The organism is Zhongshania sp. (assembly GCF_047636175.1).
GTDB lineage: Bacteria > Pseudomonadota > Gammaproteobacteria > Pseudomonadales > Spongiibacteraceae > Spongiibacter.
The window spans coordinates 57672-152359 of sequence record NZ_JBLIKC010000008.1 but is presented as its reverse complement, the minus strand read 5'-3'; the positions used below and the strand labels follow the sequence as shown (position 1 = coordinate 152359).

The window sequence follows — 94688 nt, the reverse complement described above, 5'->3', positions numbered from 1 at the left end:
TGACATATATGACGCGAGGCACTTACATCAAATGTCGTACCCATCCAGAGGTCGCTCAAATGTTATTGAACTCAGACCAAATGGAAATTAAGGACATCAGCCAATATAACTACTTCTGGGGCAGCGGTCGCGACCTGCGCGGTAGTAACACCTTCGGCAAAATGCTGATGGGCGTTAGAAAGAAGCTGCGCGAAGAAATGAACAAAGAGTAAGCTTGTTCTCTGGGACTGCTTGGCAAGGCCCTATCGAAGTAGTTTTCTAGATTTAACCACATCAAAAAGTGTACCAAATGGCCACAAAACCAGCAGTTTATGGGGCCATGGTAAGCGTCTTACTAGGCTTTTTCTAAGGCCTGGCTGACATCGGCAATAATATCGTCGATGTGCTCAATCCCCACCGAGATTCTAATTAAATCTGCACTCACGCCGGCAAAAGCCAGCTCTTCAGGATTTAACTGACGATGAGTGGTGGACGCCGGATGACAGGCTAGCGATTTTGCATCACCGATATTTACCAGACGTAAAATCATCTCCAGAGAATCAATAAATCGCGAGCAGGCCTCAATACCACCAGTGAGCCCAAAGCTTAAAATACCTGAAGCCCGGGAGTTAGTGATTTTCTGACAAGTAGCGAAGTAAGGGCTATCCGGCAAAGCAGCATAGTTTACCCATTCAACCTTCTCATGATTCTGCAGATAGAGCGCCAGCTTTTCAGCATTCTCGCAATGGCGATCCATACGCAAGCCGAGAGTTTCAAGTCCCTGTAACAGCTGAAAGGCATTCATTGGCGACAAGGCGGCGCCAGTATTTCGCAGTGGTACCACACGACAACGACCTATATAGGCTGCGGGCCCCAGCGCCTCGGTGTAAACAACGCCATGATAGGAAGGATCAGGTTCGTTCAAAATAGCAAAACGCTCCTTGTTGGCAACCCAGTCAAACTTACCTGAATCGACTATCACACCGCCAATAGTGGTGCCATGACCACCAATGTATTTAGTGAGCGAGTGCACAACAATATCAGCCCCGAGCTCAAATGGCCGACAGAGATAGGGCGTTGCCACGGTATTATCAACAATCAAGGGCACGCCATGCCTGTGGGCAATTTCCGCCAAGCGAACAATATCGACAACATTGCCCGCGGGGTTGCCAATAGACTCACAAAATACCGCCTTGGTCTTATCGTCAATTGCGTTTTCAAAACCTTCGTAGTCGTCCGCCGAGATCATTCTAGCCTCGACACCTTGCCTCGGTAATGAATGCGCAAAAAAGTTATAGGTTCCGCCATACAACTGGCTAGTGCTGACAATATTATCGCCAACCCCGCAGATACATTGAATGGCGTAGGTAATGGCGGCCATACCAGAGGCGACACACAGCGCACCAACACCACCTTCCATTGCGGCAATACGCTTTTCCAAGACATCGTTGGTTGGATTCATTATGCGGCTGTAAATATTGCCCGGCACCTTAAGATCAAATAAATCTGCGCCATGCTGGGTATTATCAAAGGTATAAGAGGTTGTCTGGTAAATCGGAACCGCTGCGGATTTTGTGGTTTCTTCCGATTTATAGCCTTCATGCAGCGCAATTGATTCTAGTTTCATAGCATTCCTTTAATTAAACAATGAACATTATTAAGTGGGATTAAAGCCGTCGCTCAGCAAAAAACTAAGCGCCCTGTGGCTTAGGAATTACTGATATTTTTATTCACTATGCTAAAGCTAGTCCACTTCTGTAAGTCGCTTTTAATATGGGACTCAAAAGATATAGCGCATAGGCTGCTAACCGCCCCCATCGGCCGGTATTAGCAAGCGGGGGTTTAATATATATAGCAGCAGACTGCGATCATTTTTCCGATATACCCATCATCTGTCAAGTAGTGCGCCCGACCATCAGCTCAGCGATAAGTTTAATACACAATCTTTAGTTCACGCTCAAATCGGTTACCATGTCGGCGCTAAGCGTTTTCTCACCATCATTTGTTGTCTGTGAAGTATCCCCATGAGCCCTACCAACCGCCGAGCCTGCCAGGCCATTCTCTATGAAATAGGCGCTGTTGCCATGGTTACACCGATACTAAGCGTCGCATTTGACGCTAAAATTTCGACGACCTTACCGCTCTCCGTTCTTATGGCCACTATCGCATTAGTGTGGAATTACATTTTTAACACCATCTTTGAACGCTGGGAAAAAAACCAAATCGCCAGAGGTCGATCTTGGCGTCGGCGTCTAGTCCACGGCGCGGGGTTTGAAGGCGGGCTGGTGCTTATTTTAGTGCCGCTCACTGCATACTGGTTGAACATCACACTACTGCAGGCCCTGCTTGCCGAGATTGGACTGCTCATCACCTTCTTCGTTTACGCTATTATCTTCACTTTGGCCTTCGATAAGATCTTTGGGCTTCCGATATCAGCACAGGACAACAGCGCGTGAACAGTCCACCCGACATTATTAAATTAAAATACCTGCAGGGCTATCCAGAACACCTGCAAAACCAAATCCGCAGCCTGATTAAAGAACAGCGCTTGGGGGCGTATTTAGCAAAACGCTACGGCGGCCAACACAGCATTCAAAGTGACAAAGCACTCTACGGCTATGTGAATACCTTAAAACAGGAAAACCTTCGCACTGCACCACAAATTAACAAGGTGCTATTTGATAATCGGCTGGATCTTACCCACCGGGCGCTCGGCTTACACACCGCCATATCACGGGTACAAGGCGGAAAACTCAAGGCAAAGAAGGAAATCCGCATCGCCTCACTATTTAAAGATGCGGCGCCCGAGTTTTTAGAAATGATCGTGGTGCACGAGCTCGCGCATTTAAAAGAGAGTGATCACAACAAGACGTTTTATAACCTGTGTTGCTATATGTTGCCGGACTACCATCAGCGCGAATTTGATTTACGGGTGCACCTGACCCTCAGAGAACTCCCCGACCCGTCTTAGGCGCCGGCTGCCGGCTGCCGGCTGCCAAAGCAAAGCAAAGCAAAGCAAAGCTATCTTAATTTGTCGACAGAAGTCGTGTTCACCGCAATCTCGCAAATTCCTTATACTTTGATTTATAAAGGGTAATCCGAAATTCGCTTAATTTCGACGCAATTTCTCAACAAAATGGTTATTGTCACAAACTTTACAAAATGTATACTAGAATTCTGGCATACATAACCATCGTGCCTAGAACATGATTTAGATAAAAATAAAACAGCAGCAAGCACTAGCGCGTTAACGTCATTAAAGCTCCGACCCCACAACAGAGCCGTCGTCAACATTCTAAATGCAAGTTCATTCCATTCGAGGTTGATACATGAATCGCTCTCTCGCGCCCGCCGCGCTAGTTCTTACCACCCTACTTATTAACGCATGCGGCGGAGGTAGCAGCTCAACATCAACGAATAATGCCACGCCGCAGTCAGGGCAATTTATTGACGGCCCGGTGAAAGGGGTCAGCTACCGACGAGGTACCCTTCCGGAATTATTCACAACAAGCACCGACGGCAGCTTCAATTTTCTAGCAGGTGAACGCGTCCAATTTAGACTAGGTAATATCAGCTTTGGCTCTATAGAGACCAGCGCCAGCACCAAATTCGTTACCCCCAGAATACTCGCCCGTGGCAACGATAGCGTGCGAATCAATATGGCCCGTTTTCTGATCACATTGGATAGCGATCAGAACCCCAACAATGGCATAGAGATATCATCGGCGGTAAAACAAGCCGCGTGGCAATATAGCGGCAGCAACGATTTTGCTACCCTTGAAAGTAATGAGCTTGCTGAATTTGCCAGCGTTGCCAACGGCTCAGCAAGGCGATCCCTAGTCAGTAGCGACGTCGCAGAGAAACACTTAGCGCAGAGCGAAGCAGATATTAGTGACGGTCAATACGACTATGATTACGACGGCGGCGGCACCGACAACGACAATGACGGCATCAATGACCCCGATGATCAATGCCCCAACAGCGAACCCGGCGCGATAGTAGCCAGCAATGGTTGTGAGATCCCCAACGGCAGTAACGATGACGACAATGACGAGGTTATCAATGCCAACGATAACTGCCCAGCTATCCCCAATAGCGACCAAGCGGACCTTGATCAAGACCAGCGCGGGGACGCCTGTGACAACGATATCGACGGCGACGGCCTGCCCAATGACGACGATAGCGAACCGCGCAATGCGGATATCGATAGCGACGGCGTTAAAGACGGTGCCGATAACTGCCCAGAGATCCCCAACTCGAACCAAACCGATACCGATGCCGATGGGCAAGGCGACAGCTGTGACAGTGATATCGACAATGATGACATCGACAATGGAGACGACCTTTTCCCTTTAGACCCCACAGAAAACAGCGATAACGATCAAGATGGCATCGGCAATAACGGCGACAATGACGACGACAATGACGGCACCCCGGACAATCAAGACGCCTTTCCTTTTGACGCCAGCGAAAATACCGATAGCGACGGCGACGGCACTGGCAATAATGCCGATACCGACGACGACAACGATGGCACCCCCGACACTGATGATGCTTTTCCCTTGGATGCCAGTGAAGACACCGACACTGATGGCGATAGTATCGGCAACAATGCCGACAACGATGACGACAACGACGGCACGCCCGACAGCGAAGATGCCTTTTCCTTAGATGCCACTGAGGACACTGACACTGATGGCGATGGCGTTGGCGACAACAGTGACCAATGTGCGAACACCCCCGCTAACAACGGCCAGGTTATTCGCGGTTGCTCTGAATCACAGCGACCTACTATGTCCACCGCCAATACCAGCATCAGTGAAAATGACGCAACTGTTCAAGTTCAGGTATCAATTAGCGCAGCACAAGATTTCGACATCACATTCAGTTTCCTTACGGCTAACGGCAGCGCACTATCTGGTGAAGACTATAGCGCTAACATTGGCAGCGCTGTCATCGAAGCCGGAAGCACAATAGCCAGTGTCGCAATCAATGTAATAGACGATGACGAGCTTGAAGGTACCGAAACCTTCGAGCTTCGCGTGGACTCCTCTGATTTTGCTGTCGTCGGAGAATCTGTGGTGGCAACGATCACTCTCTATGACAACGACACTACACAAAGCACGCTGCGCGTTGGCGCGAGTAAACAACGTGTAAATCCAAATGCCAGCCAGATTAGCGGCGAAACTGATCAGCGCTTAGGCGAAGCGCCGCGCACACAAAAATTTAATCTTGGTGGATTTGGCCTAAGCCCGCTGCAAAATTTCTCAGACCCTTTCAACACAGTCAGCGACGAACTAATACAAGCCGCCGAGCAGCCCTGTTTAATGCAAGACCAAACCAGCTACGATCCAACGAGTTTTTCGGAAAGTCAGTGCCTTGAGAGCACTTGGATTCGCGCTTTGGTTATCGAACAGCCCGACCCGGAAAACATTGCCAACAATCAAGAAGTGGTGTTCTTGGTGCTAGACGCTATCGGCGCCGGTAATGTTATTCAAAACAATGTTCGTGCTGCCGTTTTTGCGGCCACCGGTATTCCATCGTCAAATATTGTCTTTGGTCAAACCCACAGCCACGCGGGTGCCGACCTACAAGGTTTGTGGGGCGGTGTTCCACAAAGTTGGCTTACAAACGTCTTATACCCGCAAGCAGTCGCCGCCGTGATCGAAGCTCGCTCGCGCAAACAAGATGTTGAGCTCACTGTACGCAGCGGCGCCCTACCGGAGTTTAATAACTACCGACGTCCTCGACAAACCGACGCTAATATTGACTCAGATACTGTCGGCACGCTGATGCAAGCAATATCGCTGCGCAGTGGCGAGCCCGTTGCGCATTTTATGCAATTTAATGGGCACCCGACCTCCATCAACGAGTCGCCCCGTATTCCGCATCCCGACTACCCGCTTGGAGTCACCGATTACCTAGAAACCCTTGGTGGCGTTGCACTTTACTTTAACGGCCCAATTGCAGACGCGTCGTCATCAGGCCGCCGCGAAGGCTGTGTGAATGATCCAAAATACGCTAATGTCTCCACAGACTACGGTGACCAGCACTGCAAAGGAGAAGGCATTGCCGAAGGTGGACTTGGCTTCCCTATTGAGCGCCGCATTAGCCACGGGCTGAGTATTCGCAATCAAGAAGTGACATTGCCAGTAACAAATCCACTATTTATTGCCGCGGGCCTGCTTGGCACTTTTAATCAATATTACGATTTCACTGGCACTAATGGCCAATTGCCCGACGAGGCAAGCGCTCAGGCACAGTACTTGCCTCAGGCCACGCCCTTTACCACAACGAACGTCACTCGTATTACTTTAGGCGACGCTGAAACCGGACTGGAAATCGTCACTATTCCCGGTGAAGCTACTGGCACGTTTGGCAAATGGATTCGCTCCCTAGCGAACCCCAATGCCCATACCATGTTATTGGGGCTAACCCAAAACAGCTTTGGTTATATTATTCCGGAAGAGGAATTTAGCGCACTCGATGCCTCCGGTGACGGCGGGCTTGCCGGCGTGCCGTTTACCGGCTACGAAGAGTTTGTCTCTCTCGGGCCCTTAACCGCGCCATTACTCAGATCTCAAGGTTATATCCCACTGTTTGAACTGCAAGAAGACGCGCAGGTTTACCTACCACCGTATCTGGCGGCATGTGAATCTGATTCGACGAGCAATGAATGCCTGTTTAGTATGGCGGGATTTCGTGTTGATTATGTACAGCGCGAATACGCTGACCGCTGCCGTGAGTTTGGCGGCGAAGAGGCGGCGATGTTCTGCGAGCTAATAAACCCAAACACCCCACTTGCCAACCAGTGCATTGCCGAGGGATTTCCCGAGGGCATGTGTTCGGTATTTGGTGATATTGGTGAAGTTGCTGCACCGCAAGTTCAGAATGCATCATGTGAGCAGGAGAGCAAACTCCAAGGCAATCGTAGCTACCAAGTTCAGCTGCCGCTAGTCGATCGTGATGGCGTCAATCAAGTCGTCAGTTTTCAAGTACTGGAACCGACAAAATTCGATTGTGCCAACCGCGATATAGCGGCCCATCCGCTCATTCTGCAAGGTCACGGTTACGGTGGCTCGCGCAGCGAGTCGGGTTTTACTGACTATCGCAATGAAGGCTACACGGTTATCAGTATTGATCAGCGTGGCTTTGGTGCTAGCTCCGGCACCATAAGGGTTATGGACCCGGAATTTGAAGGGCCGTATTTACTCGCAATATTAGATTGGGCCGAACAAAACCTTGATTATCTTGCGTGGAAAAATGACGCAAGCGGCGCGTTTATAGCGCGCCCAACGTCTGCTGAGAGTGTTGCCGGTGGCGACAATTTGCTTGTCGGTGCCACTGGCGGTAGCTACGGCGGCGGCTACCAGCTACTACTGCTAACCGTTGATGAGAAAAAACGTCTCGATGCGCTCCAACCAGATATCACTTGGCATGATTTGCGTAATTCATTAAACCCAGGCGATACCGTTAAATCCATGTGGACTGCCGCACTGGTAGGGCTTGGTGAAAGCGCCAGCTACGGCGTTGGTTTGAGCAATGGCCAAACACCGGATAATCGCGGGCAAGATCCCTTCATCAAAGAAACCCTCGCTCGGGGCGTCTCAAGCAATGAGTTCCCCCGCAGCGCACTCAATTGGTTCCAGTTCCACGGTTTAGGCTACTGGTGTGAGGCTGCCGGCCTACCCCGCATGCCTTACAAACAGTATCCTGCCGACGCCGTAGAAATGCAGGTCGACGGCAGTTTTGACGCGAGTGCATTAGCCTTGCCTCAAGGTTCTGCATCCGATTATCTCAGCGGTGTTAGCGTTTTACTAACCCAAGGTATGCCCGACACCCTATTCAACTTCAATGAAGCCTGGTGGAACCTACAGTGCCTGAATGCGGCGGGTGCTGACGTAAATCTTTACACTCACCCCGACGGTCACGCATTACCCTACGCTCAGGCCCCAGAAGGCCCAGCAACGCCCGTTGGCGGCGATGGCTGCAGCATAGACGAGCTTAAGTGGTTCAACAGCAAGCTGCGTCCAGCGCAAAGTCTAGTCGCACTTGACGATGTTTGCATGGTGCTCGGGGACGGCGACACGGTTTACTTTGAAGACACGGAGCTCTTGGCACCGCAACCGAATCTCAGCGCCCCTAGCAGCAACTTCAGCACCCGCGCAGTAAATACCACCACACCAGTGCCAAATGGCTATGCCGCGGCCACTAACGTTGTTGGCGCCGCACCAGTAGCGGTTGAGTTGGGCGAGATTTTGAACGAAACCATTCTTGCTGGTATCGCGCATTTAAATGTTAGCATCGCTGCGCCTGCTGACATCAACGAAACACTAGTCGCTTGTGACTCACCCGATCTTGGAACCAATGCCACTGGCTGCGACAGCATCATCTTTGCGGGCCTCGGTATAAAGTATGCCGGTACTCCTAACTGGGAACTGATCGACGACCAAGTCACGCCGCTGCGTGGCTTAGGCGAACACAATGTGGATTTGGTCGGCGTTGCCGAGCGTCTAATGCCTGGAGATAACATTGCCCTTCTACTATTCGGTCAGCATGTACAATTTGTCGCAACATTCTCTCGCGACCCCAGCATTGCGGCGGTAAACGTCAATGGCACGGTGGAACTGCCCTTGTACAGTGTCGACAGCAATGGTGACCCTCAGCTTCAGCAAGGCAAACCTAGCAATGTATTCTTGCCGGACCCTAGCCCAACTGAGTTCCAAGTCTGTGTGCCAGACGGTGGCCCCTGCCTTAGCGAAACCCCGGGAGTCGGCGAGCAAATTCAGTCGGCGGTGAATCAGCTATACAGCGGTGTAAGCAACACTAATGCCTTTACAGCAGACGACGGTGCGCTGCTACTAGACGCAGCGAGAGCCAGCGTACAGGGCTGCGATGTACTCGACCCCGCAAACTGTCTCTTCCCCTTCCCCAGCGATCAATTCACAGCGCTTGCCGAGGCGGACACACCGCAATCGACCGACAAGGGCGGCACCGGCCGACGGGTAAACTTTAATGTCTTAGCAATGCCGCGAAATGTCGCCGGTAAACCGATTGATCCCACAGAGTGGAACCGCAACGACGGCTTCTCTCCAGGCCAGATGATCCTGACCTATGTACCGGATCTCGCCACGGTCAAAGACCAAAGCGGCAAGGCCATCGGCCCCATTGAAGGAGCAGTACCGATTACTCGCCTAGCGGATTACACCGCCAGCGACGCGCCAATTGTGGTTATTAATACGGTCACCGGCGAGCGCCACCCGGTTTGGGCAGAAATTGATTTAAACGCTGGCATTTTTATTCCGGCCGATACGTCCATTCCGTCACCGCCGAGCAAAGGCAAAACGCGTCCGGCACTGATCATTCGCCCCGCGCAAAACTTTGAAGAGAACACCCGCTACATTGTTGCCTTGCGCAAGCTAAAAAATAATAGCGGCGAAACTATTGCTGCTGGCCCGGCGTTCCGAGTGTGTCGCGACGGAGACTCAACCCAACTCCCACAACTCACGCAACGCTGCGAGCAACTAGAGCGCAATGTCTTTGACTTTTTACCCCAAGACATTAAGCGTGACGAACTCTATCTAGCGTGGGACTTCACCGTCGCCAGCGAACGCAGCCTGGCAGGACGCCTGCTGCATATTCGCGATGACGCCTTTGCGACACTCGGAGAAACCGTCAATATATTGCCAGGGGAAGCCGGTTATGAAATTGGCGCGGCCCCAACTGTTAGCGTAGGCACGCGCACTGACAACCCCAATGCGCGGATTGCGCGGCGCATAGAGGGCACTATTACTGTGCCCAGCTATATAATACCAAGCGACCCGTCGCCACTTGAAGGCGGGGAGTTCAACGACTTATTTAATCAACTCCGCGACAATTACCCAGAAGCACTTGCAGAAATTCGCAGTCAGTGCCGCTCCTTTGCACCACTGAGTGAAATGTGTCTGCCTTTTGATCCTGACGCACCAGAGTTCGGCCGCGCTGTCAGTGCGCCGCCAAATCGTTTTTTCTATAACCCCGTCGATGCACCGGACTCGCCTTCCGTGTTTGGCGACGGCTTGCCCGATAAGTCTGGCCCGCAGGCCACCATGACCCGCAAGTATATTTGTAATATTCCGAACTCGGCCTTTACTACCCCGGCACGGCCTTCACTCTACGGACACGGTTTGCTCGGCAGTCGTGGCGAGGTTAACTCAGGGCATGTTGCCGACATGGCTGATGCACATAATATGATGTTCTGTGCAGTCGATTGGTTTGGCTTCTCCGAGGGGGACATCGCAAGCATCGTCGCGATATTGCTGGATGTGTCCAATCTACCCTCACTTGCCGACAGCTCCCAGCAGGGCATGCTAAACATGATGTTCTTGGCCCGCGCAATGAAGCACCCGGAGGGTTTTGCTGCGCTGTCAGACTTCCAAGACGACGCTGGCCAAGCACTCTTTACCACTAACGAAGTGTACTACGACGGCAACAGCCAGGGCGGCATTATGGGCGGCGCGGTTGTTGCGGTATCTCGCGACGTCAATCGCGGTGTACTCGGTGTACCCGGCATGAACTATTCGACCTTGCTGAGACGCAGTGTGGATTTTGACATTTACTCCATTCCCTTAAACCTCGCCTACCACGACGACCTAGATCGCAGCTTGGTATTTTCTTTAATGGAAATGCTCTGGGAGCGGGCTGAAAACAACGGCTACGCCCACCATATGGGCACCGCCAGTTCAACTAACACACCCTACCCCAATACACCTGACAACGAGTTTCTATTGCAAGTTGGCTTCTCTGATCATCAGGTCACCATGTGGAGCGCCGACGTAATGGCACGCACTATCCACGCAGCTGTCGACCGGCAGGATTTGGCCTTCCCCAATCGTCATCCCGACGAGCAGGAATACGCCCTGCTGGAGGATCTGACCATTGCCAGTGGCGCTCAGTACACCAATGATCGTTATCTCGGCTCAGCCCTAGCGATTTTTGACGCGTCTTGGGATGCTGCCCCTGATGGCCGTTGCGCGGCCGACAGCACCCTGCCCGCGCCGATAGGTAACATTCCTCCGCGTGACCCAGAGCCTATACCCGACGGACAAAGAAACAATGACCCGCATGAATGTCCGCGTCGTGAGCCTTCCGCAAAATGTCAGAAGTCGCACTTTTTGTACTCTTTGAGTACGGTGCTGGATGTTAACGGGATTACTCGTGACGACTTATGTCCACCGCTGCCAGTAATACAATAGGTAAGGTCGATCACGCATAAGGCGACGAGGAGAGTACAACCACAATAATTAATAAGCTAAAGCTAAAAGGCCAATACCAATCTAGGTATTGGCCTTTTTTATTGCCCTGGCCGTTGCGCCGCAGGACCAGCAATCGCCATTGCCTTTATATAAGCAGGACGTTGGGAAATCCGCTCCACATAGGCTTTTACGTGTTCGAGGTCTTCAATACTTCGACCACCAAACAACGGCAAGGCCGTTAAATTAAACATCACCATAATATCCGCGCAGCTAAACTCCGGTCCCGCCAAGTAAGCTGACTCCGCCAATCTGTCGTTCAAGTAGTGATAGTAAGCATCTTCTCGACGCTTGGTCATCGCCTTAACAATATCCACCGCACCGCCTTCGCCAACATCCCCCATTGCCAGTTTGGTAAAGAACAGCTGCTGCAAATTATTATTAAACTGCATCCAATATAGATAATCGGGATAGCATTTATGGTCAGGTGCAATACTGAGCTTAGCCTGACCGTGACGCTGGCTTATATACTCAACAATGGCCGCGGACTCCGCCATAACGAGATCGCCATCGCGAATAATTGGTGAGGTACCCACCGGGTGTAATGCCCTATATTCCGGCGGCGCGAGCATATCTGCGCCGCGATCAAACCACTCTAATTTATAGCCTAGATTCAGCTCTTCCATCAACCACACAATCCGATCGGATTGCGATGCGCCGAGATGATAAATTGTGATCATTATTGTATCCCTGTCAGTTAAATTTTTAGATGTTTGGGTAGCGCAAAAAACGCCCTTTAGCAGGCGAGAGCCGGATCTGCGCCTTCAACATACTTAATATTTAACCCGGCCACAATCCAGCTATTTGAAAGGCACAAAAAAACCGCTGCAGCTTGCGCTACAGCGGTTTCCTTTTCCTGCAATATTGGCTTTTTATAATATCTTACAGCACTTCAAATAACGCCGCTGCGCCCATGCCACCGCCGATACACATCGTCACCACCACGTACTTCACGCCGCGACGCTGGCCTTCTAGCAATGCGTGACCCACCATCCGGGCGCCACTCATGCCAAAGGGATGACCGATTGAAATCGCGCCGCCATTGACGTTCAATTTTTCGTTATCAATACCGAGTTGATCACGGCAGTATATAACCTGACAGGCAAAGGCTTCATTCAATTCCCACAGGCCGATATCGTCTACTTTGAGACCGGCGCGTTTTAGCAATTTAGGAATAGCGAACACTGGGCCAATGCCCATTTCGTCAGCCTGACAACCGGCCACTGCCATACCGCGATAAAGCCCTAAAGGCGACAAACCTTTTTGTTCGGCCAGCTTGCGATCCATTACCACGCAGGCTGAGGCACCATCAGACAGTTGCGAGGCATTGCCGGCAGTAATGAAACGGCCCTGCTTCACCCACTGGCCATCTTTAAACACCGGGTCGAGTGATGACAGACTTTCTAAGGTCGTCGTTGGACGATTACATTCATCGCTATTCAACAGCACATCTTTAAAGCTGGTTTCTTTGGTCTCTTTGTTAAACACCGACATACTGGTGGCAAAAGGCACAATTTCATCGGCAAACAAACCTGCTTGCTGGGCGGCTGCGACTCGCTGCTGACTTTGCAGTGAATACACATCCTGCGCTTCGCGGCTAATGCCGTAGCGATCACTGACAATCTCAGCGGTTTCTAACATTGGTATATACGCGGTGGGGTCGATATCTAATACGGTTTGCGAAACACTGCAATGGCTATTTTTATGTTTGGTTTGCACTAGCGAGATCGACTCCAGACCACCGGCTACTGCGATATCAATTTCGTCGCACATAATCGACTTTGCAGCCCAAGCAATAGACATCAAGCCAGAGGAACACTGACGCTCTATCGCCATGCCCGGCACGCTATTGGGCAGGCCACCCGCAACGGCACACAAGCGCCCAAGGTTATAGGCCTGCGTACCTTGCTGCGCCGCTGCACCAAAAATCACATCGTCAATTGAGCCGGGATCAATCCCGGCGCGCTCCACGGCGGCGCGAACCACATGTCCGCCCATAGCGGGTGCTTCAGTATTGTTTAAGGCTCCGCGAAATGATTTACCCATACCGGTCCGGGCGGTTGAAACGATTACGGCTTCTTTCATGATGATGTCCTTTTAAAATTAGTTATTTTATATTTCAGATTAGGCACGCTGCGATGAGCAGCTCACAATTTCGCCGGTCATATAGCTGGAGTAGTCAGATGCGAGGAACATCATAATATTTGCAACCTCCCACACTTCCGCACCGCGTCCATAAGCTTCGCGGCTTTCAAGCTCGGCTAGCAGTGCTTCTGGCGCTGATTTTTTCAACATCGCATGTACCGCTAAAGACGGCGCCACCGCGTTAATGCGCACCCCAAAATCTGCAGCTTCTAAGGCGGCGCAGCGAGTTAGTGCCATCACACCCGCCTTGGCAGCAGCGTAATGTGCCTGTTCTTTTTGCGCTCGCCAGCCCAGTACCGAGGCATTGTTAACAATCACACCATGGCCACGCTCTTTCATAACTCTCATCATGTAACGCGTCATTCGCATGGTGCCATTCAAAGTGACGTCGATGACTTTATTCCACTCTGGATCTTCCATCTCTATCAATAATTTTGTCGTACCCAAACCGGCGTTATTAATTAATACGTCAACACCACCGAGCAACTCTTCAGCGGCGTTAATTAACGCCTGTACGTCCTCTTCAATGGCAACATTGCAGACCTTGCCGTACACCTGCTCGCAGCCGGTTTCGCTCTTCAGTTTCTCAACTGAGGCGTTTAAGCGGCCCTCATGAATATCGCTGATCATAATACTGCGACAGCCTTCTTCAACAGCGCGTTGCGCCGCAGAGAAACCAATGCCTGCGCCAGCTGCGGCAGTGATCAGCACCGACTTACCCTTTAGTAAGCCGTGGCCCTGTACATATTCTGGAACCTTAATGCTCATAATTTCTCCGAGATTATTTTGCGTATTTACGCAGTAAATTCTGATTTATTAGTTTTGCGGCGGACGCAGTTCTTTGGGCATACCCAAGCCGCGCTCGGCAATAATATTGCGCTGAATTTGGTTGGTACCACCGTAAATAGTATCTGAACGGGTAAACAAAAATAGCGACTGCAAGCGATTCAATTCATAGGGCGCGTCCAATAAAATATCGGCCTCTGCGCCTAAAATATCCATGGCCAACTCACCTAAATCACGGTGCCATGTGGCCCAATACAATTTGTAAATCAGCGCTTCTTTTTGAAGACTGCCGTCACCGCTATTGCCCGACAACATGCGCATACTGTTGTAGCGCATAATTTTTAAGCCGATATGAGCGTCAGCAAGTCGCTGACGAATAACGGGGTCTTGCGCGGCGCCATTGTCTTTGGCCAGCGCAACAACTTCATTAAACTCATTTTGAAATGCCATTTGCTGGCCAAGGGTAGACACACCACGCTCGTAACCAAGCAATCCCATCGCCACTTTCCAGCCTTCACCGGGCAGGCCAACAATGTCACCAGCATCACACTCGGCATCGTCAAAGAAAACCTCATTAAATTCCGAGGTGCCAGTGATCTGCTCAATAGGCCTTACGGTAACGCCTGGCTGATCCATTTTTATTAAGAAAAAACCCAGGCCCTTGTGGGCTTTCGAATCCGGATCGGTACGGGCAATCACAAAGCAATATTCAGATTCGTGGGCCAGTGAGGTCCAGACTTTCTGACCATTCACAATCCATTTACCGCTGGCCTCATCCAAGCGCGCCTTGGTTTTCACGTTCGCTAGATCAGAACCGGCGCTAGGTTCAGAATAACCCTGACACCAAAACTCTGTGCCCGCCAAAACACCGGGTAAGTACTTCTTTTTTTGTTCTTCGCTACCAAAGGCAATTAAGGTGGGGCCAGTTAAACCTTCACCAATATGGCCCATACGACCCGGCGCACCCGCGCGGGCATATTCTTCAAAGAAAATAACTTGCTGCTCAATCGGTAAACCGCGGCCGCCATATTCTTGTGGCCAACCTACGCAGGTCCAGCCGCCTTCGGCTAATTTACGCTCCCAGCGTTTGCGCTCTTCAGGAAACATATGCTCGTCGCCGGGGCCACCGCGAAACTTAAGCTGTGCAAATTCGCCGACTAAATTGTCGCCAAGCCAGCCGGCAATCTCGCTGCGAAATGCTTCATCTTGAGGACTGAATTGTAATTTCATAATAGACTTACTCTTATTCTTAACATGCAGTATCTAGCAGCATCACCGCAACGCGCTCGCGGTGATAGCTGCTGCTACCCAAGAAGTGCTCACTGGCTTTGGCACGCTTAAAATACAAGTGCACATCGTATTCCCAGGTAAAACCCACGCCGCCGTGCATCTGCAAAGCTTCGCCAGTATTTTTGAAATACCCTTCCGAGCAGTAAGATTTAGCAATACTTGCGGCCTCTGCCAACTCACCCGCCAGCGGCCCCGCGCAGAGCGCATCATCAGCGACACAGGCAGCGTAATAGACTGCAGAACGGGCGACTTCGTTGCGCAACATCATATCGGCAGCCTTGTGCTTAATAGCCTGAAAGCCGGCAATCGTGCGACCAAACTGACTGCGGCTTTTGGTGTAGTCCACAGTAATATCCAGTATCTGCTGCATACCGCCGGCTTGTTCCGCCGCCAAGGCAATAGTGGCTAAGTCTAGGATTTTCGCCAAGGGCTTAGCGCCTGCGCCAAGCTCACCCATCACGCTGGTTTCAGGTAAACGCAGATCCTTAAGTTGAATAGTCGCCTGACGTCGGCTTTGATCCATGGTCGCTAATCGCGAACGCTGAACACCGGCGCTATCGCCAGCGCAGACAAATAAACTCAGACCCTCATCGCCGCGACTACCCACTTCGCGCGCAGCGAGAATTAAATAATCTGCGCTGTGACCATCAAGCACATAGCGGTAATCGCCATTAAGGGTAAATTCATTGCCCTCGCGACGATAAGTCGCCGTGACTGCACTGGAGTCCCAAACACTGCGGCCGCCATTAAATGCGACAGTGGCAGTCTTGCCTTCGATCAGTTGTGGAAGAATGGCTGCTTTCTGACTATCGCTAGCGGCAATCAATAGCGCGTTAGTCGCCATGCCAACGGTGGCAAGATAAGGCGAGCACAGCAGATATCGACCCATCTGTTCGAGCACGGCGACCAGCTCAACATAGCCTAAGCCCATGCCGCCATATTCCTCGGGAATATGCAGGGCCTGCCAATACATTTCGGTGCAGATGCGTTGCCAAAGTTCTGGGGAATAACCTAGATCGCTCTCCATTGCGGCGCGAATGGCAGCACTGGTAGAAGCGTCTTTAAGGAAAGCTGCCGCGGTATCGCGGATCATTTCCTGTTCTTGTGTAAATGCGAATTCCATACTGTCTCCGAAACCTGACAGCGATCTTCGCATTTACGCGGTGAGCAACGCCTAGGGCGTTACTCACCAGCAGCGCCTTATAGACGTAGCTGTAAACGTACGAAGAGGCCGTCTTCAAACTCAAATTCGCCGCGTTGCTCAACGTCAAATTCAATATCACCGTAGCCAAGCTGAATGGCTGAGTTTTGAAAAATAGTGAACTCTGCGCTCACCGACCATTCTTGGTAACCTTCAATATCGCCAAAGCCCGTGGTTTCTGGCGCGTAATACGCACCGCCACGTAACCGCACAATCTCATTCAGTGGCAAACTCACGTCGCCACCAAAGGCGAGCGCGCCGCCGCTAATATCGGCGTCGTCAGCCTCAAGACCAATCGCCTTGGCACCAAGCCGTCCGCTCAAAGAGCCGCGCTGGCCGTTAGCAAACGCACCCAAGGCGACCATATCGCCATCATCTTCATGGTGGAGCCAATCGAATTGAGCACTGCTTTCAGCACTCAAATCACCCGCGAGCGACACACCGAAACTATCGTCGCCGAAACGAAAGGCAATACCGCCGGCAAATGCCGAACTGCTTGCAATAGCTAACACGGTCGCTGCAATAATAGGGGCTTTCATGGTAGTGATTCTCCTGATGTAAACGTCAAAGGATAAAATCAGCTACCATACACTTTCTGAGCGGGAACTGCCTCCGCCATCAAGGTTTTTACCGCTTCGCCCACCTCTGCAGGCTCCCAGCGCGCGCCTTTATCAACTTCAGGTCCCTTGCGCCAACCATCGGCAAGAGAAATTTTCCCGCCTTCAGCTTCAAACACACAGCCGTTAACGTGTGCAGACTCTGAACTGCCCAACCACGCCAGCAGTGATGACACATTCTCTGGCGCCCAAAAATCAAAGCTGCCGTCATCGGGTTTAGCCATACGGGTGGCCATTGCTTCCACAGCCGTTGTCATATTGGTACGCGCAGCAGGCGCTACCGCGTTGGCGGTAATACCGTAGCGAGCTAGCTCCGCACCTTGATTCAACGTTAGCGCTGCAATACCTGCTTTAGCCGCTGCGTAATTTGACTGCCCAACTGAGCCCTGCAAACCCGCACCCGAGGTAGTATTAATAATACGAGCATCAACGGCCTTACCTTCTTTTGACTTGCCGCGCCAGTAGTGAACCGCGTGCGACGTAATGCAGAAATGGCCTTTTAAATGCACGGCCATAATGGTGTCCCATTCCGCTTCCGTCATTGACGCAAACATCCTGTCACGGTTAACTCCGGCATTATTTAAAACAATATGTAGTTCACCAAAGGTATCGATAGCCTGTTTCACTGCGTTCAAACTATCATCGTAGTTGGTAATATCAGAGGTATTCACCACCGCCTTACCACCTGCGGCCGTAATGTCATCTACCACTTTTTGGGCGGCAGCTTCATTAATATCGTTAACCACAACCGAGGCACCCTCAGCAGCAAATACTTTTGCATGCGCCGCCCCTAGGCCGCCACCCGCACCGGTGATAATCACCACTCTGTTATTACAAATTCCCATTTAACCCATCCTTACATTTTATTATTCGGTAACTGATTACAGCCGCTCTAAAATAGTGACGTTCGCCTGACCGCCGCCTTCACACATGGTTTGCAAGCCATAGCGGCCGCCAGTGCGTTCTAGCTCATGAAGTAATGTCGTCATTAACTTGGTACCGGTCGCACCCAGTGGATGGCCTAGCGCAATCGCGCCACCGTTCACATTGGTTTTAGCGTGGTCGTAGCCGGTCTCCTGCAACCAAGCCAATACCACTGAAGCAAAAGCCTCATTGATTTCAACAAGGTCGATATCCTGCAAAGACATACCGGCTTTTTTCAAAGCGTACTCGGTTGCCGATATCGGTGCTGTTAACATCCAGATGGGATCATCTGCCCTTACACTCATGTGATGAATGCGTGCCCGCGGGGTTAAATCATAGCGTTTTAAAGCTGCTTCACTGACCACCAATACCGCGCTAGATGCGTCGCAGGTTTGGCTAGATACCGCCGCCGTCACTTTGTCGCAGCCGAACAAATAATTTAATTCTGCCATTTTCTCTAAACTGGAATTGCGCGGCGTCTCATCCATGGTCACATCGCCAAAGGGAATAATTTCGCGATCAAAACGACCCTCGGCAATGGCTTTCAAGGCACGCTGGTGCGACTCGTAGGAAAACAATTCCAAATCTTTGCGAGACAAATTCCACTTATCCGCAATCATCTGTGCCGAGTTAAATTGCGTCGGTGGCGCAGCGCCGTAACGCTCAACCCATCCGGTTGATCCTGAGAAGGGATCGGTGAATCCCAAGGGCGCAGCTAAGGTCATGGCTGATGAAATAGGAATCTGAGTCATGGTTTGCACGCCGCCGGCAACAACCACATCCATACAACCCGACATAATTGCCTGAGCCGCAAAATGTACTGCCTGCTGCGAAGAACCACATTGACGGTCAATAGTCGTACCGGGCACTTCCTGTGACAGTCCAGCCGCCAACCAAGCGCTGCGAGCAATATCGCCAGCCAAGGGACCAACCGTATCAACACAGCCGAAAATAACATCATCGTATTCATTGTCTGGAATACCGTTGCGCTCAACGATAGCATTCAATACATGCGCGCCAAGGTCGGCGCCGTGTACATGGGCAAGACCGCCTTTACGGCGACCTGTAGGGCTACGAATTGCGTCTACGATATATGCTTCTGCCATGGTCTTCTCTCTATGTTCTTATTACGTTTTATACAAAAACTTAAGCCGCGAAAGTATTACCTGCGCCTAGCTGGGCGTGATCTGAGAATATAAATTCTGCTACACGCTGCTTGTGGAAGCCCGCAGTGCCGTAATGGTTATTCAACGCCCAAGCACGCTTCATAAAAATATGTAAATCCACTTCCCAGGTGTAACCCATTGCGCCATGCACCTGAATGCTATTTTTGGCGGCAAAGTCAGCGACTTCGCAGGCAACAATTTTGGCGTGACTAACGTTGTGAGACGCCGTCTTCAAGCCATTCGCCACAGCGTAGGCCGCGCGATAAACCGGCGTTTTTGCGTATTCCAGCTTGTAGGCAATATTGGCCATATGGTGTTTAACCGCCTGAAAACTGCCAATCGCCACCCCAAACTGTTTGCGGTCCGAGGTGTACTGTACAGAGAGATCAATCATCCTTTGGCTCACACCCAAGGCCTGCGCCGCTGCTGCCAAGGCACCGCGATTTAAAGCGAACTCAATCAAATCTTTCGCCTGCTGGCCATCGGCCAACTTGAGCGCCGCCTCAGTATTAAACTCAACTGAAAATAACTTGCGGCCAAGATCGATAGATTCGTTGTAGCGCAGCTCTACCGCAGCCGATTCAAGGGCATATACCGCGCCGGCTTTCTCAAGAATCAAAACATCGGCGATATGAGCGTCTTCAACCAAGCCATTTATCTCTAAGCCAACAACCGCTTTGGCCTCCCCCGCCGCAATTTTTGGGAGCCACTGCGCTGCAAATTCTGCATTGCCACAATTAACGATGACTGGCACCGCGACCAAGGCGCTGTGCACCAGCGGCTCAGCCAGAGCAACGTATCCGGCCTCTTGCGCCAGTAGGACAAAATCTAATTCATTCATACCCAAGCCACCAAAGGCCTCAGGCACCGTGATACCGGTCAAGCCCATCTCAACGAACTGCTGCCATAAAGCATCACTGCGTCCAGACTCGGTCTGCCATGCAGCGCGAATGGTTGCTGGCGTGACTTCATTAATCAGAAAATCCCGCACTGATTCTTGAAACAACAATTGATCTTCGCTAAATGTAAAATCCATCCGTTCACCTTTTGGGCTCTTGTTTACTCGCCGCTAAAATTTTTCTGCTTACGTCTGTTTAATATCAATTCTTACGCGGTACTAAACTAGCCAACAGCATATGGCTCCCCGCTCACTGCGCTCCAACTTCGTCATACCCGACTTGATCGAGTATCCATATGAGCGGAGCGAATGCTCTTCTTCTTTTCGAAGTACGTTATGACACGTAATCCGCGGTCTATGGATCCCCGCTCAGCCCAGGCTGCCTTCTCTTGCTCCGCAATTCACCTAGTTCACGGGGATAACGGTAATAGAATGGAGTTGCGCTATAACTCTTCTAGATCGTTCTAACCATTAACCAAAAATAAATTTCCCGTCGATTCAAGCAGCGCAGATTCTTGTGCGCTGGCAAGGCAAAAATGCGCGCAGGGCGGGAGCGTATATTTAATACGTGACCAACCGAGCACTTTTTTAACGCAGTCAGCGTACAAAAAGATCGCTGCGCTTAAAGATCATTTCCTCGGCATGCCTAACATCCGTTCGGCGATGATGTTGCGCTGTATCTCATTCGTTCCGGCGTAAATCGGTCCAGACTGTGAGAACAACCAACCGTCTAGCCAGGTACCTACTTCGCCGGCATCTGGGGCATGAGCTAATAGCTCTGCCCGCGCTCCTAAAATCTTCAAACCCAAGCCATGCATTTGCTGATCGAGTTCAGACCAAAATATTTTATTGGTCGATGCCTCTGCGCCAATCTTGCCACCCTGGATTAAACGACAGGCTGTTTGATAAGTGGTGAGCGCATAGGCCTCGGCATCTAAATAGGCGCGTAATACCGCGTCGCGCACGGCGGGGTCTTGGTCCGCGCTTTCTTGATTGGCTTTATACAAATTAACAAGGCGTTTAGCAGTTTCTTGGAAACGCGCCGGTGAGCGCAGCATTAAGCCGCGCTCAAATCCAGCGGTGGCCATGGCCACACCCCAGCCTTCGCCTTCGCCACCTAAGCGGCAGTCGACAGGCACTTTAACGTCATCGAAAAAGATTTCGGCAAAACCGGGCAGGCCATCTAACTGGGGAATCGGGCGAACGGTAATGCCCTCTGACTCCAGCGGCACTAAGATAAAAGTCAGGCCCTTGTGACGTTGTGAGTCAGGATCGGTGCGGAACATACCAAAGCACCAGTCAGCCCATACCGCGCGGGTAGACCAGGTTTTTTGGCCGTTGACTACATAGTGGCTGCCGTCTTCACTCAGTGTTGCCGTTGAGCGAATAGCCGCCATATCTGAACCGGCATTCGGCTCGGACCAGCCCTGACACCAAATATCTTTGCCTGTGGCCATACCGTTTAAAAAGCGTTTCTTCTGCTGGTCGCTGCCGTATTCCATCAGCGTGGGACCGAGCAAGAATATACCGTTTTGGTTTACCCGCAGTGGCGCGCGCGCCGCGTAGTATTCTTCTTCAAAAATTAGCCATTGCAGCAAGTCTGCACCGCGACCGCCCATTTCTTCGGGCCAAGTAATCATGCCCCAGCGGCCTTCGTAGAGCTTGGCTTCCCACTCGCGATGCTGCTGAAAACCGTGCTCGGTATCGAATGACTGCAGCGGCTCGGCAGGCACATTGGCTTTTAGCCAGCTGCGCACTTCGGCGCGGAAAGCGTTTTGTTGTTCGGTGTATTCAAGTTGCATGATGTCTTCCGAATTTTTTAAAATTTGGCGTCGCGTTTTTCAACAAAAGCAGTCTTGGCTTCTTGCGAATCAGGATCGGCATAGGCCTCTTGAGTAAAGCCCTGCTCCAAGCGATATTTATCTTCTAGATTGCCGTCTTCAATGCCGTTAAGCGCCTCTTTGGCAAGCTGCACCATACGCGGTGATTTGATCGCAATTTTGCGTGCGATATCACGGGCGGTATCTAATAGCTGGTCGCGCGGCACCACTTTTTCTACGGCGCCAAGGCGGTAAGCTTCTTGGGCATCGATGGGCTCGCCAGTGAAATACATATAGCGCACTTTTTGAACAGGGAACATGCGCTGCAAATGCGCGCCGCCGCCCATTGCACCACGGTCTACTTCAGGCACTGCAAAGGTCGCACACTCCGACGCCACCAAGACATCTGCCGCGCCGCTAATACCAATACCACCGCCCAATACAAAACCGTGCACTGCTACAATCACCGGCTTGGGATTGCGATGAATCGCTTTGAAGGTATCGTAATTACCTTTGTTTACTCGGGTGATCATCGCGCTGTTGGCGGCAAGCTCTTTAATATCAACACCGGCGCAAAAACCACGGCCCTCTGCGGCGATAATAATGGCGCGCACGTCGGGGTTTTCACCCAGCGCATTTAGCTCAGCGGCAATCGCTATCCAGCCTGCGCTATTAAACGCATTCACGGGCGGATGGTTAAAAATCATTTCGGCAATGCCGCTATCAATTCGAGTGGAAAATGGCTGAGTCATTATTATTTCCCCTGCGCGTGTAAACGCTGTAATTGGGCTTCGGCCTCGGCAACCAGACCGCTAATTAATTCTTCACAACTTAATAAGGTATCAATTACGCCGGCAACCTGACCCGAGGGCAACACGCCATCATCAGGGAGACCATCTACCATCGCTTTTTGAATAATCATCGGCGCGTTCGCCGACATAATTGCCTGCGCTGGAGTCAGCTCGCCGTCTTTACTCATGGCTAGGGCCGACTGCAGCAAACCAAGAATACTGGCACCGGTAAACTTGCGAAAAGCGAGGCCATTGCGCAATGCAATTACCAATTTCTTCAAACCGCCAGCCCGCTCAAGTTCAGTTAAAAAGCGATTTAAAATCATGCGCTGCTGAATACCATCAAGCGCCCGGGTGATAATAATTTCACCGGGGTTTTTACAATCCAAATAACGCTGTTTGGTAGCTTCTGGTACCGGACTTTCTTTGGTCAGCAAGAAGCGCGTACCCATGGCGATGCCGTCGGCGCCAAAGGCCATGGCCGCAATCAAGCCGCGTCCATCTTTAAAACCACCTGCGCCCAATACCGGCACCTGCGCGCCTACCGCATCGACCACCTGTGGAAGCAATAAGGTCGTTGGCACCGAGCCGGTGTGACCACCGCCCTCGCCGCCCTGCACGGTGACTGCGTCTGCGCCCATTTCCACGGCTTTAATCGCGTGCTTGGGCAAACCGATGGTTGGCATACACACCACACCGGCATCTTTTAATTTAGAGACCATGTCTTTGCCGGGCGAACGCGAATAACTTACCGCCTTCACCTTGTGCTTAATCACTAGATCGACAATCTCGGCGGCATTGGGCTGATACATATGAAAGTTGACGCCGAAGTTGGCGTCGGTCAGCGATTTCACCTTGAGAATATCGGCTTCCATTTCAGCTGGCGGAATGGTTGCCCCCGCCAAAAAACCGAAGCCACCCGCATTACCGGTGCCGGCAACCAAAGTGGGATCAGCCACCCAGCCCATGGCCGTTTGGATCACCGGATAGCGGCAACCCAATAAGCGCGTAATACGAGTCTCTAGAAGATTAGACATAGTGTGTTTTTCGCCTTATTCCGAATTAAGCACGCGCGCCCGGTGGATTATCTTTTAACTGTTTGCTGCGCAAATTATGTGGATCCATCTGACGAATAATAGCCAGTTGCTCTTCACTTGGCGCTGCGGTTGTCGCAATCGAATCGGGCACATGCACCTCGAAGCCGGTATTAGATACCACTTCATCCACGGTCACGCCGGGGTGCAGGCTTACAATCTGCATTTGGTGATTTGGGCCGTTAAAATCAAACACACCCAAATTGGTGTAAATACAGCGCAGATCGATTTCGTCGAAGGTATAGCCCTTAGGCAGACGCTCGGGATTGAAGCCGATGGTACATACCACATCGCATTCAGCCTCGATAAACACACGGCTGCTATGCATAGGAACCATATAGCTATTGGCGTGGCAAATTGAATTGCCGGGGAAGCCCCGCATACCCAACATCTGTACTTTGGGCTTGTTGTAGTCGCCGCCCAGTGCAGAAATATTGGCCTGACCAAAACGGTCAATCTGGGTAGGTCCACCGGTAAGATGACGACGTCCACTCCAGACGTTGTCGAAAATACGACTAAAGCCCATCCAGTTTTCGTTCATTTGCACAAAGTCGGCGGGACGCTTACCAATCGGGTTTGGCGTCGACAAAATCCACGCCTCTGAATCGGTCATCATAATGCCGGGATTGGTGGTCAGCATCGCCAAGCTAGCAGCAAGCCGCTGCAGTACGCCAATACCGGTCACCAATATTTCGCCGTCGTGTTCGTAGGCTGCCGCATTCGCGCAAATCATTAATTCTGCCAAACTATAATCGCTTGCAGGTGTACTCATAATCAATTCTCCTAATTACCTGTTAGACGATTAATAAACGGGCTGTGGCAATTTACGAATCGCATCCAGACCGCCAACCTTGGCCTGATACTCTGCTTCGCTGCTGTCTTTGATATATTTGTCAAAGTAGGCGGCAAAACCACCCTCTTTGGCTGAGGCGTTGTATTCCTGAAAATGTGGAATATCAAAACCGTAGTTAGGGCTGCACGACGAAGGATGTGCACCGCCCGGCACCAAGGCGACGCCAGTAGTGAAGTTGCGCTCCCAAAAAACCGAACGAGCCTCAAGCTGATCGGCAAACGCAGACGCCTCAACAATCTCTTCACAGGTCACATAGGTTTTATCTGCCGCACGCACAAACCAGTCATCCATATGATGATCTGGGGCTTTTATTTGGCATACACCGCGCACATCGGCGCGATCAACATGTACCAGCGCCGCGTCGAGTTTTAGGGCCGGCATCGCCACCCACTCTTTGTCGTCGTAGGGACTGTCTATCACTTTAAGATCAGGGTTGAACTTGATCAGGTCAGTACCCAAACCGATCTTCGTTGGAATAAACGGGCAACCCCAGGCTGCAGCGCGCAAGCCCAGCAGCATCATGCCCTCATCAATTTCCATCACCTCTAGCGAGCCACTCTGGCGGGCTGCGCGGAAATAAGGCTCCAGCGGAATAAAATCTAAAGACACAAAGGCAAACACCAACTTGCGAACCTTGCCGGCAGCGCACAGCATGCCCACATCCGCGCCGCCATAGGCAACAATGGTTAAATCCTTTAAATCAGACTGAAGGATCGCGCGGATCAGCGCCATCGGCTTACGACGCGGCCCCCAACCACCAATACCAATTGTCATGCCGTCACTTAACTGACCGACAATCTCTTGCAAACTCATTTGCTTGTTCACGAGTGCTCCTTGGGTTTTCACAACTAGAGCGGTGCGCGGGCTGTCCCAAAAGGTCGTCGCCAACACACCGAAATTACGATATACGTAAATATAACATCAATATATTATGCAAAACATTAATTATCGATACCCAGCACTACGCATTAAGCCGTTTGGATTAGGATATTCTCCCCAATAGACGCGCAGGCCTACGGCTAGCCGCCACTTTGTCCAAATCGGCAGTATTAAGGGACTTTTGATGTTTTTTTGGGGAATGCACTTAGGCCCTGGCGCAGTCGCGGGAAAATGCTGAAAACGCCTTTAATGGGATATACTCCTAAGCATAGTCTTAGATTACACAGCATCACGTATTCGCTTGCCATATCCGCACTGACACTCAACTTCATATTCAAACCCACAAACGAGCACTTCGCACAAAGATGATTGAGCAAACATACCAATTTGTTTTTATCGGTGCCGTCCTGTTTCTCTTTGCAGTGTTTGCCAGCATCGTGTCGCGCCGCCTAGGTGCCCCCCTATTACTGATCTTTCTGCTACTCGGCATGCTGGCAGGTGAGGACGGTATCGGTGGTATTCAATTTGACGATATCAACACCGCCTTCCTAATTGGCAACCTAGCACTCGCCATTATCATATTTGATGGCGGCCTTGGCGCGCGCATGGATACCTTTCGCCGGAGCTTGCGCCCAGCACTATCTTTAGCGACCGTGGGTGTACTCATCACAGCTGGAATCACCGGGGCCGCAGCGAGCTACATTCTCGATTTACCATGGCAAGAAGGTTTGCTAATTGGCGCGATTGTAGGCTCTACCGACGCCGCTGCAGTTTTTGGTCTAATCAAAAATGCCGGCCTGAATTTAAAAGATCGCACCGGTGCCACCCTAGAAATAGAATCTGGCTCCAACGACCCCATGGCCATCTTCCTCACCATTGCGCTAGTTGAAGCACTCAGCAGCCCCAAAGGGTTAAACGGTTGGCTACTGTTCGCAGAGCTAATCCAGCAAATGGGCCTAGGTCTCATTTTGGGTCTGCTCGGCGGCTACATTATTCCCGCCGCACTCAAAAAAGTAACACTGCCCGTCTCGCTGTATCCGCTAATGGTCTTTGCCGCCGCCCTCACGCTGTTTGGCGGCACTAGCTTTATTGGTGGCAGCGGCTTCCTCGCGGTCTACATCGCTGGCGTCATGACCGGCACCACATCGTTCTTGTATATGAACGACATTCGACGCTTTCACGACGGCATCGCCTGGTTGAGTCAGATTGGTATGTTTTTAATGCTGGGGCTATTGGTCAAGCCCAGCCTGCTACCGCCAATCATCATCCCCGCACTCATTGTCGCCGGCGTGTTGATCTTCGTCGCAAGACCCATCGCGGTTGCACTGGCCCTAACCCCGTTTCGGTTTCCCTGGCGAGATCAAGTCTTCGTAAGCTGGTGCGGTCTGCGTGGCGCAGTACCCATCATCCTCGCGCTATTCCCCTCGCTCGCGGGCTTAGAGAATGCCCACATATTCTTTGAGCTGGTGTTTTTCGTTGTTCTCACCTCGCTCGTTATCCAAGGCTGGACAATCGCACCAATGGCCCGCTGGTTAAAAGTAGACTTGCCAGTGGCGCTAAAGCTGGCGGGGTTTAGAAGCACCCACTTACCCAGCAACCCTCATAAAGACCTGGTGGTCTATCAGGTGGTAGCCGGTAGCAGCGTGATAGGGAAATCCCTTGCGACGCTCGCCTTACCTGACAGCACACACTTAGTGGCGCTTATCCGCGACGAAATACCGCTTAGCTCGAATGAGAACAACACCTTAGAAGAGAACGATCAAGTCGTCATCATTGCCACCACCGGCATCGCTGAGAAATTGGCTGAGATATTTTCACCGTCTATTTCACGGCTATCATCAGAACTCTCGTCACGCTACTTCGGTGACTTTTCGATTCGCGCCAGCGGTGCATTGGGCGATCTTGCTGTCCTTTATGGCTTTGATGTCCCAGACGACATAAAACACCTCACGGTAGGCGAGCACATTACGCAAAAGTTTAATGGCCGGCCCGTCGTCGGCGACGCCCTGACATTCCCCAAACTCAAACTTATCGTTAAGGAAATCAAGAATGGGGAAATCTCATTGGTGGGTCTTAAGCTCAAGCAGGGTTCAGCCGACGACGGTATATAACCCCCCATTCCCCGTCCGCCCTCAGGACTGTTCTTATACATCAGCACTATTGCTTTTATAGGGGCTTGGACGCAGAGGGGTTCTTCAACAATAAAACTCAAGCTGAGCGAATCCACTTGGCGATTACGATGGTGGCGCAGCAGAGCCATTTAAATAAAGATTTTTAAGCTGACCGATCTTTAATTAACCGTGACGACAGCGGAGTTTGGAGTAAGCCTAAAGATATCCTTTATCCAAATTTCATGAATCGGGGCGGATAATTCAAAGCAGGTATTCACTAGTCCGAAGTAGTGGCCACCGTCAACGCGAAAAGTGCGAGTTAATAAACTGTACGCCGTCCTCTGTGTTAATAAAGTATCGAATTGCCGGTGACGTTTGATCCGCCGCCAATTTCCACTCTCGCAAAACCGTCATCGCCTCAAATATATCTGAACTCAGGGATTGAGTCTGTGGAAACACTTTTTCTATCAACGAGTGTCGAGGTGCTTTGTGGCGCTAAATTACCCTTGCGGGTGAAACTTACTAAACGCGGTGGAAAATCCACGCCAGAGGCAATTTCAAAAGCTATTGATGCTGGCCAGAAATATAGGGAATGCCTTCATAGGCGTCCTAGTCTTGCGTTATATGTCGGCTAGCTTACGGATAGGCACAATAAAACAATAGTCGTTAACAATCCCCTCAGGTGGAGCCACCATCTTGGCGTTAAGCCAAGTTGGTAAAATATCGCGTCCAAAATAAACAGGCCTGCAAACCCAGCCATAAGATAAGATATTTTGGGGTCAACCCCGCTGGACATCACATAGAAGACCCAGAGGGCGGGCAGCACAGACATCACATAACATGCGGTAGCTGTGACGCCTTGGGCCTTAGTCGCAAAGCCCCACAGCACTCCAGACATAAAGCTGAGGATGACCGCGCCGTAGATGGTTTGCACCGCAGCTCCAAGCAGGCCAGCCCCGACCCAACTTGCGCCCCATGTCATGACATCGGGGCTCGCATGGCTCAGCGCTCCCCAGATGAACGGGATCAGTCCGGACAGGCCAAGGATCAGTGGTGCTTTGGGGATTGCGTGCGTCATCTCAGATTTACCCGGTATTGGTGTTTGCATCTAAGCCAGAAGAAGACTTAATGCTGTGGTCATGAATGGCCTGTTTTTTTGTCGTCTGTGATCAGATCATAGAAATTATACATCATCCTTACCCTATGATTTTTGGCCAAGCTATTACGATTACCGCAAAATAAAACTGGCTAGTATCGCCCATATGACTTAAGAATTGGGTTTCAAGCAACCGTGGCACGTCTTGGCTCAAGACATCTCGCGCTTTGTGGAAGGTGTCTGAGACTTCAAAACTGGGCTGGGATGGTTTTCTGTTGTCGCTGTCGACATTCCGCTGACCGCCAGCCAACTGATCGCCAGCCATCAGCACAAAATATTTTTTGCGCATATGGCGGTAGGAACATTCCATGCGCAGGCTTTCGCGTCCAGCGCTCCAGCTTTCACATTCTGCATGATCACATAAAAACTGGGCGTCAGGGCGAATGAACGCCGGCAGATCAAATATCTCTGCCCAGCTTTGCGGTTCCATTAATACGCTGTGCTCGCCTAGCTCCGTGATGATGATATGCTCCACCTCATGTGTGCGAGCGGTTAAAAAAAGTCGTATAGTTCCGCATACGAAGCTCACGGTCAGTCCTTTTTATGTGGACGGCCAACATTATTTTGGTGAATGACCATGAAAAAAATAACAAGCGAAGAAGAGCTGCGAGCCTTGCTGGGCAAGCCTCATGCGATGACTCAACAAAAAATTTACGACCACTTAAATGATCGCGCGCAAGATTTTATTAATCGCTCGCCTTTGTTCTTTATTGCTAGTTATGGAAGCGAGGGTGGCGCCACTGTTTCACCAAAAGGTGATGCGCCGGGCTTGATAAACATCGTCGACCAACACACATTGATTATCCCCGACAGGCCCGGCAATAAATTGCTGCACGGTCATAGCAATATTTTGCAAACCGGCCAAATTGGATTGATCTTCCTCATCCCCGGCACGGAAGAAACCCTTAGAATAAACGGTAGCGCCGAACTGTTCACAGACGACGCGCTGAGCCAGACGCTCAAGGCGAATGGCAAACCGGCACTGCTGCTGATTCAGGTCACAATCGAGCAGTGCTTTTTTCATTGTGCAAAAGCCTTTAAGCGCAGTCAGGCTTGGCATCCTGAGGCGTGGCCAGAACCCTTTCATGTGTCCTTTGGTAAGGAGATTGCGGGTAACAGTAAGAAAGGGGGCAAGATCGCCGCGAAGGCTACCGAAATGGTTGTTGAGCAGGCCGTGAAAGCCGATTACAAATTTAATTTGTAATCATAAAGACGCTGTGAAAGCAGTGGCGCTGTCGGATCGCGCATCTTTTACCAATATTGAGCAGTTTTATTGATTGCGCGAAAAGCCAGTGAAACGATTGATGGGCAACCCTCTCAAAACAGGCAGCTATCGAGCCTGGCTAAAATCCAGGCATGAGATCGACAGTCAACGAGAATTTTACAAATGAAAATGGTTAAAAAATCAAACTTGCCGACGAAGATTTGTGTGACCTGCGCTCGGCCGTTTGTGTGGCGTAAAAAATGGGCCAAAGTATGGGATGAAGTGCTCTATTGCTCCCAAAAATGCCGCCGCTCGGGCGCGAGCACTCAAATAGACAGTCAGCCCGATTGAGGCATTACAACTGCGCCAATCGACGAATGAATAGCAATCTTTAGGTCAACTGAAACAATTTTTACCTTGCCAAAGATGCTTCAAAAATCAAGCTCGACTGCCCAGCTTCTTCGAACGCTGAATAGATCGCCGCTTTTTAACGCTAGCGATGCTTATACTGAGTTGAGCAATATCCTCTTGAAACGGCAGGATCTCGAAGACTGCCATGCTTTGTTTGACGGCCATGCATTCTTTTGCGCCAAAGCTTAAAGCTAGATAGTTTCAGGCTTCGCCTCATAAACGTAATCACTTGCTGCTCGTTTAAACCATATTCTGCTTCAATAGCCTCAAAGGGGGTTCTATCTTCCCAAGCCATCTCGATGACGCGTGATTCATCTGCTTTTAGCAATTCCATAGCTAAGCCCTTAAAACCCAAAGTGGTTATTACGTCGTGGAAGCGAGCTTAGATTAAGAACATAAAGATCTGAGGCGGCGAATGCTTAGGCTAAGCCTGCACCGTAGGCCCTTTCTTGAATCTATTGGCTAACTAATACGCAAGAGCGGGCGTTATAATTTTCAAATGCATCAATGCCCGCGCCCGCAGCGATACTAATCAACAGTGGGTTTGTACGCACCCGCCCCATCTTTTGGCCCCAGTGTGCTAGGCCAAGCCAATATCAATCACCAAAGCGCACCGGTTCTTTACCTTTATCACTAATCACCACTGTTCTTGCAATCTTGTCGTGCCAGCCCTGCTTGCGGCGGTCGAAGCCTACCCAGATAAAGCCCAACATAAAGACCACCGCTGAAAGGTAGTAACCAAGATAGCGCAGCAACCACTGCGCCGTTGAGGGTTTCTCTCCAGTTTTGGCATCTACAATGCGCAGCTTGAGTATTAACTTACCGGGAGTCGCCGATTTGTAGACCCAAAACAGCAGCACCACAATGGCCGGTAAAATATAATTCAACACCATATTCATACCACCCGGCACCTGCATGGTCTGGAATGACATGGTGGACATATGCATGCCCTCGCCCTCTACCGATGACCACTGCGCATCGCCCATAGTTAGGGCAATAATAGGCAGTATTAACAGGCCAAAGAGGAAGGTATCTATGATTGATGCAAATACTCGAACCCAAAATCCGGCGTACTCAAGCGGCTGCTCTGAACCCTGTGGGGCGTTTTCCATAATGACTCCAAAAATAGGCATTTCCTGCCGGCGACCGCTAAGCTAAAGTTAATCGCCATGCGGTGCAAATGTGTATTCAATATACCCGCGCTTCTTTTGCCACGCCATTAACCATAAAGTAGCTCAGACTCAACAAACTTTTGAAACTGATGGTTGAATGCCAGCGAAGAGAGAAATAGATCTTCCAGACCGACAGGATCTTTGTTATTAATTTTTATCTCAAGCCGTTTGCTGAGATCAATCTCCATTATATGGTTCATATATCTTCCTGACCTTTAATCGGCATAGCGAAGCCACACACTGAATACACTAACCTGAGCATTGCCTTCAAAATGGGCAACTCAGCACTGATACCGATACTTAATATACTGGTGGTAGTAGCGCCCGACAGAGCCAGAATTTATAAAATCCCGTAATACTGATTCTGCAACGCCACAGAGCGTGTAAATAGGATGGCTATCTTCAAAATCGATAAACATTCTGGAACGGGTAGCATCATATCCAATTTTTCTTATGGCTCTGGAGCTTACAGACCCCCACTCAATCATGTCGCTCTCCCGAGATTTTAACGCCGCAAGAAGGGGGAAAGATCAACTGTCCGGTTGACCATTTTAATCCACAATACTGTTAGGCGAACCCTCCGTTTGCACCAATATTTTGTCCTGTTATCCATGATGCCTCCTCACCAACAAGGAATAACACTATACGGGCAATATCTATCGGTTCGCCAATACGGCCAAGTGCAGCCATTCCCGCAAGTCGATTTATAACTTCTTGACTTTTACCCTCAGTAAAAAGTTCAGTATTGGTTGGGCCTGGTGAAATTGAGTTGACCGTAATATTTCGCGCACCAACCTCTTTTGAAAAAACTCTTGTGAGCTGCTCTACAGCCCCCTTTGTCGCACAATATGCTCCATACGTTGGTAGCATTAGGCGGGTCGTAGAGCTGGAAAAATTAATAATACGTCCGTCATTCTCAAGCCGTGAAGCTGCCTCACGAAGTGTATTAAAAGTACCTTTCACATTAACAGAAAATATCTGATCAAAATCATCATCCGTTGTATCTTGAATTGTTTTATACAAAATAGAGCCAGCATTATTAATAAGGATGTCAATTTTCCCGAACTGGCTAATCGCCGAATCAAACATCAACTTAACTTCGTCTGGATTACTGATGTCCGCCTTTATAGCAATGGCATTTCCACCATTAGCTTTAATATCAGAGACAACTTTATCAGCTAGTGTTTGGTTGCTAGAGTAATTAACAACTACCCTTGCTCCAGCCTCCGCTAGTGTTATTGCTATCTGAGCGCCTATTCCTCGCGACGATCCTGTAACGATAGCAACTTTATTATCTAGTAGTTTCATAAATTTCCTTAGTTTAATACATGGATAGGACTTGATAGCGCCTAACGCCAACAGCAAGGCGCGCCGTTTTTTGGCGTCGCCTTGACTGTTTTTGTTATGTTTTTTCATTGGGAGTGTTACTTTAAAGACTTATTAATGGCTTCAATAAGTTTTTCCCACTGGATAATTTCACTGGCATTAAGATCCTTTAGTGTGTGATTTCTCGTCCAACGTATATATGCCTTCGCCAATTTATATTTAGAAAAGCCATCAACCTCTTTTGAGAAAAGCTCTACAATTGGCCTTTCTGCCTGCTGCTCTGATTTCTCTAATAAATCAACTCCGTATTCAGACTTAACGATGCTTACCAATGTACTCCTCAACAAATCCTCTATCTCTGCCTTACCAACATCACAATAATCTTTCGTCCTCAGGATATTTTTGTTACCTAAGGCATGTACAAGATTTTCCTGTTGCGCTGCTTGATCACCAGCGTTGTCGGAATCTAACAAGGCAGCTACTTTCAGTTTATGGGCATGTAGGATCGTTGCATAGTAGACAACTTTCCCCGCTGTATTCGCAAATACGAGTGCAATCTTATCGTTTATCGCTATTTTGCCAGACTCTTTTAATAGTTCAGCGGTTGCTTCGATATACCAATAGTCAGTTATTCCCTCTAGAATCAAGTTTCTTTGCTGTGAAAATAAACTGCTGGCGAGATCGTAACCTAGCGCTTCTTGAAGAGGCAGCATTCCAGCGGGATCCTCGGAAGATAACGTGGTGTGAACAACTGTCCCCTGTTCTCTGCTCTTCATTTCTACAACACGAACAATATCGAGTTCATCGGGACCAACAAGAAAAGGGGAATGAGTTGAAAACAGCGTTTGATTGCCCTCAGCAAGACGAGATATCGTTTCTCTAAAGTCCCGCTGTTTGAGCGCATGTAAACTCATCCCAGGCTCATCTAGTAACAAAATCGCATTTTTGTGTTTATCCATAGCTTCAGAGAAAAACACAACAAAAAAAGATACAAGCCATTGAAATCCTTCTGACCTTTGATCTAGTTCTACGTCAACGCCAAGGTCATCCTCAACTACTACTTTTAGATATTGCCCATCAGCGGTGACTTTTAGCTTGTCTGCTTCAGGTCTCTCTGGATTTGGCATCCATACAGATCTAATCTCTTTAGTTAATCTTACACTTGCCGCATTAAGCTGATATGACCTCGTATCAAGTTTGTCTCGATAAGATTTAAGAGCGACTGGATCATTTATATTTGGACTCGGTGTTGCGCCTAGAGTGGCCAGCTCTCTGGGAGTGAACCCGAGCAATTTCAATAAACACAAATTACCATAATCATAATATTTGTCATCTAAGAGGTCCCCATCAACCCTTTGTGCTAAATGTTCCAAATGGATTGACGGTTTTACATTAAAATAATTATTAAAAAGAATAAATACGGGCACGCTTTTATGGAGAGCTGATAACACGTCGCCCCAGCTTTTATTAAATTTGATTATTTCAAGGAGATCTTCATGTCTTTTTTCTTCTTGCTCATTATCCTCCTCGACAAACTCATAAAACTTGTCGAGCCATATTTTTAATAAGTTTGCCATCTCGTCAGAAATGTAACTACCGTCAGACCAACTAGACATAACCTCGCTAAGTTTTTTTGAGGGGTTGAAGTCGGGTTCCGAGTCTGATGATTTCGCGTGCTGCTTGTCCATATGCGCAGCCATTCTAGCTAGGCTCTTGCTAATATCACTTAGTTTTTTCTTGTGGGGTGCGTTAATTAATGTATGGGATGCCGTGTTGTTTAGCATCCGAGTCAATTGATATTGACATTCATGATACTCAGAGGGAACTAGTGCTTTATCACTATTCTCTAATTCAAAGCAGCCTGTAACCACTTTAACTTTACCCGGATCTACCTGACCTGTGGTGATTTCATTATATTTAGACCTTGGATAGTCTCTAAGAGCATCAAACCCCTCAATGTCTTCTGGTTTATTCAACTGTTGAAGCGCTCTAAGTAATACAGTTTTACCTGCCTCATTCGGGCCAACAAGGATTGTTTTTAATCGCTCGATGTCAAACTCGCCAGAATCCATAATGCTGCGATAATTTTCTACCCTTGCTTTAATAAGTCTCATAGATATTTCCTTATTCTGGCTGACTGCTTCGACGGTTTATTTGGACACATAACGCTTACAATAACGGGAAAAACTGAGCGACAGCGAGGTTTTTTCCCAATGAGCGAAGCGAATGTTGTTGATTGTTTTGTTAGGTAACATTGCTGACACTACCTAGTTTTTCACCTAACTTACCACTAAATAGCAATGCTGCTAGCCCCCCTAGAACTTGAAATGATATAAGTAAGAAGCCACCAATTAAAAACGCTTGAAGTATATAACCATCGATGAGACCAGTGATAAGAAAATAACTGATAAAAAGAGTATTCAGAGCTAACAGAATAATAGCCTTTGGATTTAGAAACTTACGTTTAAACAACAAACCCACACTGATCAAAAATATCAATGGAGTTGTAAAAAACGAGATAGCCAATATTTCCGCTCCCATCTTTGTTACCTAACGCCAAGGTAACGGGCAGCTTTGTGGCGAAGCCACGCTTAAAGCTGTCCAGCCAGCTTGCTGGCGTGCGTGGACCGTCTTGTTAAGTGTAGTTGTGGCACGATGTACCATTAGCTACCCCAATACTGTTTTTGTATTTGATGGCTGCATGACTCGCAGATCCACGCCTCTTTGTATTTTCTTGGGCCTTGGTAAAGAGAGAATGTAACTTTCTTGGATACGTTAACTCCCATCGGGTCTTGCAGGCTGTGCAGAACCATTCGCTCGCCACACTTTGGGCAGCGTATATTTCTTATTTTGTAAGCGAGCACCAGCGCATAAACAATAATGCTGCCGATGATGGCTAGAAATAGAATTTTGTTCTCATCCATGTGCTTCTACACTTAACGATTAAGCTAAAGGGCGGCCGCACGCCGTCCCAGCGAATTAAATGAGCGATTTCAGCGCCTTGTTATGGGCGCTCAGCTGAGGAGCCGACAATACTTAAACAATAATCCCTTGTTCTTTCAACTGTATTCATTACGGATTTAGGATTTTTATTGTAGTTTTCAGGGATTATCCAGTCGCAAAAATTGATTAGGTCTCCAATGTTTTCACCGACAATTGAGGAGTACCTTTTCTCACCCTCCACAAGACTGATTGGTTTTTTTGTGTCTTTATCAATAATGTGCGCCGCGTACTTGCTGCGAAATTGATAGATTTTTTTTCGCTCAATTTCTGATTTTAATGCCCGGCAATTAATTTTTAATTCTTCTGGGAATTCGTTGATTTCCTTACCGTAATGATCAAGTGCTTCCCATAGTTTTGATAACGAAACGATTAATGAATTGCTGCACATTCTAAAATAGGCAATTGATTTCTGACTTTCGGGTTGAAAATTTGGTGCGTCAATATGGTCTCTGATTGCGGTAGTCGCTATAGTCAAATCTACTATTTGATCCACAAGCACCCACTTTAGATGGTTCAATTTCTCGTTCATTTGGTAGCGACCATAACGCCGCCAGCAGGGGCCGAAAAACCAGAGCGAAGCGGCGGTTTTTTGGTCCCTCTGGCTGGCTTTGTTAGGCATTTTCTTTAGTGCCGTCTCTCTGATTTATACCGTCTATTTTTTCTTGTGGGAGACTACCGTAAAGCTCGTCGATTTCTTTTGGTTCTGTGATCATTTTATTAGTTATAAAATTAACCAGCTTAAAAAGTTTATTTACGGTAACCATGTCATCTTTAAGATCGATGGCACCAGGATGAACGGCGTCATTTCCAATGACCCGTACACTGTCTAGCGCCTCCTGTACTTTTGGTGGCAGTCCGTTGGCTACAAGTGTCTTTATATCAGCGTTGATATTCTTTCCCGGCTGACCGAGGTGTGCACATAGCTTTTGTATTGCGAGCCTTAGTAAGGCCGCTGCGCCTCTAGGAGATAGATTTGCGATTGTTCTGGCTTCCTCATAATCGAGCTTAATATCATCAGGTAAATCTGAGTTTGGCGGCTCTGATGCTGAGTGAATGGGGAAGATTATTTTTTCGCCTAGCCATATGGTTGGAAAATCACACTTTTCGCAGTTCGAGACTAGAAACTGTTTGTTTTGGTACATTGAACCATAACCATCTTTGTGAGCAGCGCCCGCCATATAAAACCAAGACTGCTTGGCATATACATGGCAATTTGGACAATTAAATGCACCCTCGGCATATTGTGGTGGAATATACTCTGCTTTCATTCTCAAAATCCCATGATTGTTGAACTGCCTAACAGTTTATTATAACGACCCAGGCCATATATCACTTTGGCCCCCTTATCACGGAACTGGCTTTTACGGTGATTGAAAAATTATAGGGGATTCAATGAGATGGCGACACCGCTATTAGCGAGTGCCGGTCAAACGAAGACTAATTCCCTTTATTTCCGCCAAACATTCCTTCCCTTGATCATATCGCGTTTTTTATAAGTTTCAATGAGTTAAGTGAGCCATTTAGGTGTTAATGGGAATGGCGCTCCTGTTCAATCCATTTCAATGGGCGGGAACACAGTCTATATTTACTTTTTTTAGCCAATATATGATTCAAATTCTTAACGAAATTTCCGGTGAACCAACGAAGGCAAACGCTCACTACAATCGCGTCGCCGTAACCGGCTGCGCCAATATCCAAAGGCCAAAGCAGGTAAAGAGGATCATTAACACTAGCATCGGCAATTGACTCAGGGTCGCCTGTCGACGCTGGGTAAACAGCGCTTGCGCCTCTTTATGCGCCAAATACACGCTCACCACATGACCAAAAAGGATTAGCCCCACTTGGGTATGCCAAACCCAGTCCATATTGGGGGTGACCGAATTCGGCCGCCAATGCGCGGTGTTGAAGAGATTCCAGCCCAGCCCAAAGGGATCTGAAACCAGCCGAAAGATCATCACTCCCTGACTACTGATTAGCGTGTAGTAATGGGTAATGTGGTAAACCAAGGCAATGGGCAGCAGTGAATAGCTAAACTGCAGGGCCAAGGTTTGCAGCGAACCTTGGAATTTTGTTAGCCGCCGCACCAGTGCCAGAAAGATAAAGAATACGGCAAGATAAAATACTGGCGACAAAAATAGTGCGCCGGCTTCAAACACCGCGTGCATGGTTTTTAATACTGGGTAGGCCTGAACAATATTTTGGCTGGTGTATTCACGGTATATTCCGGCGATATCCTGCCAGAAGAAGCTTGCCCATATATTGGTCTGGTGCAGGCCATCAAATGCCGTTGATGACAGCAGAAAGAGCACAAACAGCAACTCGCTCAGGGAAGATGCACGGCCGCGTTGTAAGCCTGAAAACGGCGGTCGCAATACCAAATGAGAATATTGACCGTGTTCGCCACGGGGCTGAATTGAGACGGCTGCCATTTTGGATATCAGCGCGAATAAAACCCCAAAAAATTCGCCTTGCTTAAACCACACCTCACTGCCCAGCAACCACGCCGCCAATACATTGAACACTCCATAGGCCATTAGGGCGTAGGCAAGTTCTTTAGGGCCACCGTCGCCAAACAGTTCAAGCCAGATAAACGCCATATACAGCAATAGGGCCGGCCAATAGCCCAGAGTTTGCGGGTAGTTAATGCGCCCCGAGAAATCAATTTTAAAAACCCGCGCCACGCCGCGCACTAGCATGTGCCAAGGGTTTATAAGGGGATAAAGATCACCCACTAAGGCACTGAAATACGCAAAACCTAGGACAAATATGATCCAGAAAAAGGTCATGCTGAAATTTAAATAAGCATTAGCGGTGCCCCACAAGCCGGTGGCAATACACAGCAGCAACGCGCTTAAACTGAGGACTCGCAATACTGAGATTAAGACCGCAGGCAATACCAAGAGCCGCTTGCCGTGATTGCGTTGCGCAAGTGACGAGACACTCTGACTAGAACTAGGCTGCTGTGCGAGCCAAGCGACCAGTAAAAATGAAAGCAGCAAGGCCGCAGAGCAGCCCCAGGCGTATAACCAAAAAGGCACCGGCAAGGTATAAAGCGTGCCAAAGGAATGCGACCAGCTCGGCAGTGCAAAAGCGGCCAAACCCATGCCCAGCAGCCAAGGCAAATACGCTTTGCGTGCCGGCTTTTTTATAGCGCGCTTAGACAGCATGAGCGACTCTGATTGTTGCCCTTAAGGCCCCGTGGGTTTAGGCGCTGATGGTCCGGCACTGTCGGTAAATTCTAAAATTTGAAAACCCGCGCTGTAAGCCGCCAACCATATATGGCCGGTTTCTGGACGATAGCGAATGTAAGTGGCCACTGCGTCCCAGCGGTCGCCAGAACTGCCGAAGCCTTCCGACAAAAACACGGTGGGGGTATTTGGGTTTGGCGCAGGATGCCAATAGGCGATCTCGAAGGGATTGGCCGGATCGCGAATATCCCACACTCGCAAGCCGCCGGTGTAGTAGCTCATAAATAGCGTTGTGGCGTTATTGACGTCGTCAAAGCCGACGTAGTGAGCAGAGTAATTGGCGATATCAATTTCGGTCTCTGCACAGTTTTCCAATTTATTCACATCGAGAATAATATCGGACACTTTTACCGGATTGGTATCGTCGGTAATATCTATAATTCGGCTGTGCGCCCAGGGACAGACTCCCGCCGTTGGCCATTCATCGCTGGAATAAACATAGCTGCGCCCGCCATTTTTAAACCACCGCGCGGTATGGGAACCCGCTGTTGGTGCCTCGCCATCGAGAATATTGGTCCACCCTAGAAACCCGACCAGCGGGGGCTGAGTGCCAAAAAGCAGGGGTGATGGCGGCGTGCTGCGATCTTGAAAGCCGCTGACATCTAAAATCATCAAACCGTTTTGTCCCACTGCAGGCCCATTGGGCAGCCCCAAACCCAGCGATACAAAACCAAAATTAGCTTGATATAGCCGAGTGCCTTCAGGATTTAAACCACAGTCGTGGGAAGCCGGCGAATACAGCTGAATTAATTTGGGGTCTTCTAAGTCGGTTAAATCAATAACGGCATTGCTCTGCGCCGAACTGGTGGCGTAGGCCGTTAAACCATCATTGGTTATGCACATGGCGTGGCCCATAAAAGCCAAACCCTGATCAATACTGCCAATGCCACCGGGCAGATCTGGAAGCGGCGGTAAAGTGATACCAAGACCAATATTTACTGATGCGGTTAATACCGGTTTGCGGCAATCTGTGGCGTCGTAAACGTCTAATGCGGTGCCGCCGCCGCGCGTGGCCACAATAATATGTCGCGCTTGGTTAGCTTGTATGGATTCATGCGGGGCGATCATGGCCGGGCTTTGCAAAATATCAATTAGCTTTGGGTTCTTGGGGTCGGAAGCGTCTATGACCGCCATGCCATTAAGGGCGCTGAACTGGGGATCGATATAGGGCGACGAGGCCGGCCCAAAAATTTGTCCTGGCGAGGTGGTGGTGACATAAGCACAGTCATCAAGCCAGGCCATGGAGAAATTAGCGCCGCGATCTAAGATGGTGTTTTCACCGACCAGCCGTAGACCTTTGCGATAGCCCTGCGCGGCGCGACCACTCAATTGATCTGCCAAGGGCACCTGCCCTTGCAAGCCGGTCTCTAATAGATCGCCATCGGGCGAAGCGACTTCAGTATTAGTTCTGGTGCTAGATCCACTGCTGCCACCGCAGCTGGACACAAGCAAAACACTGATTGCCAAAACGATGATTTTGGCGATGCCACGCAATGTTAATGGGCTCATAGCTGGTCTCTTTGCAGGCTAATTATTATATTTTTTAAAGGTAGCAGTTACCCATCAACAATACGACTCATGCGGTAGTCGTGCTTCACAAAATTGACACCCAGTGAACATTCAGTGCGGCGCACCCCTGCCAGACCGGTAATCTTGCTGTGAAGAAACCGCGCCAGCTCGGCATTGTCTTGCACTAAGGTGATGGCGAGAATATCGAAACGGCCTAGCATTTTGCCGACAAAACCAATCTCTGGGACCGCCGCGAGCTGCCGGGCAACGTCATCGCACTGGGCGCTGCGCTCAACTTCTACCCATATATAGGCGAGGGTTGGATTGCGTAAACGTGCGATATTGGTCATGGCAGTAATACGAACCTGACCTTCGCTTTCCATGCGTTTAATGCGGCTGCGCACCGTACCTTCGGTAATGCCCAAGTCGGCGGCAATTTTGCGATTACTAATGCGCGCGTCTTTGGCTAAGCCCTCTAAGATATTGCGGTCTTGTTCATCTAGCTGTTTTTTTGCCACTGGGTTATTCCCTATACACTCGTTACGCTATTTTGATGGCTTATGTTTGACGGCTTATGCTTGATGAGCTTATGCATCGTGGCCAAAAGGCACCCAATTAGGCTGATTTTTTAAGACGTCTAGGGCAATGGATGGCTCTAACTTTCTCACCCCTGGCACATTGCCTAGGCGCGCTAATAATTCAGACAAATGCTCTTGGTCGCGAGCAACCGAGAGGGTTTCGATGTCTAGGGTGCCTACTACCTGACATACCGAAAACACTTCAGTGAACTTTGCCAAATCTTCTGCAACCACATCTGCAGGCCGACCTTCGACCTGAATACCCACCGCTACCATCATGGTGTAACCAACGGCTTCATAATCTGTGACTGCCACCACCCGCAGGCTATCGCCCTCTTCTAAACGACGCACCCGCGTGCGCACGGTGGCTTCGGTTAGCCCCAGCTCGGTTGCTAGGGCCTTGAAAGGCATACGGCCATCACGGCGCAAATGCGCCACGATGCGGTGGTCAACCTCATCCATATGTTGTGACGGTGCCGGGCGGAGATGATCACCATCGCTATAATCTGTCATGCATACTCCGACTATGTCGTCTAGACGGGTCGCCTCGACGGCGTCACCAATAAATTTCAATAAGAGGTGCTGTAAGCTAAGCACCCAGTTTTTTTAAGACCGTGTTTTTAAGGCCGTGGCTTTAAGCTCGGTTTTCAAAACTTTACCTGAGGCGTTGAGCGGCAAGGCATCAAGGAATGTCACATAAAACGGGACTTTATAGGCCGCTAACTGACCGGCACAGAAGTCTCGCACTGCGGCTTCATCAATATTGCTGCCTGCCTTGCTGACAACAAAGGCCATGCCTACTTCGCCTTGCGGCGCTTTGGGCACGCCAATAACCGCGACCTGAGCCACCCCTGCCAATCCGTAGAGGACTTTTTCAATTTCGGCGGGATAGACATTTTCGCCGTTCATGATGTACATATCTTTTAAACGGTCGGTAATTTTAAGATAACCCGCTGCATCCATGACACCGATGTCGCCGGTTTTTAACCAACCTTCGGCGGTGATGGCCTCTGCTGTGGCTTCGGGCATGTCGAAATAGCCCTGCATTACATTGTAACCGCGCACCCACACCTCGCCCTCGGTGCCAAGCTCAACTTCAACGCCGGTTTTGGCGTCGGCACATTTTAACTCCACACCATCAATGGCGCGGCCAGAGGTAGAGGCGATAATTTCGGCCTCGTCATCGGGGCGGCAAATACTCACCACGCCGCAGGATTCGGTCAGACCATAGGCGGTAACCACGGTTTCAAAGCCGAGTTTGTCGCGCATATCTCGCACCAGCTGAACAGGCACAGACGCAGCGCCGGTCACGCCGAGGCGCAGACTGGAAAGATCGTAGTTGCGGCGACTGTTATCAGACAATAGCATTTCATATAAAGACGGCGCGCCCGGCAGCATGGTGACTTTTTCGCGCTCAATGGTTTCCATCACTGACTGTTTATCGAATTTCGCCATTGGCAAAATGGTTGCGCCACAAATAATCGCCGCCAGCCAACCCGCCTTGTATCCAAAGGAATGAAAGAAGGGATTAATAATTAAATAATTGTCGTCGCTGCGCAGCCCCACTGTGGCGCTCCAGCTTTGAAAGACCCGAATATTTTGTTCGTGGCTACACAGCACCCCTTTGGCTTTGCCGGTGGTGCCCGATGTAAACAGCATATCAGCACTATCGTGGGGATTAACTGCCCGTTCGATGGCAGTAAACTTGGCGTCATCGACCAGATCGCCGTGATTGAGAAAACTCTGCCAGCTTCGTGTTTCATCGGCTCCCGCCAGGTCTACCGAGGGCAATAAAATCCGGTGTATCAAATTGGGTAAATCTTTATCAACTAGTGGCGCGGCGGTTTCAAATTCAGCGGTGGTCAGCAAGACCTTAACACCAGCTCGACGTAAAATATCTGCCGCTTCACTTTCTTGTAAGCGGGTATTTAAGGGCACTAAAATTGCGCCAAGGGATTGCAGCCCTGCCGCCGCAATAATCCACTCCGCCATGTTTGGCGCCCATATAGAAACCCGGTCACCGTGCTTGACGTCAATGGCGCAGAAGGCCTTGGCGGCCTGCCGACGCAAATCGTTTAACTGGGTATAGGAAATATCACTCCCCATTTCGCGAATAGCCGCCTTGGCACCATATTGCTGGGCCGCCCAGCCAATCAGACGCGGCAGAGTCAGGGGCATATCGGAGAATGAAGCAGACGGTTCCAGTAACATAAGACAGGCAATCCTAGTGGGCACATTTATTAATAGCAGCTTTTGCTGATCAATCTAAGTTTAGAAGTTCGTAGGCCACACAACAAGCGAAATGCGTAGTAATCTGCATTAATAATTACGCGTAACGAAAAAATAAGCCCTTAACCACCTATAGAATGCTCACGTAGCAGCATTGCTCTTTTGCGGTCAGCACCCCATCGGTACTCACTAAATTCGCCCGTGCCACGAATAACGCGATGGCAGGGAATAAGATAGGCGATATTGTTGCGGGCTATTGCAGAGGCCACTGCCCGCGCCGACGACGGCATGCCCATAGATTCTGCCAACTGCTGATAGGAACAGACTTCGCCGACGGGAATGGCCATCAAGGCCTCCCAAACGTGCATCTGAAACTCACTGCCTTTGAGCAACACCACCAAAGAATGGGATGGGTCTTGGGATGGCTTTTGAGATAAACCTTGGGGTTTAGACACTGGACCAAACGCCTGCTCATAGAGCGCCGTCGCCCGACTGTCATCACGTATCAGCGTTGCTGCTGCCCACTCCTGCTGTAGTTCAAGCAGTAAGTTGGCCTCGTCATCAGCATCGTCAAAGAAGGCCAATTTACACAGGCCACGATGATTTACAGCAATAAAGCAGCTGCCAAATAGCGACGGGCAACTGCCGTACCGAATCTGTAAACCCACACCCATACGGCGATATTCACCGGGCGTGACGCGCTCGGTCTTTATCATTAAATCGTGTAGGCGGCTGCTACCGCTCAAACCGCAGGCCAGCGCTGTCTCCATCACTGAGCTGCTGCGCAGCAAACGCTTGGCGTTCTCTTTGGTTAGAAACTGCAGGAATTGCTTGGGTGACAGCCCCACCCATTCGGTAAAAATGCGCTGCAAATGGAATTCACTCACCCCCACATGAGCGGCTAGCTCGGCCAAGCTTGGCTGTTTTTGCTGGTTCGCACTTAAATAGCGAATAGCCTGAGCGATCCGCTGGTAGTTTTGCTGCTCTGCGATCACTGTACTCATAGCCTTCCAAGCTTCGCTATTTCAATGGCTAGAATTGTGCGGCCTGCCACCGATCAATACCACCCGATTCTTGCTCTGGTATTTTTCTCCCAGATCCAGTCCAGACTGGGTTTTCGCATTAAGTCGAACTAAGCTCCCTAAACCTGTCAAACTACTATGCTATAAAAGACCAAGCGCGAAACTGCATGCCTCACAGTATCGCCGCTAATGGAATGCCATTATTTACGTGGAGAAGCCAATGGGCCGTGTCATTAAATATTTCGCCATCACGATTGTCAGCGTGGTTCTTGTTGTCATACTCGCAGGCGTATCGCTCGCGTTTTGGATAGATCCCAATATATTTAAAGACGACATTGAAAAGCTGGCGGCGGAACAAGGTCTAATCCTGCGCTTAGATGGCGACCTGTCTTGGCAGATTTTTCCCAATATTCAAATCGTCATCAACGGTGCCAGTATGACCACTCCTGATGAAGCCGAATTAATGAGTTTTGATAGCGCCCAATTGTCGGTGGCGCTGATGCCTTTATTGCAGAAAGATATTGTCATACAAGGCATTAGTCTCGGCGGCGTGAAGGCATCTTTGCTGGTCGATGAAAATGGCGTGGGCAACTGGAGTAAGATTGGCAAGCAAACTGACAGCACTGCCAGCCAGCCAGAGCAAGCAGCAGAGAGCGGCGAAGCCCTGCAGCTTGCCATTGCTAAGTTGAATTTAAGCGATAGCCAAATCACTTATAGCGACAAACAAACTGGCCAATATATTGAATTAAAGAGCCTGTCGCTGAGCGGCGAAAACATCCAGCTGAACAATACCGCCTTTCCGCTAAATTTAGACACCGAGGTCGTATTTAAAGACCCCAGCCAATCACTTAGCGGCAGCGTCAAATTTAATTCTAATATCACCATCAATGAGGCTATAAATCAGTTCATTATCGGCGACGGCATACTGGCGCTAAGTATTGATCACAAAAATGAACTCGCCACCGCATCGCTAAAAACCAAAGTGCAAGTAGACGTCGAAGTGGATATTGCCGGCGCTCTAGTTTGGTCAGTACCCGCGCTAAGGATTTCTGATACCAGCCTAGCTTATGCTGGCAAAGACGGCAGTGATATAGAAATTAGTTCACTCACCGTTGACGGCGGTATTAAACCCGGTGGCGAGGCCAGCGTAGTGACCATTAACGGTGAGTTAAGCTATGGCAACGCGACCCAAAAACCCATAGCCAGCAGCCTAAGTTTATCGACCAATTTTAGTATTGACGAAAATCTCAGTGTTATTAAAGCACGGGATTTGGACTTTAAGACCAGCCTTGGCGGCGAAGCGCTCAACTTAGCCGGGGATTTTAGCGCAACGCTGAGTCCGCTGGACTACCAAGCCAAGCTGAGTTTGGCGACAACAAATATCAAGAAAATCGCAGCTTCGCTGGGCATTGAACTGCCGGTGATGGCGGAACCCAGCGCACTGAGTAAAGTCGGTGTGATGGTGTCAGTAACAGGCAATGACAAACGTATTGTGATTTCCGAGCTGCTAAGCACCCTCGACCAAAGCACTATTAAAGGTAACGCCAGCGTTAATCTCGATAAAGGCCAAGCCGTTAAGCTTGCCTTGAATATCGACAAAATTAATGTCGATCACTATCTTCCACCTGCGCCACCGGTAGATAACAACGCTGCCGCACAAACTAAAACTGAGCCCGCCGCTACGGCGTCAGCCGACACAGAAATACCGCTACCCAGAGAAATGATCAACGCGTTGGATGTAGATGCAAAATTACAGATCGGCGAGTTAACAGCAAATAAATTGCCCTTTAAAAACATTCTGCTGCAGCTCATCGCGAAAGGTGGCGTAAGTTCTATCAGCCCACTTAGCGGCATGGTTTACGACAGTCCATTCAAGGTGGATGCGCAGCTCGACACGCGCCCCGAGGAGGCCCGAATGCTTATGCGTGGCAATAGCACGCAGCTGCCCCTGGGCAAAGTATTGAAAGACGCTGCTGCGATTGAAGAGCTGTCTGGCATAAGCGATGTGAGCTTTAATTTAAGTACCAATGGCAGTAGCGTCGCAAGCTTGAAAAAGCATCTAGACGGCAGTATAGATCTCAGTGCGCAAAAACTGCGCCTCAACAATATGAATATTGAAAAGGCATTTTGTCAGCTGGTGGCGAGATTCCAGCAGGAGACCTTCGACCCTAGCACGTGGCCACTGTATAGCGACCTCAGCGACACGGTTACTAAAATTGTAATTAAGGATGGCATTGCCCGCATTGAAAAATTTAATTCTGGCGTGAGTAAACTTGCCTTGAGCGGCAACGGTAAAATTAATTTAAATGATGACACTTTTGACGTGGTCATTAATACCCGCTTGGCGCAGGTAGACCAAGATGCGATGGCGTGTAAAATTAATAACACCAGCTTATTAAACCGCGATATACCCATTCGCTGCCGAGCGGATTTCGATAAGGTCGGCGCCACAAGTTGCCTGCCGGACTTTAGAATTATTGAAGATATCGCTAAAGAAAAAGCCAAGGATAAGATAGATGAAAAGGCCCAAGAATATCTCAATGAGAAACTAGGTGGCGAAAACGGCGAGGCTGCGAAGCAGCTATTTAATCAATTTTTTAAGAAATAGATAATAGCGCTCTGTCCTTTCGCCAGTGAGCACAGGTAATGCCGGCGTTACTCACCAAGTCGCTATAAGACTTGCTGCCAAGGGCTAAAGTCTCGCTGCTGCGCGCCGGCAACGGCGGCGCAGCTTAAAAAGCCTTTGGCGACACTTATTCCGGCCGCTAAATTTGCATTGTTCATGCATTCATTTTTTAAATCATCTTTTGCCAATAAATGTACAAATGGCAGGGTCGCCTGACTTAAGGCCTGACTCGCGGTTCTAGCGACCGCACTGGGAATGTTAGCCACGCAATAATGGACGATGCCTTCTTGAATAAAAGTGGGCTGGCAATGCGTGGTAGGCTTTGTGGTCTCAAAACATCCGCCTTGATCTACCGCCACGTCGACTAATACCGAGCCCGGCGCCAAGGCAGATAAATCCTGAGTGCTAAGTAATTTAGGTGCCGCCGCACCGGGCACCAAGGCGGCGCCAACGACCATATCGATATCAGCTAATAAAGCGCGTAAATCTAAGTCTTTATTATCCCGCGCTGAAAACCGCGCAGACTTGAATTGCTCACGCAGCGCCGCGCGTCTTGCCGCAAAGGGTTCAATCATCGTTACCTTAGCCCCCATGCCCAAGGCTACATCCGCCGCATTGCTGCCGACAACACCACCGCCAAATATCAACACATGCCCAGGCTCCAAGCCAGACACGCTTCCCAGCAGCACCCCTGATCCGCCCTGCGCTTTTTCTAAGCAATGCGCCCCCGCCTGCACACTTAAGCGTCCGGCAATTTCACTCATGGGTTTTAATAAGGGCAGCCGTCCCTGCTCGTCGGTGATGGTTTCATAGGCAATACAGGTGGCGCCACTGGCGATTAAATCCGTGGTCAATTGCGGATCGGGGGCAAGATGTAAATAACAAAACAGACGATGCTCAGGCCGCAGCAAGGACACTTCCCTTGATTGCGGCTCTTTCACTTTCACAATGAGCTGCGCGTCTTTGTATAAGGACGCCATAGACGTGGAGAGCTGTGCCCCGGCTGCTAGATAGTCATCATCACTATAGCCAGATCCCAGCCCGGCGCCGCTTTCAATGAATACGGTGTGGCTGGCGGCCACTAGCTCGGCTACTGCGGAGGGAATTAATCCAACGCGATATTCCTGCGCTTTAATTTCTATGGGAACGCCGATACGCATGAATACACTTCCCCGCAATTTAAAAAAACATTATGCGCTAAGACACGAGCTCCCACTGACCATTGCTCTGCTGGGCAAGGGATTCCTTCTCTAACTTAAGCAGATGCGCCCAAAGAGACAATTTTGCAATGGGGTGAATAGCGGCATCCACATCTTGGTAGACAAGAGCCACCAAGTCGTCGAGATCGCCTTTTTTCACTTGTAGCAAAGCCGCATGTACCTTGTCTTCTCTAGACTGGCGATGGGCGATTAAGTGCTCTACTTCCTTTACCGGTGTGTCAATTAAAGTGCCATGTCCGGGTGCCAGGTAACTTAGGGGGTAATCGAGTAATAAGCGCAGCGAGGCGATGTAGTCCGCCATATCGCCTGCCGGAGGAATAATCACCACGGTCGACCCCTGCATAATATGATCGCCGGTAAATACCGTGCCGGTGGCCTCATGCAGAAAACAAAAATGATTGCCAACGTGACCGGGGGTATGTATTGCCCGCAGCACGCTGCCATCTACATCAAAACAATCATCATGGGCAAGGGAGCTAGTTGGCGCAAAGCTGGTGTCTTGATGGCCGTCGTCTTCGATTACCGCCCCAATCACCGGCACGGTATAACGCGCCTGCAATGCAGCTGTCGCCGGCGAATGATCGGGGTGGGTGTGAGTAGTGACTATACGCACCAGCTCGCCGCCCAGCTGCGCAATGCCAGCCTCAATTGCCGCAATGTGCTCGGGCATATCAGGGCCGGGATCGAGAACGGTTATTTGTGTGCTTCCCAGTAAATAGGTATTGGTGCCTGGCCCAGTCAACACACCGGGGTTAGGGGCAACAATACGATGTACGCCCGGCAAAAGCGTTTCTAAGACACCGGCAAGCAACATAGACAAAATCTCATGAGTACAGTAAGTTGCAGAGTAAAAGTGAAGGCCTGCAGAAGCAAGCCGCATCGCAACTGATCGCAATGTTGCGCCAGTTCGCAAAATTGACAACAGTATTCCACTACTGCTCAAATATGGTATATTGTGTCAGTGTATTTTCTCACCAAGATAGTAACGGTGTAAAACGTACTGACACGCGGACAATACCGATGAAAAAACTTTTGCATCTTGCCTTTAACTCAGAAGTCCCCGACATCAGCGAGCGCTATAGAATATTTGCCAGTGCCTTGGTGGTCATATTTGCTATTAGCTTTAGCATCGGCTTTTTACAGCTTTTGCACTTGGGTCCCTATCTCGGCCCCGGCCTTGGCGATCAGGTCAGCTTTCAGCCCTTACTCAATAGCCTCAGCGACTTAAATGCTAACAACCCCGGTCTGTGGCTTGGACTTATCGCCCTGCTGATTTTCATGATATTATTTCGACTACTTGCCATGCTCGGCGGGTATTTCCTGTTCGAACGGGAACAAGGTGAACCCTATCCCATTAAATGGATTGTGGTCTTTTTTCTAACCAATATGCTCAGTACCTTCGCGATCCCGCTAATGCTTTTAGCATTGGGCGGCTTGTTCTTTCTATCCGGTTTAGATTTTGCCATTGGTTGGCACTGGGTGGATCATAGTGTCAGAGTTGCCCATCAATTAGTGATGGATTACGTGCCCACGCTGGTGCACGCACCGGCGCCACTTGCAGTGTTTATTATCGCCGTGATTAGCGGATTTTTTCACTACTGGTTTCACCGCTTAGGCCACACCCAGCGCTTTTTGTGGCTGATGTTTCATCGGCCGCATCACATGACCCCGGCGCTGATACAATCCACCACGATGGCCGTGTTTACCGCACTGCCTTTATTTATCTTTGTGGTACTACCCTACAATCTGGTGTTTGCTGCCTGTACCAAACTGTTTAGCAGCGAGCCGCTTTACACCGCCGTCATTGTCTATAATTGCCTGATTTTGATTCCTGAGATATTCGGTCACCAAACCGCTCTATACCGCATGGCTTCGCGCAACCGCCTAATACGACTAGCGAGTTTTATTTCTGGCGGCGGGGTCTATCACTATATGCACCACTCTTCTGAGCCAGAACATTGCGGCCGCAGTGGTGCGGTCAATTTAGTGAATATCGGCGGTGGACCACTATTTATTTGGGATATTATTTTTGGCACCTATTGCTCGCTTAGCCTTAAAACACCAAGAGCTGGTTTAAGCGGTCAACCAGACTTGCATTTAAACCCACTGCGCCTCACTTTGGCCGGAGTAACGCAAGTGTGCAGTGAGCTTTTAAGTAATCCAAGCTGGCGCGAAAAATGGCGCATTATCACTGCCTCGTCGGACTACTCGCCACCGGTCAGCACTGACTTTGCGGTGAAAGAACAGCGCGCGACCCATAAGCAGCCCACCCCATCGGCGACAAGCCACGGCTATTCTTTTAGTAGTGGGGCTGAAGCAATCGCCAACGCAGGCGCCAAGTCAGCAACAGAGCCGCGGAGCTGAGACCCGCAAACAAGCCCAGCCAAAAACCACTGGGCCCCATTGCAGCCAAAATTATGTCAGTGGTCGCCAAGGTATAGCCTATTGGCAAACCAACCCCCCAGTAAGCAAATAGTGTTAGCACCATAGGGACAGCCGTGTCCTCAAACCCACGCAAGACCCCATTTGCAGTGACCTGAATCGCATCAGACACTTGATACAAAGCCGCAAACAATAATAAATAGCTGGCCAAGGCGATGATTTCGGCATTATCGGTGTATATCAACGGGATCCAATATCGGCCTGCGACGAGCATCGTGACCGTCAGTGCCCCTATAGCCAGAGTGATTTTAAAGGCCGTAGCAATGGCAATACGCAGTCCCGCCTCGTCTTGGCGCCCGCGAGCGTGACCAACGCGGGTGGTGGCTGCCAAGGCAAAGCTCAAGGGCAACATAAAGACCAGCGAGGTGAAATTTAGCGCGATCTGATGACCGGCAACAATAACAGCGCCGGACTGGCTGATCAGCAAGGCGATAATACAAAATACACTGACTTCGAAGAAAATAGTGAGACCGACAGGAAAGCCCAGCTTCAATAAATAAAGCATTGTTTTTGGCTCCCAGTGGAAGGGACGCAAGCTTAGCCGCGCACTGCGATAGACGCGATGGCGGTGCACATACAGCAGCATCAATATGGCCATAATCCACATTACGATAGCCGTCGCCCAACCGCAGCCCACACCACCCATTGCCGGAATGCCGAGCTTGCCGTAAATAAGCACGTAGTTGATGGGAATATTCGCCAGCAGCCCGATCACGCTAATAATAAGGACAGGCCGGGTGTGGCTGAGAGCCTCGGTATAACTGCGCAACGCTAATACGATAGCGATTGCCGGCATGCCCCAGCTCAAGCCAAAGAGATAATCCACCACCATGGGTCTTATCTCGGGATCAACATCCATCCAAACCAGCAGTGGCGCAGTATTACAAAGCACCACAACAGACAGTATGCCTATCGCCAAGGCGACCATCATGACCTGATGCACCAAGGGATTAATACGCTCTAACTGATTGGCGCCAACATGGCGTGCCAATACCGAGGTTGCGCTCATCAACATACCGGTCATAAACAGAAAAACCGGCACCCATATACTGGCGCCCACGGCCACCGCTGCCAAGTCGAGCGCAGACACACGGCCAGACATGACAGTATCGACAAAGCCATTTGCCGATTGCGCGAGCTGACCGCCAAAAATTGGCAATGCCAATTTTAGTTGAGTTCGCAGTTCTTGGCGGGCTGTAACAGACATGGATTTACCGACGTGAAAAACCGCCATACTCTAGCGCAGCGCGACGGGTCTCGCAAATGATTACAGGCCTTTGCACGATTGCTGCCGTGCTCCTTTACCATGGGCAGCTCTGATCTCTAGCATCTTTGGTCTAAACCCCAAGCCAGTTCGCACTGCGCGCTTAAGTGGGTTCTAGGCAATCGTTGCTCACTCACTGCATAGCGTTTATTTCGCCCGAGAATCATCATTAGCGAGTGTAATGGCCTAGGTTCAGGCACAAAAAAAGGAAGCCTAGGCTTCCTTTTAGCGGGCGCGTGTAAAACCCTATTAAATCAGAATCGCTTAAGCCATATTTTTGATTTCAACGATAGTATCGACATCGGCCTGGTAATCTACACCATCAATCTCAAAGCCGAATAAGCGGAGAAACTCACGTCTATAACCGGCGAAGTCGGTGGTTTCTAGCAGGTTCTCGGTTGTTACCTCATCCCACATTTGGGCGACCGCAGCCTGAATTTCGGGGCGCATTTCAAGACCATCGGCACGTAAACGGCCCTCCTCATCTTTAATAGGCGCATCACCGTAGAGGCTGTTTTTGAACAAGCCATAGACCTGCTCAATACAGCCTTCATGGCTGCCGTCGGCTTTCATGGCTTGGAACAATAAAGCTAAATACAGCGGCATAACAGGAATCGCCGAGCTGGCCTGAGTCACAACCGCTTTTAGCACCGAAACTCGCGCATCACCGCCGGTGCGGGCAAGTTTTTCGCGGATATTGATCACCCGCTTGTCGAGATCTTTTTTGGCCGCGCCAATAGTACCGTGCCAATAAATATCCCAGGTTAGCTTATCGCCCAAATAGGTGTAGGCAGTGGTTTTAGCGCCATCGGCTAGCACGCCAGCGTCGTCGAGCGCGTCTATCCACATTTGCCAGTCTTCGCCGCCCATGACCGAAACCGTATTATTAATTTCGTCTTCATTGGCCGCGACTAAGGTGAAGTTCTCGATGGTCTCTTTGTCGGTATTGACGCCGCGCTGAGTGACATCTTTGCCGATAGGCTTGAGTGTTGAGTTAAACACTTCACCGGTTTTAGGGTGCTGACGACGGGGAGAGGCCAAGCTGTAAACCACTAAGTCTATCTGACCAAGATCTGCTTTGATTTCAGCGATGGCCTTGTCTTTAATCGCATCTGAGAAGGCGTCGCCATTAATACTTTTTGCATAAATACCGTCTGCTTCTGCGAATTTATGGAATGCCGCAGAATTATACCAACCGGCGGTTGCTGGCTTTCTGTCGGTGCCTTCTTTTTCAAAGAAAATACCCAGCGTGGACGCACCCGCACCAAACGCGGCGGTAATGCGCGACGCCAATCCGTAACCCGTGGAGGCACCAATTACCAATACCCGCTTGGGACCATTGGGGATAGCGCCGTGCGCTTTTACGTAGTCAATCTGCTGACTGACATTGGCCTCACAGCCAACGGGGTGGGTTGTGACACACATAAATCCGCGCACACGAGGCTTGATGATCATAGGGAATCTCTGCTCCAAATAAAGTAAGAGTATTTCTGCATGGAGGGCATTATAACCAGCCTTGCCTGCCGGCACTAATACTCACCGTCAACATTGCAGGGGCTGCCGCAGTGAGCACCCATTAGGGCCAAAGTCACCGAAAAATAGGCCAGGCAAAGACGGCATCATCCGTTTAACGGATGCTATGGGTAAATAAATTAAAATAAGATTACCCATAATAAGATTTAGAACGGTGCCATATCATCTCAACAACTCGCATTAATTTTATATATACAACTCGGCTTGCTACATTAGTTAACGCTCAGTGTATGGAAAGAGTTGCCTGACAGCCGCTTCAATAAGACCTAATAATAGGATCCACCATGAGTCAGACCGAAAAAACGACCGCCACTGCGCCACGCAATAGTAAAGACATCTTTCAGTGGGACATCGAGACCGATATCGCCATTATCGGCTTTGGCGGCGCAGGTGCATCTGCGGCCATCGAAGCGGCTGACGCCGGCAGCAAGGTATCTATTTTTGAGGTGGCGAGCGCCAGCGGCGGCTCTACGGCGCTATCAAGCGCTGAAATTTATATGGGCGGCAATGGCGGAACGCCAGTACAACAAGCCTGCGGCTACCATGATGAAACCGAGAATATGGTCAACTACCTGAAAGCCTGTTTTGGCAATCAGGCTGACGAGGAAAAAATTCGCCACTACTGTGAAAACAGCATTGGACACTACAACTGGCTGACTGGGCATGGCGTGCCATTCAAAATGAGTGAGCTCAAAGAGCGCGCCATCATGGCACTCACCGACGACTGCCTATTGTTCACCGGCAACGAAAAAGCCTACCCCTTTACCGAGCATGCCACCCCCGTACCCCGTGGCCACAACATTGAGATAGAGGGTGATAACGGCGGCCCGCTACTGATGAAGATTCTCACTAAGGCGGTAGTGACACGTGGAGTCGATATTCATTATGACAGTCGCGCACTTACCCTAATTATCAATGACAGCGGCGATATTGAAGGCGTAGTAGTAAGAATTGATCAACAGGAAAAAACCGTGCGGGCTCGCAAAGGCGTTATTTTATGCGCTGGCGGCTTCTGCATGAATGAAGAAATGGTGAAAAAATACGCTCCGACTTTTGACTGCGGCTTAATTCCTATTGGCAACCCCGGCGACAATGGCAGTGGCATCCTCATGGGCATGGGCGTCGGCGCGGGCACCACTAATATGCATGAGTGTTTTGTGAGCCTACCCTATTACCCACCGGCATCACTGACCTACGGCATCCTCGTAAATGACAAAGCTCAGCGCTTTATCAATGAAGACTGCTACCACGGCCGCGTTGGGTACAACGCCCTTATGGCTCATAAAAATTCTTCTCGGGTTTATTTTATCACCGATGTTGAAGGCTACGGCGACTACGAAAAATTGAGCTATCTGGGCGCAACGGTTGCCGGCACCGGCGACAGTATTGAGGAATTAGAACAAGAATTGGCGCTGCCGGAGTCCAGCTTAGAACACACCGTCACAAACTATAATAAGCACGCCGAAAATGGCAAGGACCCGTATTTCCATAAACATGAAGCGTGGTTAAGACCCATTAAACCGCCCTATGTTGCGCTGGACTGCACCCTCGGTCGCGGACCATTCTATCCCTTCTTTACCTTAGGCGGCCTAGACACGCGCCCCACAGGTGAGGTGCTAAGCCCAGAGGGCAAGGTGATACGTGGCCTATATGCAGCGGGGCGCACAACCGCCGGCCTTCCCCGTACCGCGGCGGGCTACGCCAGTGGCATGTCGGTGGGAGATGTAACTTACTTTGGTAGGCTGGCAGGTAAAGCCGCAGCAGAGACTTCTTAATACATTTTTTAAGCACAAAAAAAGCCCGCGCAAGCGCGGGCTTTTACTAGCGAGCTTGACTAATTTAAAGGATGTCGCCCAAGTTCAACAACTGAGTTTCACCATTACTATCATCAACACCGTCATTGTCGTTCACCATCAGTACGTCGCCATTTTTCATCAGCGCAATACCTTCTATCTTCTCAGTAACCAGACCGCCGGTCGCCAACATATCTGGCATGACGTCACGTACCAGGGACTTAGCTACGATGGCGCCATCGGCTAGGTTAGTGGTATCAAACTTATATAACCGTTTAATCACCGCATCTGGTCCACCCTGGTTGTCACGCTCGATAACTAAAAACTCACCGTCACCAATTGACGTGATTTCAGATAAGCCAACCCAGCCGCCATTTTGCGATTCTACCGCATCAAGGGGATAGAATAAGAACGACCAGCTAGCTGCGCCGATATCATAAATACCAATACGCACATTGGCTTCACCTTCCCAGGCACGCTGAAAGGCAACATACAATTTGCCCTGATACTCGCTAACACCTTCAAAGCCGTTTTTACGCTGCAGCGCGTTAACAGCCGGCGGCAATGTTACCGCCTGCTGCACAAGCCCTGCCGCATTAGTTTTAATCAGCAGATTCATGCTTTCCACGGGACCATCAACCGCGTTGCCTGAGCCTTCCGACGCTATCCAAACACTGCCATCAGCTAATTTAGCGATACCTTCTGGATCAATATTTACGGTGTTATCCGCATTGATTGCAGAAGCTGGTAATACTCCAGCAGGCAGCGCTGCTAAAATACCATTACCGTCGGTGATACGTGTTTCCTTGGCAATCACTGCGGGCTCTTGACTCACATCAAGAGTGAAGATGCGATTTTTCTGGTAAAAACTGTCATCCACCGCATATACCAGATTGCTATTAGCTGGGTCTGCTGACAGCCCAGATATAGCGCCCCAAGAAATAGGCGAGCCATCCAGGCGATCTGCAGAAATCACGGTTGGATAAGCCGCAGGCGCACTGCCGTAGTAGTAGATATTCAGCGTTGAGCGAATAACATCATCGCGACTGTCCTTCTCACTGGCCACCACTAAGAGATTGCGAGATGGAATCGCCAAGGCTCCCTCAGGTGCAACCCCAGCAGGGAGTACTTGCTTGAGCATGGGCTTGGTGAAATCCGCAACGTCATAGACAAACACCACACTTGCGCGCTCGGAATTTACAAACAAATAGCGCTCGCTACCAAATACGCCAAACTCAGCATTCTCTGGCTCATTACCTTTGTTTTCAGAGCGGCCCTCTGGGTAGTGGCCCAAGCGTGCCGTTAATTGATCTAAGCTGTTGCCAGCTTCATAGACCACGTCACCGGCGGTGTTAAAAACGCTGAAGCTGCGGCTGCCGCCGTCTAGATCACCTTCGTTAGCCGTTACAAAGTATTCCGTCGACAACCAGCTAACGCCGTCTGGTTCACGCAAAACCGCATCTAATGATTGGTTCTGCGAAATAATGTCGTCTTCATTAGTATCAATACCCGTCAGATCAACCGCACCGGCGCTGAAGTGATTGACGATGCTGCCATCCGCTAAATTCACTAAAACAATATGATTGTTTTCCTGCAGTGAAACTAGCGCAATATTGTCGCTATTGATGTCGACAAACTCAGGCTCTGGATCGCTGGGGTATAGATCAGCCAAACCGGTAATGGCAACCGTTTGGGTTGTCCACGTTGATGGCGCACCGCTTAAATTTATAATCACAATATTACCAGCAGGTAGCTGCGGTGGCGCGCCGTTGCCAAGGTCTTCGTCGCGTTCGTTTTCAATAACCACTACCGCGTAGCTGCCATCTGGGCTGACGGCAACCGAATCTGGCTGACCGCCAACATCAATACTGCGCACCGTGCTGCGGCTCGCGATATCAATGACATCTAATGTGCCTGATACATTAATGAAGTCTGCAGAGGTATTCACCCCAACCAACACGAATTCATCTTTCACCGCAACCGCCGTGGGCTCACCAGACAATCCTAAAACCCCTAGTACCGATGGTTTGGATGGATCGGCAATGTCGATAAAGCCAACGCGATCGGCGGGACTGTCGGTGTAAATTAAGGTCATGCCATCGGTGCTGGCAGTGACAATTTCGGCCGAGGTTTCGTCGTCGGAGTCGCAGTTGACATCATCTTGAAAACAAACGGGGAATGCCGCAATGCGGTTAAAGTTTTTGGCTTCGTTTAATAAGGTTGGTGCGCAAATATAAGAAGTGTCCATTACTTCGCTATCCGCCAAAGCATCATCCGCATTAGTATCGCGGCCTGATTCAACCATGACTCCACCGCTGAAACACTGCGCGTTTCCCGCTTGCAGACTGGTTTGACGAATCAAGCTGTTCAAACCATCGCTACCGTTTACGCCATTGGCACCGTCTACGCCATTAGCACCGGCGCTGCCTAACTGACCACCTACACCGTCACGGCCATCATCGCCGCCACAAGCAACAAGAAACAAGGGAGTCGCTAAAGCGATGCCCCAAGCTAAGGCTGTCTTTTTGATTTGCATCCTTCCTCCAAGTATAAAACGCGAAACATTAATCGCTTGAGAGTACAGAGGGATTGCGACAAAACACTGACAGTTATGTGTCAGTAAAATGGGATTTATATGACAGGGAGGTTTATTTATGACATTAAAAATACACAAAAAAACCAGCCCTCGCTAAGGCGAGACCTCAGCAGGAGCTGGTTTCACATTTCAAATTTATTTAGTCCTGATATCCGCTAATGTGTTTAGCTGCCTGATATGCAAAGGTCATTGCTGGCCCCAAGGTCGCACCCGGTCCGGGATATGTCGGCAAGACTGCGGCGCTGCAATTACCAACAGCATACAAGCCGTCTATTGCGCTACCATCTTCCTTCAGCACTTGGCCATTGGGATTGGTGGCCAAACCGCCCTGAGTACCAAAATCGCCGGCCTCTAGGCGCATGGCGTAATAAGGTGCCTCATCGATAGCTCCCAAACAGGGGTTGGGCTCAAAACGCGGGTCGCCGTAGTAACGGTCGTAGGCAGAATCACCGCGCTGAAAGTCTTCGTCCTTGCCGGTTTTAGCATAGCCATTCATTTTAGCAACTGTGGTCTCTAGGTTGCCGGCGTCAATACCTAGTTGTTCCGCCAGCTCGCGGACGGTGGCCGCTTTACCCACTAATTTAGTCTCGAACCATTCTTTGGGGATAGTCCAGTCCGGCTTTAGGGATGCCGTCATCAGCGGCCCAACAATATAGTCTCGACGAAAGCGTGCATCGAATATTTGATACATGGGCGAGCACGGCGCGTCATCGCTATGCTGCCTATACAAATCCTTTTGGAAGGCCATATAATTTTGCGACTCATTGGCAAAACGCTCACCGCGCAAATTGACAATACAGGAGCCGGGATAAGACTTTTCCATAATACTTAAACGGGGCGCCGGCTCACCGGGAACAGATACCGTGGTGCACCACCAAGCCCCATCCATCAAGCGTGTTGCGGCACCCAAGGCCAAGCCCTGCTGAATAGCGTCGCCGGTATTGCCCTCTACGCCGCCACTCCAATCAGTGCTGGTTGGCGCCGGCAAGTATTGCTCACGCATTTGCTGGTTGCGCTCAAACCCGCCGGCCGCCAAGACCACAGCTTTACGAGCTTGTACCCGCATGGATTTGCCATTGCGGCTGACTACGGCCCCCACGACGCGGCCGTCCTCTACAATTAATTCCTGCATGGGCGAGCTTGCCCACATCGGTATATTGCGCTTTTTAAGCGAATACCACAGTCTGGCTACGCCCGCTGCGCCGGTACAAATTTGGCGGCTGAGGCCGTTACCACGAAACCACCAACCAAGGTCAAAGGCCCACTGGGCGACCAATTTCATTGTTAGCTTTATCCAGCCGGGTCCCTGCAAAACCAATAGGGCCGCCTCGACTTGGGTAAAATAAATTTTGCTGAACATCCGCATCATATGATGACTTGGCCGCAAGCGTTGGACATCATCACCTAGCAGAGACGAGTCAAATCGCTCTGGCTCCATTGAACGATGACCTGTTCGCGAACCTTCAATATCGGTGTAGTAATCTGGGTAGTGTTCTAGGGTTTCGTAGCGCACATCGCTGCGCTCATGAAGAAAATCGATCATTTTGGGACCGTTGATCAGATAGGCATCAACCATGTCTTCCGAGACCACCCCCGCAGGCGTGGTGCTGAGTAAATACTGTTTAGCGTCTGCAAAACTATCTTTCGCGCCAGCTGCCTTGGCGTAGCGGTTATTGGGTATCCATACACCGCCACCAGAGGTTGCGCTGGTGCCGCCAATCTTGGCTGATTTCTCGACGATGAGAACATCACTCACGCCCATTTCGTAGCAGCTCAGCGCAGCAGTTAAAGCCCCGTTACCACTACCAACGACGAGTACATCGACGCTATGATCCCACTTTGCTACTGTCATTATTTTTGTTCCCACTAACTTATTTGGCCTTGATAGGCTCGATCCGCGGCAAAAACCAAAGGTCATCAATTATCGTAAAAAGCCCTTCAATAGCCGCCTATCATAAACCGCCGGCATTGCCAGCCCTATCATCCGTCTGTATTAGCTATATACAATGGATAGAGATGGCTAGGGCAGTACAACATTCAAGATACGCCGATGTTATACCTTCAATACATGACCCAGCGATATAATCTAGGCATTTAATTCAACCCTTACCTTAATTACGGCCAGTAACTATGACCCGCTCTAACGCCAAGACGTCCCTCGCACCATCTCTTTACCAGCGCTTTCTAGAACGCGCGATTATTCAACACGGCTCGGTAATGGCGATTGAGGAAAGATTGCCGACAAACTTAGACAAAGCCGCACTGATCGCGATTAAAGATGACCGCTACTTAGCGGAAATGGCAGCCTGCGTATTTAGAGCCGGCTTTGTGTGGAGAATAATCAGACTAAAGTGGGAGGGTTTTGAGACCGTATTCAATAACTTCCTTCCCATTTGGGTGGCATCGAGATCGCCAGAACAGATAGAAGATATGGCGACTGATACGCGCATAGTGCGCAATTTAACCAAAGTGAAATCGGTGCAGGAGAACGCCCTATTCATTCTGGATATACAGCGTGAATTCGGCAGTTTCGGTGGTTTTTTGGCAGATTGGCCAGAGGACGATATCGTTGGATTATGGACTTACCTTAAAAAACACGGCAACCGTCTGGGCGGTAATTCAGGCCAATACTTTTTACGGTTTATGGGAAAAGACACTTTTATACTCAGCCGCGATGTCTGCACTGCATTGTGCGCCGAGGGTATTGTCGACAAAACAACGATCACTAATAAGCGCGATCTCGCCGCGGTACAAGCCGCCTTCAATGAAATGCGCAGCGAAAGTGGCCGCTCGCTGGCTGAATTAAGTATGATTTTGGCTTTATCGATTGGACCAGCTTAAGCCGTCGCTGCCACACAGACCCGCTGAGTCAAGCTGAAAACCATTGCACCCCATTAAGTGGGGTGCAAGCTTAATAGATTAAGCAAGGGTGGGCGCTATAACGCTTAAGTCACAAGTCGTCACTCTTAAATAAAAAGTCTCAAGTCATGCGCCCCAAGTCGCCATTCTAGGTAATCACTCTCCGGGAGAGTTCACAGTCAAAAGCACCGCTGTTTATAACCGTCAACCTCAGTGGCTGTGTGCGACCACTCCGACTTGCGGCATATTCGCCAAACCAATATCACGGGCATGTTCTTCAAAATCTTTATTCTTCCAGAAAAACGCACCAGGCATGGTGGTAGGAATAACAAGAACATAGAAGAGCGTGCGGCTTATCAGGGCTGTTAGCAATACTGACAGGCAGACCACTAGCGCCAGACCCAAGCTAATTGCACTCGGCGCAAGCAATAACAGCAGTAGTGCTGCAGCGGCATTCGCGGCGATCAGGCAGTTTCGCAATACATAACTCTTTCCAAACACCGTGCACTGAATGTAATGCGACACGCTGCCTTCATTATTCGCGGTGTCCATGGCAATCGCATGACGCCATAATCCAAGCCCTTCCATCACACTGCCGATCACAATTCCGCCAAGAACAATAATAAATAGCTGATTAATATCGCCACCAAGCACCATGAGGATCGGTATACCCACTAGCCCAAGTAATATACTTCCCAATGTTATGGTTGTTCCTAAAAACGACGTCGCTGTCTGCCAGTGATTCCAAAACGGCCGCGCGCGAATTCGGTAGCAGCGATACATATAGTAAAGGCCGACCGAGCCTGCGATCAGGGCCAAATAACCGGATACCGAGGCAAAGGCATCGAAGCGCCCCCAATCACCCAATAACCTTATAAAGATGTCATTCGCTGGCAACATCAGCAATAAATGTAACCCTGCAAACACCATATAAAGCAGCATACCTAAGCCTTCACGACATACCGGCGAGTGCCGAAGATTATTAAATCCCCGGTAAAACCGCCAGGGCTTGCCCAAGTGTGTTGCCGACACCAACATGCCCAGACCCGCCAAGCCGACGGTAATCGCCATGAGGGGGATATACATGACAGAGTCACGTAATACTAAGAAACTCTGAATACCGAATTGGACACCCAAGAATGCAATAAAAAATGCGCCTAGTGAGATTTGGCTAACCAATGTGAAGATCACCAAAGGATTTTCCCGTGAACTCAGCTTTGCTAAACTCCACTTTTTCTCCACACCTTTTTTCTGATCAACCACCGGTCGGTATTGACCGTCGTCACCCTTATGATATTTAACCGACATGCCGTCGGTACGTGTCACTTCATCCGGCATGTTTTTAATCTGCTGGAAGCGAATATTAGGCTGAGTTATTTCTGGGTCCGGGAAGCCGGGAATACTGGTCTTACCTTGCTCGCGGTTGTCCGGAAGATCATCAACCACCCCAAAATCCAGCGCATTACCCAAGCAGGCAGACACACAGGCGGGCTTGAGATTCACCTCTAGACGGTCGACGCACATATTGCACTTAGAAACCTGCCCCTTGATGGGGTCTAGCTGAGGCGCATTATAAGGACAAACCCAGGTGCAATAGCCGCAGCCAAAGCAGGTATCTGGGTCTTGTAGAACCGCTCCATACTCAGCGTGTTTGGTATAGGCGGCAGTTGGACAGCCTTTCAAGCACACCGGATCATCACAGTGGTTGCAGGCCATTGAAATATTCATACGTTTAAAATCTGGGTATGTGCCACCCTCAACATAACCCACGGAACGAAAACTGATGTGCGCAGGGTTATCGTTCTTTTCGCTGCATGCCGCTTCGCAGGCATGACAGCCAATGCAATTGTCGGCGGTAAAATGAAACGCGTGCTGTTTATTACGGTTGGGGTTTGCACCTACGCCAGGCTCTTCGTTTATAAACATTTCTCTGTCGACTGGCAGTGCGCCGCCAGTACGAGCAATTAAGTCTATTGGTGCCTCGTAATAGTTTACCTCCGGCGCGGTCGACTCCTTGAGAAAGGCGTATGCCGGTTCATCGTCCCTTACTTTCCACATAATAACTGCCCTTAATTGGGTAGCCTAGCAATCAGCTAAACTAGCTCTTTATGACTTATTTCGCTCTTATTCCCTGACGCCGATACTGATCTGACCCCAGTAACGCAGCCCCAACTCAATACGCGCGACGCTCCATATTCAAGCGACCGGCTTCTTTCTGATCTATTTTCTCAATGCGCACCGCACATTGTTTGAAGGCCGGCTGCCGCGAATAGGGGTCGAGTAAACCCAGCGACAGGCGGTTCACGCAGTCGTGGTAGTGCATGGGAATAAACACCATATTGTGGGGTACCCGCTGAGTAAGCTGGACCATCACAATGGCGTCGCCGCGTTTGGACACTAAGCGTACATAACTCTGGTGTTTCACACCTTGTTCGCGCGCCGAATCTGGATTCATTTCCATATACGGGGTAGGACTGAATTTATTTAAATTACCAATTTTTCCGGTCTTGGTACGGGTGTGAAAATGCTCAACCACCCGCCCGCTATTTAGCCAGAACGGGTAACTGTCATCGGGTACTTCATTGTCTTCGATATAATCCATCGCCAATAAATTAGCCTTGCCGCTTGGAGTGGGATACAGCCCATCGCTGTAAAGTCGCGGACTACCTGTTTCCTCTCCCTCGCGCATTGGCCACTGAATTCCACGCTGCGCCTCAATCAAGTCATGGCTCATGCCGGAAATATCCAAATTGCGATTATCCCCCTTAGACAGCAACTTCATTTCGTCGAATATGTCTGAGGTGGTTTCTGGAAATGTCATCGCTCGGCCGCGCTCAAAACGCTTTGCCAATTCGGTAAAGACCCAGTGATCAGGTTTAGCTTGTCCCGGCGGCTCAACAAATTTGCGCACTAAATTTACCCGACGCTCGGTGTTTGTTTGCACGCCCTCCTTTTCTCCCCACAGGGCACCAGGCAAATAAACGTGTGCGAAGTTAACGGTTTCACAGTCTTTATAGCCGTCTTGAACCACCATAAATTCGAGTTTTTCTAGGGCTTTTTTGATGCGTGGCTGATTGGGCATCGAGGTCAATGGATTGGTTGCCACAATCCATAAGGCCTTAATCTCGCCGGATTCAATAGCAGGGAAAATATCAGTTTGCTGGAGTCCACGCTTGGCGGGGAAGAAGTCGGCATCTACCCCCCAAAACTTTGCCACCTCATCTCGATGTTCTTGCTTCTCTAGCATGCGATAGCCAGGTAGCCCGGAACAGGAAGACCATTCACGGGTACCCATGGCATTCGCCTGACCAGTGATAGACATGCTGGTGCCACCGGGAATACCGATATTGCCGGTAATTAAATTCAGATTGTTAATACCGCAAACACCGTCGGTACCGTGGGTACTCTGGTTAATCCCCATGGTCCAAATACTCATCGCCGACGGCGCCTTGGCGTAGATTCGCGCGACATTTTTAATCATATCGGCGTCAATGCCACAAATACGCGAGGCGGTCACCGGATCATACTTAGCGACGGTGGCCTTTAATTCATCAAAGCCGTTACAGTGCGCTTCGATATACGCTTCGTCCTGCAGCCCTTCAGCCAAAATCACGTGCGCTAGGGCGTTCAGTAAAACTAAGTCTGTTCCAGGGGTGATAGGGAGATGTATATCGGCAAACTGGGCAAACATCGTTACCCGTGGGTCAATCACAATCACAGGGAACTTGCGCTTTTCCAGGGCCTCTTTGAGACGCCAATAAATGATGGGATGTTGCTCTGGCAGATTCGACCCAAACGCCATAAGGCAGTGTGTGTCTTCAAAATCGTCGTAGCAGCCAGGCGGGCCATCAGCGCCGAATGAGCGCTTATACCCTGACACAGCAGATGCCATACACAAGGTGGTATTGCCATCGTAGTTGTTAGTGCCAATCACACCGCGCACCAACTTACCCAAAGTATAAAACTCTTCAGTTAACAACTGACCTGTAGACACCACCGCAATGCTGTCACGACCATACTTTTCTTGTATACGCGTAAACTCTGCAGCTGTTTTATCTAGCGCAGCATCCCAACTGCTAGGCTGAAAATCGTCATATATTTTTTGCCGCATTAGAGGTTCAGTACCGCGGCCCGCAGTAGCACTTAATTCATGTTCAAAAATGCCCTTTATACATAACTTGCCTTGATTTACCGGAGCATTGCCCTTACCCCTACTCGCAACAGGCTTACCTACCGCGTTCATACCGACCTCTATGGAACAGCCCGTTGAGCAATAGCCGCAGACCGCGTATTTCCAGTCGACAACTTTTTTATCTACTATCGTGATTGGCTTACGATTTTTCCGGCCAAATATCATTTAATTCTCCCTCCGCCTCAGAGCACTAAATTAGAGCACACACCTAACGATGAGCTATTAATAAGCGCACCATAATGGTGAAAATACACCTATTTATGGCCTCCATGACCATTGATCTACAAGAACCATGCCACATAGGGATCGCGGGCATTTAGAGGCCAAATAAGCGAGAAAACTAGGGCTAGGATCCAGCGACAGCTTAGCGAGGAAGGAGAAAAAGATAGCGCGATACAGTGGTAAAGGATAAATAGACAGGAACAAAAAAGGGGCCCGAAGGCCCCTTTCTAATGACTCACATGTGAATCAAAGTTTACTCAAGAACTTCTGCCTGCATAACCGCGATAACGCGACGGTTAGCACTGCGACCCGCTGATGTCTTGTTATCAGCTATTGGACGCTCTTCGCCATAGCCTACTGCGCTTAAGCGATTTCCAGCAATACCGTAATCACGGATCAATGCATTGCGAACCGCATCAGCACGACGCTGAGAAAGTTGCTTGTTATAAGTTGCCGCGCCATTGCTATCGGCGTGCCCTTCAACAACAGTGCTTATACCACCGAACTTATCCATGAACTCAGCAACCTTTTTCAACTCAGTTGCGTAAGCGACAGGAACAGCGTCAGAGTTATTAGCGAAGTTAATTTCTAACTTGACGCTTTCTGAGCTCTTGAGCACAAATTTACAACCAAACTTGTCAACTTTACGACCCGCTGGAGTATTTGGGCATTTGTCACGGTAGTTAGGAACACCGTCACCGTCTTTATCCAAGGCACAACCTTTGGCGTCTACTGCCACGCCTGCTGGTGTACCTGAGCACTGATCAATACCATCTTCAACACCGTCGCCATCTGAATCGAAAACAACGAACGCAGGTGAAGGCATTGGAGCAGTACTGCCACCGAAGGCATAACTTAAACCGATAGACAGGATGCCATCGCCAGTTTCATTATCTGTACCATACACATAACGTGCATCTGTACGTACCGACCAAACACTGTCGATTGCGTAACGTAGACCGCCACCAGCCATTATCTGGGTGTGCGCGTCATAGCGAGCGCTATCGAAATCAGACTCGACGACGCCAAGACCACCAGCAACATAAGGTGTCACTCTTGAGTCGTTGCTAAAATAACGCAAAACATCAAGGGTAGTACCCATCACGTCTTGGTCGATGCCGCCAAGGCGGTGGTCGTGGGGCTCACTCCAAAAACCACGAATTTCAAGACCCCAGTCTTTATTAAATCTGCGCTCAACACCAAAAATATACGCTACGGCATCGTCAAGATTACGACTATCATCGTAAGTCATGGCCCCAATGGCAGGATTTAGATACCACTTTCCTTCTTCTGCAGCAGATGCCAATGTAGGACAAATCACTGCAGCTATAGCAGCACTTAACAAGACTTTACGCATAACTCTCCCCCAAATATTTTTAAAATTCCTTTAACCCTGCCGTGAAAGCACGTCATGCCATCAGAATAACACGCACGACTATGCTTGCACGTCTGATTTTGTGTAATTTTACCAAGCTATCCGTAATTTCACTGAACAATCTGAATACATGTTTTAGCAGTAATATCAGCCGCTAAGAGACCCTAAATTCAAGTAACTTACCTCTCGTTGGATAAAAATAGCCGGATTTACACCTATTAACAACAGCCTGAGTTAAATTCACCAGTCCATTGCCTGCTTTATAAACGGAATTGTTAATTTTCGCTGTTCAATTAAGCTCAAGTGATCCAAGACATTCAGTAAATCAAACAAGCTCTTGGCATCCCGCTGACAGCGGGTATAAATAAACTCAGCAACCGCATCAGATACGAATATTCCACGCATTTTAGCCTTGAATTGCAATGCGGCCATCCGCTCCGACTCATCCAATTCAGACAGCCTATAACTACTTAAACTCTGCAGGCGCGACTGTAAATCAGCTAATTCGAGCGCCAATTGCGAATGTGCGACCGACGACGAAACTAACAAGCAGGCATCAGTGGTCAACATCTTGTTATAGCAATTAAAGATCGCTCGCTCCCAGTTATCGTGTCCCGCAATGAGCTGCAAATCATCAAAACACAGCAGATCTAAATATTCCGCCCCCTCTAATAATGCTTCAGGATCAAAATCAATGAGCTCCGCCAGCGGAATATAGCGCGCGTATCGTCCCGCCGCTTCAGCCAGGTGACAACAGGCCTGCAGCAGGTGACTTCGCCCCCCGCTACCACAGAGATATATCCACTTCTCTCCACTGCCACTCGCTTGCTGTTTAAGCTGATTGACCAACAGCCGATGGCGTTCGGGGGTATAAAAATTATCGAAGGTCGCCTCGGTATCAAGCTTTAGGGACAAGGGTAGCTGAGGACTCGCCATTACTTGTCGACTTCCAGCTCTAAGGCGCCACGCTTACTTTCATATAGCTCGCTTTGCTTATAGTAATCGTGGAGATGATTGATCATGACTTTTATGACAGCGGCCACTGGCAAGGCCAGGAGAATACCGACAAAGCCAAAAAGCTGACCACCCGCCAAGATCGCAAAAATAACAACGACGGGGTGCAGGCCTATCTTGTCGCCAACTAACATCGGCGTCAGCACCATTGATTCAAGCGCCTGGCCAATACCAAACACGGCGGCGACGCCCGCCATTGGCCACAAGCTATCAAATTGAAAGAAGGCTGCCAAACCCGCCGCCGAAATCCCAATGATAACGCCCAAATAAGGCACGATACTCGCCAGCCCGGCGACTACCCCGAGCACTAGCGCAAGCTCGAGTCCGACGATCCAAAGACCTAAGGTATAGGTCACCGCCAAAGCCAACATAACCAATAGCTGGCCACGCGCAAATGCACCTAAAATCTCATCGCACTGCTGAGCAATCACAACGGTACGAGCCTCCATCGAACGCGGCAGCAAATTCCTAATGGCCGCCATCAGCACATCCCAATCTCGCAGTAAGTAAAACGTCACTACCGGCACCAAGACCATATTAGCAGTCCATGCTAGCAAGGCCATGCTGGAGCCGCTCACCTTATCCCAAAGATAAAAAAAGATGCCACCGGCACTACCCCAATGTTTGCTCAAGGCGTCACGCGCAGCATCCATTGGTTTTTTTTGTTCGGGTAAGTCGAGATGATGACGCAGAGCCGGTAAACCCGTTTGTTGAAGCCAGGCTACGCCGTCGTAAATGCGTTCGATCAACAACTGAATCTGCGCGATCAACAAGGGCACGGTGACTAGCATGACTAAGCCCGCAAACAGACTAAGTACGAAAAACACCGTGACCACCGCCATCGTTCGCCCCATTCCGCGGGCTTCAAGCCGGTCAGCCAGCGGGTCGCCGATATACGCCAGCACCGCGGCAAGTAAAAACGGCATCAAAATTGGCGCCAATAAATGTACCAGCAACATAAATGCGACAGCGGCGATTAGGCCCCACACTGGCTTGGATAATTCAATCATTGCTGCTGACCCGCCCATTGATAATAACCGCGCACCGTTCTTGGCAATGCGCTGCGCACATCTGCGCTGGACTCAAGCAAACGGCCATCTAAGCTTAAAAAGCGTCGCACTTTTTCCATATCATCGTTAAGAACCAACTCTAAGATCAGCTGGTCTTGATCAAGCCAAACAGTGTTGGCGTGCTGAATAACCGCCAAACCCTCTAAGTAGGTCACGAGGCTCGCATAGCCGGCGAAATCTTTAATACCTGAAACATGAATCATGGTATTGGCACTGCTACCGGCGCCGGCTGCCACTGAATAAGTTGCGGCCTGCATGTCCGCCAGATAATCGATGGGAGGGGCTAGCGCTTCGGCCTCGGTCATGCCCTCACTATCTAAGCGCATTGATTCGCTACCCTGAAGCACAACCCAGCTTCCTATCCACTGCCCGGTCGAAAATTGCGACATCCGGCCCATCAAGATGAAGGGCGCAGAGTAACGAGCAGACGCTTCACGAACGTCATCAATCGACATTTTCCACAACTCTGCGGCACTCAAGTTTGCGGAATCCGCTAGGTCGAATAAAGGCATCTGCACAACTACGCCGCGCCGCTGGGCCTCTGCCTCCAGTGCCGATAACAATTTATTACCCGCCTCTGCACCAATAAATTGACGGCCATCTGTGGTGTCGGCAATTAACCACACCAAAACCGCTGGCCGGTTTGCCGACCATATTGGCAAGCCCGCTGATTGCAGCGTGGCATTCACCTGCCGAGGAGAAAAGCTGAGCTTTAATTCCAACTCATCAATGCCCTCGGCATTTTTACTGCGCTGATAGCGATACTGAGTCATGAACGGTTCTGGCTTAGCAAGTGCCTCCGCCACCACAGGATTGTCACGGACCTGACGCTTACCAGATACCCGGATAAACACCCGTTCTAAGGCGGTAGCCGCCCCCTGCGTCAATGCGGCGCGAGACTGAGACTCCACCATGAGCTGATCATCATATAAATTCCCGACGACTGCTGCTGCTGCCTGACTAGACAAGGCTAGCAATATCGTTAAGGCCGACACCAGCACCCGAATAATTTGTATCACTTTATATACGTCCTTTTCCCTGCTGCGACTGCCTATTGTAGCAAGCCGTCATGTGATCGTCGTGACTAGTGGCAAAAAGTCACCTTTTTGCTGCTGAATTTAACTCTCAATCAAGCTAGAATAGCGCCCTCTTAGAGGACAGCCAACGATTATGACTGACACCAGTAAGCCAAGCTTAAGTTACAAAGATGCCGGCGTAGATATTGACGCCGGTGACGCACTTGTAGAACGCATTAAAGAAGTTGCCAAACGCACTCGCCGCCCAGAGGTCATGAGTGGTCTTGGTGGTTTCGGCGCGCTATGTCAAATTCCTACCGGTTACAAAGAACCCGTGCTGGTATCTGGTACCGATGGCGTGGGCACCAAACTCAAGCTCGCGATGGAAGTCGGCATTCACGACACCATCGGCATCGACCTTGTCGCCATGTGCGTCAACGACCTGCTTGTCACTGGTGCAGAGCCTCTGTTTTTTCTCGACTACTACGCTACCGGCGCGTTGAACATCGATATTGCGGCCAGTGTGGTTAGCGGTATTGGCAACGGCTGCGAACAAGCCGGCTGCGCATTGGTTGGCGGTGAAACTGCTGAAATGCCCGGTATGTATGAAGGCGACGACTATGATCTTGCCGGCTTCTGCGTTGGCATAGTAGAAAAAGCCAAGATCATTGATGGTAGCTCGGTACGTATCGGTGACAAATTAATCGGTATCACCTCATCTGGCCCGCATTCCAATGGCTACTCGCTGGTTCGTAAAATTATTGACCACAGCGGCGCTAAACTCGACCAAGCATTCGGTGACAGCACGCTGGGAGAAATCCTGCTTGCACCTACTAGAATTTATATCAAACCCGTTCTCCGCGTCATTAAACAATATCGCGTGAATGCCCTCGCCCATATTACCGGCGGTGGTTTGCTAGAAAATATTCCCCGGGTATTGCCACGCAACACCAAGGCCGTTATCGACGGCAATAGCTGGGAGCGCCCAGCAATCTTTAATTGGTTGCAAGAGCAGGGCAACGTAGAAGCACGCGAAATGTACCGCACCTTTAACTGTGGTATCGGTATGGTTTTGGCAGTTGCCGCAGACGACGCTGAGGGTGTTATTGATATGCTGAATCAACAGGGCGAAACCGCCATGCTGATTGGTAGCATTAAAGCCGCAGGGGAAAGCGATCCTAAAATCGTAATAGAAGGCCTGTAGCTCCATGCCCTACAAGCTGGTGATCCTGTTATCTGGCGGCGGCTCTAATTTGCAGGCATTTATTGATGCCTGCGAAAGTAAGGCATTGCCTGATACCGAAATAAGCGCCGTTATCAGCAATAAGGCCGATGCCTTTGGACTTATTCGCGCCCAACAGGCCGGCATCGCAACCGCCTGCATTGATCACAAAGAGTTCGCTAATCGCGAAGACTTTGACAGCGCACTAAAAAATAAAATTGACGAATTCGGCGCCGACCTAGTGGTCCTTGCTGGATTCATGCGCATTCTCACGCCCGGCTTTGTGCGGCACTATCTAGGCCGACTCATTAACATCCATCCATCGCTGCTACCCAAATACCCCGGCCTGCACACTCATCAACGCGCACTGGACGCTGGCGACACCGAAACAGGCGCAACAGTACATTTCGTCACCGAAGAGCTAGATGGCGGCCCGCCAATCATTCAGGCAAAAATACCGATATTTGATGGTGATAATACTGCAACGCTTGCCGAACGCGTATTGTCGAAGGAACATACAATCTATCCTTTAGCGGCACAGTGGTTTGCTGAAGGACGCTTGAGTTTGCAGAATTCAAAGGCGGTACTTGATGATAAAAATCTACCCGAAAGCGGCGTGCTTTTTCAGCCAAATTAGGCTGCTAGCGTTTCTATTTTACGCTATCCCGAGCCTTGCATTAGCAAGCGGTGGAGGTATTAGTGCTAGCCCAAATACCCGCCCCGAGATGCTAACTCCCGTTGCGCCGATACTAACTGCCGCTATAAGAGAAGAGAAAATCCTACCCTACCAAGCTAAGTATAAAATCAGTAGCAATAGCCTCACCACCACTGCAACACGAAGCCTAAGCAAACAAGGTAATAACTGGCTGCTAAAACAACATGCAAAACTGGTGTTTATAAGGGTGAGTGAAGAGAGTGTCATTGAAGATAGCGATGACGGCTTGCGCCCGCTGCATTACGAGTACTCAAACAATATGAGTAGCCGACAGGACCAAAGTATTGATTTCCACTGGACCACACAGTCCGCCACCGACAAGAAATATCGCAAACCCTGGTCTTCTAAAATTAGTGCAGACACCTTTGACCAGCTCGGCGCGCAACTTAAGATGCGTGAAGCCTTAATGTATGATCGCCTCGGCGGCGAAATAAGCCAAACCGTGGTGAATCGTGGCAAGCACAAAACCTATACCATTAAAAAGCTAGGCGAAGAAACTATCGACAGCCCCGCCGGTAAATTACGCACCGTCAAATTACTGCGATCGCGACCCGGCAGCAGCAGCGAAACCACGGTTTGGTTGGCAAAAGATTGGAACTACTTAATTGTGAGATTGGAGCAGCGAGAGGATGACGAGGTTTATTCTCTTGAGCTAATTAACGCTACCCTTAACGGCGCTACTGTTAAGGGTCTCAGCATATAAAACCTCGCTTTTTCTTGTCGCGGCAAGCACTGTAGCGCCGCAAGCTAGGTTTTTGGTAGGGTCACTCCAGTCTGGCCCTGATACTTACCGCCCCGATCTTTATAGCTAACTTCGCAAACCTCATCAGATTCAAAGAACAGCATCTGCGCCACGCCTTCATTAGCGTAAATCTTAGCGGGTAAGGTGGTGGTATTTGAAAATTCCAGGGTCACATGACCTTCCCACTCAGGCTCCAGCGGCGTGACATTGACAATTATACCGCAGCGCGCATAGGTTGATTTACCCAAGCACATTGTTAATACGCTGCGCGGAATACGAAAATATTCAACAGTGCGCGCTAGAGCAAAAGAGTTTGGCGGAATAATGCAGTAATCGGCAGTAATATCTACAAAGCTTTTCTCGTCAAACGCCTTGGGGTCCACGGTCGCCGAATAAATATTGGTAAAGACCTTAAATTCATTTGCACAGCGCACATCATAACCATAGCTGGAGGTGCCATAGGAAATAATTTTAGTGTCGTCGCGGGTACGCACCTGACCTGGCTCAAAGGGATCAATCATGCCCTCATTCTCAGCCATACGACGAATCCACTTGTCGGCCTTAATACTCATTACCTTCCCTCTTGCTACTTATTGATATCAAATTTACAAAGACACAATAACGACAATTAATCGTCGCTAATCGAAATATTTGGGAAAGCGTTACTCTGCACCCGCTGGCGCTTCGCCAACTCGGAGGTCATACCAATCGCGGCCTGCCGATATAGCATGGCGGCATCGCCATCGGGATCTGCTGCTACAACGGGCTTGCCACAATCTGATTGTTGGCGAATTTGCATCGACAATGGCAGCGCGCCCAGCAGTGGCACGCCGTAGGTCGTCGCAATACGATCACCACCACCCTCGCCAAACACATGTTCTTGATGACCACACTCACCGCAAATATGCACTGCCATATTTTCAATGACACCCAGTACCGGCACCGACACTTTACGGAACATTTCAATGCCCTTCTGGGCATCAAGTAGCGCAATATCCTGCGGCGTCGTCACGATGACCGCACCAGACACCGGTACTTTTTGCGACAGCGTTAGCTGAATATCGCCCGTACCCGGCGGCATATCAATAATCAAATAATCAAGATCCTGCCAATAAGTCTGATTCAATAACTGCTGCAAGGCACCCGTTGCCATTGGTCCGCGCCATACCATTGGGGTATCTGCCGTAATCAGATAGCCCATCGACATTGACTGCACGCCGTAGGCTTCTATGGGCAACAAATAATGCGTTCCATACTGCTTTGGACGCTGCCCCTCGGGGACGCCCAACATCATTTGCACGCTGGGACCATAAATATCAGCATCTAGCAAACCAACTCGGGCGCCTTCAGCAGCCAAAGCCAAGGCTAAATTAACCGACGTTGTGGACTTTCCCACCCCGCCTTTACCGGAAGCTATCGCAATAATATTGCGAATATTCTCCATACTCTTAATGTTTTGCTGCGCAGCATAAGGCGCCACTTTCCACGTGACCTGCACTGTGGCAGCGTCTACACCATCTAATTTCTTGAGCTCTTTATCAAGATGATGTTGGTATCGCTGCTGCGCACTCTTAGCGGGAAACCCCAGCTGAATAACGGCGTCGACCAGACCGTCGCCAATAGTCAAAGAGACGATATCTGCAAGCTCCGCCAGCGGCGAAGACAAACCGGGCAGTATTGTCGCCATCAGTTGTTCGCGAATTCTGGATTCCAGCTCTACGGTCATATTATTTCCCCGAGTGTGATGAATATTTAATTAGCTGGCGAGTATACCCGCCACATCCACATCGAACAACGCCGGGACGGATGCGCTGGAGAGCCAAAAACGCTATAATATTGCGCCTCTGAATTCATCTAGGCCGCGCTACAGACAGTCGCAGCCATTAACGTTTAAACAAGGACACCCATGTCGCGCAAGATTCTGGTCACCAGTGCCCTGCCCTATGCCAACGGCCCACTGCATCTCGGTCATTTACTGGAATCAATCCAGACCGACATTTGGGTGCGTTACCAGAAATTACGCGGCAACGACTGTATCTATTTATGCGCAGACGATGCCCACGGCACTGCTATTATGCTCACCGCCGAGAAACTTGGTATCACTCCGGAAGAGCAAATCGCCCGCGTTAAAGCCGAACACGAACGCGATTTGGCAGGATTCCTTGTTCACTTCGATAATTATCACTCGACCCACTCGCCAGAATGCCAGCACTACTCAGAAGAAATTTATCGGCGCCTAGACGCCAATGGCCACATTGAGCGCCGTGACGTAACGCAATTATTCGATCCAGAAAAAAATCTATTTCTGGCCGATCGATATATAAAAGGTAGCTGCCCAAAGTGTAAAGCCGAAGACCAATACGGCGACAACTGCGAAGCCTGCGGCGCCACCTACACCCCAGCAGATTTAATAAATCCGCGCTCGGCAATCTCTGGCGCCACCCCCATAGAAAAAACGTCACAGCATTTTTTCTTTAAACTTGGCGACTTTGAAAACCTACTGCGCAACTGGACTGACAGCGACGCGCTACAGCCACAAATCGCCAACAAGTTACGTGAATGGCTAGACGCCGGCCTACAAAGCTGGGACATCTCCCGCGATGCACCCTATTTCGGCTTTGAGATTCCCGATGCACCGGGAAAATATTTCTATGTGTGGTTGGACGCGCCTATCGGCTATATGGCCAGCTGTGCAAACTGGTGCGAGAAAAACGGTCGCGACTTTAATGATTACTGGGGACTTGACTCTAAGGTCGAGCTTTACCACTTTATTGGCAAAGACATTATTAATTTTCACGGCCTGTTCTGGCCCGCCATGCTCGACTCGGCCGGTTTCCGCCAACCTACCGCAATTTATGCCCACGGTTTTTTAACCGTTAATGGCAAAAAAATGTCCAAGTCTCGCGGCACCTTTATTAAAGCCGAAACCTACCTTAAATATTTGCCCGCCGAGTACTTGCGCTATTACTTTGCCGCCAAGCTATCTGGTGCAGTGGACGACATCGATCTCAATCTGGAAGACTTCACTAATCGAGTGAATTCCGATCTGGTCGGCAAATTAGTAAATATCGCCAGCCGCAGCGCCAAGTTTGTTCAAAAAGGCAACGCCGGTAAGCTCAGTAACACTCAGCACAATCCAGACCTATGGCAGCGAGTCACTGCTGCCAGCGCCACCGTTGCGCAACTCTATGAACAACGCGAATACAGCAAAGCCGTGCGCGAGATCATGGCTCTGGCCGATGCCACCAATGAATACTTTGATTCCTGTGAACCATGGAAGCTGGCTAAATCCGACGACACCATAGTAGTCGCTGCAGAGATTGCCTCGCAGTGTATTGATATCTTCCGCGTACTGACCACCTACCTGGCACCGGTATTACCTGAACTCGCCAAACAGGCAGAGCAATTTTTAAATTGCTCGCTGACGTGGCAGGGCGACTTTACGCCGCTGCACAACCATGCCATTGAGCCTTTTAAACCGATGATGAGCCGGGTTGATGCCGATAAGGTCAGCGCCATGGTCGAAGAAAGCAGCGACAATTCGCCACCGCCTCAGACCGCTGCCAAATCTAAAAAGGCGGCTAAAGACAAAGACACGGGTATAGCCGACACAATTGCCTACCCAGATTTTGCTAAGATTGATCTGCGAGTAGCTGAAATTGTGGCTGCAGAAGAGGTAGAGGGCGCTGACAAATTACTGAAATTGACCCTAAGCTTGGGGGAGTTTGGCACACGCCAGGTCTTTGCCGGTATTAAAACTGCGTATAATACCGAGCAGTTGGTAGGTAAACTAACGGTGATGGTTGCCAACCTTGAAGCGCGTAAAATGCGCTTTGGCATGTCTGAGGGCATGGTGCTTGCAGCCGGCCCTGGCGATCAGAATATTTGGTTACTCAGTCCCGACAGTGGTGCCAAAGCAGGCATGAAAATCCAGTAAAACCAGTGGGCTATCGCTGAACGGTGGCTCCTAGCATTAACGCGTTTTAAATTGAACGCTTGATCGAAATAAACTAAGATCGCCAGATAATGCCGATCTGGCCCGCGATACACGTATTGCCAAGCCAGAATAGAATTCGCATGACCGATACACAAGTGGGGCTACAATTTTGTTAGCAGACTATTCCTTATTGTTGATCAGCGCCATTCTGGTTAACAACTTCGTACTGGTGCAGTTTTTAGGCCTGTGTCCATTCATGGGCGTATCTAATAAACTCGAAACCGCCATCGGTATGTCCAGTGCAACCACCTTTGTACTGACGCTCGCCTCTATTTGCAGCTGGCTGACCTACGAGTGGCTGCTTATACCGCTGGGCTTAGAATACCTGCGTACCATCACCTTTATTTTAGTGATCGCCGTTGTCGTGCAATTCACCGAAATGGTGGTGCGCAAAACCAGCCCTATGCTCTACAAAGTCCTTGGGGTTTTTTTGCCACTAATCACTACCAACTGCGCAGTATTAGGCGTTGCACTTTTAAACATCAATAAAGACCATAGCTTCGTAGAATCTACTCTATATGGCTTTGGCGCCGCAGCCGGGTTCTCGATGGTATTGGTGCTGTTTGCCGCTATGCGCGAACGCATTACCGCTGCTGATGTTCCAGAGCCGTTTAAGGGGCCCGCCGTGGGCATGATTACCGCCGGCCTCATGTCACTCGCCTTTATGGGCTTCGCTGGATTGGTATAGGCTGTAATAATGATCGAACTGATTGCCCAAAATCCTTTTTTTGCATCTTTACTGGCACTGGTCGGACTTGGCTTAGTTTTCGGCGCGCTGCTGGGCTTTGCCGCTGTAAAATTTAAAACTGAAGGCGATCCTATCGCCGATCAAATCGAATCTATGCTGCCCCAAACCCAGTGCGGTCAGTGCGGTTACCCCGGTTGTCGGCCCTATGCACAAGCCATTGCCAACGGTGACGATATCAACAAATGCCCCCCGGGCGGTGAAGCAACCATTGCCGCTTTAGCGGACTTATTGGGCGTGGAAGCAAAACCCTTAGATGCCGCAGAAGAGGCCGTACCCTCAGTCGCGTTTATTCGCGAAGCGGAATGCATTGGCTGCACCAAGTGCATTCAGGCCTGCCCAGTAGACGCCATTCTCGGTTCTGCAAAACATATGCACACCGTCATCGCCAGCGAGTGTACCGGCTGCGATCTATGCGTAGAACCTTGCCCGGTAGACTGTATCGACATGGTTCCGATTCAGACCAGCCTGCAAACCTGGCACTGGGATAAACCCAAGCCCATCGAAGACCTCATTGCCTCAGACCGCATTGCATCCGACCAAAGCGGAGCTACCGCATGAGAAAAATATGGGATATTCCCGGCGGCATTCACCCTGCCGAAAACAAAGCCCAATCCCTGCACAATCCCATCGCCAGTGCAGGTATTCCGCCGCAACTTATTTTGCCCTTGGCTCAACACATTGGCGCGCCCGCCAGCCCTATCGTTAACGTTGGCGACCGCGTGCTGAAAGGCCAAATGATTGCCGAAGCCAAAGGCTTTGTCAGCGCGCCCGTTCACGCGCCCACCTCGGGGACCATCGCAGCCATTGAAGCGCGCGTTATCCCGCACCCATCTGGTATGAGCGCGATATGTATTGTCATCGACACCGACGGTGCAGATCAGTGGATAGAACACGTCGGCGCAGAAGATTACACCAGCCTTAGCAAGATCGAGCTGGTCGATCGCATTCGCCAAGCCGGTATTGCCGGCATGGGCGGCGCCGGCTTCCCCGCCGCCGTTAAGCTCAGTACCCGCGACGACAAGCCGATAGCGACACTGATTCTAAACGGCACAGAATGCGAGCCCTATATCACCGCTGACGATATTCTTATGCGCGAGCGCGCCGCAGAGATTATCGCTGGCGCCGAGATAATGCGTTATATCATCAAGCCCACTAAAGAAACTCTAATCGGCGTGGAAGACAATAAACCCGAGGGTATTGCTGCGCTAAAAAAAGCCGCCGAGGGCACGGGTATTGAGATCGTGGCGTTCCCAACTAAATACCCTTCGGGTGGCGAAAAACAACTCATACAAATTTTAACCGGTAAGGAAGTTCCCGCCGGCGGTCTACCTGCCGACATCGGTGTGGTCTGCCAAAACATCGGCACAGCCACCGCGATTTACCGCGCCATTCAATTTGGTGAGCCGCTGATTTCACGGATCACCACCGTGACGGGCGAGGCCTGCGGGCAGCCACAAAATTACGAGGTGTTGCTGGGCACACCGGTCCAATACCTCTTGAACAAAAGCCAGTTCAAACAAGAAAACTGCGTACGCCTAATTATGGGCGGCCCAATGATGGGCTACACCCTGCAAGACACTGCGGTGCCCATTGTAAAAACCAGCAACTGTGTCTTGGCGCCAACCGTGGCTGAGCTACCACCACCGCCACCGGCCCAAGCCTGCATTCGCTGCGGCATGTGTGCCGAAGCTTGTCCGGTGTCATTGCTGCCACAACAAATGTACTGGTTCTCACGCGCCCAAGAGCATGAAAAGCTCGAAGACCACCAGCTATTCGACTGTATAGAGTGCGGCGCCTGCTCATTTGCCTGCCCCAGCAATATTCCTCTGGTGCAGTATTACCGCGCCTCCAAAGCAGAAATTCGCCAGGCCCAGCAAGATAAAATTAAATCTGAGCGATCTAAAGAGCGCTTTGAAGCTCGCACTGCCAGACTTGAACAAGAAGAAGCAGAGAAAGAAGCGCGCCGAGCAGCTCGTATGGAAGCCGCCAAGGCCAAGGCGGCCGCCGCTGCCAACGCTCCCGCAAGCGGCAGTAAGACAGACATCATTCAGGCCGCCATTGAGCGCAGCAAAGCAAAACAAAGCCAATCTGAAGCCGCTGATACCGCGCAAGCAGCCGTCGCCCGGGTGCAGGCAAAACGTGACGGCAACGCTGAAGAAGAAAGTGCGGAACAAATAACGGACCGCCTACAAAAATTATTAGCTAGTGCAGAGAAACGTCTCGTAGCAGCCAAAGAGAAACTTACTCAGGCACGCGAGCAAGAAAACGACAACGCCGAAGCCTTCGCAACCGCAGTGAGCAAAACAGAAGAAAAAATCGCGTCAATTCAACAAGAACTCACGGAACATCAAGCGAGTTTAACGGCGACAAAAACCGAAGCGACATTCGCGACTGATAACGCAGATCCAGCCCAAGCGGCTATTGCCAGAGCACTCACAAAACGTGCCGGCAACAGCGCCGACGAAAGCGATGCTGATAAAACCACGCGCTTACAGAATACCGTGACCAGCACAGAGAAACGGCTTGCGGCCGCACAGCAAAAACTGGCATTGGCGCAGGAACAGAATGACGCAAATACTTCTGCTTTCGCCACTGGACTTGAGAAAACTCAAACCAAGCTAGATGCCGCGAAGAAAGAGCTAAGGGATCATCAAGCCGCGCTCGCTGTTAGAGACCAAGCCGCGCCAGTCGGCGCTGTAAGTAGCGAAGATCCAGTGCAAGCGGCTATTGAGCGCGCCAAGTCTGCGCGAGAAGCCCAAGCCAATATGAGCGACGCCGACAAAACCAAACAGCATATTGAGTCATTGGAAAACCGCATTGCTCGCACCAGCGAAAAACTCGATGCCGCACGCGTCGACGGCGATGACAAGGCGAACATACTGGCCGATTCTTTAGCAAAGCTAGAAGATAAATTGGCCGCCGCTCAGCAAACGCTGAGCTAAACCTGAATAACGAGCACGCATAATACTATGGGATTTTTAAAGGTCAGTTCACCACACACTCACGGGCCTATGAGCACGGCAAGAGTCATGCGACTGGTGCTACTGGCTACCATTCCTGGCCTATTTTCGCTTACCTGGTTTTTCGGCTTTGGTACCCTCGTTAATGTTTTGTGGGCAAGTATTACTGCGCTGGCATTTGAAGCCTTAGCGTTAAAATTACGCAAACGCCCCATCGCATTTTATCTCAACGATTACACCGCCCTAGTCACAGCATTTTTACTCGGTATTTCACTGCCACCGGGCTCACCGTTCTGGCTCATTATGATCGGCACCGGCTTCGCGATTCTTGTCTGCAAGCAACTCTATGGCGGCATAGGCTATAACCCCTTCAACCCCGCCATGGCCGCTTATGTCATGTTGCTGATCTCATTTCCGGTGCAGATGACCACTTGGCTGGCACCCAAAGGTAGTTTTGCCGGCGATCTATTAGGACCCATAGACGCCCTGAGCTACTGCTTCGGATTTGGCAAAGACGCCATAGACGCCATCACAATGGCGACACCACTCGATGTACTGAAACAGAATAGCTCCCTACTCGTTGCCGATCTTTGGGAAGAATCACCGCAATTCGGTCAGTTCGCTGGTGTCGGCTGGGAATGGGCGAGTATTGGCTTTCTACTCGGCGGCATGTATTTACTGTACCGTCGGGTATTTACTTGGCACGGACCAATAAGCATGCTGGTATCGCTGACTATTATGTCGGCGCTATTCTATGACGGCGGCAGTTCCGCTTCCGGCGGTTCACCAATATTCCATTTGCTCAGTGGCGCAACCATGTTTGGCGCATTTTTTATTGTGACCGACCCCGTCACCTCGGCAGTATCAAACCGTGGGCGAGTAATCTACGGTGCATTGATTGGCGTCTTGGTCTATATCATTCGAGCTTGGGGCAACTACCCCGACGCAGTCGCCTTTGCTGTTCTACTGATGAACTTTGCCGCGCCCTTTATCGATCACTACACCCAACCCAGAACCTACGGCCATAAACTGAAGGATCACCAAGGAGGAAAGTTATGAATATCCTCGGTAAATCCATCACTAAAAACGGCATGCTACTCGGCCTCTTTGCCATCGTCACCACTGGTGTTATAGCCGGCACCTATCTCTCTACTCGGGGCCTGATTCAAGAAAATATTCGCCACTCTGAGGAGCGCGCGCTCCTAGAAGTGTTTTCAAAATCTCGCCATGATAACTCGTTACTGGACGATGCCATCAATATAGATGACAGCGATTTATTGGGATTGCGTGAATCTAAAAAGCTCTACCGCGCCACCATGAAGGGTGAATTTGCCGGCGCCGTTTTACCTGCTACCGCTCGTGACGCTTACACCGGTGATGTTGATATGATTGTAGGTATCAACCTTGATGGCACTATTTCTGGCGTACGCGTGCTTTCTCACCGCGAAACACCGGGACTCGGCGATCAGGTGGATTACAAGAAAAGTCATTGGGTAGACGGATTTATCGGCAAAAGTCTAAGCAATCCAGAAGAATCTAAGTGGGCGGTTAAAAAAGATAAAGGGATCTTTGACCAGTTCACCGGCGCAACTATAACGCCAAGAGCGGTTACAAAAGCGGTTCACAAAGCACTACAATACTACGCTGCCAATATCACCATGATCAGCGGTATAAATAACAGCGACTCGCTAGCCATTAGTAAGTCCGCGCAAATCAATGAACTCAATCAGAACCGGGAATTGAACAATGAGTGATATCAGCTACCGCGAAATCTCTCTAAACGGGCTGTGGAAAAACAACCCCGCCATCGTTCAGCTACTGGGCTTATGCCCCTTGCTCGCAGTGACTGGCTCCGTCATCAATGCCTTAGGCATGGGTATAGCGACGATGTTAGTGCTCACCGTGTCTAACACTTGCGTTTCAATGATCCGCAGCTTTGCCTCCGATGCTATCCGTCTACCCGCCTTTGTGATGATTATCGCGGCGGCAGTAACGTGTATAGAATTGCTTATGCAGGCCTTCGCTTATGAGCTATTTCAAATACTCGGCATATTTCTTCCGCTTATCACCACCAACTGTGTCATCCTCGGTCGCGCAGATGCCTTCGCCTGTAAAAACAAAGTCCTGCCCTCTATGTACGATGGCTTCATCATGGGCGCAGGATTCGCGGTAATACTCATGCTCTTGGGAGCTATTCGTGAAGTTGTCGGCACCGGCGCTATCTTCGCCAATATGGACCTATTATTTGGCGAAGGAGCAAAAAGCTGGAAGATCGTTCTCGTCGATGACTACACCGCTGTACTGGTCGCCATTTTACCGCCCGGTGCCTTCATTTTTACCGGTATGATTATCGCCCTTAAAAATATAATCGATACCGGCATTAAAAACCGCGAGGCGGCGAAAACCGAGAAAGCCGCACCAACTAGCCGACGTGTAAGAGTGACTGGGAATATCAGCTGATATTCGTGTTCACATATACAGCACCTTTTATCGTCTCTGCGGAAATATACGCGGCAGCAATTAAATACATTGTAATTCGAACTGTATGATAAAAAATTCCATCAAAAAGCGCAAAAAAAACTGAAGAAACTAAAAAGGCATGTAGCAGCACAACACCATCGAATTTTTTGCGTAAGATTGATGGAACATACATTCGCGAATTAGACATTAATACTAATAAGAACCCGAAGTACCAACAATTCCAAACTCCAATAAAAACCGAATTAAGAAACTGTGATGTTGTACGATATTACCACGCCATACAGAAAGACAAAGTAGCGCATCGAGCCCGTACTCAAACATCATTAAATCTGTGATATAAAACAATGTTTCTAGCCAAACATCTGTTCTACTGAAGGTTGCTCGTCTAAAACTTCCTAAATAGATCGACTTTATCATTGAGGAAAATAGCATAGGCGTTTGTCCGCTCAATACCCAGCGCGAAAGCTCCGAGCAAAAACGCTAAACCTGCAAAACGAAACTTTTCAATCAGATGACGAAGATGCCTATATATCGGTGGACAACCTTTAACCGCCTCCCGCCAAATTTCAACATCCTATCTAAAATAAACATAAATCATATAAAGCAAGGCGAGAGAAACCACAAAAATCTTTATATAAAACACCTTCCTTAAACCATTACCATTTTCAATACGAAACCAAACCACCATCGCAAAAAAGAATGGTACCTGTACCAAATAAACCAATGACCGATAAATACCATAAGCCGGAATATATTAATAAAGTCACCCGAGTATTGTGACTGCCATCAATAGCAAAGAAATACGAAATACTCGGTACGCTCGATACGAGTTGACAGCCTCCAAGCAACCTCAGGAAAAAGGAGAACGCAGAAAAACACTTGGATAATTGCCGTATAGAAATTCACTTCAACAGAGTTAGATTCCAATGCCACGAAAATCGGAAATCCAATTATAGAAATCTAATTATTTAAATTATGGCTCTGCTCTCTCACTTACTTTTCTCGCCAAATACTTCCCTATTTTGGCGCCTGATTATGTAAAGTGCTTTCGCGACCAATCCCCTCGAATCAGCAACTGCCGAATAGCTACCGTTTTGTAGAATATCCCCATCAACTAAAAAGCAGTTCTGAATATCAGAAACGTCGCGCAAAAGTATTTCTCCATAATTTTTCGCCGTGCATTCCTGATGCACACCTCCGCACTCACCAGAACTGGTAGAGCATATTACATTCTCGACTCTTGCAGTTACCTCCCCGCTTTTCATAGAAATCACCCAAGGTTTAGCAGCCGCCTCGAGCATATCTTTGCCAATAAACTCATCCTCGCGATTACTAACGCCTAACAAACCCAATATCGTTGGTGGAATATCTATTTGCGAACCTACTTGAGTTAACGTACGCGCAATATCTAGCCCAGGATAATAAATCATCAACGGAATTCGAAAAAACCGTTCGTTCTGTTCGACAAGACTGAGCTTTGGTTTATTTGGGAACGACCAAATTCCGTGATCTGATGTAACAACAACAATCGTATTTTCATATAAATTTGACTCTTTAAATGCCTCCCAAAATTTACCGAAGGCATAATCTTCGTAATATGCCGCTTTAAGGTAGTTCGCGAACATTTCATTCTCATCTATAGCCGTTGCTAAATCTGGAAATTCGATACCCCAGTCCCAGTCGAATGGATAGTGACTACTCAAGGTCATTACACTAGCAAAAAACGGCTTTGGCATATCACCATTTAACCGTGACAAAACAAACCCATACATAGACTCGTCGGCCACCCCCCATCCAATCTCGGGCATATTTGTTAATTCGCGGCGATTTTGATCAAAAAATTGCAATTCATCAAACCCAACAAGCTTCATATATTTATCACGACTATAAAACTCAGCTTTATTGCCATGAAAATACACCGATCTATAGCCCTGCTTCTTCAAAATGCTAGGAAGGCAATTAATCTTTTTTATGTCATCACTATATTTTGATATTGGAGGCTTACTATTATGGTCGAAAATACCACATAAAATAGCTGTCTCACCTTTTACAGTGTAATTGGAATTTGCGTAGAATTGTGTGGCGACTAAATTTTCTCTGGCAAAACTGTCAAAATTCGGAGTCTTTGTAAGGCCTCCATTATAATGTCCGATCAAAGACGCGCGCATTGACTCAAGCACTATAACAATAACGTTATAATCATTTTTATTTCTACCTTGCCCCTTAGCTACATTCATCTCTTTGAATTCTTCATACCCCAACACAGCATCAGGAGATTCATTAACAACGCTAGGAGAAACAAAAAAGGCGTGAATCGGACTTAGGTAAGCGGGAGCAAGACTAAATATATTTAGCTCACGATAACGGTCAAATGAAACTGACAATATCGAGCCGCTAATAATTGCAACAAACAACCACGCCACAGACATCACCATTGACGCCTTCGTCCGAGCGACCTTAAGTGAGTATGATTTAATTGTAAAAATAAGAAAAAAACCTGAGGTTATCGCTAAAACTAATGCACTGCCCTTGTTCTCAAACCCAGAAATTGCTCGATAGCTCGCAAGCGCATCCATCCCTAACTTTAATGCTTCATAGTTGAAATACGACTGAAAATACTGGAAGTACCACCAATTTGATACAGTTAAGACATACTGAATGCACCATACTAGTACTACACTATCGACAAAGAATCCTCTACCAACAGCACCAAACACGCCAACAAAAAAAATAGCCAGAGAGAATATAAAAAAGCCACTAAGTAAGCCTAACGGATGAGGATTTAAATTCCCAAAATACGCCATCACAAGAAAAACTGATTCCATCAAAATAAACCAAGCACTGGCGGGCATTCTTCGCATCAAAACTTCCTATACTTTTCCGACAAAAAAAAAGCACCCTGACAACAGGGTGCTTCCTTGTGCCACTACTACTTATTAATCAAGAGCACGGCATAAAGCTCACAAAATATTTCGACTATTATCCGCGGCAAGAACCGGGAAGATATTTTGGATCTACAGTTGTGCCTGTACCGCCACATATCCATTGATAGATACTTTCGCCCGCCAGAGGAGCTACTATAGTTCCAGACGTAGTATCAGTAGAAGGAATGAGTGTTAGTACATTCGTGTTTACATCAGAGTTTATGCCTTGCACCGTCACTGAAACTACTCCATTACCATCAGTAGCTACGCTAGCAACAAATTTCGATTGAGCGGTCGAACTCTCGCATCCCCAATTGTTAGCATCTGGTAACTCGCTCGCTGACTGGACAACTTCAGTAATCGTTGTACGACAAGCAGATCCGGCTAAAACCACCTCAGACATTTTCGCACGCACGGTGTAATCCTGATAAGCCGGCAACGCAACCGCAGCCAAAATACCGATAATCGCGATAACGATCATCAGTTCGATCAGAGTAAAACCTTGTTGTGTTCTTTTCATAATGAACTCCGGAAAATTTTAATCATTTCTTGGGAGTGATAAAAATTCATCACCTTTTACCTACATACAAATATTATGCCATTCCATTATATTTGTTAATAACATCGCCAACATGCTGCTGCAGCTGAATCACCCCTGTCGAACACGATATATATCAAGGTATTAGTACTTATAAGCCAGTAACAAAGGTGACAAATAATGTCATTATCCGCATATATTGTCACCCAAGCGATACCTAAACACTCGTGGTAGTGCGTAATCATTGTTTAAGCACTATACTATTTTGATTACATTTTTAACGATAATGCGACGCTATGAACAGCCCCGTAACGCCTTTGAACGGCCTTGCCAAAAGATTGGTTTATGACGAGATTCTTGATGAAGATACCGTTCGTAAAGCGCAAGAGATTGCACAGAAAGACAAAAAGAGCCTAGTCTCTTATTTAGTCGGTAAACAGCTCGCAGACGGCATTCGCATTGCGGAAGTTGCCGCCGATGAGTTTGGCATTCCGTTTATCGATCTGCGCTCCTATACCACTGAGTTGGCTCCGCAGAAGATTATTGATAACAAACTGATTAAGCTTCACAGGACGCTGCCTCTTTGGAAGCGCGGAAAACGCCTATTTATTGGCATGTCGGATCCAACTAATATTCATGCTCTTGATCAAATCAAATTTCATACCGGCTTAACCACCGAGCCCATTATTGTCGAAGAAGCCGCACTTAATGTTGCTATCGACAAATATCTTTCCGCTCAGGAGGAGTCACTTGCCGATAGTCTAGGTGACATGGACGACGTCAGTCTTGGAAACCTAGATATAGAGGCCGTCGATGAAGATGGCGGTAGCGAAGTAGATCTTAAAGGTGTTGATGAAGCGCCTGTAGTGAAGTTTGTTAACAAAGTGCTACTGGATGCTATCCGCGCTGGCGCGTCTGACATACACTTTGAACCGTATGAAAAAATTTACAGGGTGCGCTTTCGTACCGATGGCATCTTGGAGGAAGTAGCCCGACCACCAGCGTCTTTGGGATACCGCCTGGCTGCCCGCCTCAAAGTAATGTCAAGGATGGATATCTCTGAACGGCGCGTTCCGCAGGACGGCCGCATTAAGATGAAACTGTCCAAGTCTAGGGCGATAGACTTCCGAGTAAACACGCTGCCCACGCTGTGGGGAGAAAAAGTCGTTCTGCGAATATTGGACCCCAGCTCCGCGCAAATGGGCATTGATGCTCTAGGCTATGAGCCAGCGCAAAAAGACATGTATATGAAGGCCTTGAATCAACCCCAAGGAATGATTTTGGTCACTGGCCCAACAGGTTCCGGTAAAACCGTATCGCTATATACCGGTCTTAATATCCTCAACACGCCAGAACTCAATATCTCCACAGCTGAAGATCCTGTAGAGATTAACCTTGAGGGCATCAATCAAGTCCACGTTAATGCAAAAGTAGGGCTTGGCTTTCCGGAGGCTTTACGCTCATTCCTTCGTCAAGATCCTGACATTATTATGGTTGGTGAGATCCGAGATTTAGAAACCGCCGAAATTGCCGTTAAAGCTGCTCAAACAGGTCACCTAGTGTTATCAACCTTACACACCAATAGCGCCTCAGAAACCCTTACCCGCCTATTGAACATGGGTGTTCCAGCCTTTAACGTCGCAACTTCAGTAAGCCTAATTATCGCCCAGCGTCTGGCAAGACGCTTATGCAAAGAGTGCGCCGTACCACTGGATGTGCCTAAACACACTCTTATTGAAGAGGGCTTTAGTGAAGAACTACTTGCAACCGCGACGATCATGCACCCAGTGGGCTGTGAGCGCTGTAACAAAGGCTATAAAGGCCGCGTAGGTATTTACGAAGTGGTTCGAATCACCCCTGATATTTCTCGCATGATTATGGAAAATGGTAATTCCTTAGAAATTGCCGCTCAAGCGCAGAAAGAAGGCTTTCCAAATCTACGACAATCCGCATTAAAGAAATGTGCTCAAGGCGTGACTAGTCTTGAGGAAGTAAACCGAGTGACCAAGGATTAACAATGGCTACAACATCCAAAACACAGGTTTTTGTTTGGCAAGGCGTAGATAAGCAGGGCCGTAAAACCCGAGGAGAGCTCAGCGCAGCTTCAAGTGCGCTGGTAAAAGCGCACCTTCGTAAGCAGGGTATTGCCGCTAAAAATGTGAGACGTAAGCCAAAGCCACTGTTCAGTAGTAAAAAGGCGATTAAGCCTGCAGATATTGCCATTTTCACTCGGCAAATGGCCACCATGCTCAAAGCGGGTGTTCCGCTAGTGCAAAGTTTTGACATCGTAGCAGAGGGTGTTGAAAACGAGACTATGCAACAACTTGTCGTTGACATAAAAAACGAAGTCGCCTCAGGTGGCGGTTTTGCAGCAGCGTGTGCCAAGCATCCCAAATATTTTGACGATCTATTCTGTAGTTTAATCGCATCGGGGGAGCAGTCCGGTACCCTCGAGGTTATGCTTGATCGCGTTGCAACCTATAAAGAAAAAACAGAGGCGCTGAAAGCAAAAATCAAGAAAGCATTAACGTATCCTATCGCGGTTATGGTGGTGGCCGTTATCGTAACGGCTATTCTGTTAATCAAGGTAGTACCCACCTTTGCCGTGACATTTGAAAGCTTTGGCTCTGACCTGCCTGCATTTACTAAGATGGTGGTCGCGCTCTCTGAATGGACACAAAGAAACTGGTTTATTGTATTAGGCCTTACCGTTGTTGCTGGTTTCGCATTTAAAAAAGCCCGCGAAAAATCTCAGCCCTTCTCTGATTGGGTCGACAAAATCGCCTTGAAAATCCCCATTATTGGCGACATCATCTTTAACTCGGTAATTGCACGCTTCTCTAGAACGCTGGCTACAACTTTTGGTGCGGGCGTCCCTTTGGTAGACGCACTGAACTCAGTGTCAGGTGCCGCGGGCAACGCCGTATATCGTAAGGCAATCATTCAAATACGGGACGATGTAACTACCGGTCAAACCCTGTACTCTTCTATCCGCTTCACTAATATTTTCCCAAATATGTTACTGCAGATGGTGTCTATCGGTGAGGAATCAGGTTCATTGGACGAGATGCTAGATAAGGTCGCGACCCATTATGAAGAAGCGGTAGATAATGCAGTAGATACGCTTACCGCCTTGCTTGAACCATTGATAATGTCGGTTCTTGGGGTACTTGTTGGCGGCTTAATGATTGCGATGTATTTGCCAATCTTTATGCTCGGCTCTGCAATGTAAAACAAGCCATCCGCAGATCACACATTAAAATTTTGGCTATCAATTAGGCCTCCCATGTCTGAGTGTTTTTATGACGTTGTTTGACACCCTTGCAAGCATCCCTTCGCTTGTCATCGGCTTAACAGGCATTTTGGGTTTGCTTATTGGCAGCTTTTTCAATGTCGTTATATATCGACTTCCCAAAATGATGGAAGCCAGCTGGCGGCAAGAATGTGAGTACTTACTAAGCGACGACATCTCAGCAGATCCGCACGATTCAGAGTCCACGGGCTTCAACCTAGCGATACCCAACTCCCACTGCCCGTCTTGCCAAGCACCGATAAAGGTATGGCAAAATATTCCCGTTATTAGCTACCTGCTATTACGTGGGCGCTGTGCCAGCTGTAACATCAAGATCAGCCCACGCTACCCCTTAATAGAAGTCATTACCGCACTGATAAGTATTTTTCCATTATTGGTATTTGGGGTTACGCCCTATGCTTTCGCGATTGTCTTATTTAGCTGGATGCTATTTATTCTGACCGTTATTGATATCGACCATCAATTGCTGCCGGACCAAATTACCCTGCCATTACTCTGGCTAGGCCTTCTTTATCACAGTATTTTTGACCATATTCCGATCACCGACGCCCTGTGGGGAGCGATGGCGGGCTATATGGTTTTATGGAGTGTATTCTGGCTATTTAAGATTGTCACCGGCAAAGAAGGCATGGGCTACGGCGACTTTAAATTATTAGCGGCCCTTGGCGCATGGCTAGGATGGCAGTATGTGCCACTGATTATTTTACTGTCCTCACTGGTGGGCGCCATCTGTGGTGGACTTATTTTAGCCGCAAGGCGGAACTCCACATCAACCCCAATGCCGTTTGGTCCCTACCTAGCGGGTGCAGGCTGGATTGCTGTATTCTGGGGGGATACTATTATTGACACCTATCTTGGCTTCGCAGGCTTTCACTAGCCATTGCCAACCTGAAACACAAAGATGATTGAAGCGACAAATGAGTAGTTTTATTGTGGGCTTAACGGGCGGCATTGGCAGTGGCAAAACCGCTGCCTCTAACCGCTTCGCGAAATTAGGTATTGGCATTGTTGATGCTGATGTTATTTCAAGAGAAGTTGTAGAACCTGGCACTGAGGCGCTGGCAAGTATTGCCGCGCATTTTGGCAAGAGCTTAATTCAAGCCGATGGCCAACTCGACCGCGCCGCACTGCGGCAAACTATTTTTGCCGACCCCAACGCTAAGACTTGGCTAGAATCCCTGCTTCATCCGCTTATTGCAAAGCATACAATCGAACAGCTGGACGAGATACAAAGCACGTACGCACTTTATGTTTCACCGCTGTTGGTAGAAGTCAAGCAACAAACATTTTGCCAACGCTTAGTGGTTGTCGATGTGCCGGAGTCATTACAATTAGCGCGCACCATTGAGCGAGACAACAATGAACAGGCCCAGGTTGAGCGTATTATGGCAAGCCAAGCAAGCCGTGAGACTAGGTTGGCCGCCGCTACTGATGTTATCGACAATACCACTGGCTTTGTCGACCTCGACCTGCAGGTAAGCCGACTACACCAGCAATTTTTAGCATTAGCAGGAACATACAAATGAGTAATATCGTCAAAAAGCCACCCGTCGTCGCCTGCCCTAACTGCGGAACAGAACTTATCTGGGACAGCCGAAATACCTTTCGACCCTTTTGCTCCGCGCGGTGCAAGAACAATGATTTAGTAGCATGGGCAAACGAAGACCACGCCATTCCCGGACAACCCTTGGAGGACGTGTTTAGCGCAGACTTAGATGGGAATTATTAAGCGGTCTTTGAGCGTTTAGCAGAACAAATGTTAAAGGTATTACGATTAAGGCCCTGTTCGCACCTAGCGTCGATACTCCCAGCATAGTCTCCAAGCGTAACTCGCGGAAAGATCTTAATGTGACGAGAATGAGGAATCTCTCGGTTTTAAGATTGCATCAATAATTGCGGTATTTGCAGCTGGAAAAGCGTATTTAGTAAGCGTTTTTGGCTTAATCCAACGTAGCGGCTGACCTTCCTTACCACGGGCCTCACCATCAAATTCCAGAACTTTCCATACATCGAGTAACACCACTTTATCAGTGTAGTCATGACGTATTTCAAGCAATTGAGTGCAGCTAGATGTGTGGACCACAATGCCGAGCTCTTCGTGCAGCTCGCGGGCCAAAGCGTTGCAAACGGTCTCACCAGATTCGACCTTGCCACCGGGGAACTCCCATAAGCCACCTTGATGCGCGTCGTCGTGGCGACGGGCAATCAGTATCTGGCCGTGGGGATTATAGATAACGCCAACCGCCACATGGACTCGTTTACTAGCTACGGTATTCGGCATTAATTTTAACGTAGTCGTAGGAAAAATCTGTCGTCCACACCGTTTCGCTGTGCTTCCCACGATTGAGATTGATAGCAATAGTTATTTCTGACTGCTTCATTACCGCAGCTCCTGCCGCTTCGGTATATGAAGCAGCGCGACCACCACTTTCAGTAATCAGCACATCACCGAGGTGGACGGTTAACGCAGATACGTCTAAAGAATCAACACCGGCGCGACCAATGGCAGCCAAAATACGCCCCCAGTTTGGGTCACTGGCAAACAGCGCGGTTTTCACCAAGGGTGACTCAGCAACCGCATAGGCAACTTTAAGCGCTTCGGAAACGTCATTAGCACCCGCTACTTCAACAGCAACAAACTTGGTGGCGCCCTCGCCGTCTCGAACAATAGCATGAGCCAGCTCTAGAAAGACCTCATTAAAGACGGTTTGCAAAGCTTCAAAAATCAGCCCTTCTGACACGGACAACACCGCCCCGCCAGCGCGCCCTGTAGCAACTAAAATACAGGAATCATTGGTAGAGGTATCGCCATCGATAGTAATGCGGTTAAACGACGCGTCGGCAGCAATATCTAACATACCCTGCAGTACTTCTGGTGCAATCGCAGCATCAGTAGCGACATAGCCCAACATGGTGGCCATATTGGGCTTGATCATGCCCGCGCCTTTAGAAATCCCAGTAACCGTGATGGTGCGACCCTCAATTTGAATCTGTCTTGAGGTCGCTTTCGGGCGAGTGTCGGTAGTCATAATACCGTTCGCTGCACGCTCCCAGCCATCGGCTGACAGCGCCTTTATCGAAGCGGGTAGTGCAGCTATTAATTTGTCGACCGGCAATTTCTCACCAATAACGCCCGTGGAGAACGGGAGCACTTGTTCAGGTGTGACACTTACTTCAGCAGCAAATGCTACACATGAAGCCACGGCATCTGCCATGCCAATAGCACCAGTACCCGCATTGGCATTACCGGTATTAATGAGTAAATAGCGCGGTGACGCTGCGGCGAGGTGTTTTTTAGAGAGCGTAACCGGGGCAGCGCAAAAAGCGTTGAGAGTAAATACGCCTGCAACAGCGCTGCCTTCTGCTAGCTCGAACACCACGGTATCAATACGTCCAGGCTTTTTAATACCAGCACTAGCTGTGCCAATCCGCACACCGTCAACAATATGGAGCGTGCCTAAATCACCCGAACCTACCGCCATGCTTGTATCTTCCTTAGTCTAACTTACCATGACATTGCTTGTATTTTTTACCTGAACCACAAGGGCAAGCTTCGTTACGCCCCACTTTAGGCGTATCGCGGACAAAGGTTTCAGGCTGGGCGGTGACCGGCGCTCGTTGTTTTTCTGCATCTTCGTCATCAAAACTTAAGCCGCTGGATTCTGCGTGTTGAAACTCCATTGCCCGCTTGGCTTGTTCTTCACGACGTTGCTGTTCTAAGGCCTCAGCGCTTTCATCTTGCTGCAAACGCAAATGCGCTAAGAATCGAACTACATCATGCTTGAGCGATACCAGCATCTCTTGGAATAACTGGAAGGCTTCACGCTTGTATTCTTGCTTGGGATTCTTCTGCGCAAAAGCGCGCAAATGAATACCGTGGCGCAGGTGATCCATGGTTGCCAAATGCTCTTTCCAAAGCGTATCCAATACCTGCAAGAATATATGCCGCTCTATTTTGCGCATATCGGCGCCGACCAAAGCACACTTGGCCTCATAAGCTTCATCAACGGCGGTATAAACGCGCTCGTGAATAACTGACTCATTCACAGAGCGGTCTTCATCCAACCACTGCTGAACAGGTAATACGACTTCAAACTCAGTCTCAAGACGACGTACAAGACCGCCCACATCCCACTGCTCTTCTAAGGTTTGTGGTGGTATGTATTCGTTAACGACATCGCCAACCACATCCGCTCGGATCGCTTTGAGCATATCGCTAATGTCGTCGACTTCTAATAGCTCGTTGCGCTGCTGATAGATAATCTGACGCTGATCATTGGCGACATCATCGTATTCGAGCAACTGCTTACGCATATCAAAGTTACGACCTTCAACTTTGCGCTGCGCTTTTTCAATAGCGTTCGATACCATGCGGTGCTCGATGGCCTCGCCCTTTTCTAAACCCAGCGCCTGCATGATGCCACGCACGCGATCTGAGGCAAATATACGCATCAAGCTGTCTTCAAGAGACAGATAAAAACGTGAAGCACCGGGATCACCTTGACGACCAGCTCGGCCACGCAACTGATTATCGATGCGACGTGACTCATGGCGCTCAGTACCGATTATCAATAGCCCACCAGACTGCATCACTTTTTCGTGGCGGATTTTCCAAGCTTCGCGAAGCTCATTAATCATCGCGTCGGAAGGATTTTCAAGCTTAGCAATCTCAACATCGACGTTACCACCGAGTACGATATCCGTACCTCGACCCGCCATATTAGTCGCAATAGTCACAACGCCCGGACTACCCGCTTGGGCGATAATTTCCGCTTCTTGCTCATGGTATTTCGCGTTGAGAACCTTGTGCTGAATACCTGCAGCTTTAAAGCGCTGCGACATTTCTTCAGAGGTTTCGATTGAGGCGGTACCGACCAAAATCGGCGCACCGGTTTCAACGACACCTTTCACATCTTCAACAATCGCGTCGTATTTCTCTTCTTTGGTCAAATAAACCAAGTCATTTGAGTCTCTGCGTGCACTTGGTTTATTGGTGGGGATGACCACCACGTCCAAGCCATAAATCTGGCGAAATTCGAATGCTTCAGTATCGGCGGTACCGGTCATACCGGCTAGTTTTTCGAACTGACGAAAATAATTCTGGAACGTCGTTGATGCCAGTG

At 49.4% G+C, this 94688-nt stretch carries 78 protein-coding genes (1 of these 78 only partly in view); 26 read left to right on the top strand and 52 right to left on the bottom strand.

Annotation, left to right across the window (positions count from 1 at the left end; all coding sequences use genetic code 11):
• Positions 1-212, top strand: a 212-nt coding sequence (locus tag ACI955_RS06810) for an NADAR domain-containing protein (protein ID WP_415242981.1), incomplete at its 5' end; no start/stop codon positions are given.
• Between the two features lie 122 nt (positions 213-334).
• Here ACI955_RS06810 and ACI955_RS06805 read toward each other — a convergent pair.
• Positions 335-1606, bottom strand: a complete 1272-nt coding sequence (locus ACI955_RS06805) for an O-acetylhomoserine aminocarboxypropyltransferase/cysteine synthase family protein (RefSeq protein ID WP_415242980.1) — start codon at positions 1604-1606, stop codon at positions 335-337.
• A 397-nt stretch (positions 1607-2003) separates the two neighbouring features.
• Here ACI955_RS06805 and ACI955_RS06800 point away from each other — a divergent pair, with 397 nt between their 5' ends.
• The 3 genes from ACI955_RS06800 (at position 2004) to ACI955_RS06790 (ending at position 11213) form a co-directional block, all read left to right on the top strand.
• Positions 2004-2435, top strand: coding sequence for a PACE efflux transporter (locus ACI955_RS06800; protein ID WP_415242979.1), 432 nt, complete (start codon positions 2004-2006; stop codon positions 2433-2435).
• Between the two features lie 14 nt (positions 2436-2449).
• Positions 2450-2950: a M48 family metallopeptidase gene (locus tag ACI955_RS06795; RefSeq protein ID WP_415242985.1), complete on the top strand. Its 501-nt coding sequence runs from the start codon at positions 2450-2452 to the stop codon at positions 2948-2950.
• A gap of 358 nt (positions 2951-3308) precedes the next feature.
• Positions 3309-11213, top strand: coding sequence for a thrombospondin type 3 repeat-containing protein (locus ACI955_RS06790; RefSeq protein ID WP_415242978.1), 7905 nt, complete (start codon positions 3309-3311; stop codon positions 11211-11213).
• Between the two features lie 98 nt (positions 11214-11311).
• Here ACI955_RS06790 and ACI955_RS06785 read toward each other — a convergent pair whose 3' ends face one another.
• The 14 genes from ACI955_RS06785 to ACI955_RS06720 all read right to left on the bottom strand — a co-directional run bounded on the left by ACI955_RS06785 (position 11312) and on the right by ACI955_RS06720 (position 25680).
• Positions 11312-11950, bottom strand: coding sequence for a glutathione S-transferase family protein (locus tag ACI955_RS06785; RefSeq protein WP_415242977.1), 639 nt, complete (start codon positions 11948-11950; stop codon positions 11312-11314).
• Between the two features lie 202 nt (positions 11951-12152).
• The gene (locus ACI955_RS06780; RefSeq protein ID WP_415242976.1) at positions 12153-13355 is read right to left on the bottom strand and encodes an acetyl-CoA C-acyltransferase; all 1203 of its coding nucleotides are present in this window, start codon (positions 13353-13355) and stop codon (positions 12153-12155) included.
• Positions 13356-13394: 39 nt separating this feature from the next.
• A complete protein-coding gene (locus ACI955_RS06775) occupies positions 13395-14183 on the bottom strand; it encodes an SDR family oxidoreductase (RefSeq protein WP_415242975.1) in 789 nt (262 codons plus the stop codon).
• 48 nt (positions 14184-14231) lie between these two features.
• Positions 14232-15431 carry an acyl-CoA dehydrogenase family protein gene (locus tag ACI955_RS06770; RefSeq protein WP_415242974.1) on the bottom strand — a complete coding sequence of 400 codons (1200 nt, stop codon included), beginning with the start codon at positions 15429-15431 and terminating at the stop codon, positions 14232-14234.
• A gap of 19 nt (positions 15432-15450) precedes the next feature.
• Positions 15451-16614, bottom strand: a complete 1164-nt coding sequence (locus ACI955_RS06765) for an acyl-CoA dehydrogenase family protein (RefSeq protein ID WP_415242973.1) — start codon at positions 16612-16614, stop codon at positions 15451-15453.
• Between the two features lie 77 nt (positions 16615-16691).
• Complete coding sequence (locus tag ACI955_RS06760; protein WP_415242972.1) at positions 16692-17231, bottom strand: YfaZ family outer membrane protein; 540 nt, start codon at positions 17229-17231, stop codon at positions 16692-16694.
• Between the two features lie 38 nt (positions 17232-17269).
• Positions 17270-18154: an SDR family oxidoreductase gene (locus tag ACI955_RS06755; RefSeq protein WP_415242971.1), complete on the bottom strand. Its 885-nt coding sequence runs from the start codon at positions 18152-18154 to the stop codon at positions 17270-17272.
• A 36-nt stretch (positions 18155-18190) separates the two neighbouring features.
• Positions 18191-19339, bottom strand: coding sequence for an acetyl-CoA C-acetyltransferase (locus tag ACI955_RS06750; protein ID WP_415242970.1), 1149 nt, complete (start codon positions 19337-19339; stop codon positions 18191-18193).
• A 40-nt stretch (positions 19340-19379) separates the two neighbouring features.
• Positions 19380-20435 carry an acyl-CoA dehydrogenase family protein gene (locus ACI955_RS06745; protein ID WP_415242969.1) on the bottom strand — a complete coding sequence of 352 codons (1056 nt, stop codon included), beginning with the start codon at positions 20433-20435 and terminating at the stop codon, positions 19380-19382.
• Positions 20436-20926: 491 nt separating this feature from the next.
• Complete coding sequence (locus tag ACI955_RS06740; protein WP_415242968.1) at positions 20927-22099, bottom strand: acyl-CoA dehydrogenase family protein; 1173 nt, start codon at positions 22097-22099, stop codon at positions 20927-20929.
• 17 nt (positions 22100-22116) lie between these two features.
• The gene (locus tag ACI955_RS06735) at positions 22117-22869 is read right to left on the bottom strand and encodes an enoyl-CoA hydratase family protein (protein ID WP_415242967.1); all 753 of its coding nucleotides are present in this window, start codon (positions 22867-22869) and stop codon (positions 22117-22119) included.
• Positions 22870-22871: 2 nt separating this feature from the next.
• Positions 22872-23945, bottom strand: a complete 1074-nt coding sequence (locus ACI955_RS06730) for an NAD(P)H-dependent flavin oxidoreductase (protein WP_415242966.1) — start codon at positions 23943-23945, stop codon at positions 22872-22874.
• Between the two features lie 25 nt (positions 23946-23970).
• Positions 23971-24774: a CoA-transferase subunit beta gene (locus ACI955_RS06725; RefSeq protein WP_415242965.1), complete on the bottom strand. Its 804-nt coding sequence runs from the start codon at positions 24772-24774 to the stop codon at positions 23971-23973.
• A 30-nt stretch (positions 24775-24804) separates the two neighbouring features.
• A complete protein-coding gene (locus ACI955_RS06720) occupies positions 24805-25680 on the bottom strand; it encodes a CoA transferase subunit A (protein ID WP_415242964.1) in 876 nt (291 codons plus the stop codon).
• 419 nt (positions 25681-26099) lie between these two features.
• On the opposite strand from ACI955_RS06720, the gene ACI955_RS06715 reads away from it, so the two are divergent.
• Complete coding sequence (locus tag ACI955_RS06715) at positions 26100-27845, top strand: potassium/proton antiporter (RefSeq protein ID WP_415242963.1); 1746 nt, start codon at positions 26100-26102, stop codon at positions 27843-27845.
• Between the two features lie 631 nt (positions 27846-28476).
• Here ACI955_RS06715 and ACI955_RS06710 read toward each other — a convergent pair.
• Together ACI955_RS06710 and ACI955_RS06705 are read right to left on the bottom strand one after the other, a co-directional pair.
• Positions 28477-28923, bottom strand: a complete 447-nt coding sequence (locus tag ACI955_RS06710) for a DUF3429 domain-containing protein (protein ID WP_415242962.1) — start codon at positions 28921-28923, stop codon at positions 28477-28479.
• 118 nt (positions 28924-29041) lie between these two features.
• Complete coding sequence (locus ACI955_RS06705; RefSeq protein WP_415242960.1) at positions 29042-29530, bottom strand: cryptochrome/photolyase family protein; 489 nt, start codon at positions 29528-29530, stop codon at positions 29042-29044.
• 48 nt (positions 29531-29578) lie between these two features.
• On the opposite strand from ACI955_RS06705, the gene ACI955_RS06700 reads away from it, so the two are divergent.
• Together ACI955_RS06700 and ACI955_RS06695 are read left to right on the top strand one after the other, a co-directional pair.
• Positions 29579-30205: an MSMEG_1061 family FMN-dependent PPOX-type flavoprotein gene (locus tag ACI955_RS06700; protein ID WP_415242959.1), complete on the top strand. Its 627-nt coding sequence runs from the start codon at positions 29579-29581 to the stop codon at positions 30203-30205.
• 183 nt (positions 30206-30388) lie between these two features.
• The gene (locus tag ACI955_RS06695; RefSeq protein WP_415242958.1) at positions 30389-30556 is read left to right on the top strand and encodes a DUF2256 domain-containing protein; all 168 of its coding nucleotides are present in this window, start codon (positions 30389-30391) and stop codon (positions 30554-30556) included.
• A gap of 142 nt (positions 30557-30698) precedes the next feature.
• Here the strand turns inward: ACI955_RS06695 and ACI955_RS06690 are convergent, their stop codons facing one another.
• The 16 genes from ACI955_RS06690 to ACI955_RS06615 form a co-directional block, all read right to left on the bottom strand.
• The gene (locus ACI955_RS06690; protein WP_415242957.1) at positions 30699-30950 is read right to left on the bottom strand and encodes a TIGR03643 family protein; all 252 of its coding nucleotides are present in this window, start codon (positions 30948-30950) and stop codon (positions 30699-30701) included.
• A 262-nt stretch (positions 30951-31212) separates the two neighbouring features.
• Complete coding sequence (locus ACI955_RS06685; RefSeq protein ID WP_415242956.1) at positions 31213-31728, bottom strand: RDD family protein; 516 nt, start codon at positions 31726-31728, stop codon at positions 31213-31215.
• Positions 31729-31835: 107 nt separating this feature from the next.
• Positions 31836-31988: a hypothetical protein gene (locus ACI955_RS06680; protein ID WP_415242955.1), complete on the bottom strand. Its 153-nt coding sequence runs from the start codon at positions 31986-31988 to the stop codon at positions 31836-31838.
• 81 nt (positions 31989-32069) lie between these two features.
• Positions 32070-32276 carry a KTSC domain-containing protein gene (locus tag ACI955_RS06675; RefSeq protein WP_415242954.1) on the bottom strand — a complete coding sequence of 69 codons (207 nt, stop codon included), beginning with the start codon at positions 32274-32276 and terminating at the stop codon, positions 32070-32072.
• Positions 32277-32355: 79 nt separating this feature from the next.
• Positions 32356-33204 (bottom strand): SDR family oxidoreductase, encoded by an 849-nt coding sequence (locus ACI955_RS06670; protein ID WP_415242953.1) that lies wholly within the window; start codon positions 33202-33204, stop codon positions 32356-32358.
• A gap of 8 nt (positions 33205-33212) precedes the next feature.
• A complete protein-coding gene (locus ACI955_RS06665; RefSeq protein WP_415242952.1) occupies positions 33213-35228 on the bottom strand; it encodes an AAA family ATPase in 2016 nt (671 codons plus the stop codon).
• A 130-nt stretch (positions 35229-35358) separates the two neighbouring features.
• A complete protein-coding gene (locus tag ACI955_RS06660; protein ID WP_415242951.1) occupies positions 35359-35655 on the bottom strand; it encodes a hypothetical protein in 297 nt (98 codons plus the stop codon).
• 122 nt (positions 35656-35777) lie between these two features.
• Complete coding sequence (locus ACI955_RS06655) at positions 35778-36038, bottom strand: hypothetical protein (RefSeq protein WP_415242950.1); 261 nt, start codon at positions 36036-36038, stop codon at positions 35778-35780.
• Between the two features lie 80 nt (positions 36039-36118).
• The gene (locus tag ACI955_RS06650) at positions 36119-36736 is read right to left on the bottom strand and encodes a hypothetical protein (protein WP_415242949.1); all 618 of its coding nucleotides are present in this window, start codon (positions 36734-36736) and stop codon (positions 36119-36121) included.
• Positions 36729-37385: a DUF4145 domain-containing protein gene (locus ACI955_RS06645; RefSeq protein ID WP_415242948.1), complete on the bottom strand. Its 657-nt coding sequence runs from the start codon at positions 37383-37385 to the stop codon at positions 36729-36731. The genes ACI955_RS06650 and ACI955_RS06645 overlap by 8 nt, the downstream gene beginning before the upstream one ends.
• A 390-nt stretch (positions 37386-37775) precedes the next feature.
• Positions 37776-39284, bottom strand: coding sequence for a hypothetical protein (locus tag ACI955_RS06640; RefSeq protein ID WP_415242947.1), 1509 nt, complete (start codon positions 39282-39284; stop codon positions 37776-37778).
• 21 nt (positions 39285-39305) lie between these two features.
• Positions 39306-40874, bottom strand: coding sequence for an LVIVD repeat-containing protein (locus ACI955_RS06635; RefSeq protein WP_415242946.1), 1569 nt, complete (start codon positions 40872-40874; stop codon positions 39306-39308).
• A gap of 47 nt (positions 40875-40921) precedes the next feature.
• Complete coding sequence (locus ACI955_RS06630) at positions 40922-41392, bottom strand: Lrp/AsnC family transcriptional regulator (RefSeq protein ID WP_415242945.1); 471 nt, start codon at positions 41390-41392, stop codon at positions 40922-40924.
• A gap of 69 nt (positions 41393-41461) precedes the next feature.
• Entirely contained in the window at positions 41462-41965 is a 504-nt protein-coding gene (locus ACI955_RS06625) for an Lrp/AsnC family transcriptional regulator (protein ID WP_415242944.1), read from the bottom strand.
• Between the two features lie 93 nt (positions 41966-42058).
• Positions 42059-43663, bottom strand: coding sequence for a FadD3 family acyl-CoA ligase (locus ACI955_RS06620; protein WP_415242943.1), 1605 nt, complete (start codon positions 43661-43663; stop codon positions 42059-42061).
• Between the two features lie 140 nt (positions 43664-43803).
• Entirely contained in the window at positions 43804-44685 is an 882-nt protein-coding gene (locus ACI955_RS06615; protein ID WP_415242942.1) for a bifunctional transcriptional activator/DNA repair enzyme AdaA, read from the bottom strand.
• Between the two features lie 238 nt (positions 44686-44923).
• Between ACI955_RS06615 and ACI955_RS06610 the strand changes: the two genes are divergently transcribed.
• A complete protein-coding gene (locus tag ACI955_RS06610) occupies positions 44924-47311 on the top strand; it encodes an AsmA family protein (RefSeq protein ID WP_415242941.1) in 2388 nt (795 codons plus the stop codon).
• Positions 47312-47373: 62 nt separating this feature from the next.
• Here the strand turns inward: ACI955_RS06610 and ald are convergent, their stop codons facing one another.
• Together ald and ACI955_RS06600 are read right to left on the bottom strand one after the other, a co-directional pair.
• Positions 47374-48489, bottom strand: coding sequence for an alanine dehydrogenase (ald, locus tag ACI955_RS06605; RefSeq protein ID WP_415242940.1), 1116 nt, complete (start codon positions 48487-48489; stop codon positions 47374-47376).
• A 37-nt stretch (positions 48490-48526) separates the two neighbouring features.
• Positions 48527-49363, bottom strand: a complete 837-nt coding sequence (locus ACI955_RS06600; RefSeq protein ID WP_415242939.1) for an MBL fold metallo-hydrolase — start codon at positions 49361-49363, stop codon at positions 48527-48529.
• Positions 49364-49569: 206 nt separating this feature from the next.
• Between ACI955_RS06600 and ACI955_RS06595 the strand changes: the two genes are divergently transcribed.
• A complete protein-coding gene (locus ACI955_RS06595; protein WP_415242938.1) occupies positions 49570-50913 on the top strand; it encodes a sterol desaturase family protein in 1344 nt (447 codons plus the stop codon).
• Here the strand turns inward: ACI955_RS06595 and ACI955_RS06590 are convergent.
• Both ACI955_RS06590 and fabV read right to left on the bottom strand, forming a co-directional pair.
• A complete protein-coding gene (locus ACI955_RS06590) occupies positions 50849-52198 on the bottom strand; it encodes an MATE family efflux transporter (RefSeq protein ID WP_415242937.1) in 1350 nt (449 codons plus the stop codon). The two genes, ACI955_RS06595 and ACI955_RS06590, sit on opposite strands and share 65 nt — an antisense overlap.
• A gap of 321 nt (positions 52199-52519) precedes the next feature.
• On the bottom strand, positions 52520-53710 hold the full coding sequence (gene fabV, locus ACI955_RS06585; protein ID WP_415242936.1) for an enoyl-ACP reductase FabV: 1191 nt from the start codon (positions 53708-53710) through the stop codon (positions 52520-52522).
• 362 nt (positions 53711-54072) lie between these two features.
• Here fabV and ACI955_RS06580 point away from each other — a divergent pair, with 362 nt between their 5' ends.
• Entirely contained in the window at positions 54073-55563 is a 1491-nt protein-coding gene (locus ACI955_RS06580) for an FAD-dependent oxidoreductase (RefSeq protein ID WP_415242935.1), read from the top strand.
• Positions 55564-55627: 64 nt separating this feature from the next.
• On the opposite strand, the gene ACI955_RS06575 is transcribed toward ACI955_RS06580, so the two are convergent.
• Positions 55628-58117 carry an esterase-like activity of phytase family protein gene (locus ACI955_RS06575; RefSeq protein WP_415242934.1) on the bottom strand — a complete coding sequence of 830 codons (2490 nt, stop codon included), beginning with the start codon at positions 58115-58117 and terminating at the stop codon, positions 55628-55630.
• 199 nt (positions 58118-58316) lie between these two features.
• Positions 58317-60029, bottom strand: coding sequence for an FAD-binding protein (locus tag ACI955_RS06570; protein ID WP_415242933.1), 1713 nt, complete (start codon positions 60027-60029; stop codon positions 58317-58319).
• Between the two features lie 278 nt (positions 60030-60307).
• Here ACI955_RS06570 and ACI955_RS06565 point away from each other — a divergent pair, with 278 nt between their 5' ends.
• Complete coding sequence (locus ACI955_RS06565) at positions 60308-61018, top strand: DNA-3-methyladenine glycosylase I (protein ID WP_415242932.1); 711 nt, start codon at positions 60308-60310, stop codon at positions 61016-61018.
• Between the two features lie 228 nt (positions 61019-61246).
• On the opposite strand, the gene ACI955_RS06560 is transcribed toward ACI955_RS06565, so the two are convergent.
• The 6 genes from ACI955_RS06560 to ACI955_RS06535 form a co-directional block, all read right to left on the bottom strand.
• Complete coding sequence (locus ACI955_RS06560) at positions 61247-63094, bottom strand: DmsC/YnfH family molybdoenzyme membrane anchor subunit (RefSeq protein WP_415242931.1); 1848 nt, start codon at positions 63092-63094, stop codon at positions 61247-61249.
• Positions 63095-63209: 115 nt separating this feature from the next.
• Positions 63210-65393 carry a molybdopterin oxidoreductase family protein gene (locus tag ACI955_RS06555; protein ID WP_415242930.1) on the bottom strand — a complete coding sequence of 728 codons (2184 nt, stop codon included), beginning with the start codon at positions 65391-65393 and terminating at the stop codon, positions 63210-63212.
• A 310-nt stretch (positions 65394-65703) separates the two neighbouring features.
• On the bottom strand, positions 65704-66807 hold the full coding sequence (locus ACI955_RS06550; protein WP_415242929.1) for an OmpA family protein: 1104 nt from the start codon (positions 66805-66807) through the stop codon (positions 65704-65706).
• 258 nt (positions 66808-67065) lie between these two features.
• Complete coding sequence (hda, locus tag ACI955_RS06545; RefSeq protein ID WP_415242928.1) at positions 67066-67761, bottom strand: DnaA regulatory inactivator Hda; 696 nt, start codon at positions 67759-67761, stop codon at positions 67066-67068.
• Complete coding sequence (locus ACI955_RS06540; RefSeq protein ID WP_415242927.1) at positions 67761-68849, bottom strand: AI-2E family transporter; 1089 nt, start codon at positions 68847-68849, stop codon at positions 67761-67763. Before ACI955_RS06540 ends, hda begins: the two co-directional genes overlap by 1 nt.
• A complete protein-coding gene (locus ACI955_RS06535) occupies positions 68846-69928 on the bottom strand; it encodes a DUF2066 domain-containing protein (protein ID WP_415242926.1) in 1083 nt (360 codons plus the stop codon). Before ACI955_RS06535 ends, ACI955_RS06540 begins: the two co-directional genes overlap by 4 nt.
• Positions 69929-70079: 151 nt before the next feature.
• Here ACI955_RS06535 and purM point away from each other — a divergent pair, with 151 nt between their 5' ends.
• Genes purM through ACI955_RS06520 form a run of 3 tightly spaced genes read left to right on the top strand, consistent with a single transcriptional unit; the run spans position 70080 to position 72565 of the window.
• The gene (gene purM, locus ACI955_RS06530; protein WP_415242925.1) at positions 70080-71129 is read left to right on the top strand and encodes a phosphoribosylformylglycinamidine cyclo-ligase; all 1050 of its coding nucleotides are present in this window, start codon (positions 70080-70082) and stop codon (positions 71127-71129) included.
• 4 nt (positions 71130-71133) lie between these two features.
• Positions 71134-71784 (top strand): phosphoribosylglycinamide formyltransferase, encoded by a 651-nt coding sequence (gene purN, locus ACI955_RS06525; protein WP_415242924.1) that lies wholly within the window; start codon positions 71134-71136, stop codon positions 71782-71784.
• On the top strand, positions 71738-72565 hold the full coding sequence (locus ACI955_RS06520; RefSeq protein WP_415242923.1) for a DUF3108 domain-containing protein: 828 nt from the start codon (positions 71738-71740) through the stop codon (positions 72563-72565). The genes purN and ACI955_RS06520 overlap by 47 nt, the downstream gene beginning before the upstream one ends.
• A gap of 44 nt (positions 72566-72609) precedes the next feature.
• Here ACI955_RS06520 and dcd read toward each other — a convergent pair whose 3' ends face one another.
• Positions 72610-73176 carry a dCTP deaminase gene (gene dcd, locus ACI955_RS06515; RefSeq protein ID WP_415242922.1) on the bottom strand — a complete coding sequence of 189 codons (567 nt, stop codon included), beginning with the start codon at positions 73174-73176 and terminating at the stop codon, positions 72610-72612.
• Positions 73177-73232: 56 nt separating this feature from the next.
• Positions 73233-74330 (bottom strand): iron-sulfur cluster carrier protein ApbC, encoded by a 1098-nt coding sequence (gene apbC / locus ACI955_RS06510; protein ID WP_415242921.1) that lies wholly within the window; start codon positions 74328-74330, stop codon positions 73233-73235.
• Positions 74331-74510: 180 nt separating this feature from the next.
• On the opposite strand from apbC, the gene metG reads away from it, so the two are divergent.
• The 7 genes from metG (at position 74511) to ACI955_RS06475 (ending at position 82769) form a co-directional block, all read left to right on the top strand.
• Positions 74511-76541 carry a methionine--tRNA ligase gene (gene metG, locus ACI955_RS06505; RefSeq protein ID WP_415242920.1) on the top strand — a complete coding sequence of 677 codons (2031 nt, stop codon included), beginning with the start codon at positions 74511-74513 and terminating at the stop codon, positions 76539-76541.
• Positions 76542-76710: 169 nt separating this feature from the next.
• Positions 76711-77289 carry an electron transport complex subunit RsxA gene (gene rsxA, locus ACI955_RS06500; protein ID WP_159267279.1) on the top strand — a complete coding sequence of 193 codons (579 nt, stop codon included), beginning with the start codon at positions 76711-76713 and terminating at the stop codon, positions 77287-77289.
• A gap of 9 nt (positions 77290-77298) precedes the next feature.
• Positions 77299-77907, top strand: a complete 609-nt coding sequence (rsxB, locus tag ACI955_RS06495; RefSeq protein ID WP_415242919.1) for an electron transport complex subunit RsxB — start codon at positions 77299-77301, stop codon at positions 77905-77907.
• Positions 77904-80291 carry an electron transport complex subunit RsxC gene (gene rsxC / locus ACI955_RS06490; protein ID WP_415242918.1) on the top strand — a complete coding sequence of 796 codons (2388 nt, stop codon included), beginning with the start codon at positions 77904-77906 and terminating at the stop codon, positions 80289-80291. Before rsxB ends, rsxC begins: the two co-directional genes overlap by 4 nt.
• Positions 80292-80318: 27 nt before the next feature.
• Positions 80319-81368 carry an electron transport complex subunit RsxD gene (gene rsxD / locus ACI955_RS06485; protein WP_415242917.1) on the top strand — a complete coding sequence of 350 codons (1050 nt, stop codon included), beginning with the start codon at positions 80319-80321 and terminating at the stop codon, positions 81366-81368.
• A complete protein-coding gene (gene rsxG, locus ACI955_RS06480; protein ID WP_415242916.1) occupies positions 81365-82063 on the top strand; it encodes an electron transport complex subunit RsxG in 699 nt (232 codons plus the stop codon). The genes rsxD and rsxG overlap by 4 nt, the downstream gene beginning before the upstream one ends.
• Positions 82056-82769, top strand: coding sequence for an electron transport complex subunit E (locus tag ACI955_RS06475; protein ID WP_415242915.1), 714 nt, complete (start codon positions 82056-82058; stop codon positions 82767-82769). The genes rsxG and ACI955_RS06475 overlap by 8 nt, the downstream gene beginning before the upstream one ends.
• Before the next feature lie 1010 nt (positions 82770-83779).
• Here the strand turns inward: ACI955_RS06475 and ACI955_RS06470 are convergent.
• Together ACI955_RS06470 and ACI955_RS06465 are read right to left on the bottom strand one after the other, a co-directional pair.
• The gene (locus ACI955_RS06470) at positions 83780-85651 is read right to left on the bottom strand and encodes an LTA synthase family protein (protein ID WP_415242914.1); all 1872 of its coding nucleotides are present in this window, start codon (positions 85649-85651) and stop codon (positions 83780-83782) included.
• Positions 85652-85769: 118 nt separating this feature from the next.
• The gene (locus ACI955_RS06465) at positions 85770-86234 is read right to left on the bottom strand and encodes a pilin (RefSeq protein WP_415242913.1); all 465 of its coding nucleotides are present in this window, start codon (positions 86232-86234) and stop codon (positions 85770-85772) included.
• A 314-nt stretch (positions 86235-86548) separates the two neighbouring features.
• Between ACI955_RS06465 and pilB the strand changes: the two genes are divergently transcribed.
• From pilB to ACI955_RS06440, 5 genes are all read left to right on the top strand, one after another.
• A complete protein-coding gene (gene pilB / locus ACI955_RS06460; RefSeq protein ID WP_415242912.1) occupies positions 86549-88267 on the top strand; it encodes a type IV-A pilus assembly ATPase PilB in 1719 nt (572 codons plus the stop codon).
• A gap of 2 nt (positions 88268-88269) precedes the next feature.
• The gene (locus ACI955_RS06455) at positions 88270-89484 is read left to right on the top strand and encodes a type II secretion system F family protein (protein WP_415242911.1); all 1215 of its coding nucleotides are present in this window, start codon (positions 88270-88272) and stop codon (positions 89482-89484) included.
• Positions 89485-89554: 70 nt separating this feature from the next.
• The gene (locus tag ACI955_RS06450) at positions 89555-90442 is read left to right on the top strand and encodes a prepilin peptidase (protein WP_415242910.1); all 888 of its coding nucleotides are present in this window, start codon (positions 89555-89557) and stop codon (positions 90440-90442) included.
• Between the two features lie 40 nt (positions 90443-90482).
• Positions 90483-91091, top strand: coding sequence for a dephospho-CoA kinase (gene coaE / locus ACI955_RS06445; RefSeq protein WP_415242909.1), 609 nt, complete (start codon positions 90483-90485; stop codon positions 91089-91091).
• Positions 91088-91294 carry a DNA gyrase inhibitor YacG gene (locus ACI955_RS06440; protein ID WP_415242908.1) on the top strand — a complete coding sequence of 69 codons (207 nt, stop codon included), beginning with the start codon at positions 91088-91090 and terminating at the stop codon, positions 91292-91294. Before coaE ends, ACI955_RS06440 begins: the two co-directional genes overlap by 4 nt.
• 114 nt (positions 91295-91408) lie before the next feature.
• On the opposite strand, the gene mutT is transcribed toward ACI955_RS06440, so the two are convergent.
• The 3 genes in view from mutT to secA are tightly spaced (at most 13 nt apart) and all read right to left on the bottom strand, a layout consistent with a single transcriptional unit that may run on beyond the window.
• Positions 91409-91846, bottom strand: coding sequence for an 8-oxo-dGTP diphosphatase MutT (gene mutT, locus ACI955_RS06435; RefSeq protein WP_415242907.1), 438 nt, complete (start codon positions 91844-91846; stop codon positions 91409-91411).
• A complete protein-coding gene (gene argJ, locus ACI955_RS06430; protein ID WP_415242906.1) occupies positions 91827-93047 on the bottom strand; it encodes a bifunctional glutamate N-acetyltransferase/amino-acid acetyltransferase ArgJ in 1221 nt (406 codons plus the stop codon). The genes mutT and argJ overlap by 20 nt, the downstream gene beginning before the upstream one ends.
• Positions 93048-93060: 13 nt before the next feature.
• Positions 93061-94688, bottom strand: partial view of a preprotein translocase subunit SecA gene (gene secA, locus ACI955_RS06425; protein WP_415242905.1) — the 3' portion only. Its footprint extends 1111 nt past the window's final position; 1628 of the gene's 2739 nt are visible here — the last part of the coding sequence; the start codon falls outside the window, past its right edge — the gene reads right to left on this strand; it ends in the stop codon at positions 93061-93063.

Bases quoted from the DNA above. Each gene is read 5' to 3' on its own strand.
- ACI955_RS06805 (WP_415242980.1), bottom strand. From the start codon at position 1,606: ATGAAACTAGAATCAATTGCGCTGCATGAAGGCTATAAATCGGAAGAA.
- ACI955_RS06800 (WP_415242979.1), top strand. From the start codon at position 2,004: ATGAGCCCTACCAACCGCCGAGCCTGCCAGGCCATTCTCTATGAAATA.
- ACI955_RS06790 (WP_415242978.1), top strand. From the start codon at position 3,309: ATGAATCGCTCTCTCGCGCCCGCCGCGCTAGTTCTTACCACCCTACTT.
- ACI955_RS06785 (WP_415242977.1), bottom strand. From the start codon at position 11,950: ATGATCACAATTTATCATCTCGGCGCATCGCAATCCGATCGGATTGTG.
- ACI955_RS06780 (WP_415242976.1), bottom strand. From the start codon at position 13,355: ATGAAAGAAGCCGTAATCGTTTCAACCGCCCGGACCGGTATGGGTAAA.
- ACI955_RS06775 (WP_415242975.1), bottom strand. From the start codon at position 14,183: ATGAGCATTAAGGTTCCAGAATATGTACAGGGCCACGGCTTACTAAAG.
- ACI955_RS06770 (WP_415242974.1), bottom strand. From the start codon at position 15,431: ATGAAATTACAATTCAGTCCTCAAGATGAAGCATTTCGCAGCGAGATT.
- ACI955_RS06765 (WP_415242973.1), bottom strand. From the start codon at position 16,614: ATGGAATTCGCATTTACACAAGAACAGGAAATGATCCGCGATACCGCG.
- ACI955_RS06760 (WP_415242972.1), bottom strand. From the start codon at position 17,231: ATGAAAGCCCCTATTATTGCAGCGACCGTGTTAGCTATTGCAAGCAGT.
- ACI955_RS06755 (WP_415242971.1), bottom strand. From the start codon at position 18,154: ATGGGAATTTGTAATAACAGAGTGGTGATTATCACCGGTGCGGGTGGC.
- ACI955_RS06750 (WP_415242970.1), bottom strand. From the start codon at position 19,339: ATGGCAGAAGCATATATCGTAGACGCAATTCGTAGCCCTACAGGTCGC.
- ACI955_RS06745 (WP_415242969.1), bottom strand. From the start codon at position 20,435: ATGGATTTTACATTTAGCGAAGATCAATTGTTGTTTCAAGAATCAGTG.
- ACI955_RS06740 (WP_415242968.1), bottom strand. From the start codon at position 22,099: ATGCAACTTGAATACACCGAACAACAAAACGCTTTCCGCGCCGAAGTG.
- ACI955_RS06735 (WP_415242967.1), bottom strand. From the start codon at position 22,869: ATGACTCAGCCATTTTCCACTCGAATTGATAGCGGCATTGCCGAAATG.
- ACI955_RS06730 (WP_415242966.1), bottom strand. From the start codon at position 23,945: ATGTCTAATCTTCTAGAGACTCGTATTACGCGCTTATTGGGTTGCCGC.
- ACI955_RS06725 (WP_415242965.1), bottom strand. From the start codon at position 24,774: ATGAGTACACCTGCAAGCGATTATAGTTTGGCAGAATTAATGATTTGC.
- ACI955_RS06715 (WP_415242963.1), top strand. From the start codon at position 26,100: ATGATTGAGCAAACATACCAATTTGTTTTTATCGGTGCCGTCCTGTTT.
- ACI955_RS06710 (WP_415242962.1), bottom strand. From the start codon at position 28,923: ATGACGCACGCAATCCCCAAAGCACCACTGATCCTTGGCCTGTCCGGA.
- ACI955_RS06700 (WP_415242959.1), top strand. From the start codon at position 29,579: ATGAAAAAAATAACAAGCGAAGAAGAGCTGCGAGCCTTGCTGGGCAAG.
- ACI955_RS06695 (WP_415242958.1), top strand. From the start codon at position 30,389: ATGAAAATGGTTAAAAAATCAAACTTGCCGACGAAGATTTGTGTGACC.
- ACI955_RS06690 (WP_415242957.1), bottom strand. From the start codon at position 30,950: ATGGAATTGCTAAAAGCAGATGAATCACGCGTCATCGAGATGGCTTGG.
- ACI955_RS06685 (WP_415242956.1), bottom strand. From the start codon at position 31,728: ATGGAAAACGCCCCACAGGGTTCAGAGCAGCCGCTTGAGTACGCCGGA.
- ACI955_RS06680 (WP_415242955.1), bottom strand. From the start codon at position 31,988: ATGAACCATATAATGGAGATTGATCTCAGCAAACGGCTTGAGATAAAA.
- ACI955_RS06675 (WP_415242954.1), bottom strand. From the start codon at position 32,276: ATGATTGAGTGGGGGTCTGTAAGCTCCAGAGCCATAAGAAAAATTGGA.
- ACI955_RS06670 (WP_415242953.1), bottom strand. From the start codon at position 33,204: ATGAAAAAACATAACAAAAACAGTCAAGGCGACGCCAAAAAACGGCGC.
- ACI955_RS06665 (WP_415242952.1), bottom strand. From the start codon at position 35,228: ATGAGACTTATTAAAGCAAGGGTAGAAAATTATCGCAGCATTATGGAT.
- ACI955_RS06660 (WP_415242951.1), bottom strand. From the start codon at position 35,655: ATGGGAGCGGAAATATTGGCTATCTCGTTTTTTACAACTCCATTGATA.
- ACI955_RS06655 (WP_415242950.1), bottom strand. From the start codon at position 36,038: ATGGATGAGAACAAAATTCTATTTCTAGCCATCATCGGCAGCATTATT.
- ACI955_RS06650 (WP_415242949.1), bottom strand. From the start codon at position 36,736: ATGCCTAACAAAGCCAGCCAGAGGGACCAAAAAACCGCCGCTTCGCTC.
- ACI955_RS06645 (WP_415242948.1), bottom strand. From the start codon at position 37,385: ATGAAAGCAGAGTATATTCCACCACAATATGCCGAGGGTGCATTTAAT.
- ACI955_RS06640 (WP_415242947.1), bottom strand. From the start codon at position 39,284: ATGCTGTCTAAGCGCGCTATAAAAAAGCCGGCACGCAAAGCGTATTTG.
- ACI955_RS06635 (WP_415242946.1), bottom strand. From the start codon at position 40,874: ATGAGCCCATTAACATTGCGTGGCATCGCCAAAATCATCGTTTTGGCA.
- ACI955_RS06625 (WP_415242944.1), bottom strand. From the start codon at position 41,965: ATGACAGATTATAGCGATGGTGATCATCTCCGCCCGGCACCGTCACAA.
- ACI955_RS06620 (WP_415242943.1), bottom strand. From the start codon at position 43,663: ATGTTACTGGAACCGTCTGCTTCATTCTCCGATATGCCCCTGACTCTG.
- ACI955_RS06615 (WP_415242942.1), bottom strand. From the start codon at position 44,685: ATGAGTACAGTGATCGCAGAGCAGCAAAACTACCAGCGGATCGCTCAG.
- ACI955_RS06610 (WP_415242941.1), top strand. From the start codon at position 44,924: ATGGGCCGTGTCATTAAATATTTCGCCATCACGATTGTCAGCGTGGTT.
- ald (WP_415242940.1), bottom strand. From the start codon at position 48,489: ATGCGTATCGGCGTTCCCATAGAAATTAAAGCGCAGGAATATCGCGTT.
- ACI955_RS06600 (WP_415242939.1), bottom strand. From the start codon at position 49,363: ATGTTGCTTGCCGGTGTCTTAGAAACGCTTTTGCCGGGCGTACATCGT.
- ACI955_RS06595 (WP_415242938.1), top strand. From the start codon at position 49,570: ATGAAAAAACTTTTGCATCTTGCCTTTAACTCAGAAGTCCCCGACATC.
- ACI955_RS06590 (WP_415242937.1), bottom strand. From the start codon at position 52,198: ATGTCTGTTACAGCCCGCCAAGAACTGCGAACTCAACTAAAATTGGCA.
- fabV (WP_415242936.1), bottom strand. From the start codon at position 53,710: ATGATCATCAAGCCTCGTGTGCGCGGATTTATGTGTGTCACAACCCAC.
- ACI955_RS06580 (WP_415242935.1), top strand. From the start codon at position 54,073: ATGAGTCAGACCGAAAAAACGACCGCCACTGCGCCACGCAATAGTAAA.
- ACI955_RS06575 (WP_415242934.1), bottom strand. From the start codon at position 58,117: ATGCAAATCAAAAAGACAGCCTTAGCTTGGGGCATCGCTTTAGCGACT.
- ACI955_RS06570 (WP_415242933.1), bottom strand. From the start codon at position 60,029: ATGACAGTAGCAAAGTGGGATCATAGCGTCGATGTACTCGTCGTTGGT.
- ACI955_RS06565 (WP_415242932.1), top strand. From the start codon at position 60,308: ATGACCCGCTCTAACGCCAAGACGTCCCTCGCACCATCTCTTTACCAG.
- ACI955_RS06560 (WP_415242931.1), bottom strand. From the start codon at position 63,094: ATGTGGAAAGTAAGGGACGATGAACCGGCATACGCCTTTCTCAAGGAG.
- ACI955_RS06555 (WP_415242930.1), bottom strand. From the start codon at position 65,393: ATGATATTTGGCCGGAAAAATCGTAAGCCAATCACGATAGTAGATAAA.
- ACI955_RS06550 (WP_415242929.1), bottom strand. From the start codon at position 66,807: ATGCGTAAAGTCTTGTTAAGTGCTGCTATAGCTGCAGTGATTTGTCCT.
- hda (WP_415242928.1), bottom strand. From the start codon at position 67,761: ATGGCGAGTCCTCAGCTACCCTTGTCCCTAAAGCTTGATACCGAGGCG.
- ACI955_RS06540 (WP_415242927.1), bottom strand. From the start codon at position 68,849: ATGATTGAATTATCCAAGCCAGTGTGGGGCCTAATCGCCGCTGTCGCA.
- purM (WP_415242925.1), top strand. From the start codon at position 70,080: ATGACTGACACCAGTAAGCCAAGCTTAAGTTACAAAGATGCCGGCGTA.
- purN (WP_415242924.1), top strand. From the start codon at position 71,134: ATGCCCTACAAGCTGGTGATCCTGTTATCTGGCGGCGGCTCTAATTTG.
- ACI955_RS06520 (WP_415242923.1), top strand. From the start codon at position 71,738: ATGATAAAAATCTACCCGAAAGCGGCGTGCTTTTTCAGCCAAATTAGG.
- dcd (WP_415242922.1), bottom strand. From the start codon at position 73,176: ATGAGTATTAAGGCCGACAAGTGGATTCGTCGTATGGCTGAGAATGAG.
- apbC (WP_415242921.1), bottom strand. From the start codon at position 74,330: ATGACCGTAGAGCTGGAATCCAGAATTCGCGAACAACTGATGGCGACA.
- metG (WP_415242920.1), top strand. From the start codon at position 74,511: ATGTCGCGCAAGATTCTGGTCACCAGTGCCCTGCCCTATGCCAACGGC.
- rsxB (WP_415242919.1), top strand. From the start codon at position 77,299: ATGATCGAACTGATTGCCCAAAATCCTTTTTTTGCATCTTTACTGGCA.
- rsxC (WP_415242918.1), top strand. From the start codon at position 77,904: ATGAGAAAAATATGGGATATTCCCGGCGGCATTCACCCTGCCGAAAAC.
- rsxD (WP_415242917.1), top strand. From the start codon at position 80,319: ATGGGATTTTTAAAGGTCAGTTCACCACACACTCACGGGCCTATGAGC.
- rsxG (WP_415242916.1), top strand. From the start codon at position 81,365: ATGAATATCCTCGGTAAATCCATCACTAAAAACGGCATGCTACTCGGC.
- ACI955_RS06475 (WP_415242915.1), top strand. From the start codon at position 82,056: ATGAGTGATATCAGCTACCGCGAAATCTCTCTAAACGGGCTGTGGAAA.
- ACI955_RS06470 (WP_415242914.1), bottom strand. From the start codon at position 85,651: ATGCGAAGAATGCCCGCCAGTGCTTGGTTTATTTTGATGGAATCAGTT.
- ACI955_RS06465 (WP_415242913.1), bottom strand. From the start codon at position 86,234: ATGAAAAGAACACAACAAGGTTTTACTCTGATCGAACTGATGATCGTT.
- pilB (WP_415242912.1), top strand. From the start codon at position 86,549: ATGAACAGCCCCGTAACGCCTTTGAACGGCCTTGCCAAAAGATTGGTT.
- ACI955_RS06455 (WP_415242911.1), top strand. From the start codon at position 88,270: ATGGCTACAACATCCAAAACACAGGTTTTTGTTTGGCAAGGCGTAGAT.
- ACI955_RS06450 (WP_415242910.1), top strand. From the start codon at position 89,555: ATGACGTTGTTTGACACCCTTGCAAGCATCCCTTCGCTTGTCATCGGC.
- coaE (WP_415242909.1), top strand. From the start codon at position 90,483: ATGAGTAGTTTTATTGTGGGCTTAACGGGCGGCATTGGCAGTGGCAAA.
- ACI955_RS06440 (WP_415242908.1), top strand. From the start codon at position 91,088: ATGAGTAATATCGTCAAAAAGCCACCCGTCGTCGCCTGCCCTAACTGC.
- mutT (WP_415242907.1), bottom strand. From the start codon at position 91,846: ATGCCGAATACCGTAGCTAGTAAACGAGTCCATGTGGCGGTTGGCGTT.
- argJ (WP_415242906.1), bottom strand. From the start codon at position 93,047: ATGGCGGTAGGTTCGGGTGATTTAGGCACGCTCCATATTGTTGACGGT.